Source organism: Janthinobacterium agaricidamnosum NBRC 102515 = DSM 9628 (genome assembly GCF_000723165.1).
Lineage (GTDB): Bacteria > Pseudomonadota > Gammaproteobacteria > Burkholderiales > Burkholderiaceae_D > Janthinobacterium > Janthinobacterium agaricidamnosum.
Map to the genome: position 1 here is coordinate 33,665 of NZ_HG322949.1, position 115,343 is coordinate 149,007.

The following is a 115,343-nucleotide window of genomic DNA, read 5'->3' on the forward strand; positions in this document are numbered from 1 at the left end:
AGTATGCCAGCGAGCTTTACCAGGACCTGCTGGCCCGCCACGGTTTCGTCTGCAGCATGAGCCGCAAAGGCAACTGCTGGGACAATGCGGTCGCTGAACGCTTCTTCCTGAACCTCAAGATGGAGCGCGTCTGGCAGCGTCAATACGCCAACCACGCTGAGGCAAAAGCCGACATCACCGACTACATCGTCGGCTTCTATAACTGCAAGCGGATCAATTCAGTATTGGGCAATCTGCCGCCCTCTGTCTACGAACAGAAAATGGCAGAACGTGAACCTATCGTTGTGTCCGAAATTACTTGACCACAGCAACCGCAGCTACCTTAAATTTTTCCGTGTAACGCTTACCACTGATGATCTCTCCTTTGCCTAAATTATGGCTTAGGAGTGTCTACAATAGTCGTGGCGATTCAGGCACGAGTGAGCAGGAGAGCAAAATGAGGTTGCAGATTATACTCCGCCTATGTCAACCTGGACATGTCACCAAGCTTTCATACCCATAGTGTCAGTTTGGCCCTGTATTGGCGCTGAACTTTTGATGATTGCTTTTGCAAAATAGCCATGACAATATTAGATGTCGCTGTGGAACAAGAATTCGGCCTGGGCATCGACGCCGGCGGCAGCCGGACACGCTGGGCATTGTCCGCGCCGGATGGGCAAATCGTCGCCGAAGGCCAGGTTGACGGCTTGTCCGCCTTGCAGATGGCTACGGCTGATGGGCGGCTGTCGGTGCAGGCGACTTTTGCCAGCTTGTGCCAGGCTGTGCTGCACGCTGGCCGGCCGGTCCGGGTGCGCGCAGGATTGACCGGTTTTGGCGGCGACGGCGTTTTATTGGGACAGTGGCTTGCACAATTGTTGTCACTCGATCCGTTGGCGGTGACCTTGTGCAACGATATTGAGATCGCTTACCTCGACAGTTTTGCGCCGGGCCAGGGTTACCTGGTGTACGCCGGCACCGGCTCGATCGCCGCCTGGATCGATACCGATGGCGCCTTTCACCGGGCCGGCGGACGCGGCGTGATGCTCGACGATGGCGGCGGCGGATTCTGGATCGCCCGCCAAGCGCTGCGCCAGATCTGGCGCCGTGAAGATGAGCAGCCCGGCAGCTGGCCTGCATCGCCGCTGGCGCGGGCGGTGTTTGAACAGATTGGCGGCAGCGACTGGGATCGGTCGCGCCAGTTCATGTATGGTCAAGAGCGCGGCGCGGTCGGCCAGCTGGCGCTGGCGGTCGCGGCCAGCGCCGATAGCGATAAGGAAGCGCTGCTGATCTTGCAGCGCGCCGGACAAGAGCTGGCGCGGCTGGCGCTGGCGCTGACGCGCCGTTATGGCCAGCGGCCGGTGGTGTTGTCCGGCCGCGCGTCGGTGCTGCATCCGGCAATCGCCGTGGCGATGCGCGCAGCCTTGCCGGCCGAATGGAGCTTGCAACAAAAAGTGGCGCAGCCGCATTGCGCCGCGGCCCGCATCGCTGCGCGCAGTGTTGCCGAGTATTGAGTAGTGGATGACCGATTTGTTTTAACCTGGAGACACGCCCATGAAGACCATTTTCCTTGCCTTGATCGTTGCCTTCCTGACTGGCTGCGCCAGCACGACGCCGCCGACGCTGGATCATACCTACACGTCGCGCAGCCAGAGCGACCGGGTCAAGTTTGTCGTGATCCATTACACCGTCAGTAATTTGCCCAGCTCGATCAAGATTTTGACGGAGCAAGCGGTCAGCGCTCACTATCTGTTGACCGATACCGAGCAGCCGAAGTTTTATACCTTGGTCGATGAGTCGCGCCAGGCCAATCACGCCGGCATCAGCAACTGGAAGAACTATACCCAGTTGAATGTCAGCTCGATCGGCATCGAAATCGTCAACCCGGGTTTCCGGGATACGCCGGAAGGCCGGGTCTGGTATCCATTCCCGCAAGCGCAGCTGGACCAGTTGATTCCGCTGCTCAAGCAAATCGTTGCGCGCCACAATATCGCGCCGGAAAACATCCTGGGCCACAATGAAGTCGCGCCGCAGCGCAAGCAAGATCCGGGGCCGCTGTTCCCATGGCGCCAATTGGCCGACGCCGGCTTGATCAATTGGCCGGATGCGGCGCGCGTGGCGGGCCAGCGCGTGGTCTACGAGCAACTTTTGCCGGACGCGGTATGGTTCCAGCAACGGCTGGCGCTGCATGGCTATCCGATCGAGCAAACCGGCGTGTTCGATGAGCAAACCCGGAATGTGCTGATCGCCTTCCAGATGAAATTCCGCAACACCCGCTTCGACGGCACGCCGGATGGCGAAACCGCCGCCATTCTCGACGTGCTGACCACCCCGGCGCCAGTGATCCCGCCGGTCCCGGCGGTCGCGGCGCAGTAAGGTTGCAACTGTTCAACGACGTGATCAATCGATAAGGAATGCGGCAACCGATGACTTTTTCTTATATGCTGGCGGCTTTCGGGCAGCACATATAAGGATCAGTCATGCGGTTGCGGCACATCGAAGTTTTTCACGCGATCATGCAGGTCGGCACCATCAGCGGTGCGGCCCAGGTGTTGCACATCTCGCAGCCGGCCGTGACCAAGGTCTTGCAGCATTGCGAATTGCAACTGGGCATGCCGCTGTTCGAGCGCGTGCGCGGCAAGCTGTACCCAAAACCGGAAGCGCACCGCCTGTTCGTCGAAACCGAAAAACTGCACCGCGACTTGCAGGGCATACGGCGCCTGGCCGCCGGCTTGAAAGGTCAGGCGGTGGAAACCGTCCGGCTGGTCTCGACACCGACCATCGCGATCAGCGTCTTGCCGAAAGCCATGACCGACTGGCGCCGCGATTTCCCGCTGATGCGCTGCCAGCTGGCGACCCATCACACCAGCGAAATCGTCAATACGCTGCGCCTGGGCGAAGCCGACCTCGCATTATCTCTGCAAGACCCGCGCCATCCCGGCATCGTCGCCGAAGCGATCGCACAAGGCGTGATGACCGCGATCGCGCCGGCTGGCACCTGGCGCGCGGCCGATTGCGGCACGCCGCTGTTTGCCCAAGGTTTAAACGGGGAATTGATCGGTCACGCCGACCACGATCCGCTGGGCGAACTGGTGATTGCCGCGTGCGAGGCGCAAGATATCCAGCCGGTATTCAATACCGTGGTGCAAACCTACCAGATCGCCCGCTCGCTGGTCGAGGCCGGCGCCGGCATGGCAGTGGTCGATCCGTTCACGGCGGCGTCGGGATCGTCGGAGCGCTTGCAGCGGCGGCCGTGGGCGCCGGCGATACCGGTGCAATTATTCTTGCTGACGGCCAGCCATGCGCCGCTGTCGCATGGCGCGCGGCAATTGGCCAACAGCATCGGCATGGCCGCCAGGGCTTGCCTGGAACGAGGCAAGCCATGAGTGGTGCAACCCTGAGCAGCGCCGCGGTGGCCGGCAGCGGACAATTCCGCCACTTGAGCGGCATCGCCGGCATCCGCATCGATTTGCGTTATGCGAGCGCCGACAACTTCGTCGGCCGCGACCTGTATTCGCCGCTCGACTGCGCCTGGCTGCACCGCGACGCCGCCGCCGCGCTGGAGCGGGCGGTGGCCTGGCTGGCCGCCCGCAAGCCGTATCACCAATTGCTGGTGCTGGACGCGTTGCGACCGCAAAGCGTGCAGCAGCAATTATGGGATGCCTTGCAAGGCACCGGGTTGCTGGGCTATATCGCCGAACCGGGGCGCGGCTCGATCCATTCCTTCGGCATGGCGCTCGACGTCACCATCGTCGGGCCGGATGGCCAGGAGCTCGACATGGGCACCGGCTTCGACGATTTAAGCGAGCGCTCACATCCGGTGCTGGAGCCGGCATTGCTGGCACGGGGAGAAATTACCCAGCAGCATATCGACAACCGCCGCCTGCTGCGCGACGCCATGTTCCAGGCAGGCTGGCTCGGCATCAACAGCGAATGGTGGCATTTCGATTGCGGCGACCGGGCGCTGGTCCGGCAGACTTATCCGCGGGTGCTTTGACCCGCGCCTGACAGCGCCTGACTTTTATTGCTGTGCTACACCCGACGCCGCCACCCACTCGATCAAGGCGTCCAGCACGGCGCGGCCATTGCCGTTACCGACCAGGTCGTGGTTGATGATCGCCACCACCACGCATTGCTGGTTGTTGGCGTCCGGCACGTAGCCGGCGATGGCGCTGACGTTTTTCAGCGTGCCGGTCTTGATGCGCGCGCGCGCGGCGGCTGGCGTGCCGATCAGGCGGCGGCGCATGGTGCCGTCCAGCGCGACGATAGGCAAGCTGGACAGGAACTCGGGCGCCCATGGGCCGATACTGGCGGCCTGCATCAGCGCCGCCATCTGGCCGGCGCTGATGCGCTCGGTGCGCGACAAGCCGGAACCGTTTTCGATGATCAAGCCCTGGTCGTCGATATGGTGGCGCTGGAACCAGTCATGCACCACCTGGCGCGCACGGCTGACGGTGTCTTCCGGCGCGGCCAGCGCCACCGGGCGGCTGCCCAGCCAGCCATCGCTTTCCAGGCTGCCGAGGCTCAGGAACAGCGTGCGCGCCAGCGTGTTGTCGGAATTCTTGTTGATATCACGCAGCACTTCCGGCAAGGCGCGCGCCACATGGTCGGCCAGCAAGCGGCTGCCGACCGGCGTCGCCACCGGCGGCTGTCCGGTAGGCGGCGCTTCGCGCACGATGCCGCTGAAGCTGCCGCCCAGGCGTTTCCAGTTGCTGCGGAACAGGCGGTCGGCGTAATCCTGGCGGTCGAGCGCATTGATGCTGGTCGAGCGGATGCAATTGCGCGGGAAGGTGCCGTGCAGTATCACTTGCAACTTGCCGTTGGCGCCGCGCACGGTTTCCGGCGTGCGCCAGCCGTCTTCCCATGTTGCGCAACTGGCATTGATCAGTTTCATGTCGGACGTCACGCTGACATTGTCCAGTTCCGGCATCATCGCCAGCGTCAGTTTCCCATCGGTCGAGTTCAGATCGATGGTCAACATATTGGTGTTGAGCAGCAAGGCGTCGGGGATCACGTTGTAGCGCCATTCCGGCGTTTCATCGAACGGCGGCACTCCCAGGTCCGGCCGGGCCGGCTGGAACAATTGGCGGTCGAGGACCAGGTCGCCCTGGATCTTGCGGATGCCCTGCTTGCGCAGGTTTTGCAGCATGTGGTTCAGCGCATCGTCGTTGAAATCGGCATCGGCGCCGCCGTGCAGGATCAGGTCGCCTTTCAGCACGCCGTCGATGACATCGGCGCTGGTGCGAAATTCGGTGCGGCCGCGAAAGATCGGTCCCAGTTGTTCGAGGCCGACCGCGGTGGTCACCATTTTCATCGTCGAGGCCGGCTGCATGCTTTGCTGCGCGCCATGCGACAGCAGCGTGGTATCGCCGCGCAACACGACCACACTGATGGCCTGTTCCGGAATAGCGGCGGCGCGCAGCAAGCGGCTGACCGGTTCCGGTAATTGGGCGTGAACGCTGGAAACAACACCGAGCAAGGCGGCGAACAGGACGGGACGAAACATGAATATCCTCAGTGCGAGCTTAGTGAAAACTTAGTGAAAAAACACATAGGCGACAAAGATCGCCGCGATGACGCCGGCCAGGTCGGCGATCAGGCCGGCCGTGATCGCATAGCGGGTCTTGCGGATGCCGACCGAACCGAAATACAGCGCCACGATATAAAAAGTGGTGTCGGCCGACCCTTGGAACACGCAGGCCAGGCGACCGACGAAGGAATCGACGCCGTAGGTATTCATGGCGTCGATCATCATTGCCTTGGAGCCGGAACCGCTCAGCGGCTTCATCATGGCGGTCGGCAAGGCCGGCACAAAGTCGGTATTCATGCCAATCGAGCTGAACACCCAATTCAAGCCTTGCATGACAAAGCCGAACACGCCGGCGTTGCGGATCACGCTGATCGCCACCAGCATGCCGACCAGGTAGGGAATCACGGTGATCGAGGTCTGGATGCCGCCTTTGGCGCCTTCGATGAAGGCGTCGTAGACGTTGACCCGCTTGCGCAGCGCGCCGGTGATGAAGATGACGATTACACTGAGCAACACCAGGTTGCTGACCACCTTCGACACCAGCTCGATTTCCTGCTTGCTCAGGTATTGGGTGAAGTACCAGATCAGCGCGACGATGGCGCTGGTCATGCCGCCCAGCCAGCCCAGCACGACCCGGTTGATCAGGTTGATGCGCTGCTTGATCGCCACGGTGATGATGCCGACCACGGTCGCGACATAGGTGGCGATCATGCACGGGATAAAGATGTCGGAGGGATCGGCCGCGCCGAGGATGGAGCGCTGCGCCATGATGGCCAGCGGAATCAGTGTCAAGCCCGAGGTGTGCAGCACCAGGAACATGATTTGCGCATTGGTCGCTTCGTCCTTGTTCGGATTGAGCGTTTGCAAGCTTTCCATCGCCTTCAAGCCGAAGGGGGTGGCGGCATTGTCCAGGCCCAGCAAGTTGGCCGAGAAATTCATCACCATGTGGCCGGTGGCCGGATGGTCCTTGGGAATTTCCGGAAAAATACGCGAAAAGAAGGGTGCGATCACTTTCGCCAGCCAGCCGACGATGCCGGCCTTTTCGCCGATGTTCATGATGCCCAGCCACAAGGTCATCACGCCGGCCAGCGGCAGCGCGATATCCATCACGCCCATGCGCGCCGTTTCGAAAGTGCCGTCGATGATGCGTTTGAAGATATCGGTATCGCCGAGTAAGAGCCATTGCAATAGCGCCGCCAGGAAGCCGACCAGGAAAAAGCCGGACCAGATGTAATTAAGTGCCATATCGCTGAGTTCTTTGCGCTGAGTGCTTGGTGACTGGTGAGTGATTTGTCCGCAGGCAAAGTATAGAGGCAGGCCGGGACGAGTTGATGAAAGAATGCAGCGGGATCATGCCCAAAAGTTATAAGCTGCCGGGCGGTTTTCATTTGCACATGCTGTGATAGCGGGTTAGCCTGCTTATATTCCGTTTTATTTTCAGAGTTTTAACATGGATACACGATGATGCGTTTTTGTAAAACCGCCTGTAGCGCCGCTTTGTTCGCTATTGTAGTGGCGTGCCCGGTCCCCGGCATCGCGGCGCCCAATCATCCGCCCAAGGTCTTGCACATGTTGTTGACCACTAGCGAAACCGGGCTGGATCCGGCTGTTGCGTCCGACCTGGCCAGCTTGAACTTGCTGGAAAACGTGTTCGATCCGCTGCTGCGCTACGATTACCTGGCGCGGCCGGTCAAGTTGCAGGAAAACACGGTGCGGACCATGCCGCGCATCGAAGACCATGGCAAGACCTATATTTTTCAGTTGAAGCCCGGTACTTTTTTTACGCCAGACCCCGCCTTCAAGGGCGTCAAGCGCGAAGTCACCGCACAGGATTATGTGTACAGCCTGAAACGCCTGTACGATCCCAGCCTGAAATCGCCCTGGTTATTCCTGTTTGAAGACAAGATCGTCGGCGATGCCGCCTTGAAAAACACGTTTAGCTACGACACGCCGATCGACGGCTTGCAAGCGCTCGACAAATATACCTTGCGGATACGGCTGAATGCGCCCGATCCGAATTTCCTGTTTTACCTGGCGATGCCGGCCACCGGCGTGGTGGCGCGCGAAGTGGCGCAGGCGTACGCTAAGCAGATCGGCAATCATCCGGTCGGCAGCGGCCCGTTTTTGGTCGGTGAATGGAAACGCAGCGACAAGATCGTGTTGCTGGCTAATCCCGATTTCAGGGAAACCATTTTTCATGCCGGGCCGGATGTCGCGCCGCAAGACCGGGCCCTGGCGGCCAGCCTGGAAGGTAAGAAGCTGCCGCTGGTGGACCGGGTCGAGGTGCGCATCGTCGAAGAGTACCAGTCGCGCATGCTGGGCTTCTTGAAGGGCGAATTCGATTATGTCGAGCAAGTGCCGGAATCGATGACAGAGATGGTGCTGGCCGGCGGCCAGTTGAAGCCGGAACTGGCGCACAAGGGTATCGTGCTGTCGCGTTTCCCGGTGCTGCAAACCTATTATATGTGGATGAATATGGACGACCCGGTGATTGGCGGGTATGCCAGACCGAGGCTGGCGTTGCGGCGCGCCATCGCGCTGAGCTACAACAGCGCGGAAGACGTGGCGCTGCTGAAAAAGGGACTGGCCTTGCCGGCCCAGTCGCCGCTGCCGCCGAATGTGCTGGGCTACGATCCCGCTTACCGCAGTCCGGTGAGCTATGATCCGCAACTGGCGCGCGCCTTGCTCGACCGTTTTGGCTATCGCCTGCAACAAGACGGTTTCCGCAGCCAGCCGGACGGCCAGCCGCTGACGCTGGTGATGCATACCGAAGCGAGCACCGTGGGCCGCTTGCGCGATGAATTGTGGCGCAAGAACCTGAATGCCATTGGCCTGCGTGTCACCTTTAAAAGCGACAAGAAAACCGAGATCATCAAGGCATCGCGGCTGGGCAAGGTGCAAATGTTTGAAACCAACTGGATCGCCGACTTCCCGGATGGCGATAATTTCTTGCAATTGTTGTATGGCCCCAACAGCGGGCGCGCCAATTATGCCCGATTTAATTTACCAGATTACAATACTCTGTATGAAGAGGCGCGCTTGCTGTCCGATTCGCCGCGCCGCCGCAGCCTGTATCACGATATGTCGCAGTTGATCCATGCCTACACGCCATGGGTGCTGCTGACCCATCCGATTTCAGCCGACCTGCATCAGCCGTGGTTAAAGAACTACAAGCGGCATCCGGTGGAATTCACTTCCTGGCGTTATCTGGACATCGATACATCGTCAGTCAAGTAATCCTTGGACCCCATCCCTGGACGACACGGTCATTGATTCCAAAAAGTTATGGCTAGGAAAGCATTATTCATTGGATGGCCGTTGATGCATCGCGCTACTCTGAACGTGAAAACCAATAAAGTAATGCAAACAATACTCGCCTGACTGTCATCTCGGGGCTGGCGAGGACGCCGAGCATTATGAAAAAAAATGTAGTGCCGGGACATTACACCCAGCCTGACTTGAGAACGCAAGTCTCGATTGCCCAAAAGGAGAGAGTCGTGAAAGTAAACAAGCTTGCGCAATGGATTGCGCTGATTGGTGTTGCCGGTCCGGCGCTGGCGCAGGACGCTGCGCCGCAAGCGATGCAGAAAGTTGAAATCACGGGAAGCAGCATCAAGCGCGTCGCCAAGGAAGGTGCGCTGCCGGTACAAGTCATCACCTTCGATACGATAGAGAAATCCGGCATTACCAGCGCCGAACAATTGATGCGCACCATTTCCTCGAATGGCACCGGGGCCGATAATATGACTTCGGGCAATAACGTGTTTGGTGCCGACGCCGACCGGGTCAGCGGCGGCGCGTCGTTCGCTTCCTTGCGCGGCCTGGGACCGGGCAGCACGCTGGTGCTGCTGAACGGCCGCCGCATCGCCACCCACGGCGCCAGCGGCAAGGCGGTCGATTTGAATGCGATACCATTGGGTGCGATTTCGCGCGTGGAAATCCTGAAAGACGGCGCGTCGGCAATCTATGGCACCGACGCGGTCGGCGGCGTCATCAACTTCATCTTGAAAACCAATTACAGCGGCGTCGAAGCGTCGGTCTCGACCAATGACACGCAAGAGGGCGGCGGGGCGACCCGCCGCGCTTCGATCCTGGCCGGCACCGGTGCGCTGGACAACGACGGCTACAATGTGATGACCAGCTTGACGGTCGACCAGGCGCAACAGTTGAATGGTAACCAGCGCAGCTTCGTCAATGGCTTCCAGCCGGGCCGCGGCTTGTCGCCGGACACCACCGGCACGCTGTTCGCCAATCAGTTGAGCGGCGCCGGCACGGCGCTGGGCAGCGGCTTCAAGATGCCAGGCGATAACAACACCTATCTGCAAGCCAACCCGCTGAGCTTCCAGGGCAAGTGCGACACGATACACGGCATGTCGCAATACCAGACCGACTTGTGGAAAGACGTCACCTCGCCGCTGCGCAGCAAATATTCCTGCGCCTACGATTACGGCTCGGACTATGTGATCCAGTTCCCGGTCGAGCGGGCCAACCTGCTGTCGCGCGGCACCCTCAAGCTGGGACCGGACCACAAGATGTTTGTCGAAGTGCTGGCGTCGCGCACCAAGGCGACCGCGATCCTGACGCCGATGCAGGTGCAAGCGACGGTTGCCAACAAGAATTTGTATCCGGTCGGCGGCGCGTATTACCAGGATTTGTCGGCCTACATCCCGAGCTTCGACAATACCAAGCCGATTGCCTATAAATGGCGCGCCAACGATGTCGGCAACCGCACCCAGGAAAATATCACCGACAATGCCCGTATCCTGGTCGGCTTTGAAGGCACGTTCGGCCGCTGGGATTACAAGGCGGGCATTTCGCGCGCCGAAAGTCGCACCAATACCGCGCTGACCGACGGTTATTCCTATACCGATAAACTGTACTCAGCCTTGGCCAGCGGCATCATCAACCCGTGGCTGGCGCCGGGCCAACGCCAGACCGATGCGGCCAGGGCCTTGATCGAATCGACCAAGTTCCGTGGCGATTTCCAGCACGGCAAAACCACCATGACCCAGGTCGACGGTGCGATTTCCGGCGAACTGTTGCAGTTGCCGGCGGGTGCATTGGCGATGGCGGCCGGTTTCGATTTGCGCCGCGAAGGCTACAACTTTGCCCAGGATGTCGATGCGACCACCATCTTGCTGGCGCCGGGCAACGCCGCGCTGAGCGACGCCAGCCGCGACGTCAAGGCGGTGTATGCCGAGTTGCTGGTGCCGATCATGAAAGACCTGGAAATGCAGCTGGCGCTGCGGCGCGACGATTACAGCCTGGTCGGTTCGACCACCAATCCGAAAATCGCCTTGCGCTACCAGCCTTTCGACACGCTGCTGTTGCGTGGTTCGGCCAGCAAGGGTTTCCTGGCGCCCAGTTTCCAGCAACTGTATTCCGGCTCGCTGGATCAGGAATTGCCGAATGGCATAGTCGATCCTGTCGGTTGCCCGAAGAATCCCGGCAATCCGGCCTATTGCGCGATCGACCGGCTGGCCTACAAAAGCGGCGGCAACAAGAATTTGCGCCCGGAAACCTCGAAACAGGGCAGTGTCGGTTTTGTGTTTGAACCGGTGCGCGGTTATTCGGCGTCGGTCGATTTCTGGGCCATCAATTCCAGGGACCGCATCCTGAACCGCACGCCGCAAATCGTGCTGGCCAATGCCGATGCGCTGGCCGCCAACATTGTGCGCAATCCGGACGGCACCATCGATTACGTGCAAGCCGGCTGGATCAATGCGGCCGGCAGCAAGACCCGCGGCGCCGATATCGGCTTGCGCGCCGAAGGCTTGCAGTCGGGCTTCAAATGGGCCGCGGCGCTCGACGGCACCTACCTGGACAGCTTCAAGTTCGCCGAATACCAGGGCCAGCAATACCAGGAACTGGTCGGCAAGTTCTATACCCGCGACCTGTATTTGCGCTGGAAACACAATGCGACCTTGAACCTGTCGCGCGGCGACTGGAGCGCCTTGCTGACGCAAAACTATGCGTCGGGTTACAAGGATCAGTTGCCGAATGCCGGCAAGGGAACGCCGCCGCCGGGCTTCAATCCGGACGTCGCCAGCTATGCCATCTACAGCCTGTCGGCCACGTATACCGGTTTCAAGAACACCACGGTCACGGTCGGCATCCAGAACTTGCTGAATACCGATCCGCCATTTACCGCGCATAATGTGGATGAAGTCGTAGGCGCCGGCTGGGACCCGCGGGTCGCCGATCCGCGCGGCCGCTCGCTGTCGCTGCAACTGAAATACAAGTTTATGTAACCGCGTCATGTCACGGCGGCGGCAAGCCGGCATGCGCAAGGAGTCTTACCATGATCAGCCGGCGCCGCTTCGGCGGCTTGCTGCTCGCCGCCGGCGCCACGTTGGCCAGTACGGCATATGGCGCGGCGCCGCTCCAGGGAAACCAGTCCATGCATATTCCATTGCCCCGCCCGGTCAAGCCGGCGCGGCTGCGCCAGGGCGATCTGGTCGCCATCATCGCGCCCAGCGGCCGTACCGACGACGAGGCGATCGCCAAGGCGGTGCGCAATCTCGAATCGCTGGGCTTGCGGGTCAGGCTGGGCCGGCATTTGCGCGCCGTGCACGGCAACTATGCCGGCTCGGTGCAGCAGCGGCTGGACGACTTGCACGCCATGTTTGCCGACCCGCAAGTCAAGGCGATCTGGGCGATTCGCGGCGGCTCGGGCGCGATTGCGCTGCTGTCGAGGATAGACTACCGGCTGATTGCGCGTAATCCGAAGATCTTCATCGGTTATTCCGATATTACCGCGCTGCACCTGGCGTTCCAGCGGCATACCGGCCTGGTCACCTTCCACGGCCCGGTGGCGTCGTCGACGCTTTCCGATTATTCGTTGACCCATTTGCTCGGCGTGCTGATGGCGCCGCAGGATCACTACACGATCCCGATGGCGCTGGAAAACCAGCGCAAGGCTGAAGCGGAGCCGCATTACCTGGTGCGCACCGTGCAGGGCGGCATGGCGACCGGACGCTTGACCGGCGGCAATCTGAGCATGGTCAGCGCGCTGGCCGGCACGCCGTATGCGGCCGATTTCCGCGACAGCATCCTGTTTCTGGAAGATGTCAACGAAGCGCCGTACCGGATCGACCGCATGATGGCCCAGCTCGACCTGAGCCAGGGTTTCCGCCACGCGGCGGCGTTGATGCTGGGTATCTTCGAACATTGCGAAGCGGCCGATGGCGACGTTTCGCTGACCCTGAACGACACCGTCGACCAGCATTTGCAGCCGCTGGCCGTGCCGGCCGTGGCCGGTTATTCCTTCGGCCATATCCGCGATCAGTTCACTTTGCCGATGGGGATCATGGCGCGCCTTGATGCAGCAAGCCAGACGCTGACCTTGCTGGAGCCGGCCGTGGTGTGAGGTTTCCAGCATGGGCTGGCGCACGCGTATCAACGCATGTTAAAAGCATGACAGGTAGAATAGGCCAGGCAGCGGAGTTACCGCATCCCCGACCCTGGACGACCACCATGTTAATGATTAATCGCCGGGCAAGCGCCTATATCGTCAGCCATCCGCTGGCATTCACCTTGCAAACGTTGAAAGGCTTCCGCGCCAACCAGGGCCTGCTGCTGGCCGGCGCCGTCGCTTATTATTCCTTGCTGTCGATCGTGCCCTTGCTGATGCTGGTGGTGGTGGCCTTGTCGCATGTCATCGATGAACAGGAATTGCTGGCTACCATAGGGCATTACCTGGAATGGCTGGTGCCGGGGCAATCGACAGCCATCGTCAACGAAGTCGGACAATTCCTGACGCACCGCGACGTGATCGGCTGGGTCTTGCTGGTGACCATGCTGTTTTTCAGTTCGCTGGCCTTCACCGTGCTGGAAAACGCCATGAGCGTGATCTTTGTGCACCGGGTGGCGATACGGCGCCGCCGTTTCCTGGTGTCGGCGGTGTTGCCCTACTGCTATATCCTGTCGCTCGGCGTCGGCGTGTTGCTGGTCACGCTGGTGGCGGGAACGCTGCAAGTGATGGGCCAGGAAAGTGTCTTCTTGCTCGGCCGTGTATGGTCGCTGGGCGGCGTGTCCGGTCTGTTGCTGTACTTGCTGGGACTGCTAGGCGAAATCCTCGTGCTCAGTTCGATTTATCTGGTGATGCCGGTGGGCCGGCTATCGGTTGCGCACGCCTTGATCGGCGGCGTGACGGCAGCCCTGCTGTGGGAAATCGCGCGCCATGTGCTGGTCTGGTATTTCTCGACCTTGTCGCAAGTCAATGTCGTGTATGGTTCGATGACGACCGCGATCGTGGTGATGTTCAGCCTGGAAATCGGCGCCACCTTGTTATTGCTGGGTGCGCAAGTGATTGCCGAGTATGAAAGAGTCGGGCGCGACCAGCAAGAGTTAGCCGCGCCCAAGCTCGATACCAGTACTGTATATTGATACAGATAATTTGTTGCGCCGCACAAAAAGCTGTGCTATACTCGCTTCAGTGATTGAGATTTGCTTGCAAATAGTCTCACCATCCGGGGCATGCGCCGCGCTACCATCTGTGTAATGTCGGTAACGCGTATGGCGGCAAACCTGGATGTTGTAATTCCGGATACGTTGGTCGAATTTACACGTTGGAGGCACCATGCAGATAGCATGGGCGTCCAAGAATCAGGATGCACTTTGCAGATAGCACTGGCGTCCATGACACGATTAAAGCATTGGTACTACATTGGAACGAAGCCCGCCACCGCGGGCTTTTTTTTCGCCTGAGGATCTCACGGCCCGGTTGACAAGGCGCGGGCGATCAGGATTTTCTGAATGTCGCTGGTGCCTTCGTAGATCTGGCAGACGCGCACGTCGCGGTAGATGCGTTCGACCGGAAAGTCGGATACATAACCGTAGCCGCCATGCACCTGGATCGCGTCGGAACACACCCGCTCCGCCATTTCCGAGGCGAACAGCTTGGCCATCGCCGCTTCTTTGAGGCATGGCAAGCCGGCGTCTTTCATCGATGCCGCGTGCTGTATCAATTGCCGCGCCGCTTCGATCTGGGTCGCCATGTCGGCCAAGCGGAATTGCACCGCCTGGTGTTCGAAGATAGGCTTGCCGAAACTTTCCCGTTCGCGCGCATACAGCAGCGCCGCTTCGTATGCGGCGCGCGCCATGCCGACCGCCTGCGAGGCGATGCCGATGCGTCCGCCTTCCAGGCCGGACAGGGCGATCTTGTAGCCTTGTCCCTCTGCGCCGATCAGGTTGGCTGCCGGAATGCGGCAATTTTCCAGCAGGATTTGCGCCGTGTCCGACGAATGCTGGCCCATTTTCTGTTCCAGCCCGGCCACGATGTAACCCGGCGTCGCGGTCGGCACCCAGAACGCGCTGATGCCTTTCTTGCCGGCTGCCTTGTCGGTCACGGCCAGCACGATGGCGACGTCGGCGTGTTTGCCGCTGGTGATGAATTGCTTGACGCCATTGATCACATAACTGTCGCCATCGCGCACGGCGCTGGTGCGCAGCGCCGACGCGTCGCTGCCGGTGTGCGGCTCGGTCAGGCAAAACGCGCCCAGCATGTCGCCCTGGGCCAGCGGCCGCAGCCATTGCTGTTTTTGGGCATCATTGGCGTACATCATCGCGATACTGCATACCGGGCAATTATTGACGGAAATGATGGTCGAAATGCCGCCATCGCCGGCGGCGATTTCTTCCAGCACCAGCGCCAGCGCCACGTAATCGAGGCCGGCGCCGCCCAGTTCTTCGGGGACCGCCACGCCAAATGCGCCCAGCGCCGCCAACTCCTTCAATTCTTGCTGCGGGAAATGATGTTCCTGGTCCCAGCGCGCCGCGTTCGGGGCCAGGCGCTCGCGCGAAAAAGTGCGCAGGGCGTCGCGTATCATTGTGTGTTCATTGCTCAGTATCATGATGCTCCATCAACGGCTACCAGCCGATAGGCTTGCCGTCGTAGTTGAGGTAGGCCGGCTGCGCCGATGGCGCAAGATTGGCCAGCGTGGAACGGATGCCGATCGCGCTTTGCTCCAGCGACAGGTCGGCGCCGTCGCCGCCCATCTCGGTGCGCACCCAGCCAGGATGCAGCGCCACGCAAGTGGCGCCTTTCGGGCCGAAGTTGAGCGCGGTATCGACCAGCACCGAATTCAAGGCGGCCTTGCTGGCGCGGTATAGCGTGCCGCGCGGATTGCTGCGCTCGCTGAGCGAACCCATATGCGACGATATCACCGCCAGTTTGCCGTGCGCGGCGCACACCAGCGGCGCGATCAGCGGCAGCAGGCGCAATGCGGACAGCACATTGGTATGCATCACCAGGTCGAAATCTTGCTGCGATGGAAAACCGTCGTGGCGCGGGCCGTACACGCCAGCGTTCAGGATGGCCACGTCGAGTTGCTCGCCATCCAGTTTCCAGCCCATGCCGGCCACCGATTCCAGCTTGTTTACGTCCAGCAAATGAACTTCGGCGCCCAGTTCGTGCAGCGCCGCGCCATCTTCTTCCTTGCGCGCGGTGGCGATCACGCGCCAGCCGCCGTGCAGGTATTGACGCGCCAGTTGATTGCCGATGCCGCGCGATGCGCCGATGATGAGTGCCGTAGGCATGTGTGTCCTTTCAATGGTTGAGCCGCTAAGCGTAGCGCGTAACGCTACGCTTGCCTATCATGCCACGGTCAGGCCAGTTCGAGCGCCATCGCGGTCGCTTCGCCGCCGCCGATGCACAGCGCCGCGACGCCGCGCTTGCCGCCGGTTTTTTTCAGCGCGCCCAGCAGCGTCACGATGATGCGCGCGCCGGAGGCGCCGATCGGATGGCCCAGCGCGCACGCGCCGCCGTGAATATTGATTTTGCTGTGGGGAATATCGAGGTCGTGCATCGCCGCCATCGGCACGGCGGCGAACGCTTCATTGATTTCAAACAAGTCGACATTGGCGCTGTTCCAGCCAGTATTGGCGTACAATTTTTGAATCGCGCCGACCGGGGCGGTGGTGAACAGGTTCGGCGCCTGGGCGTGGGTCGCATGGCCGTGGATTGTCGCGATCACCTTGCAGCCCAGTTTTTTTGCGGTCGAGGCGCGCATCAGCACCAGCGCGGCGGCGCCGTCGTTGATCGACGACGACGAGGCGGCGGTGATGGTGCCGTCCTTCTTGAAGGCCGGCTTGAGCGCGGGAATTTTTTCGAGGCGGGCTTTCAGCGGACCTTCGTCTTGCGTGACGATGGTGTCGCCGCCGCGGCCGGACACGGTCACCGGTGCGATTTCCCATTCGAAACTGCCATCCTTGGTCGCCGCCTGGGCGCGTTGCACCGACGCGATCGCGAACGCATCCTGCGCTTCGCGGCTGAAGCGGTACTGTGTCGCGCATTCTTCGGCGAAGGTTCCCATCGAGCGGCCATTGCCCTTGTCATCTTTCGAATACGCGTCTTCGAGGCCGTCGAGCATCATGTGGTCGTAGATCATGCCGTGGCCGATGCGGTAGCCGCCGCGCGCCTTCGGGATGATGTACGGCGCATTGGTCATCGATTCCATGCCGCCGGCGACGATCACCTCGGCGCTGCCAGCCAGCAAGGTGTCATGCGCAAAGATGGTGGTTTGCATCGCCGAGCCGCACATCTTCGACAGCGTGACCGCGCCGGTCGAGGTCGGCAAGCCGGCCTTGATCGACGCCTGGCGCGCTGGCGCCTGGCCTTGGCCAGCCATCAGGCAATTGCCGAAATACACGTGTTCGACGCTGTCTGGCGTGATGCCGGCGCGCTCCACCGCGGCCTGGATGGCGACCGCGCCCAGGTCGCTGGCAGTCACATTGGCAAAATCGCCCTGGAAGGCGCCCATGGGAGTGCGCGCGGCACCGACGATAACGATAGGATCATTCATGGCAGTTCTCCGAAAGAAGCGGCGCCGACGACGCCGGAATGGTATGGGTACGTGTCAAACTTAACTGGCGAAACCGTATCTGCTTTTGACACGGAAAGACATCAATTTTGACCAGCAAGGCGGCCAACTGTTTCAGTTTCGCCAGCCATACTGGCGTCATCTTCAGCTTATTTGGTTTCCGCAAACAACTCGCGGCCGATCAGCATGCGGCGGATTTCGCTGGTGCCGGCGCCGATTTCATACAATTTGGCGTCGCGCCACAGGCGGCCGGCCGGATAGTCATTGATGTAACCGTTGCCGCCCAGCGCCTGGATCGCTTCACCGGCCATCCAGGTTGCCTTCTCGGCGCTGTACAGAATCGCGCCGGCGGCATCCTTGCGCAATTGCCGCACGGCTTCCGGCGTCGCGGCGCGGTCGCAAGCCTGGCCTACCGCATACACATAGGCCTTGCACGCCATCATGGTCGAATACATATCGGCCAGCTTGCCTTGCATTAACTGAAACTCGCCGATAGGCTGGCCGAATTGCTTGCGGTCATGCACATACGGCACCACCAGGTCCATGCAGGCCTGCATGATGCCCAGCGGACCGCCGGACAACACCGTGCGTTCGAAGTCCAGGCCCGACATCAGCACATTGACGCCCTTGCCCAGGCCGCCCAGCACGTTTTCGGCCGGCACTTCGCAATCCTGGAACACCAGTTCGCCGGTATGCGAACCGCGCATGCCCAGCTTGTCGAGTTTTTGCGCGATCGAGAAACCCTTGAAACCTTTTTCAATCAAGAAAGTCGTCATGCCGCGCGGACCGGCTTCCAGATCATTCTTGGCGTACACCACCAGCACATCCGCATCGGGGCCGTTGGTGATCCACATCTTGCTACCGTTCAAGACCCAGCGGTCGCCCTTCCAGTCGGCGCGCAATTTCATGCTGACGACATCCGAACCGGCGTTTGGTTCCGACATTGCCAACGCGCCGATGTATTCGCCGGAGACCAGCTTCGGCAGGTATCTGGCTTTTTGCTCCTCGGTACCGTTGCGCTTGATCTGGTTGACGCACAGATTCGAGTGGGCGCCATAGGACAGGCCGACCGAGGCCGAGGCGCGCGAAATTTCTTCCATCGCCACGATATGCGCCAGGTAACCCATGCCGCTACCGCCGTATTCTTCGCCGACGGTGATGCCGAGCACGCCGAGTTCGCCCATCTTGCGCCACAGATCCATCGGGAATTGGTCGCTGCGGTCGATGTCGGCCGCGCGCGGCGCGATTTCGGCGGCGGCGAATTCTTGTACCGCGGCACGCAGGGCGGCGATGTCTTCGCCGTGGTCGAAAGTTAAGCCTGGGAGATGCAGCATGTCGTCCTCGTGTTTTGTAATGTGATGACCGTGAAAATCCAATAATACGCCGATGTGACGTTTACGTAAACGTAATGTGGCACACGTAAAACCGGCTGCGCCGCCAAGGTGCGGCGTGCTGTTACGCGCTGGCGACTGGGTCGGCGGCGCCGGTCCTGATCTCGGCCAGCATGCGCTGGCACGCCTCTTCGTGGGCGGTGATTTCCGCCAGCGCCATTTCGATATCTTCACGTTGCTGTTCCAGCGTGCCGCGATGCTGCGCCAGCACGTCGAGGAAGCGGTGCATCTGGGCGCTGGTGTCTTTGGGCGACTCATACATATCGACCAAACTTTTGATTTCGGACAAAGCCAAACCCAGGCGCTTGCCGCGCAATGTCAGTTTCAAGCGGGTACGGTCGCGCGGTGTGTAGACCCGGCTGCGTCCGCCTGCGCCTTCGCGCGATGGGCTCAGCAAACCCTGGTCTTCGTAAAAGCGGATCGCGCGGGCGGTAATGTCGAATTCGCGCGCCAGTTCGGTAATGGTGTAGGTCGGCATCTTGTGTGCTTGCGGTTAAGTGTGTGCTGGCTATCTATGCTGATATCAATATCTGCTATCGATAGCATTATTGTATTGCTTAAATATTAATGCGGCGGTACGATCTTCCGTTTACGTCAACGTCATTGCATTGTAGCGCGCCTGCCTGAAATATGACCTTGAAAGATCGCTGCAATTTCTGCCGATTTATGGCAGAAAAGCGGTGTTTCACGGGTAGTATGCAAATCAGGACATTGTTGGGCTTGCCGTAGTCCAGGCAGCTTGGCTGGCGATAGGGGCTAAAAGCCCAGTGATGCCGGCGTCATGGCGCACTGACAGGTTTTTTAGCGTGTGTTTATCGATCAAGGAGAAGGTAAATTGTTAATTAGTTTCTCTTCATATGTAACAAATTGTATGGTCATTCAAGAAACTGACTTTCATGTTGCAACATGAAATAGTGCAACTATGAATTCTTCCAATGAACGCGAAAGCTTTAGCCAGCGACTTCAGCAGGCTCTTAAAAACGCCCACTACTCTCCTGACAGCCCGACCAGACTGGCGCGGGAATTCAATATCCGCTTTGATGGGCGTCCGATAACAGTGCATGCCGCGCGGAAATGGTTGGTCGGCGAGGCTATTCCTACCCAAGAAAAATTGCGCATGATTGCGCAATGGTTGGGCGTGCCTGCCGAGTGGCTGCGTTTTGGTGGTCCGGAAAGTGCGGCGCCCAATGGCGAGTCGGGCAATTCCTTGTCGCGGTTTGAATCTGCCGATGTCAAATTAATTGCTGATTTACAAAGACTTGATGAACATCATCGTCAAATTGCGCGTGAATTTATTCGCATGCTGGTCAGGGTTAACTACCAAAAGTAACAAAAATCACTGTTTTTTGTTGTAAAAAATGGAAGTTGTTCTGTAGTTAACGAATTCGGCGGCAAGACGGGATATCCTTGTGTTTTGTCATGGCGCCGACATGATTTTGCGGGACAATGAATCGCTACACCGTGTCGTATGGGGTTTTCGACAATAATTACGAGATGAGCGGCACAAACCTCAATAGTGGATCATAATCATTGGGTTTTCAGCCTGTCATCTACTACGGAGCCGAGCATTTGAGCCGTCTTATGAAAAGTAATTACAGCAATACCGCCCAGCTTAAAGATTTGATGACCGTGCCGCCGATGACCGCCGCCCAGCATGCCGAAGTGATGCGCAAGCGCATCGCGCACCGCAGGATGGTGGAAGAGGCCCGGGATTTGAAACACGCCAGCGGCGCCCAGTTCGACAAACGCTGAACGGCATAGCTGCCAGACTGCCACGCCGGCCGGAGTTGCCGGCCGGTATAGTTGCGCCGCTCAATGTGCCAATGTACCGTTGCGTCTATGGGCAGTTGGGCTTGTTATGGCGTGTCCGCCGCTTTCAAGCCGTTCCAGCGCGGCGCCAGGCCATGTTCGATGCCGAACAGGTCGATCACCCTCGCCACCGTATGGTCGACCATGTCGGCGATGGTCTTCGGCAACTGGTAAAAACTTGGCAATGGCGGGAAGATGATGCCGCCCATTTCGGTGACGGCCGTCATATTGCGCAGGTGCGCCAGGTTGAATGGCGTTTCGCGCACCATCAATACCAGGCGCCGGCGTTCCTTCAGCACCACGTCGGCCGCCCGCGTAATCAGATTATCCGACAAGCCATGCGCCACCGCCGCCAGCGTGCGCATCGAGCAGGGCGCGATCACCATGCCGTCCGACTGGAAAGAACCGCTGGCGATGCTGGCGCCGATATCGCGCAATTTATGCACCACATGCGCCAGCGCCTCGACTTGCTTGCGCTGCAGGCCGGTTTCCTGGTGCAGCGTCAGCACGGCCGCATCGGACAGTATCAAATGGGTTTCGACCCCGGCGATGCTGCGTAATTGTTGCAACAGGCGCACGCCATACACGGCGCCGGTGGCGCCGGTGATGGCAATAATCAACCTGATTGGCCGATCAGGCATCCAGCAAGGACTTCAATTCGCCGGATTCAAACATTTCATTCATGATGTCCGAACCGCCGATGAACTCGCCTTTGACATAGAGTTGCGGAATGGTTGGCCAGTTCGAGTATTCCTTGATGCCTTGGCGAACTTCCGGGTCATCCAGCACGTTGACGGTGGCAATGTTGCTGACGCCGCAAGCTTTCAAGATCTGGATGGCGCGGCCGGAAAAACCGCATTGCGGAAATTGTGTGGTGCCTTTCATGAACAGCACGACAGGCGCGTTGGTCACGGTTTCTTTGATCCAGGTTTGTACGTCGCTCATAGCTGCCTCTGATGGGGAAATAAATAAGATGGCGTCATTTTATAAGAAAACGACGCCGGGGGTATCGGCCAAGGCAGATTGTTGGCCGAGTGTCGCTTAAGCGCGCAGTTTGGCGAACGCCGCCGCCATGCTGCCGGCAGGTTCCGGCGCCTTGCGCGCTTGCGACTGGTGCTGGGCCATGCTGCGGCGGTCGTTGCGGTCAGCGCGCTGTTCCGGCCTGGAGCCGGCTTGCGGCGCGCTGTCGGTCAGGCGCATCGTCAGCGCGATGCGCTTGCGCTTTTCATCGACTTCCATCACTTTGACGCGTACCACCTGGCCAGCCTTGACCACCGTGTGCGGATCCTTGACGAAATGATTCGATAGCGCGGAGATATGCACCAAACCGTCTTGATGCACGCCGATGTCGACAAATGCGCCAAACGCGGCGACGTTGGTGACCACGCCTTCAAGGATCATGTCGGGCTGCAAGTCGCTGATTTCCTCGACGCCTTCCTTGAAGGTGGCGGTGGTAAATTCCGGACGCGGGTCGCGGCCCGGCTTTTCCAGCTCTTTCAAGATGTCGGAAATGGTCGGTACGCCGAATTTCTCGTCGGCATACTTGGCCGGGCTCAAGGTTTTCAGCAAGGCCGTCTCGCCGATCACGGCCTTGATGCCCTTGTTGATATCGGCCAGGATTTTTTCAACCAGCGGATACGATTCCGGGTGCACCGCCGACGCGTCCAGCGGATTGTCGCCGCCCATCACGCGCAAGAAACCGGCTGCCTGTTCAAAGGTCTTGTCGCCCAGGCGCGGCACGGCCTTCAGGGCTGCGCGCGAAGTGAACGCTCCCTTCAGGTCGCGGTAGGACACGATGCTTTGCGCCACGCTGGCCGACAGGCCGGACACGCGCGCCAGCAGCGGCGCCGACGCGGTATTGACGTCGACGCCGACCGCGTTCACGCAATCCTCGACCACCGCGTCGAGCGAGCGGGCCAGCTGGGTTTGGCCGACGTCATGCTGGTACTGGCCGACGCCGATCGATTTCGGGTCGATCTTGACCAGTTCGGCCAGCGGATCTTGCAGGCGGCGTGCGATCGATACGGCGCCGCGCAGCGACACATCCATGTCCGGCAATTCCTTGGAGGCGTATTCGGACGCCGAATACACCGACGCGCCCGCTTCGGACACGACGATCTTGGTCAGTTTCTGGTCCGGGTGCTGCTTGATCAAATCCTGGGCCAGCTTGTCGGTTTCGCGCGAGGCGGTGCCGTTGCCGATCGAAATCAGCGACACATTGTGTTTCGCGGCCAGCCGGCTCAGTGTATGCAAGGAGCCGTCCCAGTCGTTTTTCGGCTGATGCGGGTAGATCACGGCGGTATCGACGACTTTGCCGGTAGTATCGACCACCGCCACCTTGACGCCGGTGCGCAGGCCGGGATCCAGGCCCATCGTCGCGCGCGGGCCGGCCGGCGCCGCCAGCAGCAGCGCTTTCAGGTTGGTCGCGAAGACATTGATCGCATCGAGTTCCGACCGTTCGCGCAGCGCGCCCATCAATTCGGTTTCCAGATGCATGAAGCTTTTCACGCGCCAGGTCCAGCGCGCCGTGTCGGCCAGCCATTTGTCGGCCGGACGGCCCAGGTTCTTGATGCCGAAACGGGCGGCGATGCGGCCTTCGCACGGATTGTGCGGCGCATCCCACTTCGGTTTTTCCGCTTCGGTATCGAGCCGCAGGATGACGTCGAGAATGCCTTCGCGGCGGCCGCGCAGCAGCGCCAGCGCGCGGTGCGACGGCACGGTGGTTATGGTTTCGAAATAATCGAAATAATCGGCGAATTTTTCGCCTTCTTCTTCCTTGCCGGCGACGACTTTCGATTCGACCACGCCGTGTTCCTTGACGTACTCACGCAGCGATTGCAGCAAGGTGGCGTCTTCGGCGAAACGTTCCATCAGGATCTGGCGCGCGCCGTCGAGCGCCGCCTTGGTGTCCGGCACGCCCGGATTATTACCTTCGGCGGTAGTAAACGCATCGCGCAGGAACTTGCCGGCTTCGGTTTCCGGCGTCAATTCCGGGTTGTCGAGCAAGCCGTCGGCCAGCGGCGACAAGCCCGCTTCGATGGCGATCTGGGCCTTGGTACGGCGTTTTTGTTTGTAGGGCAGATACAAATCTTCCAGGCGGGTCTTGTCTTCTGCGTGCATGACGGCATCTAACAGCGCCGGCGTCATCTTGTTTTGTTCGGTGATCGAGGCCACGATGGCGCTGCGCCGGTCTTCCAGTTCGCGCAGGTAGCGCAAACGCTCTTCCAGCAGGCGCAACTGGATATCGTCGAGGCCGCCGGTGGCTTCTTTCCGGTAGCGGGCGATGAAGGGCACGGTGGCGCCTTCGTCCAGCAAGGCGATGGCGGCGGCGACTTGTACCGGTTTGGCGGCAAGTTCAAGGGCAAGACGTTGTTCGATAGAGGGCAGCATGGGTTATTTCCAAAGCGGTCAAGCCTGGAATGATACGCAATCGGTGCGATTGCGCCAGTCTTGACAGGGCAAATGGACTGTGCGAGAAGCGCAGTGGCATGCCGCTACAGGATTTTGGAGCGTTATCCGGTGTATTTAGGTGCGATATTGCACCACACTAATGATATTGAATAAACCATAAGCCTCTGGATGGCGGATAATATTGCCTGTTGCCGATTTTGATACATCTTATTAGACAATAATACGCACCATGGATTTTACCCGCGACGAGATCAGTGAAACCCCAGCAAGTCCGGCCAGCGCGCCGGGCGCTCCTTTGCCGTATGCAGTCGCCACGTGGCTGCAACGGGTCGATGCGGCTGCGCATCCGAAAGCCACTCTGGCGCCGGCCGAGACCGATCCCAAACTGAACCAGCACCGCCTGATCTACGTGCTGGCGCCGACCAGCGGCGGACGCCATGTCGCGCTGTGCCTGTACAAGGCGCGGCTGCGGCCGAATGGCGACGTGGCCGCGGCCAGTCCGGTCAGCGAAGTGTTTTCCTTGTTGTCGGCGCCGCCCAGCTTCTTGCAGCCCGGCGACGAAGACCTGGTGCGCTTTTTTGTCGCCATGCGCAGCGGCCAGAATTCGCAGACCGGCAGCGCCACCGAGCCGAAGGGCAAGATCGGCGCGGCCTTGCTGATGATGCTGGCTGAACAGGAAAAATTATTGTGGGCAAATTCCTGGTCCGACGTCGGCAATGGCCTGGTGTATCCGTTGCAAGCCGGTCCGCTGCGCCAGGCGCGCCTGATCTGGCGCGAAGAAGGCAAGCATATGCGGCTGGGCTGGCAGGTCGATCCGCCGGAAGGCGTGAAACACCATGGCGCCGACCAGATCGACTATATGTTGCCGACCGATCCACCGTGGTATATCGACAACCTGTCGTGCGGCGTGCTGGCGCTGAACCAGGGCGGTTCCGAAATCAGCCTGTCGGAATTGCAGGCGCTGGTGGCGCAGGCGCCATTGCTGAATGCCAATGACAAGGTGCGGGTGTCGCAACTGTTGCTGGCGCAAGGCTTGCAGCAATTGATGCCGCTGCCGCAACCGTTGCCGCAGCGCTTGCGCAAAGATGTCGCGCCGCAGCCGGTATTGCTGCTCGACAGCGCCTTGCTGGCCGATGGCAGCTTGCAGCGCTGGAACGATTTTGCCGTGCTGTCCTACGATTACGACGGCGAGCGGGTCGCGTTCGATCCATCGCAGCGGGTGGTGCGCCAGATTGGCAATGTGACGGAAATCATCCAGCGCGATAGCGACGCCGAAGCCGCCGCGCAAGCGGCGCTGGCGGCGCTGCTGTTCAAGAAGCCGGGTACGCTGCCTTTGAGCGGTATCAAGGGCGCCTTCCTGCTGCCCGGTCAGGCCGAATGGCTGCGCTTTGCCGACAGCGGCATCGATGCGCTGGAACAGCAGGGCTGGATCGTCGAGAAGTCCGCCAAGTACCGCTATGACGTGGAGCAAGTCGACGACTGGTATGCCGACATCCATGAACAGGCGCCCGACAGCGGCAATGCCTGGTTCGAGCTGGAACTGGGCATCGTGGTCAACCAGGAGCGGGTGCCGCTGTTGCCGGTGCTGGTGCAATTGATACGCGGCGCACCCAACGATTTCAATCCGAAAACCATCGCCGCGCACGCCGATATCGACCAGATGCTGGCCACGCTGGCGGACGGCACGCGGGTGGCGCTGCCGTGGGGCCGGGTCAAGCCGATCCTGAATACGCTGGGTGAGTTGTATTTCAGCGACAAGATCAAGACCTCGTTGCGCATGTCGACGCTGGATGCGGCGCGCCTCGAAGAATTGGCGCGCGGCCTGGACATGCGCTGGAGCGGCGGCGAGCAATTGCGTGAAATGGGCCGCAAGCTGAGCCAGTTCGGCGCGGTGCAAAAAGTGCCGGCGCCGGCTGGCTTGCAGGCGACCTTGCGCGATTACCAGGCCGACGGCCTGGCGTGGATGCAATTCCTGCGGCATTACGACCTGGGCGGCATCCTGGCCGATGACATGGGTCTCGGCAAGACGGTGCAAACCCTGGCGCATATATTAGTGGAGAAGGAAGCGGGCCGGCTGACCAATCCGGCGCTGGTGATCGCGCCGACCAGCCTGATGGGCAACTGGCAGGACGAGGCGGCCAAGTTCGCGCCCGGCTTGCGCGTGCTTTTGCTGCAAGGCAAGGACCGAGCCCAGCAATTCGACCAGATCGGCCAGTGCGACCTGGTGCTGACCACCTATGCCTTGCTGCCGCGCGACGAAGAGAAGCTGCGCGAGCACGATTTCCATCTGGTGATCCTCGACGAATCGCATTACATCAAGAATACCCGCTCGAAGGCGGCGCAAAGCGCGGGCTTGCTGCGCGCGCGGCACCGTTTGTGCCTGTCCGGCACGCCGCTGGAAAATCACCTCGGCGAACTGTGGTCGCAATTCCATTTCTTGTTGCCGGGCTTGCTGGGCGATGAAAAAACCTTTAACAACCAGTTCCGCCATCCGATCGAGCGGCAGGACGATCCGCTGCGGCGCATGTTGCTGAACCGCCGCATCAAGCCGTTCCTGTTGCGCCGTACCAAGGATAATGTCGCCAAGGAATTGCCATCGAAGACGGAAATGGTGCGCAAGGTCGAATTGACCGGGCCGCAGCGCGACCTGTATGAAACCGTGCGCCTGGCGATGGACCAGAAAGTGCGCGAGGAAATCGATAAAAAAGGCGTGGCGCGCAGCCAGATTGTGATTCTGGAAGCGTTGCTGAAGATGCGGCAAGTGTGTTGCGATCCGCGCCTGGTGAAATCCCTGCCGGCCAAGAAACAGAGCGCCGGTTCGGCCAAATTGACCGACTTGATGCAAATGGTCGAGGATTTGCTCGACGAAGGCCGCAAGATCCTGGTGTTCTCGCAATTTACCAGCATGCTGGAATTGATCGAGGAAGAGCTGGAAGCGCGCGATATCCCGTACGCCTTGCTGACCGGCGACACCAAGGATAGGCAAGCGCAAGTGGCGGCGTTCCAGCAGGGCGCGGTGCCGATTTTCCTGATCAGCCTGAAAGCTGGCGGAGTCGGCCTGAACCTGACGGCGGCCGACACCGTGATCCATTACGATCCGTGGTGGAACCCGGCGGCGGAAAACCAGGCCACCGACCGCGCCTGGCGCATCGGCCAGGACAAGCCGGTATTCGTCTACAAATTGATCGCCAAGGGCACGCTGGAAGAAAAGATCCAGATCCTGCAGCAAAAGAAAGCGGAATTGGCGCAATCGATCCTGGCCGAAGGCGAATCGCAAAAGATGGCGCTGACGCAGGAAGACTTGCAGCAAATTTTTGCGCCGCTGAGCGACTAAAGTAAGCGCGAAATAACTATACTTGGCATGTTGTAACCATTTCTGGATCCCGCATGCCCTCTTTCGCTTATTTCGTTTTGCTGGCCGCGGCGGCGCTGTTGATGGGGCTGCGCTTCATCCAGCTGCGCGGCGCCTTGTTGCGCGCCCGCGCCGGCGAGCAGCGTTTCCGGCTGCTGGCCGAGCATGCCGTCGACGCCGGCTTCCTGGTCGATTGCGCCAGCCTGAAGCTGCTGTATGTCAGTCCGGTGGCCAGCCGCCTGTCCGGTTACGATCAGGCTGAACTGGAAGCGATGGCGGCCGAACTGCTGGCCGACTTGCCGGCCCGGCTGCAGCGTTTGCGCGGCGGCGATGCGAGCCGCCTGCACCTGGTGCGTCAGTTTGAACGCCAGCACCAGGATGGCCGCGTCTTGCCGCTCGAAATCGTCTCGACGCTGGTGTGCGATGCCGCCGGCCATCCCGTATCACTGGTCGGCGTGCTGCGCGACATCACGGCGCGGCGCGACCAGGAAGCGGCGCAAAAGCGTTTCGCATCGATGCTGTCGCATGAATTCCGCAGTCCGCTGGCCACCATCGATGGCGCGATCCAGAACCTGGAAATCCATGCCGGTTCGGCCGATGAAGCCACCCGCAAGCGCTATCACAAGATCCAGACCGCGGTCGACCGCCTGCTGGCGCTGATCGATGAATACCTGACGCCGCAGCGCATGGCCAGCATCGGCCGCGAACGCCAGCCGAATGGCATCGCGCCGAAAGCGCTGCTGGATGCGGCGGCGGCCCAGGGCGGCACGCCCGACCATCCGGTCAGCGTCAGCATCGAAGGCTTGCCGGGCCACCTGCGCTGCGACCCGGACGGCATGCGCATGTGCCTGCAAGTGCTGCTCGATAACGCGCGCCATTATGCGCCGGCCGGCACGACTATCGAATTGAATGGTCGCCCGGCGCCACAAGGCGGTATAGAATTGACTGTCGCCGACCATGGGCCGGGCGTGCATGAAGATGACATGCCGCGGCTGTTCGACAAATTTTTCCGTGGCCGCAACGCCGGCGCGTCGGCTGGATCGGGCTTGGGCCTGTACATGGCGCGCGCGGTGGTGGAAGTCCACGGCGGGACGTTAAGCGTCTCGAACCGGCCGGAAGGCGGGGCGATTTTCCGGATTTGGCTGCCCTTCCAGGCCGAGACCGGGAAAAGCCTTGCATAGCCCGTTTGCAACCGTGATAATTCCCCTATGTAATATTTATCCCGCATCCACCATGGTAGAGTCGAAGGGGTTTGCTCACTAACCGTAGAATGGCGCAGCATGACGAAAATATTGATCGTCGAAGACAATCTGGACTACGCCGAAGACATGGCGGAGTTCTTGACAGGGCTCGAACACGAAGTACACATCACCAGTTCTGCTGGCGATATGTGGGCGGCGCTGAGCCAGGGCAATGTTGGCGTGGTTGTCCTGGACCTGGGTTTGCCCGATGAGGACGGCTTCAACGTCATCCCGCGCATGCGTCAGCTGTATCCGCAGATCGGGGTACTGGTCTTGACTGGACGGGTGGCGTTCGACAGCCGCATCATGGGCTTGCGCCTGGGCGCCGACCATTACCTGACCAAGCCGATCAAGTTCCCGGAACTGGCCGCGCATATCGAGGCGCTGGACCGCAGGGTCGGGCCGCAAGATCCGCTGCCGCTGCCGGGCAAATGGACCTTGCGCGTCAGCGCCCGCCAGCTGGAGCTGATGGGCCAGGTGATCGCGCTGACCGAAAAAGAATTCAACTTCCTGCATTTGCTGACCATCAATACCCGGCCGGTACCGCGCGACGTGCTGGTGGCCGGCATGGGCGGCGACGATCCGGATGCCGGACGGCGCGTCGACATGCTGGTCTACCGCTTGCGCAAGAAGGCGCGCAGCGGCCTGGGCCAGGACTTGCCGCTACGCAGCGCGTATGGCGAAGGGTATAGTTTGTCGACCAGCTTCAATTTGTCCTGAGCGGCGGCGATAAGGTCTGAACGGGGCTGGCCGCGCAAGCAGGCTGGCCAGCGCGGCGGTTCCCGTGCGCGTAAAAGGGGACAGAGTCACAGTATTTGCCAAGCGCGGAAAATAAAGTGGGGACAGAGTCGCTTGTACTCGCTACAATCAGTCCATTTCCCGCTTTCCGAGTCCGGCCATGGCCCGTTTGCCCCGTTTGATCTTGCCTGCCCAACCCCATTACGTGATACAGCGCGGTCATAGCCGTCAGCCGGTGTTCCAGGACGCCGCCGATTACACGACATTCCTGGCCTGGCTGCGCACTGGCGCCAAAACCTTCAAGGTTGCGGTGCATGCCTACGTCTTGATGCCGTATCAATTGCATGTATTGGCGTCGCCGGCCGATGAAAACGGACTGGGCCAGCTGATGCAGTGGTTGGGGCGCTATTACGTGCCGTATTACAACCAAAAATACCAGCGCTCCGGTCCCTTGTGGCAGGGACGCTACAAAACTTCGGTCATCGATCCGGACAATTTCTTTCTGATGTGCACCCGCTACATCGAATTCGCCCCGCTGGCGGCCGGCCTGGCATCGGCCGCGGCCGACTATCCATGGTCCAGCTATGGCCATCACGCCGGCATCCGGCCCGACCCGGTGATCACCGACCATGCGTTGTACTGGGCGCTGGGCAATACGCCGTTCGACCGCGAAGCCGCGTACCTGCGGCTGACCGAACAGGCGCTGTCGCTGGACCAGGTCAAGACGCTGGAACGGGCCGTGCTGAAGGGCTGGCCGCTGGGGTCCGAGCCGTTCAAGCTGGCGCTGGAGCACAAATTGAAGCGCCAAGTGATGCCGGCCAAACGCGGTCGTCCCTTTAAAATTGTTGCCGCAGATTAAACAAAATCCATTTCAAGCTACATCAAAAAGCAAATAGTGGACTGAATTACTCGGGTTTTTAGTGATTTCCTTTACTCTGTCCCTATTTAAAATTTTAAGCGACGGAATAAAATTTAATTCGACTCCGACCCTAATTGTTCTAGTTGAGTTTTCTGCTGCATTGCACTACTCTAGTTTTTCGATATCCATCAGCAGCGGAGAACCCCATGAAAGCCCAAGGCCTGTACGATCCAGCAAATGAACACGACGCATGCGGCGTCGGTTTTGTCGCCCACATCAAGGGCAACAAGACCCACTCCATCGTCGAACAGGGCTTGCTGATCTTGAAAAACCTGGATCACCGGGGTGCGGTCGGCGCCGATGCGCTGATGGGCGATGGCGCCGGCATCCTGATACAGATCCCGGACCAGTACTACCGCGAAGAAATGGCCAAGCAGGGCGTGACGTTGCCGCCGCCGGGCGAATATGGCGTCGGCATGGTGTTCTTGCCGAAGGAAAACGCTTCGCGCATCGCCTGCGAACAGGAAATCGAGCGCGCCGTGCGCATCGAAGGCCAGGTGATCCTGGGCTGGCGCAATGTGCCGATCGATACCGACATGCCGATGTCGCCGACGGTGCGCGCCAAGGAGCCGGTGATCCGCCAGATTTTCATCGGCCGCGGCCCGGACATCATGGTCACCGACGCGCTGGAGCGCAAACTGTATGTGATCCGCAAATCGTCGGGCCACGCGATCCAGGCCTTGAAGCTGCTGCATGGCAAGGAATTCTTTGTGCCGTCGATGTCGGCGCGCACCATCGTGTACAAAGGTTTGTTGCTGGCCGACCAGGTCGGCGTGTATTACAAGGATTTGCAGGATGCGCGCTGCATTTCGGCGCTGGCGCTGGTGCACCAGCGTTTCTCGACCAATACCTTCCCGGAGTGGCCGCTGGCCCACCCGTACCGCCTGATCGCGCACAACGGCGAAATCAATACCGTCAAAGGCAATTTCAACTGGATGCGCGCGCGCGAAGGCGTGATGAAATCGGCCGTGCTGGGCGAAGACTTGCAAAAGCTGTTTCCGCTGATCTATGAAGGCCAGTCCGACACGGCGTGCTTCGACAATGCGCTGGAATTATTGCTGATGGCAGGTTATCCGATCGCCCAGGCGATGATGATGATGATCCCGGAAGCGTGGGAAAACCACACCACCATGGACGACAACCGCCGCGCCTTCTATGAGTACCATGCGGCGATGATGGAGCCGTGGGATGGCCCGGCCGCGATGGCGTTCACCGACGGCCGCCACATCGGCGGCACGCTGGATCGCAACGGCTTGCGTCCGGCGCGCTACATCGTCACCGACGACGACCTGGTCGTGATGGCGTCGGAATCGGGCGTGCTGCCGATCCCGGAATCGAAAATCATCCAGAAATGGCGCTTGCAACCAGGCAAGATGTTCTTGATCGACCTGGAAGCGGGCCGCATCATCGACGACCAGGAATTGAAAAACACCTACGCCAACGCCAAGCCGTACAAGGCGTGGATCAATTCGGTGCGCATCAAGCTCGATGAAATCAAGCTGGCCGACGGCATCGTCGCCTTGCCGGTGGCCGGCGCCGCCAGCGGCGAAAAAGCGCAACCGTCGGTGCTGGACCGCCAGCAGGCGTTCGGTTACACCCAGGAAGACTTGAAATTCCTGATGGCGCCGATGGCCGTGTCCGGCGAGGAAGCGACCGGTTCGATGGGTAACGATTCGCCGCTGGCGGTGATGTCGAACAAGCTCAAGCCGCTCTACAATTACTTCAAGCAATTGTTCGCGCAAGTGACCAATCCGCCGATCGACCCGATCCGCGAAGCGATGGTGATGTCGCTGGTGTCGTTTATCGGTCCGAAGCCGAACTTGCTCGATACCAACAACGTCAATCCGCCGATGCGCCTCGAAGTGTCGCAGCCGGTGCTGGGTTTCGACGATATGGCGCGCCTGCGCAATATCGCGCTGCACACCGGCGGCAAGTTCAAGTCGTATGAACTGGATATCTGCTACCCGCTGTCGTGGGGCAAGGAAGGCGTCGAAGCGTGCCTGGCGTCGCTGTGCGCCGAAGCGGTCGATGCGGTCAAATCCGGCCACAATATCCTGATCGTGTCGGACCGCGCCATCAGCGCCGACCAGGTCGCGATTCCCGCGCTGCTGGCTACCTCGACCGTGCATCAGCACCTGGTCAGCAAGGGCTTGCGCGCGTCCACCGGCCTGGTGGTCGAAACCGGCTCGGCCCGCGAAACCCATCACTTCGCGCTGCTGGCGGGGTATGGCGCGGAAGCGGTCCATCCCTACCTGGCGATGGAAACGCTGGTCGAACTGGCGCACGGCATGCCGGGCGAATTGTCGGCTGAAAAAGCGATCTACAACTACACCAAGGCAGTCGGCAAGGGCTTGATGAAAGTCATGTCCAAAATGGGTATCTCGACCTATATGTCGTATTGCGGCGCGCAAATCTTTGAAGCGATCGGCTTGAACAAGTCGCTGGTCGACAAGTATTTCAAGGGCACGGCGTCGAATGTCGAAGGCATCGGCGTATTCGAAGTGGCGGAAGAGGCGCTGCGCCTGCACGCGCTGGCGTTCGGCGACGATCCGCTGCTGGCCAACAACCTGGACGCCGGCGGCGAATACGCGTTCCGCGTGCGCGGCGAAGAACATATGTGGACCCCGGATGCGATTGCCAAGCTGCAGCATTCGACCCGCAGCAACAACTTCTCCAGCTACAAGGAATACGCGCAAATCATCAACGACCAAAGCCGTCGCCACCTGACCTTGCGCGGCTTGTTCGAATTCAAGATCGATCCGTCGAAAGCGATACCGCTCGACGAAGTCGAACCGGCCAAGGAAATCGTCAAGCGCTTCGCGACCGGCGCCATGTCGCTCGGCTCGATCAGTACCGAAGCGCACGCCACGCTGGCGGTGGCGATGAACCGCATCGGCGGCAAGTCGAACACCGGCGAAGGCGGCGAAGATCCGCAGCGCTACACCCAGGAATTGAAGGGCATTCCGATCCGCCAGGGCGCGACGATGGCGTCGGTGGTGGGCGCCGAACAGATCGTCGTCGATATTCCGCTGCAAGAAGGCGACTCGATGCGTTCGCGCATCAAGCAAGTGGCGTCCGGCCGTTTCGGCGTCACCGCGGCGTACCTGAATTCGGCCGACCAGATCCAGATCAAGATGGCGCAGGGCGCCAAGCCGGGCGAGGGCGGCCAGTTGCCGGGCCATAAAGTGTCGGAATACATCGCCAGCCTGCGCTTTTCGGTGCCGGGCGTCGGCTTGATTTCGCCGCCGCCGCACCATGACATTTATTCGATCGAAGACTTGGCGCAATTGATCCATGACTTGAAAAACGCCAATCCGCGTGCGTCGATTTCGGTCAAGCTGGTGTCGGAAGTCGGTATCGGCACCGTCGCCGCCGGCGTCACCAAGGCCAAGGCCGATCACGTGGTGGTGGCCGGCCATGACGGCGGCACCGGCGCGTCGCCGCTGTCGTCGGTGAAACACGCCGGCACGCCCTGGGAGCTGGGCCTGGCGGAAACCCAGCAGACCCTGGTGTTGAACGGCTTGCGCAGCCGCATCCGGGTGCAGGCGGATGGTCAGATGAAAACCGGCCGCGACGTGGTCATCGCCGCGCTGCTGGGCGCCGATGAAATCGGTTTTGCGACCGCGCCGCTGGTGGTCGAAGGTTGCATCATGATGCGCAAATGCCATTTGAATACTTGCCCGGTCGGTGTCGCCACGCAAGATCCTGTGCTGCGCGCCAAGTTCTCCGGCAAGCCTGAATATGTGGTCAATTATTTCTTCTTCGTCGCCGAAGAAGCCCGCCAATTGATGGCGCAACTGGGTATTCGCACCTACGACGAATTGATCGGCCGGGTCGACCTGCTTGACAAGTCGAAGGCGATTGCGCACTGGAAAGCGCGCGGCCTGGATTTCTCGGCCATCTTCCACAAGCCGGAAGTGTCTGGCGAGCAAGCCTGTCGCCACGTGGAGAACCAGGACCATGCGCTGGAAAAAGCGCTGGACCACAAGCTGATCGCGCAAGCCCGCGCGGCGCTGGAAAAAGGCGAGCGGGTGTCGTTCATCTCGCCGGTGCGCAACGTCAACCGCACGGTCGGCACCATGCTGTCCGGCGAAGTGGCGAAGAAATACGGTCATGCCGGCTTGCCGGACGACACCATCCACATCCAGCTGCAAGGCACGGCAGGCCAGTCGGCGTGCGCCTTCCTGGCGCACGGCATCACCATCGACCTGGTGGGCGAGGGCAACGATTACGTCGGCAAGGGTTTGTCGGGCGGACGCATCATCGTGCGGCCGAATACCGAATTCCGCGGCTGGGCGGTGGATAACATCATTATCGGCAATACCGTGCTGTACGGTGCGATCGCCGGCGAGGCATTCTTCAACGGCGTGGCCGGCGAACGTTTTGCGGTGCGTAACTCGGGCGCCACCACGGTGGTCGAAGGCCTGGGCGACCATGGCTGCGAATACATGACTGGCGGCACGGTGGTGGTCTTGGGCGCCACCGGACGCAACTTTGCGGCCGGCATGTCGGGCGGTATTGCCTACGTCTACGATCCGCTGGGCGACTTTGCCAGCAAATGCAATACCGCGATGGTGACGCTGGATAAAGTGCTCAGCACGTCGGAGCAGCAAGCCGAGCGCGCCGCCTGGCACACCCAGCAGCGCGACGGTTTGGCGGAATCCGACGAAGTGATCTTGAAGCGTCTGATCGAACGCCACTTCAAGCATACCGGCAGCACCCGCGCCCGCAGCTTGCTGGATGACTGGGCCAGCGCACGTGGCAAGTTCGTCAAGGTCTTCCCGAGCGAATACAAACGCGCGCTGATTGAAATGGCCGAGAACGCCGCGCTGGAAGCGCAGCCCGTCGCCGCTTAATGGATATCGAAGGCGGGCGCCGCGCAGGTCGCGCGCCCCGGCCAGCTAACAATAAAAGGATTTATCGTGGGTAAAATCACCGGTTTTATGGAATTCAAGCGTCAAGACGAGGCCTACCTGGAGCCTGCCGCGCGCCTGAAAAATTACAAGGAATTCGTGTTGCACCTGTCCAACGAGCAAGCGACGGTGCAAGGCGCGCGCTGCATGGATTGCGGCATTCCATTCTGTACCACCGGCTGTCCGGTCAATAACATCATTCCTGACTGGAATGACCTGGTGTATCGCGGTAATTACCGCGAAGCGCTGGATGTTTTACACTCGACCAATAACTTCCCGGAATTCACCGGCCGGGTTTGCCCTGCGCCATGCGAATCGGCGTGCACGCTGGGCATCCATGAAGATCCGGTCGGCATCAAGTCGATTGAACATAAAATCATCGACATGGGCTGGGAACATGGCTGGGTGGCGCCGCAACCGGCGTCGTTCAGCACCGGCAAGAAAGTGGCGGTGGTCGGTTCCGGTCCGGCCGGCCTGGCGGCGGCCCAGCAACTGGCGCGCGCCGGCCATGCCGTGACGGTGTTTGAAAAGAGCGACCGGGTCGGCGGCTTGCTGCGCTACGGCATCCCCGATTTCAAGATGGAAAAATCGCACATCGATTTGCGGGTCAAGCAAATGGAAGCGGAAGGCGTCACATTCCGCACCAGCGTACTGGTCGGCAAGGATTTCCCGGCGAATGTAAACAACTGGGCCAAGGAAACGATTTTCCCTGAAGACCTGGAAAAAGATTTCGATGCCGTCATCATCGCCGGCGGCGCCGAGCAGCCGCGCGACTTGCCGGTGCCGGGCCGCGACTTGAAGGGCGTGCATTTCGCGATGGACTTCTTGCCATTGCAAAACAAGGTCAACGCCGGCGACAAGCTGAAAGACCAGATCAAGGCCAGCGGCAAGCACGTGGTCGTGATCGGCGGCGGCGATACCGGTTCCGACTGCGTCGGCACCTCGAACCGCCATGGCGCGGCTTCGGTGGCGCAATTCGAATTGATGCCGCAACCGCCTGAAAAGGAAAACAAGCCGCTGGTCTGGCCGTACTGGCCGACCAAGCTGCGCACCTCGTCGTCGCATGAAGAAGGCTGCGAGCGCGACTGGGCGGTGGCGACCAAGCGTTTTGAAGGCAAGAACGGTAAAGTGGAAAAGCTGATCGCCTGCCGCGTCGAGTGGAAAGACGGCAAGATGAGCGAAGTGCCTGATTCGGAATTTGAAATGAAGGCCGACCTGGTGTTGCTGGCGATGGGTTTTGTGTCGCCGGTACAACAGGTGCTGGACGCCTTCGGCATCGAAAAAGATGCGCGCGGCAACGCCAAGGCGAGCACCGATGGCGACGGCTGCTATCACACCTCGGTGCCCAAGGTATTTGCCGCCGGCGATATGCGCCGTGGCCAGTCGCTGGTGGTGTGGGCGATCCGCGAAGGACGCCAGTGCGCCCGTGCGGTCGATGAATTCCTGATGGGAGCGTCGGTCTTGCCGCGTTAATTATTGTGCGTTGTAAGATTTGCGGGGCCACGGCGACCAACACGCCGTGGCCCTTGTTTTTTATGGGCGTCGTCGCCATCTGGCAAATGATTGCCCTGCGGCAATCTCATTATTATTTATTATTAATTTCGCACGCGCATGATAGCCGTTCGTGCAAGGGATTATTTTTTACCCTAGAATATCTGACTCTTGATTCATTAGTGTTGTATTCTGCTCATCAAAACTCGCTAGCCAGAGGGGCCGTCAGCAGAGATTAGCGTTTCTGCACTACAATACGCCATTAAAGAAAATGAGCTTCGTCGTGCCAAATCTTGTTGAAATACGCGATTTACATTTTGCCTATGGGAAACGTTCGATCTTGTCGGGCCTCCAGATGGACTTCCCACGCGGTAAGGTCGTGGCGGTCATGGGCGGTTCCGGCAGCGGCAAAACCACGGTCTTGCGCCTGATCGGCGGCCAGTTGCGTCCCAGTTCCGGTTCGGTCAACGTGAACGGGCAAATTGTCCACACGCTCGATACCGATGCCTTGTACCAGATGCGCCGCAAGATGGGCATGCTGTTCCAGCATGGCGCCTTGTTTACCGATTTGACCGCGTTTGAAAACGTCGCTTTTCCGTTGCGTGAACACACCGATTTGCCGGAAGAACTGATACGCACGCTGGTCTTGATGAAGTTGCACGCGGTCGGCTTGCGCAATGCCGCGCAATTGAAACCGGGCGAAATTTCCGGCGGCATGGGCCGCCGCGTCGCGCTGGCGCGCGCGATTGCGCTCGATCCTGAATTAATCATGTACGATGAGCCGTTTGCCGGACTGGATCCGATTTCGATGGGCGTGACCGCCAATCTGATCCGTAATTTGAACGATGCGCTCGGCTCCACGTCGATCCTGGTGTCGCACGATGTGAAGGAGTGTTTCGCGATCGCTGATTATGTGTACTTTTTGTCATCCGGAAAAATCGTGGCGCATGGCACGCCTGCCGAGATGGCGGTATCGACCCACCCGTATGTGAAGCAATTCGTGAATGCCGAAGCGGATGGGCCGGTGCCCTTCCACTACCCGGGCAAGTCGCTGGCCGACGACCTGGGGCTGGGCCATCCGGCGGGAGCGCGTCGATGATCGGCCGCTTGCTGGAGGCGAGCGGCGCCTGGGTCCGTACGTCGGTCGAAAACCTCGGTTTTGCGATCAGCGCTTTTTTCACCGTGCTGGCGGCGTCGGGCAGCTTGCTGCGCCGTCCGCGCCTGGTGGTCGAGCAACTGTTTTTTATCGGTAACCGTTCGCTGGTGATCATCGCCGTGTCCGGCCTGTTTGTCGGCATGGTGCTGGGTCTGCAAGGGTATTACACGCTGACCACCTATGGCTCGTCGCAGGCGCTGGGCTTGCTGGTGGCGCTGTCGCTGACGCGCGAACTCGGTCCGGTGGTGACGGCGCTGCTGTTCGCCGGTCGCGCCGGTACCTCGCTGACGGCGGAAATCGGCTTGATGAAAGCCGGCGAGCAATTGTCGGCCATGGAAATGATGGCGGTGAACCCGATCCAGCGTGTGCTGGCGCCGCGTTTCTGGGCTGGCGTCATCGCCATGCCGGTGTTGGGGTCGATCTTTACCGCGGTCGGCATCCTGGGCAGCTACCTGGTCGGCGTGGTGCTGATCGGCGTCGATGAAGGGTCGTTCTGGTCGCAAATGCAAAGCGGCGTCGATGTCTGGAAAGATATCGCCAACGGCACCATCAAGAGCCTGGTGTTCGGGATTGCGGTGACCTTTATTGCGCTGTTCCAGGGTTACCAGGCGCAGCCGACACCGGAAGATGTCTCTGGAGCAACAACACGGACCGTTGTGATTTCTTCGCTGATGGTGTGGTGGTTGGACTTCATGATGACCGCCTTGATGTTCAGCAAGTAATCAACCGTAAAAACCGTAAAAAACAGTAAATTGCAGCGTAAAACATGCTGCGCTGGGTAAAAATTAATTAGGATTGCTTATGCAACGTAAATCATTGGATGTGTGGGTAGGATTGTTTGTATTGCTGGGTGTTGCCGCCCTGATGTTCCTGGCCTTGAAAGCAGGCAATATGAGTTCTTTGTCTTTTACCAAGACCTACACGATCAGCGCCAAATTCGACAATATTGGCGGCTTGAAACCGCAAGCGCCAGTCAAGGGCGCGGGTGTGGTGGTGGGCCGCGTATCGAGCATCACCTTCGACGACAAGACTTACCAGGCGCTGGTAACCTTGAATATCGAAGAAGATTTTCAATTTCCGAAAGACAGTTCGGCCAAGATTTTGACCGCGGGCTTGTTGGGTGAGCAATATATCGGCATCGAAGCCGGTGGCGACACCAACAATCTGGCCAGCGGCGACAAAATTGCCCGGACCCAATCGGCCACAGTGCTGGAAGACCTGATCAATCAGTTCATCTATAGCAAGGCAGCGGAAGGAAAGGATAGCAAATGAGCACATCCCGTATGAAAACAGCGAGCGGCCTGTCGTTGCCACGCATGGCGCTGGTGCTGGCCATGACGGCCGGCATCGGCGGTTGCGCCACCACCGCCAGCAACCCGGCCGATCCGTTCGAGGGTTTTAACCGCGCCATGTTCAAGTTTAACGACACCGCCGACAAGGTCGTGTTGAAGCCGGCCGCCACCGCGTACAAAACCGTGTTGCCATCGTTTGTGCAAACCGGTATCGGCAACTTTTTCGGCAACCTGGCCGATTTGTGGAGCGGCGCCAATAATTTCTTTCAAGGCAAGGGCGAAGCCGGCCTGCAAGACATCACCCGTGTCGGCCTGAACTCGACCTTCGGCCTGTTCGGCTTGCTGGACTTCGCGACGCCGGCCGGTTTGCCGAAGCATAATGAAGACTTTGGCCAAACCCTGGGCTGGTATGGCGTCGGTTCCGGTCCTTACCTGATGTTGCCGCTGCTGGGTCCATCGACCTTGCGCGACACGGCTGCCTTGCCGCTCGATATCGTCGGCGATCCATGGCGCTATAAAGAGCCTGTGTACCTGCGCAATATCGGCACCGCCACGCGCATCGTCGACAAGCGCGCCTACATCCTCGATGCGTCGAATTTGCTGGAAGAAGCGGCGCTGGATCGCTATGAATTCATCCGCGACGGTTTCCTGCAGCAGCGCCAGAACAAGATTTTCGACGGCGAATCGAGCCGTCCGGGCAAACCCGTGAAGAACGACAATAGCCAGCTGGACCAGCCGCAAGACTTGAAACAGCCGCCGGCGCCCGCAGATATGGCGCTGACCAGCGCTGTCGCCGCGGAAAGCGATGTGTCATCCGCCAAGGCGCCTGAAGAGTTAACCAAGGGCACGGAAGCTGAAGCCAACGCCAGCCTGTGATACGCCCGACCACCATATAAGGTAAAACCATCATGAAACTGTTCAAACAACTGATCGTACTGGCCAGCGCGACCATCGCCTTTGGCGCCCATGCCGCCGCTCCAGCCACGGAAGCACCGGACGCGCTGGTCAAGCGCATCAGCCAGGATGTGATCGACACCGCCAAGGCCGACAAGGGCATCCAGGCCGGCGACCAGCAACGCGTGATCGACCTGGTCGAAACCAAGATCTTGCCGTACGTCGATTTCCAGCGCATGACCTCGCTGGCCGCCGGCCGCTACTGGCGCGACGCCACGCCTGACCAGCAAAAGCAATTGTCGAGTGAATTCCGCACCTTGCTGATCTTCACGTATTCGGGCGCGCTGTCGCAAATCAAGAACGAAACCGTGGAATTCAAGCCCTTGCGCGCCGACCCGAGCGACACCGAAGTGGAAGTGCGTTCGCAAGTGAACATGGCGCGCGGCGAACCGGTGCCATTGAACTACCGCGTCGCCAAGTCGCCTACCGGCTGGAAAATCTACGATATCAACGTGCTCGGCGCGTGGCTGGTGGAAACCTATAAAGGCAGCTTTGCCAGCGAAATCAGCAAGAACGGTATCGATGGCCTGATCAAGACACTGGCCGCGAAAAACAAGGCCCTGGCCAGCAAGCCAGCCAAAGCCCCAGCCAAATAATCCGGTAGACGACCATGCCAGACTCTCTCGACAGCTTGCAATCCCTGACGTCGCTGACCGTGACCAACGCCAAGGCGGCGTTGGAACAGGGTCTGGACGCGATCAAGGCGGGTCAAACCGTGTTTGACTTGCGCAATGTGCAGGCGGTCGATTCGGCCGCCGTGTCGGTGATGCTGACATGGCAACGTGCCGCGCAAGAAGCCGGCGTGGTGCTGGATGTCAAGAACTTGCCGACCAATCTGCAAAACCTGACCAAGCTGTATGGCGTCTGTTCGCTGGTGGCGGGCTCGCCCGCCGCCGATGTGTGCGCCAATGCCAGCGCCAAGACCGACCCGCATCACCATTGATCCTATCCCACTCCGCGTTGTAACCGCGACAGCTGGCCAGCCTTCAGGCCGCCCGTCGCCGGTCGAAGTTCCAATATTCCAATATAATTGACTGTTGCGCACCAGCCGCTTTTTGCGGCCGCGCCTTGCACGCCGGGCGTTTTGCCCTCACACACAGATAAGCAAGCATGAATGCAATCCAAATAACGAATGTCGAAAAGAGCTATAAATCGCTCAAGGCGCTGGGCGGCGTGTCGTTGTCCATCGAAGAGGGCGAGTTTTTCGGCTTGCTCGGCCCCAACGGCGCGGGCAAAACCACCTTGATTTCCATCATCGCCGGCTTGATCCGGCCCGATTCGGGCACGGTGCGCATCCACGGCCACGATGTGGTCAAGGATTTCCGCAATGCCCGCCGCAGCGTTGGCGTGGTGCCGCAGGAACTGGTGTTCGACCCGTTCTTCACGGTGCGCGAAACGCTGCGCCTGCAATCCGGTTATTTCGGCCTGCCGAATAACGACAAGTGGATCGACGAGGTCATGGAAAACCTCGACCTGACCAACAAGGCCGACACCAATATGCGCGCTTTGTCGGGCGGCATGAAGCGCCGCGTGCTGGTGGCGCAGGCGCTGGTGCACAAGCCGCCGGTGATCGTGCTGGATGAACCGACCGCCGGCGTTGACGTTGAGCTGCGTCAAACCTTGTGGAAATTCATTTCGCGCCTGAACCGCGAAGGCGGCCATACCGTCGTGCTGACCACCCATTACCTGGAAGAGGCGCAAGCGATGTGCCAGCGCGTCGCGATGCTGAAAACCGGCAAGGTGGTGGCGCTCGATACGATGTCGGCGCTGATCCGCCGCATCTCGGGTTCGCAACTGGTGGTGCATATCAAGAACGGCCGCTTGCCGGACGATTTGCGGCACCTGGTGACGCATGCCGACGAGTCGCAGCCGCTGCACAAGTTCAGCCTGCGCGTCAACGAATACAGCGAAGTCGAAAAAATCCTGGCGCGCCTGCGCGAAGCGGGCGCCGTGATCGACGAAATGCAATTGCAACAAGCCGATCTGGAAGATATCTTCTTGCAGATCATGGATAAGGGCACCTTATGATTTCCTCCGGATTCCGCACACTGGTCTATAAAGAAACCCTGCGTTTCTGGAAAGTGGCGACCCAGACCGTCGCCGCGCCGGTCCTGACCTCGATGCTGTACCTGCTGGTGTTCGGCCATGTGCTGGACGGCCGGGTCGAAGTGCATCCCGGCGTCAGCTATACCGCCTTCCTGATTCCCGGCCTGGTGATGATGAGCGTGCTGCAAAACGCCTTCGCCAACTCGTCGTCGTCGCTGATTCAATCGAAGATCACCGGCAACCTGGTGTTCGTGCTGCTGACGCCGTTGTCGCACTGGGAAATTTTCTCGGCCTACGTGCTGGCGTCGGTGGTGCGCGGCTTGGCGGTCGGCTTCGGCGTCTTCATCTTCACCGTCTGGTTCGTCAAGCTGTCGTTCGTCGCGCCGTTGTGGATCATCGTGTTCGCGCTGCTGGGCGCGGCGATGCTGGGCACCATGGGCTTGATCGCCGGCATCTGGGCGGAGAAATTCGACCAGCTGGCGGCGTTCCAGAACTTCCTGATCATGCCGGCGACCTTTTTGTCGGGCGTGTTTTATTCGATCCACTCGCTGCCGGACTTCTGGCAATCGGTGTCGCACCTGAACCCGTTCTTTTATATGATCGACGGCTTCCGCTACGGCTTTTTCGGCAAGTCCGACGTCGATCCGCTGCTCAGCCTGTGCATCGTGGCCGGCTTCCTGGTGGTGCTGTCGCTGCTGGCGATCCGCCTGCTGAAGAGCGGTTACAGATTGCGCCACTAAGACGCCAGCGATACCACACATTCAGCTCATTTACCCATACACTTACGTACCAAGGAAAAATCGTGGCTACCACACCAGAATTGATACACGGCTACCTGTCCGCCGGCCTGACATGCACCCACTTGCAGGTGCAAGGCGACGGCCAGCATTTCGAAGCCCTGATCGTTTCGCCTGAATTCGTCGGCAAACGCCTGATCCAGCGCCACCAGATCGTCTACGCGGCGCTGGGCGACCGCATGCGCGAAGAAATCCACGCGCTGTCGATGAAAACCCTGACCCCTGAAGAATTCGAAGGATAAGACGGCATGGATAAGCTCCTCATTCAAGGCGGCAACCGCCTGTCCGGCGACATCGCCATCTCGGGCGCCAAGAACGCCGCCCTGCCGATCCTGTGTGCCGGCCTGCTGACCTCGGGCGACCTGCACCTGTCGAACGTGCCGCATTTGCACGACGTCGCGACCATGCTCAAGCTGCTGGGCCAGACCGGCCTGAAAGTCAGCCAGGACGGCGACCGCGTGGTGTTGAACGGTGCCGCCATCGACAAGCTGGAAGCGCCGTATGAACTGGTGAAAACCATGCGCGCCTCGATCCTGGTGCTCGGTCCGATGCTGGCGCGCTTCGGCGAAGCGAAGGTATCGCTGCCGGGCGGCTGCGCGATCGGTTCGCGTCCGGTCGACCAGCACATCAAGGGCCTGACCGCGCTGGGCGCGGAAATCCGCATCGAAGCCGGCTACATCTACGCCAAGTGCGCTAAGCTGAAGGGCGCGCGCATCGTCACCGACATGATCACCGTCACCGGTACCGAAAACCTGCTGATGGCGGCGACGCTGGCCGAAGGCGAAACCATTCTCGAAAACGCCGCCTGCGAACCGGAAGTGACCGACCTGGCCAACCTGCTGGTGGCGATGGGCGCGAAAATCGAAGGCATCGGCACCGGCCGCCTGGTGATCCAGGGCGTGCCCGAGCTGCATGGCGCGTCGCACGCGGTGATCGCCGACCGCATTGAAACCGGCACCTTCCTGTGCGCCGTGGCGGCCACCGGCGGCGACATCACGCTGAAGAACACCCGTATCGACATCCTCGACGCGGCGCTCGACAAATTGCGCGCGATGGGCTTGACGATGACCTTCGGCGCCGACTGGATCCGCGCCGAAATGTCGGCCCGTCCCAACCCGGTCAGCTTCCGCACCACCGAATATCCGGGCTTCCCGACCGACATGCAGGCGCAATTCATGGCCGTCAACACGATCGCCAACGGCGCCAGCCGGGTCACGGAAACCATCTTCGAGAACCGTTTCATGCACGTGCAAGAGATGAACCGCCTCGGCGCGGACATCAGCATCGACGGCAATACCGCCAGCATCGCCGGCGTCAAGCAATTGCGCGGCGCGCCCGTGATGGCGACCGACTTGCGCGCCTCGGCGTCGCTGGTGATCGCGGCGCTGGCGGCCGACGGCGAAACCCTGATCGACCGCATCTATCACCTCGACCGCGGTTACGACCGGATGGAAGTGAAGCTGTCGGCGGTGGGCGCCAATATCGTGCGCGTCAAGTAAGGAAAGCCGACCATGAGCAATTTTACAGCCGTGTCCGATAATAGCCAGCTGATACTGGCGCTGTCCAAGGGCCGCATTTTCGACGATACGCTGCCGCTGCTGGAAGCGGCCGGCATCACCGTCACCGAAAACCCGGAAACCTCGCGCAAGCTGATCCTGGCGACCAACGACCCGAACGTGCGCGTCATCATCGTGCGCGCCACCGACGTGCCGACCTATGTGCAGCATGGCGCGGCCGATTTCGGCGTGGCCGGCAAGGATGTCTTGCTGGAGCATGGCGGCGAAGGCTTGTACCAGCCGATCGACCTGAACATCGCGGCGTGCCGCATGTCGGTCGCGGTGCAAGCCGGTTTCGACTATGAAACGGCGGTGCGCCAAGGCGCGCGCCTGCGCGTGGCGACCAAGTTCGTGCAAACCGCGCGCGAGCATTTCGCCGCCAAGGGCGTGCACGTCGACCTGATCAAGCTGTACGGCTCGATGGAACTGGCGCCGCTGGTCGGCCTGTCGGACGCCATCGTCGACCTGGTCAGCACCGGCAGCACGTTGCGCGCCAACAACCTGGTCGAAGTCGAACACATCATGGATATTTCATCGCGCCTGGTGGTCAACCAGGCTGCGCTGAAACTCAAGCGTGAACGGCTGCAACCGATCATCGAAGCGTTCGAACGCGCCTCCAAAAAATAACACCCGAATGGTTACCATGCCGCTACCGATACGCAAACTCGATTCCACCCACGCCGACTTTCAACCATCGCTGACGGCGCTGCTGGCGTTCGACGCCGGCACCGACGACGCGATCGAAAAGTCGGTGGCCGCGATCCTGGCCGACGTCAAGGCGCGCGGCGACAGCGCCGTGCTGGAATACACCAACCGCTTCGACCGCATCCCGAACGGCGGCGCCAGCGGCATGGCCGACTTCGACATTTCACAAGCCGAGCTGCAAGCCGCGCTTGACAGCCTGCCGGCCGCCCAGCGCGAGGCGCTGCAAACCGCCGCGCAGCGTATCCGCGTGTTCCACGAGCGCCAGAAGCAGGAACTGGGCGGTTTTACTTACACCGAGCCGGACGGCACGGTGCTGGGCCAGAAGATCACCCCGCTGGACCGGGTCGGCATCTACGTCCCGGGCGGCAAGGCGGCGTATCCATCGTCGGTGCTGATGAACGCGATCCCGGCCAAGGTGGCCGGGGTGGCGGAAATCATCATGGTGGTGCCGACCCCGGACGGGATTAAAAACCAGATGGTGCTGGCGGCGGCGGCGATCGCCGGCGTCACCCGCGTGATCACCATCGGCGGCGCGCAGGCGGTCGGCGCGCTGGCGCACGGCACGGCCACCATCGCGCCGGTCGACAAGATCGTCGGCCCCGGCAACGCCTATGTGGCGGCGGCCAAGCGGCGCGTATTCGGCATCGTCGGCATCGACATGATCGCCGGCCCGTCCGAAATCCTGATCATTTGCGACGGCAGCACCGACCCGGACTGGGTCGCGATGGACTTGTTTTCGCAAGCCGAGCACGACGAACTGGCGCAGGCGATCCTGCTGTGCCCGGACGCCGCTTACATCGCCAGGGTCGAGGCCAGCATTGAAAAGCTGCTGCCGGCGATGCCACGCCAGGACACCATCCGCACCTCGCTGAGCGAGCGCGGCGCGCTGGTCAAGGTGCGCGACATGGAAGAGGCGTGCCGGATCGCCAACGACATCGCGGCGGAGCACCTGGAAATCTCGGCTGAGCAGCCGCAGCAGTGGGCCGACCGCATCCGCCATGCCGGTGCCATGTTCCTGGGGCGTTTTTCGTCCGAGTCGCTGGGCGATTACTGCTGCGGCCCGAACCACGTATTGCCGACTTCGCGCACCGCGCGTTTTTCGTCGCCGCTGGGCGTGTACGACTTCCAGAAACGCTCGTCGATCATCCACGTCAGCGAAGCGGGCGCGCAAACGCTGGGCCGGGTCGCGGCCACGCTGGCCTACGGCGAAGGCTTGCAGGCGCATGCGCGCAGCGCCGAGCTGCGTTTGAAGCCGCAGTCATGACAGAGTGGGTCAACCAGGTCTTTTGCGAAGATGCGCTGGCCGGCCTGGCACGCATCCCGGATGCATCCATCGACCTGATCTTGACCGACCCGCCATACAACCTGGGCAAGGATTACGGCAACGCCTCGGACCAGCAAACGGTCGACGAATACCTGCGCTGGACCGAACAGTGGATCGACGCGGCTCTGCCGAAGCTGAAGCCGAACGGCAGCCTGTATATTTTCCTGACCTGGCGCTTTTCGCCGGAAATTTTCGTCATGCTGAAACGGCGCATGACGATGATGAATGAAATCATCTGGGACCGCCGGGTGCCGTCGATGGGCGGCAGCGTGCGCAGCTTTTCATCGGTGCACGATACGATCGGTTTTTTCGTGCGCCGCAAGGATTATTATTTCGACCTCGACGCGGTGCGCATCGCCTACGACGCGGCCACCAAGAAGGCCCGTTCGCGCTCGATTTTTATCGGCGCCAAATGGCTGGAAGTCGGCTACAACCCGAAGGATTTGTGGAGCGTGTCGCGCCTGCACAAGGAGCATCCGGAACGGGCCGACCATCCGACCCAGAAGCCGCTGGAAATCATCGAACGCATGCTGAAGGCGTCGTGCCCGCCGGGCGGCGTGGTGCTCGACCTGTTCATGGGCAGCGGCACCACCGCGATCGCCGCCAAGCGCTGCGGCCGGCAATTCGTCGGCTTTGAATTGAATCCCGATTATTGCGCGATCATCCAGCAGCGGCTGGCCGGGGTGGAACTGGCCGAGGCGGTCCAGCCGGACGTAGCGGAAGCGGTGGCCGAGGCGACACCGCCGCGCAAGCGGGCGCCGGCCAAACGCGGCGGCACGGCCAAGGCTGCGGCTAAAGTCACAACCACAGCCACGAAAACCAGCGCCAGGAAAACCGGCAAAAAAACCAAACCGGCGGCAGTCCCACTTTAGGAGCGTTCACCAGCATGTCTTGCATCGATCATCTCATCAGCCATACCGTACGGGCCGACGTGCGCGCCATCGGCGTGTATCACGTGGCGGACGCCAGCGGTTACATCAAGCTCGATTCGATGGAAAACCCGTATCCGCTGCCGCCGCATTTGCGCGAAGAACTGGGCCGGCAGCTGGCCGAGGCGGTGCTGAACCGTTATCCGGTGGCGTCCTACGCGACCTTGAAAGCGAAGATTTGCGCCACGCTGGGCGTGCCGGCCGGTTACGACGTGATACTGGGCAATGGTTCGGATGAATTGATTTCGATCCTGGCGATGGCCTGCGCGCACCAGGACCGCCGCGCGGTGGTGCTGGCGCCGGTGCCGGCCTTCGTCATGTATCCCCGTTCGGCGCAATTGGCCGGCATGGACTTCGTCGGCGTGCCGCTGCAGGATGACTTCACGCTGGACATGGACGCCATGCTGGCGGCCATCGAGCAGCATAAACCGGCGCTGGTATTCCTGGCTTATCCGAATAATCCGACCGGCAACCTGTACGCGGCCGAGGATATCGAACGCATCATTCGCGCGCTGGGCGATACCGGCCTGGCCGTGGTCGATGAAGCGTATGAACCGTTCGCGCAGCAAAGTTTCATGTCGCGCCTGCCGGAATTCGACAACCTGATCGTCATGCGCACGGTGTCGAAGCTGGGCCTGGCCGGCATCCGCCTCGGTTACATGTCGGCCGCACCGGCCTTGCTGGAACAGTTCGACAAGGTGCGGCCGCCGTACAATGTCAATGTGCTGACCCAGGTCGCTGCCGAGTTCGCTTTGGCGCATGTCGACGTGCTGAATGCGCAGGCGGATGCGATCAACCAGGCCCGTGGCGAACTGGCGGAGCGGCTGGCCAGCTTGCCGGACGTGCAAGTGTTTCCATCGGCAGCGAATTTTCTCTTGATCCGTGTGCCAAATTCCGACGATGTATATGGAAAACTAGTGGCCAGCAAGGTTTTAATCAAAAATATGAGTAAAATGCATACCGTGCTGACCAACTGTCTGCGCATCACCGTCAGTACCCCGGAAGAAAATTCCGTATTTTTCGATGCCTTGAAGGCATCGCTCGACTAGTCCATCAGCCTACCGCCAGAGCCTCTCCATGAACCGCACCGCAGAAATCACGCGCAATACCAACGAGACCCACGTTCGCGTCTCGATCAACCTCGACGGCACCGGCTTGCAAAAGCTGAACACCGGCGTGCCTTTCCTCGACCACATGCTGGACCAGATCGCCCGCCACGGCTTGATCGATCTCGACATCGAAGCGACCGGCGACGTGCATATCGATAACCACCATACGGTGGAAGATGTCGGCATCACCTTGGGCATGGCGGTGGCCAAGGCCATCGGCGACAAGAAGGGCATCCGCCGCTACGGCCACGCCTACGTGCCGCTGGACGAGGCGCTGTCGCGCGTGGTGCTGGATTTTTCGGGCCGGCCAGGCATCGAATACCATATTCCGTTCACCCGTGCGATGATCGCCGGCTTCGACGTCGACCTGACGCTGGAATTCTTCCGCGGTTTCGTCAACCATGCGCTGGTGACGCTGCATATCGACAATTTGCGTGGCACCAATGCCCACCATCAATGCGAAACCGTGTTCAAGGCCTTTGGCCGCGCGCTGCGCATGGCCGCCGAACTCGACGAGCGCGCCGCCGGCACGATTCCATCGACCAAGGGCACGCTGTAAGCTCCCCGCATAGACTGAGAAGAGAAACACACTAGCGATGAATAAAATTGTTGTGGTTGACTATGGCATGGGCAATTTGCGCTCGGTCGCGCAAGCGTTGCGCGCGGTGGCGCCGGAAGCCAATGTCTTGATTTCGGGCACTGTCGAAGATATCGCCAGCGCCGACCGCATCGTCTTGCCGGGCCAGGGCGCGATGCCGGACTGCATGGCCAGCCTGCGCGACTCCGGCGTGCTCGATGCGCTGCTGCACGCCGCCGCCAGCAAGCCGATGCTGGGCGTGTGCATCGGCGAACAGATGCTGTTCGATGGCAGCGAAGAGGGCAATGCGGCCGGCTTGGGCTTGCTTCCAGGCAAAGTCGTGCGTTTCCAGCTCGACGGCCAGTTGCAAGACGACGGTTCGCGTTTCAAGGTGCCGCAAATGGGCTGGAACCAAGTGAAACAAACGGCGTCACATGCATTGTGGGATGGCATCGCCGACGACGCTTATTTTTACTTTGTGCACAGTTATTTTGCCCAGCCGGAGATTGCCGCCCACACGGTCGGACAAACCGTGTACGGCGCGCCGTTCAGTTGCGCGGTGGCGCGCGACAATATTTTCGCGACCCAGTTCCACCCGGAAAAAAGTGCCGCCGCCGGTTTGCAGTTGTACAAGAATTTCGTCCACTGGCAACCTTGAGTTTGCCAAAACACACCATCCGCTTTTCACCTACTTTGATTAAAACCTGACCATGCTGCTTATTCCTGCCATCGACCTGAAAGACGGTCACTGCGTACGCCTGAAACAAGGCGATATGGAACTCGCCACCGTATTTTCCGAAGACCCTGCCGACATGGCGCGCCATTGGCTGATGCAAGGCGCGCGGCGTTTGCACCTGGTCGATTTGAACGGCGCGTTCGCCGGCAAGCCGAAAAATGAAGGCGCCGTCAAATCGATCTTGAAAGCGGTGCAGGATTTTGCGCTGGAAAACGATATCGATGAAATCCCGGTGCAACTGGGCGGCGGCATCCGCGACCTCGACACCATCGAGCGCTACCTGGACGACGGCATCAGCTACATCATCATCGGCACCGCGGCCGTCAAAAGCCCGGGTTTCCTGCACGACGCCTGCGGCGCCTTCCCCGGCCACATCATCGTCGGCCTGGACGCCAAGGATGGCAAGGTCGCCACTGATGGCTGGAGCAAGATGTCGGGCCATGAAGTGATCGACCTGGCCAAGAAATTCGAAGCTTACGGCGTGGAATCGATTGTCTACACCGACATCGGCCGCGACGGCATGATGGGCGGCATCAATATCGACGCCACCGTCAAGCTGGCGCAAGCGGTGCGCATACCGATCATCGCGTCCGGCGGCCTGCATAACCTGGGCGACGTGGAAGCGTTGTGCGCGGTGCAAGCCGAAGGCATCGAAGGCGTCATCTGCGGCCGTTCGATCTACGAAGGCACGATCGACCTGGGCGCGGCGCAACTGCGCGCCGATGAATTGACCGACGCCGCCGAATAACAGCCGCCCGGCATGGTTTTCCGGGGCGCCGGCACAGCCGCGTCCCGGCTCTATATTGGTAATCACATGCTTGCTAAACGAATTATTCCCTGCCTCGACGTGACCAATGGCCGCGTCGTCAAAGGCGTCAATTTCACCGAGTTGCGCGACGCCGGCGATCCGGTCGAGATCGCCCGCCGCTATGACGAGCAAGGCGCCGACGAGCTGACCTTCCTCGACATCACCGCATCGAGCGACAACCGCGGCCTGATCTTCGACATCATCGAAGCGGTCGCCTCGCAAGTATTCATCCCGCTGACGGTCGGCGGCGGCGTGCGGGTGGTCGAAGACGTGCGCCGTTTATTGAATGCCGGCGCCGACAAGGTCAGCATCAACACCTCGGCGGTGACCAATCCGCAACTGGTGTACGAAGCGTCGCAAAAGCACGGTTCGCAATGCATCGTCGTCGCGATCGACGCCAAGCAAGTCTCGCCCGGCAAATGGGAAGTGTTCACCCACGGCGGCCGCAACGCCACCGGGCTGGACGCGTTTGAATGGGCGAAAAAGATGGAAACGCTGGGCGCCGGCGAGATCTTGCTGACCAGCATGGACCGCGACGGCACCAAGTCCGGCTTCGACCTGGGCTTGACGCGCGGCGTGTCCGACGCGGTCGGCATCCCGGTGATCGCCTCGGGCGGGGTCGGCGGCTTGCAAGACTTGGCCGATGGGATCAAGATAGGCAAGGCGGACGCGGTGTTGGCCGCCAGTATCTTCCACTATGGCCAGCATACGGTGCAGGAAGCCAAGCGTTTCATGGCGCAACAGGGCATCCCGATGCGCCTGGTGTAAGTTTGATCAGTACAGGAATAGAAATGCAAATGTCGAATGGAACTGTAGTGGCCAGTAATGCAAAATGGCTCAAGAAGGTCAAATGGGATGAACACGGCCTGGTGCCGGTGATCGCCCAGGAAGCAGGCAGCAACGATGTGCTGATGTTCGCGTGGATGAACCGCGACGCGCTGGCGCGCACGGTCGAGCTGGGCGAAGCGGTGTATTGGAGCCGTTCGCGCAAGAAACTGTGGCACAAGGGCGAGGAATCCGGCCATATCCAGAAAGTGCTGGAAATCCGCCTCGATTGCGACGAAGACGTGGTGCTGCTGAAAATCGAGCAAACCGGCGGCATCGCCTGCCATACCGGCCGCCACTCATGCTTTTTCCAGAAGTTCGAAGGCGACGAAAAACACGGCGAATGGCAAGTCGCCGAACCGGTGCTGCGCGACCCGGCCGCCATTTACCCTGACGCGGACCAGCCGAAATGAGCGAAACCCTGAAACGCCTGGCCGCGGTGATCGAATCGCGCAAGCCGGCCAATGGCGGCGACCCGGCCACCTCGTATGTGGCGCGGCTGTTCGCCAAGGGCGACGATGCGATCTTGAAGAAGATCGGCGAAGAAGCCACCGAGACCGTGATGGCGGCCAAGGATGCGCGGCGCGACCACGATAGTTCCAAGGTCTTGTACGAATGTGCCGACCTGTGGTTCCATAGCATGGTGATGCTGGCCCAGTTCGATTTGACGCCGCAGCAAGTGCTGGACGAACTGGCGCGCCGCGAAGGCATCTCCGGTATCGAAGAAAAAGCGTCGCGCAAAGATGATCTTGCCGGCGCCTGATAAAACGTCCATGGCGGTGCTGCATTGCCTGAACGTTTTTCAGGTGCCCTTACAATGAAGGAAGTGTGCGTGGAAAACTGTATTTTTTGCAAAATTGCGGCAAAACAAATTCCCTCCAGCATAGTCTATGAAGATGAAGACTTGTTGGCGTTCAAGGATATCAATCCGGCGGCGCCGGTCCATGTGCTGATCATTCCGAAAAACCATGTGGCGACCTTGTCCGATTGCGACGACAGCCACGTGCTGGTGCTGGGCAAGATGCTGCGCCTGGCGGCCAGGCTGGCGGTCGAATTCGGTTGCGCCGTCAGCCATGATGCCGATGGCGTGGCGAGCGGCGGTTACAAGACGCTGATCAATAGTGGACCGGATGGCGGACAAGAGGTGTACCATCTGCACTTGCACCTGATTGGTGGTCCAAAGCCGTGGTCTGGTCAGCGTTAAAGCAGGCTTAAGCAACGATCTCGGCATGACGGTCGTGCATCGCGTATACTGTTGACATTGGTTTTAAGCAATTGTGGGCAAATTCGCCCGACAAGGAGAACATCATGGGTTCATTGAGTATTTGGCACTGGCTGATCGTGCTGGTAATTGTGATGCTGGTATTCGGCACCAAGAAGCTGGGCAATATGGGCAGCGACATCGGCAAGGCCGTCAAGGGCTTCAAGGATGGCGTCAAGGGCGAGGAAGACAAGCCGGCCCAGAACGTGCCGCCGTCGCAAGTGGCCGACAAGAGCACTATCGATATTGAAGCGAAAGAGAAAAGCAAGTTCTGATGCCGTGGCCGGGGCCATGCCCCAGCCGCTCATCCGTCTTTGAGACTTTATGATCGATCTCGGTCTTTCCAAAATCGCCATCATCGGCGTGGTTGCGTTGATAGTCATCGGCCCTGAAAAGTTGCCGAAAGTGGCACGCATGGCCGGGTCGCTGTATGGCCGCGCGCAGCGCTACCTGAATGAAGTCAAATCCGAGGTCAGTCGCGAAATCGAACTCGAAGAGTTGAAGAACCTGCAAAAAGAAGTGCAGGACGCGGCCCATTCGATCCAGAGCGGGGTCGAGAACTCGATCGCCGACAACCTCGCGCAAGTTGAAAACGCGTGGCGCGGCGATGAAACCATCATGGCGCCGATCGCGACCCAGGAAGACCAGAGCCGCAAGGTGCGCGAATTCCGCCGCAAGAAATTGGGGCGCACGTCCGCCATTCCGGCCTGGTATAAACAGCGTAACAACGGCAAGATGCACGTCATTTCGGGTGCGGCGCGGGTTGCCAAGTTCCGTCCCACCCGTCAATCCAAGGTTTCTTTTTACTAATGACAAGTAAATCCCCGGTTGAAGAGACCTTTATTTCGCACCTGGTCGAATTGCGTGACCGCCTGGTCAAGGCATCGATCGGTATCCTGGTGGTCGGCGCCTGCCTGTTTTACTGGCCGGGCCCGGCGCAGATCTACGACTTCATTGCCGAACCGATGCTCGCTTCCTTGCCGGCCGGTTCCAAAATGATCGCCACCGGCGTCATTTCGCCGTTCCTGGTGCCGATGAAAGTGACGCTGGTGCTGGCCTTCATCCTGTCGCTGCCGTGGGTGCTGTACCAGCTGTGGGCGTTTATCGCGCCCGGCCTGTACACCCATGAAAAACGGCTGATCGCACCGCTGGTGATTTCGTCGTCGCTGCTGTTCATCGCCGGCGTGGCCTTCTGTTATTTCTTTGTGTTTGGGCGGGTGTTCCATTTCATCACCAATTTTTCGCCCAGTTCGATCGCGGTCACGCCCGATATTGAAAACTACCTCGATTTTGTGATGTCGATGTGCCTGGCCTTCGGCGCCACCTTCGAGGTGCCGGTGGTGGTGGTGATCCTGGTACGCATGGGCCTGGTCACCATCGCCAAGCTGAAGGAGCTGCGCCCGTACGTGGTAGTCGGCGCCTTCGTCATCGCCGCCATCGTCACGCCTCCGGATGTGGTCAGCCAATTCTCGCTGGCGATCCCGATGTGGATACTGTTCGAGCTGGGCTTGCTGGTGGCGCCGATGTTTGTGCGCGCCACCCAGGCGCCGGAAGAGCCTTCCTGACCGGCCGGCAAGCCTTCAGACAAAGAACCGCCCCTCCATCGTGGAGCCGGCGGTTTTTTCATGGCGCATCGCATGTGTCACGATAGGAGACGTTAAATATTAAGTTCCTTGCAACTTGGGGTAAGATGGCGCTATCCAACTCCCCGAGGCTGCTCATCATGGCTGGTGAAATCATTCGTATCGGCGACCCCACTTCGCATGGCGGCAAGGTGCTGGAAGGCTCGGCCACCGACATTTGCCACGGCAAGGCGATCGCCTATGTCGGCCACATGACTTTTTGCCCCAAGTGCAAGGGCAACTTTCCCATCGTCGAAGGCGTCGCCACCACCACCCTGTACGGCAAGGGCGTGGCGGTGGCCGGCATGAAGACCGCCTGCGGCGCGACGCTGACGGCGACCCAGTTCACCGATACGGCCGGCGGATAAGCTGGCGCTGATGGTTTGCCGCTTAGCGGTCCTGCATCAACTCCTTGATCACCTTGACCGGGGCTTTGCCGTAGCTGAGGAATTGTTCGTGGAAGTCCTTCAGCACGAACTTGCTGCCCAGCGCCTGCTTGCGCTGTTCGCGCAATTCCATGATGTCGCTGTAGCCGCTGAAGTAGCTGGTCAGTTGCACCGAGCTCAATTGCACGCGGCGCCATTTTTCGGCCGCTTCGCGCTGGGTCTGGAAGGCTTGCTTGGTCAGCAAGTCCATGGCCTGCTCCTGCGTCATGCCGAGCACGTGCACGCTGTAGTCGAGAATGGTATTGGTGACGCTGCGTAAGTTCCACTTGGAATACATCAGCCACATTTCCGGCGCATTGTCGCCATAGCCCGATTCCAGCATCATCCGTTCGCCATACACGGCCCAGCCTTCGATCATGGCGCCATTGCCAAAGATGGATTTGACGATCGATGGCGATTTGTTGGCGTAGATCAATTGCGTGTAATGGCCGGGGATCGCTTCGTGGATATTCAGGATTTGCAAGATCCAGTGGTTGTATTCGCGCAAGCTGCTTTCGGCCTGTTCCGGCGTTTCGCCATCGAGCGGGGTGACGTTGTAATAGGTGCGGTCTTGCGGACGGTACGGGCCTGGCGCCTCGATGCTGGCGCCGGCCACGCCGCGCTGGTAGGCCGGGGTTTCACGCACCACCAGCGGTTTTTTCGGGTCCATGCTGATCAGGTTATGGCTGGTGACCCATTCCTGCAATTGCGGAATCTGGCGCCGGATTTCCGACACGAAATCGGCCGGCGCCACATGGTTGTTCGACAGCTTGTCGATCACCATGCCGATCCTGGTGTTGCGGTCGGCCGGCTTGGCCACGTCGCCCATGGTCCTGGCCCACAGTTCGTCGGACAGGCTGTCCATATGGGCCAGCAATGCCTCGCGCGCGACCAGCGCTTTCTGGTACATCTGCTCGGCGCTGACGCTGGCCTGGATATCGTAGGCAAATTTCTGCTCATACAATTCCTTGCCGATACGGAAAGAGCGCGCATTGCCATTTTGCGCCAGGCTCTTGTCGAGGTCGCCCAGCCAGGCGGCATAACCCTGCACTGCGTCGCGCGCGGCGGCGATGCGCAGCGAGTACAAACTCTTTTCGCTCGGGCTGAGGATGGATGCCTGCGCCGTCTTGTCGAGGTCGGCCAGCACGGTCAGCACGCCGCTGCTCTGGGCAATTGCCAACTGGGTATGTTCGCGGGTCGGGTTGACGATGTTGGCGCGTGCCGCCGCGTAATATTCCGGCACCTTGGCGATACGCTTGAGCAAGGTGCGCAAGCGTTGCGGCTGGGCCGCGTATTCGGTGTTCAAGATGTAATCGATGGCGCTGGCGATATTGTAGCTGGCCGGATTCCATTCGAATTGGCGGAAGGTGGTCAGGTACCAGCGGTCCGCATTCAATTTATTGAGCAGCACGGCCAGGTCGGTGCGTTGTTTGTCCGACAGTTGGCGGGCATCGATCTTGCCGAATTTAGCTTGCCATTCATCGAGGAAGGCCAGTTGCTGCTGGCGGTAAGCCTGGTCGGGAATGGTCAGGTTGGCGGCGCCGTCGTATTTACCGGCAGGAATGGCGCGTTCCGGATCGAGACGCCACAGCGCGGTCAGGAACTGGCCGCTCAGGGCATCCATCGCCTTATCCTTGCTGCGCTCGGCCGGCGCGGCTGCCGCGGCAGGGGCGGCTTTCTTTTTGGCGCTATTTTTGGCACTGCTGCTGGAGGAGGCTTTGGCGGGTTGGTGATGCTTCCTGGCGGCGCTGGCTGGCGCCATCGTGAAGGCCAGCAAGCATGCGGCGAGCGCAATTTTGGTTTTCATCATCTGGGACTATCTCTTGGAAATGGTGCAAAAACCGCATCGAGGCGGACGTGTGTCTTATCGTTTTTGGGGATGACTCCGCTTTATGGGGACACAGATTAGCATTAATCGGCCCCGAATTGAACGCGGCGGCCTGAGCGCAGGGAGCCTCGCGCTTTAGTTGACCCGGTGATCGCGTATCATTTCTTGCAGATGGGCATTCAATGTCGCGACCGCTGCCTTGCCGTTGGCCATGCCGGTCAGCGTGATTTCGCTGGTCTTGGTATAGCGGTGGCCGATCCGTATCGTGTAGGAACGCGACAGCCAGCTCCAGAACGACGGCTGGTACGTCGCCTCATCCATGTCGCGCCATTTGACGCCGCTGATGCCTTTGCTCCACGGTAGGAAACCGGACGCCAGCCAGACCCCGACTTCGTCGTAATACAACTGGTAGCTGCGCGCGCTCAGGATGCGGTAGCCGATGATCAGCGCCGCGACGATCAATGAAACGGCGGCAACTTTTTCACCCCAGCGGAACGATAGGCGCACCATGAACAGGAAGATCAGCGCCATGCAAAAGGTGCCGACGTAGGCGGTCCACGATTTGCCGCACAGGACGGTGGCATGCAGTTTGATGCTGACGGCGTTTTCTTCACTCATGATGCGCGATCCGGAAATCAAAAAAACGCATGATTACATGGATGCGGCGAAATTGGCAGCCGTGTCCCCTCATTTTTTCAATCCTTCTTGTAACATGCCCAACATGTCGCCAGCCGACATGCGCGCCGCCGCGTCGCTGCCTTCCAGCAAGCTGTCGGCCAGGTCGCGTTTATGCTGGTGCAAGTCGACGATGCTTTCCTCGATGGTGTGTTTCGCCACCAGCCGGTAAATCGTCACCGGCCGCAATTGCCCCATGCGGTGGGCGCGGTCCGAGGCCTGGTCTTCGACGGCCGGGTTCCACCACGGGTCCATGTGGATCACGTAATCGGCGGCGGTCAAATTGATGCCCATGCCGCCCGCTTTCAGGCTGATCAGGAATACATCGCCGTGGCCGGCCTGGAAGGCGTCGACCCGTACCTTGCGTTCATGCATCGGCGTCGCGCCATCCAGGTATTGATAGGCGATGCCGTGCTGGTCCAGGTGTTGCCGGATCAGCGTCAAATGATCGACGAACTGGCTGAATACCAGCACCTTGTGGCGGTTTTCCAGCAAGCCCGACAACAGCTCGGCAAACGCCGTGAGCTTGCTGCTGGCCAAGCCCAGTTCCGGTGCCACCAATTGCGGATTGCAACAGGCACGGCGCAGCTTCATGATTTCCGCCAGGATCTGGATGGCTTTTTTCGACGCCGGGCCTTCCACCATCGCCAGTTTTTCCAGCGCTTCGCGGCGCAGCGATTCGTACAGCGCCGTTTCTTGCGGCGACAAATCGACTTCCAGCACGATTTCAGTACGTGGCGGCAATTCGGACAGCACTTGCGTCTTGGTCCTGCGCAAGATGAACGGCTGTATCAAACGTTTCAGCCGCAGCCGCGCGCCCGCTTCGGCGCGTTTATCCTGGGCCCGCTCGATCGGGCCGGCAAAGCGCAGGTTGAATTGGTCCATGCTGCCGAGCAAACCGGGATTGATGAAGCGGAACAAATTCCACAATTCGCCGAGGTGATTTTCCAGCGGCGTGCCGCTGGCCACCATGCGGAAATCGCCTTGCAGCGCCATCACCGCTTGCGAGCGCTTGGTGGCCGCATTCTTGATCGCCTGGGCTTCATCGAGCACGATGGTGTGCCATTTTACGTCGGCAAATAATTTCGCTTCCTGTTGCAGCAAGCCGTAGCTGGCCACCACCAGGTCGAACGGCTGCACCTTGGCCAGCGTATCGCCGCGGTCGCCGGCGCCGAACAGTGTGACGTTCAAGGTCGGCGCAAAACGCGCCGCTTCGCTGATCCAGTTCATGCAGACCGAAGTCGGCGCGATTACCAGCGTCGGGCCGTCTGGCGCGCGCGACAATATCAGCGCCAGCGCCTGCAAGGTCTTGCCCAGGCCCATGTCGTCGGCCAGGCAGGCGCCGACGCCCCAGTGCGCCAGCCGGGCCAGCCATGCGAAGCCGGCCAGTTGATAATCGCGCAACTCGGCTTGCAAGGTGCTGGGCAATTGCGGCACGAAATTTTCCAGTTCCTGCAGCCGCGCCAGATGCGATTTCCACAGTTTGTCGGCCTTGATACCACCGGCGTCGTTGGCCAGTTCTTCCAGTGCGAACGCGGCCAGCGGATGGACCCGCACGCCGTCGCCGGTCGACTCGCCGAAGGCCGCCAATGCCGACAGGCGGCGGTGCAATTCATCGCTGAGCGCGAGGAACTGGTTATCGCCCAGCGCGACAAACCGGCTTTTGTTGTTTTGCATCAAGTCGAGCAAGGCGCGCAAGTCGAGCACCTTGTTTTCATCGACTTGCAATTCGCCGCTGGCGGCAAACCAATCCTTGCCGCTCTTGATCGACATGCTCAACTGTTGCGAGTCGATGCGCTTGCTGACGCGGAAGGATTCGCCCTCCGGCCATGCGATGACGATGCTTTCCGGATCGAGTTCTTGTAGTTCGACCAGCAATTGCAGCGACGTCGACGGCTGGCCCAGCAGCCATTCGCCATGCTCTTCCTCGGCTTCTTCCAATACCCGGCAACTGCCTGTCATCTGGCGCTGTGCTGCGCGTTCCGCATTCAAGTCGCGGCGCGCCTGCACCGGCCGGCCGTCGAGATCGGCAAACACGCTTTCGGCGCCGCTGCCCGGCGCGTAATAGGCACCGCCGCCGGGCAGCGGACGCACCAGGATTTGCATCTTCAAGCCTTGCTGGTAAGGCAGCAAGTGAATATGCAGCCGCGCATCGGCGGCGATCTGTTCCGCATTGTCGGGACCGCCGCCGATATCCGATTGCACCGTCACCAGCGAGGAAATCGCGCGGATCGCTTGCAGCACTTGTTTTTCCGCATGCACCGGCACGGCCAGGCTGGCGCCGACGATGGCGGCGATGCGCCGGTGTTCGTCGAGGATGTGCACGACACGCAAGCGGGTCGGCGTTTCTTTCGTGACGACCACGCTGCAATCATGCTCGGGGATCGCCGGTTGCAGGCTGAGCCATAATTGGCCGCCATGCTTTTTGATCAGCAATTCCGGTTCGGCCGGCAGCAAATCGACCCGGTTCTCCGGCGCATCCATCCAGAACACCAGCGGATGGCCGATCAGCGCGACGATGGCCTTGTCCGGTTCGATTTCATAGCGCACGGCCGAGGAATAATATTGCATCCGAGGCGCAATCGCGCCGGCCGCGCGCACGTCTTGCGGCGACAGGAAATCGATTTCCGGCGCATCGTCATGCAAGCGCTTCAAACCCATCGCGCGGCCCTTGCTCCACACGCCGCGCGCATCGCGTTTTTGTTCGCGCGGCTCGATTTCGGTGATGCCGTGACGCGGGTCGAAGGCAATCATCCACACCAGCCGCGCACTGTTGCCGGCCGCTTCGGCGGGGGCTTGCTGTTGCAGGTTGATCAGCGCACTGAGCTGGCGCTGCCACGCTTCCTGGCGCTCGAACCACGGCGCCATGTCGACAAAGCCGTAGCGTGCCATGTGCGTGGCGGCATAACTTTGCTGTTCCAGGTCGCCCAGCTGGCCCAGCAAGTTGGCCGCTTGCGCCGCGATCAGATAAAAACCGGCGGCATCGGCTTGCCGCACCATGTCGCGCAATGCGACCTGGTGGTCGGCCAGTTGCGGCAATGCCAGCCAGTAATACAGCAAGGCCTGGAACATTTGCGGCTGCATCCGGGTTTCCCAGTTGCGAGTCGGAATGATGTTGGCCTGCATGGTGCCGGCACGTACCTGGCGCAGCATGCTCAATTGCTGGTAGACCACGCTGTCGTGGTTCTGCTGGGCGCGCAAGGCCAGTTCCAGGTAAGACTCGGCCTGTTTCAGCAGCTTGGCGTCTGTGCTGCGCAGCAAGGCCAGCACATATAAATGGCCGCCGATGCCGGCGAAACATAATTTGCGCTTGCCGGACTCGCGCCGCAGCAGTTTCAGCGCAGCTTCAAAACCGGCCAGCGCCGCCATCTGTTCGCCGCGCAGCAGTTGGATGACGCTGGCAAACATGTGCGCCAGCCCACCATCCTCGCCTTGCAGCAAGCCGCTGGCATCGTCCAGCCGGCCGCACAGGATCGCATCCTCGGCCAGCGTCAGCCGCAAGCTGGACACCACGGTATCGCCGCTGGCCACGCGCCGCTGCAGATGTTGCTGGCAAAATTCACGTAGTTGCGGCGCGCTGGGCGGTTCGTACTGGCTATTGCCCAGCAAGATGGCCAGGATTTCATCTTGCAGCAGCGGATGCACGCGGGCGATCATGTCCGGCTCGAATGGCCGGCCAAAGATGTCGATCAGCGGATGCAATTGCGCCGCTTCGTAGCAGGCCATGCAGGCCGTCAGCAGCGGCACCACTTGTTGTGGCGCATCGCCGCGCAGCAAGGCGATACGCAGGCGCGCCACACCCTGGCGGTAGCTGCGCAGCTCGACATAACCATCCCAGTTGCGGCGCACCGGGTTGATGCTTTCGACCGCCTCGCCCAGGTCGCGGAACACATGGCTGTCGAGCGCGGCGCGCATCGCCGGCCAGCGCAGCCGCGAGCCGCAACTGAAACCGCGCCCGGTGACTTCGCTGATCAATTCCAGCCGGGCCAGCCGTTGCAATACTTCCAGCACCACCGGCAGCTTGAAATACCTGCCGTCCGGCTGATTGATATTGGCCCGCTGCAAATGCTCGAAGACCGCATGTTTTCCGACCGGTTCGCCGACGATGGCCAGCAGCGCCAGGATCATTTTTTCATGCTGTTCCAGTGCATCGAATTCTTCAAGCAATTGCGGGGGGTTCATGTCGTATCAAGCCAGGTTATCGATATGCACGGGGGCGGCTTGCCCGGCGCGATGCAGGCCGAAGACCCGCAGGTAAAAATACAGCTCGGCTTCCAGCGTGCGGACGATGTTTTCCCCCTTGCGGAAACCATGGCCTTCGCCTTCCAGCGCAATATAGGCGACCGGCACGCCGCGCGCTTTTAATGCGTCGACCATGGTTTCCGATTGCTGCGGCAGCACCACTTTATCGTCCAGGCCCTGGAAGAAAATCATCGGCCGTTTCAGGCGCCCGGTATGGTGGATCGGCGAACGGGCCTGGTACAGCGCTTCGGCTTGCGGCTGTGGCGCGATCAGGTAGGCAGTGTATTGCGATTCGAATTTATGCGTATCCTGGTCCAGTGCTTTCAAGTCGGATACGCCGTAATAACTGGCGCCGGCCTTGAACACGTCATGGAAGGTCAGCGCGCACAAGGTGGTCATGCCGCCGGCGCTGCCGCCGCGGATGATCAGGCGTTCCTTGTCGGCCAGGCCCCGTTCGGCCAGGTACGCGGCGCCGGCGATGCAATCCTCGACATCGACAATGCCCCACTGGCCTTGCAGCGCATCGCGGTATGCGCGTCCGAAACCGCTGCTGCCGCCATAGTTGACGTCCAGTACGCCAAAGCCGCGGCTGGTCCAGAACTGGATCGCCAATTTCAGGGTATTGCTGGCCATGTTGGTCGGGCCGCCATGGCCGATGACGATGACCGGCGGCTGGTCGCCGGCCGGTGCGTGATGGTCGGCATTGTGCGGCGCATAAAAAAAGGCGTGCGACGTGCGGCCATTGCTGCTTGGATAGCTGATGCTTTCCGGTACAGACAGATAAGCCACTTCGGGCAACTGGCTGATCGACTGGCTCAGCACTTCCAGTTCGCCATTGGCAAAATCGATGCGCGCCAATTCCGGCGCAATCGTCGGGCTGCCGCCCAGCAAGGCGACAAAACCGGGGCCGACCCGCAATTCGCGGATTTCCTGGTACGGATTGGCGATGCTTTCCAGCCGCGCCGCGCCGGGCGACAAGCGGCCCAGGTGACTGACGCCGTTTTGCAGATAGGTACAGATGATGTCGCCTTCCGGCAAGAAACCATACATCGAACCGCCAAACGTCCAGTGCGGCGTGGCGAATTCGGCCGCCACCGGACACAGCGCTTCGATAGTGGCGCCATGCAAGCGGTACAGATTCCACCAGCCGCTGCTGTCCGACACAAAATGCAGCAAGCCTTGCGGCGACCATTCCGGCTGACAAATCGATTCGCGGAGGCCGCCGGCAATCAGGCGCGGCGTGCTCAGCGTGCCGTCGTCATGCACCTCGGCCAGCCACAGTTCGGTGCCTTGCCACGGCATGCGCGGATGGTCCCAGCTGAGCCAGGCCAGCGAACGGCCATCCGGCGACAGGCGCGGCGCCGCGTAAAAATCGTGGCCCTGGGCCAGCACGGTTTCGCTGCCGTCGAAATTGACCGCGCACAGGCTGTTGTCGGGCAAGGCGTGGCCTTCCGCTGGATGCAACTCGCGCACGCCGATCAGGCGCTGGCGCTGCTGGTCGACGATAAAATCGGCATGGCGTTGTGTGCCCGGGCGGCTCAGCGGCCGCGCTTCGGCGTCGCCGGCCTTCACGTAAATCAGGTTATCGGCAAAATGCGAAAAATAGACGGTGTCGCCATCGACCACATACGCGCCGCCGCCGTATTCATGCACGCGGGTGCGCACATTCAGCGGCGCCGGCGTCAATTCAGCGACCTGGGCGTCGCGCCGGCGCAGCAGGGTATGGCGGCCGCCTTCGCTGGCGCGGCCGGCCAGCCAGAAAATATCGCTCCCATCCGGACCGCCCAGCGCCACTTGCGTCAGCGGCGAAGAACCGGCCGCGACCACGGCGGCGCTGATCGGCGACGGCCAGACGCCATAAGGGGCGGTTGTGCGGGATGAGGCTGATGTCATGCTGGCTCCGTAAAGGGGAAAGTGTCGGACAAGAGCCGTTCATCATAAAGGAAGGGACGGCATAGTGAAAGTGTTTAACTTGCTTAAATGGCAAACTTTCTTTGCTGTCGGTGTTGCTCAGTGGCATCAAACAATGGAAAAGATGGCATTGAATGCGATAATAGAGGTTTCCCAAGCTACTGATTGCCTGCCATGCCACAATTTGCTCCGCTTCAGAATGACACTTTCTTGCGCGCGCTGCTGCGCCAGCCGACCGACCACACCCCTGTGTGGCTGATGCGGCAAGCCGGACGTTACCTGCCGGAATACCGCGCCACGCGCGAAAAGGCAGGCTCTTTCCTGGGCTTGGCGAAAAATCCCGATTACGCCACCGAAGTGACGTTGCAACCGCTGGACCGCTTTCCGCTGGATGCGGCGATCCTGTTTTCCGACATCCTGACGGTACCCGACGCGATGGGCCTGGGCCTGTATTTTGCCGATGGCGAAGGTCCGAAATTCGAGCGCCCGCTGCGCACCGAGCAAGAAGTGCTGGCGTTGCGCGCGCCGGACCTGGACTCGCTGGACTATGTGTTCAACGCCGTCACGCAAATCCGCACGGCATTGAATGGCCGCGTGCCGCTGATCGGTTTTTCGGGCAGCCCATGGACGCTGGCGTGCTACATGGTGGAGGGCCAGGGCTCGAAAGAGTTCCACATCATTAAAAAGATGCTGTACAACCGTCCGGACTTGATGCACCACATCCTGGCGACCAATGCCAAGGCGGTGGCGCAGTACTTGAATGCGCAAATCGACGCCGGCGCGCAAGCCGTGATGATTTTCGATTCCTGGGGCGGCGCGTTGGCCGATGGCGCTTATCAAGAGTTTTCGCTGAACTATATGCAGCAAGTGGTGGCCCAATTGAAGCGCGACAAGGATGGCGTCAAGATTCCCGCCATCGTGTTCACCAAGGGCGGCGGCCAGTGGATCGAGCAAATCGCCGACATCGGCGCCGATGCGGTCGGCCTCGACTGGACCGTCAACCTGGCCCGCGCCCGCGAGCTGGTCGGCCACAAGGTCGGCTTGCAAGGCAACCTGGACCCGGCGATCCTGTTTGCCAGCCCGGAACAAATCCGCGCCGAAGTCGCCAAGGTATTAAATACGTTCGGCAGACCGGCGGCCGGCAACGGCCATGTATTCAACCTGGGCCATGGTATTTCCCAGTTCACCCCGCCGGAATCGGTGGCGGCGATGGTGGAAGCGGTGCATAGCCTGAGCCGGGCAATGCGCGCGGTCTGAGCGGTATCCTGGCCGGCAAGGCCGAAAAGGGCATGTTTCCCAGTGAAACCTGCCCTTTTTTCATTTTGCACGCATCGGGGAAAACCGACTTATGCACAATTTTTTTTGCTGCGGAAATAAGAGGCAGTGAAATTTCCTGGCCTGGGAGTAAGTTGCAAGCTATTGATTTTGAAGGAATTAATTGCCATTGATTTTCTCAATGATTCTGTAATAAGCAATGTTATTCCTTGTGCCGGCGAGCTTATAAGTTCATTGTCCACAAAGTTATCAACAGATTCTGTGGATAAAAAAGAAAAGTACTTTGTTAACCGGCACTTAGCTTTGCTGTTAAGGTAATGCACGAGGTTTATGTTGCAATGCATGATTTTTAGATAATCTCATGGCGCTGCCGTGATGTTTGCATTGCAACAAAATCATCCCGGCCGGGGGCGTACAGCAGGCGGCCAGGGTTTTCTTCATCGAAAGAGCCGGGCAGCTTGAAAAGGCGCCGCTTTTCTTGCAGAATCTGCCGCAAAATACTTCAGTTATGCACAGAACGCGGGGAAAACCGGTGTGGTGTTCTTCCCTAGGGAGGGTTTTTCAAGTAGTTGATTTTAAAGGTGTTTATTTTCGCAATTTCGAGCACTTTGTGCTTATCACAAGTTTCCGTAGTGCGCGATTTGTTCATTCAATTCGCTTTGTCCACAAAGTTATCCACAGTCTCTGTGGATAGTTCAACAGCCCGTAGCGCGAGCGGTTTTTCCGCGTATTTTTTGCAGATTGGTAGTTCAGATGGCGCAGTGCATCCTGAAAATCGCGCTCGATACCCCGTTAAACGCCTGGTTCGATTACCGCTGGATGGGCGAAGCATCCGAGCGGCCGCGGATCGGCCAATTGGCGCTGGTGCCGTTCGGGCGGCGCGAAGTGATGGGTTTGATCGTCGGCGTGTCCGACAGTAGCGACGTGCCTGTGGATAAGCTCAAGGATGTGCTGGCGGTGCGCAGCCAATTGGCGCCGCTGTCGGCCGAATGGCTGGCGCTGGCCGGTTTCGCCGCGGATTATTACCAGCGGCCGCTGGGCGAAGTGGCCTTGCCCGGCTTGCCGAAGAATGTACGCGTGCTGACCACGGTCGCGCTCGACCGCGCCATCAAGAAACTGGACCAGCACCAGGCCGGGCACGACGCCACGCCGTTCGACATGCCGCGCCTCAACGACGCCCAGCAAGCGGCGGCCGACGCCATCGGCGGCGCGTCAGGCTTCAAGCCGACCTTGCTGTACGGCGTCACCGGCAGCGGCAAGACCGAAGTGTATCTGCAATCCTGCGCCCAGGTGCTGGCGCGGAACGAGGGCGCGCAAATCCTGATCCTGGTGCCGGAAATCAATTTGACGCCCCAGCTGGAAGGCAATATCCGGCGCCGCTTCCCCGGCGTCATGCTGGCCACGCTGCACAGCAGCCTGTCCGAAGGCGAGCGCATGCTGCACTGGCTGGCCGCGCACCAGGGCAAGGCCCGCATCATCCTCGGCACCCGGCTGGCGATCCTCGCTTCGCTGCCGCAGTTGAAACTGATCATCATCGATGAAGAACACGATCCTTCCTACAAGCAACAGGAAGGCTTGCGCTATTCGGCGCGCGACCTGGCCGTGTGGCGCGCCTGGCAACTGGGCATTCCGATCGTGCTCGGCTCGGCCACGCCGTCGCTGGAAAGCTGGCACCACGCGCAATCGGGACGCTACCGCAAGCTGGAATTGCGCGAGCGCGCCGTCAAGAACGCGGTCTTGCCGCGCGTAAAATTGCTCGACATGGAGCGCGACAAGCCGAAGGACGGCTTGACGTCGCACCTGGTGGCGGCCTTGAAATTGCGCATGGAGCGCGGCGAACAGTCGCTGCTGTTCTTGAACCGGCGCGGTTACGCGCCGGTGATTTGCTGCGAATCGTGCGGCTGGATCAGCAATTGCACGCGCTGCACCTCGTTCATGGTGTTGCACAAGCCGGAACACCGCTTGCGCTGCCATCATTGCAGCCTGGAATTGCGGATTCCGCGCCATTGCCCGACCTGCGGCAACGTCGATTTGCAACCGCTGGGACGCGGCACGCAGCGCGTCGAAGAAGGCTTGCAGCAATTATTTCCCGAGGCGCGCATCTTGCGCATCGACGCCGACTCGACCCGCAAGAAGGGCAGCGCGCAAGAAGCGTTCGACAGCGTGCACCGCGGCGAAGTCGATATCTTGATCGGCACGCAAATGGTGGCCAAGGGTCATGATTTTAAAAAACTGACGCTGGTCGGCATCCTGAATCCGGATACGGCCTTGTTTTCCCAGGATTACCGCGCCAGTGAGCGCTTATTCGCACAATTGATGCAGGTGGCGGGCCGGGCCGGCCGCGCCGCGCAAACCGAGGGCGGCAGCGTCAGCGAAGTACTGATCCAGACCCGTTATGCGCGCCATCCGCTGTACGACGCGGTCGTCAATCATGACTATGATCACTTCGCCAGCGCCTTGCTGGAAGAACGGGCCCAGGCCGCGTTGCCGCCGTATCTGTTTCAGGCCCTGCTGCGCGCCGAGGCGCCGGAATTGGCGACCGCGATCGAGTTCTTGCAGGCGGCCAAGGACTGCATGGCGCATCCGATGATCACCATCAACGATCCTATTCCGATGAGCATGACGCGGGTGTACAACGTCGACCGCGCCCAATTGCTGATCGAATCGGCTTCGCGGCCGGCCTTGCAAGCCTTCTTGAAAGCATGGCTGCTGATGCTGCGCAGCATGAAAACCCGCGTCAAATGGTCGCTGGAAGTCGATCCGCTGGATATTTGACGGGTCTTACGGTTGCAGCAAATAACGCCGGGCCGCGTTGACCAACTGTTCCGACAACAATTTGGTGAACGGCGTATCGAGCGCCCACGCATGCCAGCTGAGCGGCACGTCCAGCGTACGGCCCGGCGCCAGGTCGATCAATTGGTCGTTCAACAGCGCGCTGGCCACCTGCTTGCGCGGCATCAAACCATAGGCCAGATTGCCGAAGATGGCTTCCCGTAGCGCGGCCGAGACCGGGATGGTGTGATGCGGAAATGGCTGGCGCATCCCCAATGTTTCATCGAGGAAGCGCGCCAGCAAGGCGTGCTGGCTGACCACGGCCGGCGCCAGCGCCACCGCCTCGGCTGAAAAACCGTCGCCGAACCAGTGGCCGGCAAACAGCGGCGTCGCCACGCAGCTATATTGCAGCAGACCCAGCGGCGTCACCGAGGTGGCCGCCGCCGCATCGTGCGCGCTTGCCGCCTGCGCCGCGATGCAGCCGAACACGCTGCCGTCGCGCACCAGTTTTAAGGCCGCGTCGCTGTCGGCCAGGCGCACGTCGAGCTGGCAGCGCGGCGGCGCCAGCAACGGCGGCAAGCTGTGCGGAAACCACGTCGCCAGGCTGTCGGCGTCGATCGCAATCGCGATTTCCGGCATGCTGACGCTGTTGCCGAGGTCGATGTCGAGCGCCGCTTCCATCAATTTGACGTTGCGATGATGCACGATCAAGCGCTGGCCCAGCCCGGTCGGCACGGCTGGCTGGCCGCGCACGATCAATAAGCGGCCGCTGCTGTCTTCGAGCGCCTTGATGCGCTGCGATACCGCCGATTGGGTGATGCCCAGCGCCAATGCCGCTTTTTCAAAACTGCCATGGCTGGCCACCGCATCCAGCACGGCCAGCGCGCGATAATCAAGTTGACCCATTAGCTGTACTTATAATTTTTAAGAACGATTAGTCATACTAATGCATTATTTGCCAACAGGTAAAACCTTATTTGCGTCAAAAGAGTAGTATTGAGTGAAATTCGGCAGCCCGCGTATCTTTCTGCCGCACAACTCACCCTGGAAAACAGCATGAAAACACTGAAAGTCGATGTAGCCGTGATCGGCGGCGGCACCGCCGGCATGACGGCATACCGGGCGGCGCGGATGCACAAGCAGCGCACCGTGATGATCGAAGGCGGCCCGTACGGCACCACGTGCGCGCGGGTCGGCTGCATGCCCAGCAAATTGCTGATTTCCGCCGCCGAAGCGGCCCATGCGCTGGCCGCGGCGCCGGCTTTCGGCGTGCATGCCGGCCAGGTCCGCATCGATGGCCGCGCCGTGATGGCGCGCGTGCGCAGCGAGCGCGACCGTTTTGTCGGTTTCGTGCTGGAAGGCGTCGACAACATTCCCGACGAAGACAAGATCCGCGGCTACGCCCGCTTCACCGGACCGGGCCGGCTGCAAGTCGGCCAGCATACGGTGATCGAGGCGGAGCGCATCGTGATTGCGACCGGATCGACGGCAATCGTGCCGGAAGAGTGGAAAACCGGCGGCGATCGGGTGATTAGCAGCGACGATGTCTTCGACTGGACCGATTTGCCGGCCTCGGTGGCGGTGGTCGGCAGCGGCGTCATCGGCCTGGAACTCGGGCAGGCGCTGCACCGGCTGGGTGTGCGCGTGGCGATCTTTGCGCGTGGTTCCAGCGTCGCGCAACTGAGCGATCCGCTGGTGTTGCAGGATGCCGCCAAGGTATTGGGCGCGCAAGTCGATCTCCGCTTCCAGACCCAGGTCGCGGCCATCGCCAGGGAGGGCGACGGTGTCAGGCTGACCAGCCGCGACGCCGCCGGCGTCGAGCGCAGCGAGCATTTCGAGTATGTGCTGTCGGCCATCGGCCGCAGCCCGAACGTGCGCCAGCTGGGCCTGGAACTGGCGCAGATCGAACTGGACCGGCATGGGATTCCGCTGTACGACCAGCGCACCATGCAGTGCGGCAAGAGTGCGATTTTCATCGCCGGCGACGCCGACAATGAACGCCCGGTCTTGCCGGAGGCGGCCGACCAGGGCCGCATCGCCGGCGACAACGCGGCCCGTTATCCGGACGTGCAGCCGGGCTTGCGCCGCACGCCGTTGGCGATTGCCTTCAGCGAGCCGCAAATCGCCACGCTGGGCGCCAGCTACAAGGCATTGTGCATCAGCCACGCGGGCCGTTTTGCGATCGGCGCGGTGTCGTTTGAAAACCAGGGCCGCAGCCGGGTGATGCTGCAAAACCATGGCATGCTGCGGGTGTATGGCGAGTTCGGCACCGGCCGCTTCCTCGGCGCCGAAATGATCGGCCCGCGCGCCGAACACCTGGGGCATTTGCTATCGTGGGCCTGTCAGGCTAAATTGACGGTGGCGGCGATGCTGGACATGCCGTTTTACCATCCGGTCATCGAGGAAGGCGTGCGCACCGCGCTGCGCGACCTGGCCGCCACATTGGCGAAAGACCCGGCCGACGTGGCCTGCGCCGATTGCACGCCGGGGCCTTGACTGTTGGCGACAAGACAAGAGCAGTGCAGAAATTCTAATTTGGCAACAATCAGTCATGGACAGCGACTGCGGTTTGGTGGATCATCTCCGTCTGCAAAATTGATCATTAGCAACAAATATTGACGCCTGACTCACAAACCGCCCTGTCACTGGGGGAGTGCCGGGCTTGCACACGGAGATACCTTGAAGATTCGACGCATATACGCGGACGAACTCCAGGTCGGCCAGGCGCTGGCCTGGGACGTCCACGGGGAAAATGGCGCCCTGCTGGTGCGGCAGGGGCACGTGGTTGCCAATCAAAACCAGATTGAACTGCTGCTGGAACGGGGCTTTATCGCCGACGTCAGCGATGATGTCGCCGCCACCATTTACCAGCAGGCGCCGTCGGCGCTGCGCTTGCTGAACCTGGCCCATGGCATCTTGTCGGCCGCGCTGCCGGCGCTGCAGGAGGGACAGCCGGATGCGCTGCAACAACTGGAGCAGGCGGCGACACTGGTGCAGGACGCCGTCAAGCTCGATAGCGACGTGGCGCTGGCGTGCATCTTGCACAACCAGGCTGCCGCGCCTTATCCGGTGCGCCATGGCGTCGATACGGCGGTGGTGGCGATCGTCGTGGCGCGCGCGCTGAAACACAGCGAGACTGAAATCAACAGCATGGTACTGGCCGCGCTGACGATGAATATCGGCATGCTGGAGCAGCATGAGCGGCTGGAACAGGAAAAAGAAACGTTGCCGGACGCCGACTGGGCCTACCTCCGCGCCCATCCGCAAGCGGGCGCCGACTTGCTGCGCCGGGCCGGCGTGCACGATGCAGCATGGCTGTCGGCCGTGCTGCAACACCATGAAAATGAGGATGGCAGCGGTTATCCGCTGGGCCTGCGTTCGCTGGAAATCAGCACCGCCGCCAAGATCATCATGCTGGCCGACCGTTATTGCGCACGCGTATCGTCACGCGATTACCGCCAGCAGCTGTTGCCGAACGCGGCGTTGCGCGACATCTTGCTGGAAGCAAATTCAACGCTGAATGCGCAACTGGCGTCGGTGCTGATACGCGAGCTGGGCATCTATCCGATCGGTACTTTCGTCAAGCTGGTCAATGGCGAAATCGGCGTGGTCACGCGCAAGGGGCTCAATTCGACGACGCCGCATGTGCAATCGCTGGTCGGCCCGCGCGGCGCGCGGCTGGACGTGCCGCTGCGGCGCGACACGCGCAACGATTTGCACGGCATCCGCGAAGTGCTGAGCGCCGAACAGGCGGCGCTGGTGTTCCGGCCGGATCACCTGTGGGGCAGCAGCGCCCGAATTTAATTGAGCAAGCCGCCATCGAGCCGGCCTTGCTCGGCCAGGTCGCGCAACACGCGTATCGTGTCGATATCCGATTCCTGGTAAGCCGAACGGCGGAATTCGTCATACATGGCGTTGGCCGCATCGGTCGCCGCGTCGTGGCTGTCGTTGTACTGGAAGCGCACCCACAGGCTACCCGGCGTCGGCGTTTCGATGGTCATCACCAGGCTGGACGCGCTGATATCCTGCTGCGCCGCCACTTCGTAACGCACCTGGATTTGCGGCACCAGCAGCACCGTGTCGGTAATCACCAGTTCGCCATAGCGCAGGCTGCGCTGGAAGCCGCTGTCGTCGCGCGCCAGGATCTGGCATGCGTCCAGGTGCGGCACGAACAGTTTCGGCGATTCGGCGCGCAGCACCAGGCCGCGCCACAATTGTTCGTGGCTCAGGGGATCGATCAGCGGGTTCAGCGGATCGTTGATTTCGATTAAGTGTTCAAATTTCATAATGCTGCCGTCAAGATAAGTGGGGGCGGGTCAGGCCGTACAGCACGGATGGTAACCCAGCATAGCCATTGTCACTATGTTTAGCCAACTGCGATTTTATCAATGGCCGCCATGGTGGAGCTTGATCCAGCGCGACACTGCTACAATGCTGTGCCGTATTCTCTCCTTCTGGAAACCAACTCCCCGATGTCCAACGCGCCCCAATTCGGTCTGAATGTCCCGCAAAGCGAAGCTGTCACTTACCTGGACGGTCCTTGCCTGGTGCTGGCTGGCGCCGGTTCGGGCAAGACCCGCGTGATCACGCAAAAGATCGCCCATCTGATCGAAGACCGCGGCTACGATCCGCGCACCATCGCCGCGCTGACGTTTACCAATAAAGCCGCGCTGGAAATGCAGGAGCGTATCGCCAAGCTGCTCAAGCAGCCGCGTCAGGCGAAACAATTGACGGTCTCGACCTTCCATTCGCTGGGCGTCAAGATTTTGCGCCAGGAAGCCAATGGGGTCGGCTTGAAAGACCGGTTTTCGATCATGGATAGCGACGATTGTTTTTCGCTGGTGCAGGATTTGGCGATCACGACCGACAAGCAATTGATACGTCAGATACAAACCGCGATGTCGCTGTGGAAAAACGGCTTGATCGACCCGGATACGGCGCTGGCGCAAGCCAAGGATGAGGATGAGGCCAACGCGGCGCGCATCTACCGCAGTTATGTGGCGACCTTGTCGGCTTACCAGGCGGTCGATTTCGACGACTTGATACGCTTGCCGGTGGAATTATTCCGCAATAATGAAGCGGTGCGCGACAAGTGGCAGCGCCGCTTGCGCTATTTGCTGGTCGACGAATACCAGGATACCAATACCTGCCAGTACGAACTGGTCAAGTTGATGGTCACCGGCATCAATAAAAAGCCGATGTTCACCGCCGTCGGCGACGACGACCAGGCGATCTACGCGTGGCGCGGCGCCACCGTCGAAAACCTGAAAACGCTGGAAACCGATTTCCCCGACTTGCGCGTGATCAAGCTGGAACAGAACTACCGTTCCACGATGCGCATCTTGAACGCGGCCAATGCGGTGATCGGCAACAACCCGAAACTGTTCGAGAAATCGCTGTGGTCGGAACACGGCCTGGGCGAGCCGATCAAGGTGCTCGGCATGCAAACCGACGAGCAGGAAGCGGAGCAAGTCGCGATCATGATTTCGGCCGACCATTTCGAGCGCAAGAACAAGTTTTCCGATTACGCAATCTTGTATCGTGGCAATCACCAAGCCCGCATCATCGAGCAATGCCTGCGCAAGGAGCGCATTCCGTACACCATTTCAGGCGGCCAGAGTTTTTTCGACAAGGCGGAAATCAAGGACATCATCAGTTATTTGCGCCTGCTGGCCAATGAAGACGACGATCCGGCCTTCATCCGCGCGGTGACCACGCCACGGCGCGGGGTCGGGCAATCGACGCTGGAAGTGCTGGGCGCGTTTTCCGGCCAGTGGCAATGCTCGCTGTTCCAGGCGGTGTTCAAGGGCGGCATCGAAGCCAAGCTGACCGACCGGCAACTGGCGCCGCTGCGCGATTTCTGCAACTTCATCAACGACCTGGAATCGCGCGCCAGCCGTCCCGGAGCGGCCGGCAGCGGCGACGCGGCGGCCGAAGTACTGGACGACATGATGAAGGAAATCCACTACGAATCCTATCTGTACGACGCCTTCGAAGAGCGCCAGGCGCAAAGCAAATGGCAAAACGTGCTGGAATTCGTCAACTGGCTGAAGGAGCGGGGACGCGGCGGCAAGGAGCGCGACGGCGAAGAAAAGAACGTGCTGGAATTGACGCAGATGGTCGCCCTGATGAGCATGCTCGAAGGCAAGGATGAAGAGCAGGACGCGGTGCGCATGTCGACCTTGCACGCGTCGAAAGGGCTGGAATTTCCGCACGTATTCCTGGTCGGCGTCGAAGAGGGCATCTTGCCGCACAAGGGCGACGCCGATGCGCCGGCCGAAACGCTGGGCGCGCGCATCCAGGAAGAGCGCCGCCTGATGTATGTCGGCATCACGCGGGCCCAGCGCACGCTGCACATCACCTGGTGCAAGAAGCGCAAGCGGGCCGGCGAGCAAGTGCATTGCGACGTGTCGCGCTTCATCAAGGAAATGGAACTCGATGTCGGCGACGCCGTGCCGGCCGAGTCGGAAATCCTGTCGCCAAAAGAACGGCTGGCGCGCATGAAGGCGCTGCTGGCCGCACCGAAAATCTAAACCGCATCGTTCGATGCCTGGAGTAGTGCGTGAGTAATGTTATCAATAATGTAGTAAATAAGGTGGTCAATCACGAAGACCGTTTTGTCGACATCGAAATCAAGCTGGCGCAGCAGGAAGACCTGGTCGAGTCGCTGAACCAGATGGTGTACCAGCAAGGCCGCCGCATCGACCAGCTCGAAGCGATGCTGCACAAGCTGGGCGAGCATGTGCGCGATGGCGCGCAGCAGGCTGGCGGCGGTCCGGCCAACGACAAGCCGCCGCATTATTGAGCGTGTGATTGAGCGGATTATCAAGTATGTGGAATATTTTGAAATAATGTTTAAATGACTTTATTGTTTCTTTTTGGTATTATTTGGGGCTGGCCCGCGACACAATTGCGGCTCTTCCTGCGTACCTAGAAAGAAGTCATGACACGTCCACCCATGCTCGTCATCGCCGCCAGCCTGTTGTTGGCGCCCATCGCGTACGCCGTGGCAGCGGCCTCGAATGCGCCAGCCGCCGCCGCTGCGGCGGCCGCGCTGCCTGTCTCGAATCCGTTCGCCAAGCCAAGCAGCCTTCCATTCCACTACCCTGCCTTCGATCAAATCCGCGATGCGGATTATGCCCCGGCGTTTGCCGCCGGCATGGCCGCCCACCTGGCGGAAATCGAGACCATCGCCAACAATCCGGCAGCCGCGACCTTCGACAATACCGTGGTCGCCATGGAACGCTCCGGCCAGTTGCTGGGCCGCGTCGGCACGGTGTTTTCGGTGATGGCCGGTTCCAGCACGAATGAAACGATCCAGGGGCTGGAACGCGAACTGGCGCCAAAACTGGCGGCCCACAGCGATGCGATCACGTTGAATGCGAAGTTGTACCAGCGCATCAAGTCCTTGTACGACCAGCGCGCCAAGCTGGGCCTGGATACCGAATCGGCACGCTTGCTGGAACGCTACCACACCGATTTCGTCCGCGCCGGCGCCCATCTGTCGGCCGCCGACAAGGCTCAACTGAAAGCCTTCAACGGCGAACTGGCCGCGCTGGCGACCAAGTTCAGCCAGAACGTGCTGAAGGACATGAACGCATCGGCCGTGGTGGTCGATACGCGCGCAGAACTGGATGGCTTGACGCCGGCCGCGATCGACGCGGCCGCCGCCGAAGCGAAAAAACGCGGCCTGGACGGCAAGTATGTGATCGCGCTGGTCAACACCACCGGCCAGGCGCCGTTGTCGTCGCTGACCAACCGCGCGCTGCGTTTGCGCATCATGGCCGCGTCGCAAGCGCGCGGCAGCCATGGCGGCGAGTTCGACAATACCCAGGTGGTGCTGGCGCTGGCCAGATTGCGCGCTGAACGCGCCGCGCTGCTCGGTTATCCGAACTATGCGGCCTATGCGCTGGAAGACCAGACCGCCAGGACGACCAGCGCCGTGAACGCCTTGCTGGGCGAGCTGGCGAAACCGGCGCTGGCCAATGCGCGCCGCGAAGCGGACGATATCCAGAAAATCATCGACGCTGAAAAAGGCGGTTTCAACGTGGCGGCCGCCGATTGGGCGTTCTACACCGACAAGGTGCGGGCCGAGCGTTACAGCTTCGACGCATCGCAATTGAAACCGTATTTCGAAATGCACAGCGTGCTGACCAAGGGCGTGTTCTTTGCCGCCGGCAAACTGTACGGCCTGACGTTCAAGCAGCGCACCGACTTGCCGGTGTATAACGCCGACATGCTGGTGTACGACGTGTTCGACGCCAACGGCAAGCAATTGGCGATCTTCACGCTCGACCCTTACGCGCGCGGCAACAAGCGCGGCGGCGCGTGGATGAATGCCTATGTCGGCCAGTCGTCCTTGCTGGGCAACAAGCCGGTGATCGCCAACAACCTGAACATTCCCAAGCCGGAAGCCGGCCAGCCCACCTTGCTGACGTTTGAAGAAGTCACCACCATGTTCCACGAGTTCGGCCATGCGCTGCACGGCATGTTTTCGAACGTGAAATATCCGCGCTTCTCGGGTACCAGGGTGCCGCGCGATTTCGTCGAATATCCATCGCAAGTCAATGAAATGTGGTCCTTGTGGCCGGAAGTGCTGGAAAACTATGCGCGCCACTACCAGAGCGGCGCGGCCATGCCGAAGGACTTGCTGGAAAAGCTGACCGCGTCGGACAAGTTCAACCAGGGCTTCAAGACCACCGAATACCTGGCCGCGGCACTGATCGACCAGCGCTGGCACCAGCTGGCCCCGGCGCACATGCCGAGCGACGTGGCGGGCTTTGAAGCGGCCGCGCTGAAGGATGCCGGCATCGATTTCGAGCCGGCGCCGCCGCGCTACCGCAGCAGCTACTTCTCGCATGCGTTCGCGGGCGGTTATGCGGCCGCTTATTACGGTTACCTGTGGTCGGAAAAACTGGATGCGGACACCGTTGTATGGTTCAAGGAAAACGGCGGCCTGAACCGCAAGAACGGCGGCTGGTTCCGTGCCAAGCTGCTGTCGCGCGGCGGCAGCGCCGATGCGCTGCACATCTACCGCGAATTCCGCGGCCGCGACGCGAAGATCGAACCCTTGCTGGAACGGCGTGGCCTGGATATCAAGTAAGTTGCATTAATAGCTCTCCCCGGCCGGTTCGCCGGGATCACTAAAAACGGCCACCATCGTCTGGCGGCCGTTTTTATTTGGTAAATCGTTTGTAAAGCCGTCGAAAAGCATGCAGCCAGACCGGCGTGCCGGCTGTACCGTGACTCAGTCGTTTGGTGCTGCTATGATCCGACGCCTGGCCCTCGACACAGATCGAGGTTCTTCCCGGCATTCTTTGAAAGATGTTATGAACCGTCCTGAACTGTTAGTTATCGCCGCCAGCATCATGCTGGCCCATGTTGCCCAAACCGCCTGTGCGGCCGCTCCTGTCCGCTCTTCCGCTAGCGCGCCGGCAACTGCCGCGATCGCCGCATCGAACCCGTTCTTCAAGCCCAGCCCGCTGCCATTCCAGATGCCGCAATTCGGCCTGATCAAGAATGAGCATTATGTGCCGGCGTTTGTCGAAGGCATGAAACAGCAAACGGCGGAAGTGAACCGGATCGCCAACAACAGCCAGCCTGCCACGTTCGACAATACCATCGTGGCGCTGGAGCGCAGCGGCCAGTTGCTGCGTCGCGTCACTGGCATCTTCAGCAATATGGTGAGCGCGAATACCAATGACGAGATCGACAAGATCAATAGCGAGATGGCGCCAAAACGGGCGGCCCATACCGACAGCATCCACTTGAATGAGAAATTGTTCAAGCGTATAGAGTCGCTGTACGGCCAGCGCGCCAAGCTGGGGCTGGACGCCGAGTCGCAGCGCTTGCTGGAACGCTACCATAGCGACTTTGTCCGTGCCGGCGCCAAGTTGTCGCATGCGGACCAGGAAAAACTGAAAGCCTATAACGGCGAACTGGCGACACTACAAACCACATTCTTGCAAAATGTCTTGAAAGAAGCCAACGCCAACGGCCTGGTGGTCGATACGCGCGCCGAACTCGACGGCATGACGGCCAGCGACATCGACAGCGCCGCGGCGGAAGCCGGCAAGCGCGGCCTGGACGGCAAATTTGTCATTGCGCTGAGCAATACCACCGGCCAGGCGCCGCTGGCAGTGTTGACCAATCGCAATACCCGCACCCGCTTGATGCAAGCGTCGCTGAACCGTGGCATTCATGGCGGCAAGTTCGACAACCGCGCGGTGGTGTTGAAGCTGGCCAGGCTGCGCGCCGACCGGGCCGCCTTGCTGGGTTACCCGAACTATGCGGCGTACTCGCTGGAAGATGAAACCATCAAGAACACGCAAACCGTCAATACCTTGCTGTCCGAACTGGCCAGGCCGGCCGTCGCCAATGCGCGCCACGAAGCGGCTGATTTACAAAAACTGGTCGATGCCGGCAAGGGCGGCTTCCAGGTCGAGGCGCAAGATTGGGATCTGTACACCGACAAGCTGCGCGCCCAGCGGTTCAATTTCGATGAAAATCAATTGAAGCCGTATCTGGAATTGAACAATGTGCTGAACAACGGCGTGTTCTACGCCGCCAACAAGCTCTACGGCATCACCTTCAAGGAGCGCAAGGATTTGCCGGTCTACCATCCGGACGTGCGCGTGTATGACGTATTCGACGCCGACGGCAAGCCGCTGGCGATCTTCATGGAAGACTTCTATGCGCGCGGCAACAAGCAGGGCGGCGCGTGGATGAATGAATATGTGCAGCAATCGCACTTGCTGAGCAGCCACCCGGTGATCGGCAACCATTTGAATATTCCGAAACCGCCGGCCGGCCAGCCGACCTTGCTGACGTTCGATGAAGTCACCACCCTGTTCCATGAATTCGGCCATGCGCTGCACGGCATATTTTCGAACGTAAAATATCCGTATTTCGCGGGTACCAATGTGCCGCGCGACTTCGTGGAATATCCATCGCAATTCAATGAAACGTGGGCAGTGTGGCCGGAAGTACTGCAAAATTACGCCAGGCATTACCAGACCGGCGCGCCGATGCCGCAGGAATTGCTCGACAAGGTCAAGGCGGCCAAGAAATTCAACCAGGGCTTCATGACCACCGAGTACATCGCCGCAGCGTTGCTGGACCAGCGCTGGCATCAGCTGAGCCCGTCGCAAATCCCGAGCGACGTGGTGACTTTTGAAACCTCCGCGCTGAAAGACGCCGGCGTCGATTTTGCGCCGGTGCCGCCGCGCTACCGCAGCACCTATTTCTCGCACAGCTTCAATGGCGAGTATTCGGCCGCGTATTACGCTTATCTGTGGTCGGAAAAACTCGATGCCGACACCGCCGAATGGTTCAAGGAAAACGGCGGCCTGACGCGCAAGAACGGCGACTGGTTCCGCAGCAAGCTGCTGTCGCGCGGCGGCAGCGAAGATGCGCTGCGGTTATACCGCAACTTCCGCGGCCGCGACGCCACAATCGAACCATTGCTGGAAAGCCGTGGTTTGAACACCAGGTAATCCGGCCTGCCCTGCAATGGCTGACGTAAACGGTCAAGCCGCCTGCGGGCGGCTTTCTGCAAACGGAGCTCATGCAGTACGTGCTTTATCAATAAAATTAGGTAAGATGGAACTATGAGTCAGCAAGATTTGAACGGGGGCACCCTGGAAACGATCGTCACGCGGCTGCAAGCCCACTATGGCTGGGCCGAACTGGGTAAGCGCATCGACATCAATTGTTTCATCAGCGATCCGAGCATCAAGTCGAGCCTGAAATTTTTGCGCAAGACTCCATGGGCCAGGAGCAAGGTCGAACAACTGTACCTGGAGACGCGATTTACCAATTGACGGGGACAAGCATGGATACCAATCTGAAATCATCGCTGCAGGATGTGCGCGCCAAACTGGCCAGCAGCGGTCCGGTCGATGAAGAGCTGGAAGATTTGCTGCTGGAACTCGATGGCGATATCCGCCAATTGCTGGAGCGGCGCGCGGCCAGCGAAGAAACCACCACCACCTATGGCCTGGCCGAACGGACCCAGGAAATCTCGGCCAAGTTTGCCGTGCGCCACCCGCAACTGGAACCGGCGCTGCGCGAATTGGGCCGGATTTTGGGCGATATGGGCATTTGAGCTTGCGACCGTTCCGAAGCGGTCTGCGCGCGCTGCCGTAGCGCCTTTGCTGCCGATGGCGCGCGCCGGCAAATGCCAGCCCGCGCCGGACAACAGCAGTATCGCTTGCTGGCGTTGCCTGGCGGCGACACTTTTTCACGCCTGATCCTTTCGTGCCAGCCCCATTTCCGGCTGTGGCGTGTATATTTGCATTGCTGCCAATAATGCAAGTTACTATCAAGTTGGTAGCCAATGACTGCAAGATGGCGCGAATAGCGCGCAGTATCCATCGTGTTGACTCGACCATGCAAGGAATTGGACCGCCATGACCCAAATACTGCCTCGTTTTTCCTTCCGGATTTTGTTGCCTTTATTTATATTGCTGAGTGCTTGCGGCGGTGGCGGGAAGGGCGATGACAGTACCCCGGCCACGCCCGGCGCGCCGACGCTGGTGGCGATGGTGGTGACGCCGGCGGCATCGACGATGGCGGTCGGCACCAGCAAGCAATTCATTGCGACCGGCACTTATTCCGATGGCAAGAGCGCGGCCGTGACGACGGGCCTGACCTGGTCGACCGGCGCGCTGGCGAGCGTGACCAGCGGCGGCCTGGTGACGGCCAAGGCGATCGGCACCGAAAAAGTGACGGCCACGGCGGGCTCGGTCAGCGCCAGTACCAGCCTGATCGTGCGCGGGCGCTGGCAGACCGCGGCGGCCGGCGGCGCCCATTCGCTGGCCCGCAAGGCCGACGGTACCTTGTATTCCTGGGGCTGGAACCGTTCCGGCCAACTGGGCGACGGCACCACGGTCGATAAATCCACGCCGATATCAGTCGATACGCAAACCAGCTGGACCCAGATCGCCAGCGGCGAATTCCATAACGTCGCGTTGCGCACCGACGGTTCGCTGTGGGCCTGGGGCTTCAACCAGAATGGCCAATTGGGCGACGGCACGATTATCGACCGTTCGGTGCCGGTCAGGATCGGCACCCAGAACAACTGGAAATTCGTGGCGGCCGGCAAGTCGCATACGCTGGCGATCCGCAGCGACGGCAGCCTGTGGGCCTGGGGCCGCAACTTCGACGGAGAATTGGGCGACGGCACCGTGATCGACCGGCTGGTGCCGACCCGCATCGGCAGCGCGCTGAACTGGCTGACGGTGGCCGGCGGCGACACGCACAGCCTGGCGCGGCGCACCGATGGCTCCTTGTGGGCGTGGGGCGGCAACGGCAACGGCCAGGTCGGCAATGGCACGACCATCAGCGCCTTGCTGCCGGTACAACTGGGCACGTCGACCTGGGCCGCGGTGGCGGCCGGCGCCAGCCACAGCCTGGCGATCCGGGCCGACGGCGCGCTGTTCAGCTGGGGCGGCAACGGCAGCGGCCAACTGGGCAGCGGCAACCAGTTCGATTTGCTGGCGCCGACCCAGGTCGGCAGCGCCGCCAACTGGGCCATCATCGCCGGGGGCAGCGCGCATACGCTGGCGCTGAAGGCCGACAATACCTTGTGGGCATGGGGCGCCAACGGTTTGGGCCAGCTCGGCGACGGCACCTTCTTCGCGACCGCGACGCCGAAGCAGATCGGCAGCATCGCCAACTGGGTCGCCATCGCGGCCGGCCAGAACCACGCGGTGGCGGTACAGGGTGACGGCACACTGTGGACCTGGGGCCGCAACCTGGAAGGGCAGTTGGGCAATGGCAATTTCATGAGTCTGAACGTGCCGACCAATTTGCCGTAACCGGTCGCCATCCCGGACAATCTTGTCACCTTGCTGGCGTGGCATGCGCTGGACGATGATGCCGTCACCGATATGACAATCTGATCAATTGCTGAACCTCCGCTATTCTCGATCCGATTTTGCTGCGGTGCACATATTGTTTTGCTTGCACAGATCAACTTCCTTGATGCACTATTCGTTACGCGCAAACGTTTGCGAGGTGTGTTACCTGGCTCTTGGCGCGATGATAACCCTGCATAGCAATGGCAAGAAATTGCCTTAAAACTAATATCTGGAGACTGTAATGACTACTCGTATGCGTTTGAAAATGATCGCCGCCGCCACCCTGGTCTGCGCTTTGCCCGCCTTGCCTGCGATGGCGCAGACGGCGGCCAAGCCGAAAGTCGCGCTGGTGATGAAGTCGCTGGCCAATGAATTCTTCCTGACCATGGAAAACGGCGCCAAGGAGCATCAAAAAGCCCACGCCGCGCAATACGACCTGATTTCGAACGGCATCAAGGATGAAACCGACACCTCCAGCCAGATCAAGCTGGTCGAGCAAATGATCGTGTCGCGCGTCAATGCGCTGGTGATCGCGCCGGCCGATTCGAAGGCGCTGGTGCCGGTGCTGAAACGCGCCGTCGACGCCGGCATCCTGGTGGTCAATATCGATAACCAGCTGGACGCCGCCGCGCTGAAGGAAAAAGGCATCAGCGTGCCGTTCGTCGGCCCCGATAACCGCAAGGGTGCCAAGGCCGTCGGCGACTACGCCGCCAGCAAGGGTTTGAAGAAAGGCGACCAGGTCGCGATCATCGAAGGCGTGTCGACCACCTATAACGCGCAGCAGCGCACGCTGGGCTTCCAGGATGCGATGGCCGCCGCCGGTATCAAGGTAGTCAGCGTGCAGTCCGGCCAGTGGGAAATTGCTCCGGGCAATACCGTCGCCGCGGCAATCTTGAACGCCAATCCGAACGTCAAGGCTTTGCTGGCCGGTAACGACAACATGGCCATCGGCGCCGTCTCCGCGGTCAAGGCCGCCGGCAAGACCGGCAAGGTGATCGTGGTCGGCTACGACAATATCAATGCGATCAAGCCGATGCTGGCCGATGGCCGCGTGCTGGCTACCGCCGACCAGTTCGGTTCGCAGCAAGCCGTGTTCGGCATCGAAGCCGTGCTGAAGGCGCTGGCCGAGAAAAAGACCCAGGCCAAGCTGGGCGGCATGATCGAAACCAAGGTCGAGCTGGTCAAAGGCAAGTGATGTAGCGCGGGGGCGGGCCGCCGTTTGATGCCGGCTGATGCTGGCGGCCGGCCCGCACCGCAATCCTTCACGCGGAGAAAATATGAGTATCGATACCCCCTCGGCCTTGGCCCCGGCCAGGCCCCTGCTGACCCTGGAAAACATCGGCAAGTCGTATGTCGGCCCGGTGCTGGCCGGCGTGGCGCTGCAATTCGTGCCGGGTCAGGTGCTGGCGCTGACCGGCGAAAACGGCGCCGGCAAGAGTACCTTGTCGAAAATCGTGTGCGGCCTGGAAAATCCGAGCACCGGCAGCATGCAGCTGGACGGCAAGCCTTATTTGCCCGGTTCGCGCGGCGCCGCCGAGGCGCTCGGCATCCGCATGGTGATGCAGGAATTGAATTTGATTCCGACGCTGTCGATCGCTGAAAACCTGTACCTGAAAAACCTGCCCCGGCGTTTCGGCTGGATCGACCGCGGCCGCCTGGAGCGCGATGCGCGCGAACAGATGGACAAGGTCGGCCTGACCGGTCTCGATCCGTGGACGCTGGTCGGCGAACTGGGTATCGGCCACCAGCAAATGATCGAGATCGCCCGCAACCTGATCGGCGCATGCCGCTTGCTGGTGCTGGACGAACCGACCGCCATGCTGACCCACCGCGAAGTCGAATTGCTGTTCCTGCAAATCGAACGCCTGAAGGCCGAGGGCGTGGCCATCATTTACATTTCGCACCGCCTCGAAGAGCTCAAGCGCGTGGCCGACCGCATCGCCGTGCTGCGCGACGGCCAGTTGGTGTGCGACGACAATATCGCGACCTACAGCAGCGCCGACCTGGTGCGGCTGATGGTGGGCCGTTCGGCCGACGATGCGGTCGACCTGAGCGGGCGCACCATCGGCGCGCCGTTGCTGCGCGTGCGCGGCCTGGGACGCGGCAAGGTGGTGCAGCCGGCCACCTTCGACTTGCGCTCCGGCGAAATCCTCGGCATCGCCGGCTTGATCGGTTCCGGCCGCACCGAGTTGCTGCGTCTGATCTTTGGCGCCGACCGTGCCGACCAGGGCTCGGTATTGCTCGGCGATAGCGACATCCCGGCCGTGCCCGACTCGCCGAAAGCCGCCGTCAAGGCCGGCATCGCGATGATCACCGAAGACCGCAAGGGGCAGGGCTTGCTGCTGCGCCAGTCGATCGCGATGAATACCACGCTGGCGTCGCTCGATAGCGTCAACCGCGCCGGCTGGCTCGACCATGACGCCGAAAACGCGGTGGCCGACGATTACATCCAACAACTGGGCGTACGTTCGCGCAATAGCCAGCAAGCGGTTGCGGAATTGTCAGGCGGTAACCAGCAAAAAGTGGTGATCGCGCGCTGGCTGTACCGCGATTGTCCGGTGATGCTGTTCGACGAGCCGACCCGCGGCATCGACATCGGCGCCAAGTTCGACATTTACCAGGTGCTGGCCGAACAGGCGCGCCAAGGCAAGGGACTGGTCATCGTGTCCAGCGACTTGCGCGAGCTGATGCTCATTTGCGACCGTATCGCCGTGATGAGCGCCGGCCGCATCGTCGACACCTTCGAGCGTGGCGCCTGGAGCCAGGACGCCTTGCTGTCTGCCGCCTTCAGCGGCTATCTTTCTTCCACCCCAGCCGTAGCGGCCTGATGCCGCCGGAAAGATTCCCATGTCTGCTAATACATCCCCTGCCGCTGCATCCCGCAGCACGTCTCTGCAACGCAGCCTGAGCGGCTTGAAAAGCTACGCCGGCCTGGTCGGCGCGCTGGTCGCCATGTGCGTGTTATTTTCCTTTGCCAGCGAAAATTTCTTCACGCTGGCAACGCTGAGCACCTTGTCCAACGATATTCCGACGCTGGTGGTGATGGCGGTCGGCATGACCTTTGTGCTGATCATCGGCGGCATCGACCTGTCGGTCGGCTCGGTGCTGGCGCTGGCCGCGTCGGTCTTGTCGCTGGCCACCGTGCACTGGGGCTGGCCGGTGTGGAGCGCCGCGCTGCTCGGCATGCTGGTCGCCAGCGTGTGCGGCATGGTCACCGGCATGATCTCGGTCGGCTGGAAAATTCCATCGTTCATCGTGTCGCTGGGCGTGCTGGAAATGGCGCGCGGCCTTGCTTACCAGGTCACCAATTCGCGCACCGAATACATCGGCAGCGCGGTTGACTCGATCAGCTCGCCGATCCTGTTCGGCCTGTCGCCGGCGTTCATCGCGTCGATCGCGATCGTCGTCATCGGCCACCTGGTGCTGACGCGCACCGTGCTGGGCCGTCACTGGATCGGCATCGGCACCAATGAAGAAGCGGTGCGCCTGTCCGGCATCAATCCGAAACCGTCGAAGGTGCTGGTCTTCGCACTGATGGGCTTGTTGTCCGGCATCGGCGCGCTGTTCCAGGTGTCGCGCCTGGAAGCGGCCGACCCGAACGGCGGCGTGGGGCTGGAATTGCAAGTCATCGCCGCCGTGGTGATCGGCGGCACCAGCCTGATGGGCGGACGCGGTTCGGTCATCAGCACCTTTATCGGCGTATTGATCATTTCGGTGCTGGAAGCGGGCCTGGCGCAAGTCGGCGTCAGCGAACCGGTGAAACGCATCGTCACCGGCCTGGTGATCGTCGCCGCCGTGGTGCTCGACACCTATCGTCGCCGTGGCGAGCGGGCCTGATGCCGAGTGATGGCAACGACTGATAACGATTAATTATGGCAACGATCAAGCAAGTCGCGGCGGTGGCCGGGGTGTCCTTTACCACCGTATCGCATGTGCTCAACAATACGCGTCCGGTCAGCGACGATGCGCGCGCGCGCGTGCTGGCCGCCGCCGAGCAATTGCATTATGTGCCGAGCGCGCTGGCGCGCTCCTTGCGCAGCAGCAGCACCGGCACCATCGGCTTGATTATTCCCAACAATACCAACCCGTATTTTTCGGAAGTGGCGCGCGGCATCGAGGACAGTTGTTATGCGGCCGGCTACAGCGTGATCCTGTGCAATTCCGACGATGATCCGGCCAAGCAGCGCGATTACCTGAACGTCTTGCTGACCAAGCGCTGCGACGGCTTGATCGTGGCGGCGCTGGCGGCCGGCGATGGCGAGCTGCTGGGTAAAATGAAAGTGCCGGCGGTGCTGCTCGACCGTAGCGCCGACGATATGACGATGGACGTGGTGCGGGTCGACAACCGCGCCGGCGGCGCTCTCGCGGCGCGCCATTTGCTGGCGCTGGGCAGGCGGCGCCTGGCGTGCATCGGCGGTCCGCAAGACATGGCGATTTCGACCGAGCGCATCGACGGCGCCCGCGAGGAATTGCAACAACATGGCGCGGCGCTGGAGCAGCGCCTGTGCCGCTACGCCGACTTCAGCAGCGCCGGCGGTTATGCCGCCGCGCGCGACTTGCTGGCCTTGCCGGACGGCCTGCGTCCCGACGCGCTGTTTTGCTGCAACGACTTGATGGCGATCGGCGCCTTGCGCGCCGCGGCCGAATACGGCATCGCCGTGCCGCAACAATTGGCGGTGGTCGGTTTCGACGATATCGACCTGGCCCGGTTTGTCCATCCGCCGTTGACCAGCGTGGCGCAAAATACCCGCGAGCTGGGCCGCATCACGGCCCAGTGCTTGCTGGCGCGCATCGCCGAACCGGGTTTGGCGCGCCAGCGGCGCAGCATCGCGCCGGAACTGCATGTGCGCGGTTCCAGTAGCGCAGCAATGGCATCTTTACCTTTATCTCCAACAGAATCGACAGGAATACCGACATGATCGTGGTTATCGGCAGCATCAATATGGACCTGGTCTTGCGCGTGCCGCGCATGCCCCTTCCCGGCGAAACGCTGACCGGCGGCGCATTTCAAACCATTCCCGGCGGCAAGGGCGCGAACCAGGCAGTGGCGTGTGCGCGCCTCGGCGGCCAGGCCGGCCAGCGCGTGGCGATGATAGGCTGCGTCGGCGACGACGCCTTCGGCACGACGCTGCGCGACGCCTTGCGCAGCGACGGCATCGATGACAGCCACATCAGCACCTTGCCGGGCGTGGCGTCCGGCATCGCCTCGATCCTGGTCGACGCCAATGGCCAGAACAGCATCGTCATCGCCGGCGGCGCCAACGATTTATTGAGCCCGGCCCACATCGACGCCGCGCGCGGCCTGATCGAACAAGCGGCGATCGTCGTGCTGCAACTGGAAACCCCGATGGCGACCGTGGAACACGCGGTCAGGCTGGCGCGCTCGCTGGGCAAGACCGTGGTGTTGAATCCGGCGCCGGCGGCAAGCTTGCCGGACGGCTTGCTGGCGCTGGTCGATTACCTGATCCCGAATGAAATCGAAGCGGCCATGCTGGCCGGCATCGACAGCAGCGAAGCGGGCGTGCTGGCCAACGCCTTGCAGGCGCAGGGCAGCGACAATGTCATCATCACGCTGGGCGCCAAGGGCGTGCACGCGGCCTTGTTCGGCGGCAGCCAGGATTTCCCGGCAGAAGCGGTCAAGGCGGTTGACACCACCGCCGCCGGCGACACCTTCATCGGCGGTTTTGTCGCCGCGCTGGCGGCCGGCCAGGATGAAGCCGAAGCGATCGCGCTGGGCCAGCGCGCGGCCGCCTGGAGCGTTACCAAGCCCGGTGCGCAAACCTCGATTCCGCACCTGAACCAGCTCTATTAAGCCGCCATGAAAAAGACTCCTTTGCTCAATATCGCCCTGTCGCAACTGATGGCCTCGCTGGGCCATGGCGACATGGTGGTGATCGGCGACGCCGGCTTGCCGTCGCAGCCTGGCGTGCCGCTGATCGACCTGGCCTTGACGCGCGGCATTCCGGCGTTTGCCGACACGCTGCACGCCATCCTCAGCGAAATGCAGGTGGAATACCATGTGCTGGCCAAGGAACTGCCGGCGCACAATCCGGCGGCAGAGGCGGCCATCGCCGGTTTTGGTTTGCCGGAGCGGCGCAATGTGACGCACGAGGAATTCAAGCAATTGAGCAAGCGCGCCCGCGCCATCGTGCGCACCGGCGAATGCACGCCCTATGCAAACATCATCCTGGTCGCCGGGGTGGTGTTTTAAATCAAAGCGCCGGATGATACATCCGGCGGCCTTATCCGGACGGCTTCTTAGCCCAGCAATCCCATCGAGCCATCCCACAGCAGTTTCAGCGCGGTGACCACCAGCAAGCCGTAGCACAGCCGATAGAGCTGCTCCTGGTTCAAGCGTCCGTGCAATTTCCATCCAGCCCAGACGCCCAGCAGCGCGGCGGGCAGGCAAATCGCCATCAGTATCCAGAAACTGTGTGAAAAGTCTGCGATCGCAAGCCAGGGACCAGCTTTCAGCAGGTTGCCGAACGTAAAAAACAGGCTGGTGGTTCCCGCATAAACTTCCTTCGATAAGCCGAGAGGCAGCAGATACATCGCCAGCGGCGGCCCGCCGGAGTGCGCCACCATGGTGGTGACGCCGGATGCCGTGCCGGCGAGAATCGCCTTGCCGGTGGAGCGCGGACGGATCACGACGGCGCCTTTGCCGCGCCACCACAAGAAGGCGAACAGCAGCGTGGTCACCGCCATCAGGATTTCGATCAGATGGCGATCGACGTATTCCAGCAGGAAGTAACCTGCCCCGACGCCCACGATCAAGCCTGGCAGCAGCAGGGCAAGGTCGGGCTTCGACCAGGTATTCGGTCGCCAGAAGCGCAGCGCATACAAGTCCATCGCAACGAACAGAGGGGCCAGCAGGCTGCCGGCCTTGATCGGATCCATGACCAGCGCCAGCACCGGGATGCCGATAATCGCGAAGCCGCCGCCGAAGGCGCCCTTCATGAAACCGATCGCCATGACGGCCACGACAGAAACAGAAATTAGTTGCAGGCTCAGATGCATGGTGTGTGACGCGCAATGATTGGAGGATTGAAAAAAGGGATAAACCGGCATTGCCGACAACTCGCCGGCGATCGTCAGCGATGTCCTTCGCCGCTCATCTTTTTGGCTCGGAATGTTCTTGAGACATGCACGCGGCCGGCTCACGCAGCGTCGCTTTGTTGACGAAAATAAATATAGCATGTGCCAAAATCCGGCTGATGAAATCCCCTGTTTTTTTGAGGGAATAAAGCGCCGCAGGATTGCCGTGCCATCGAAAATTTTCTCATATAAATCAAATGTTTATCGTGTTCATGGCTATGTGCAAACAGCGCCGGGCGCAGGCTTCAACGGTAGGCGAGCTGGACAAAAAAACGACACTGTATCCCTGCGTAAAACAGGGGTATTGGCAGGCATGCGGCCCGGGGCGTAACCAAGCGTCCGCCCTGGAATGATGAGATCTGCCACAATCGATGGCGGAGGGCTGGCTCGTGTGTCCAGCGATCCGCCCACTACACTTGTCCCCGGTGTTGCTGCGCAGTGCCGGGGGTCTTGATACACTCCCCTTCAGAGGTGCCCCATGAGTATTCTCGGCAATATCTTCAACAAAATATTCCATCGCACTGCAGAGACCGCACCGGCCGCCACGCCAGCGGCAGCACCTGCGCCTGCTGCCGCTGCTACGGCGCCGGCCGCCGCAGCGGTGGCGATCTCGGAAGTCGATGTCGAAGCGGTGTTGAATGGCTTGGCGCAAAAGAATGCGCAAAAACTCAATTGGCGGACATCGATCGTCGATTTGCTGAAATTGCTCGACCTCGACAGCAGCCTTGCCGCGCGCAAGGAACTGGCAGGCGAACTGCATTTCTCCGGCGATAGCAACGATACCGCATCGATGAATATCTGGCTGCACAAGCAAGTCATGAACAAACTGGCAGCGAACGGCGGCAAGGTGCCCGCTGACTTGAAAGACTGATACGCCCCCGCGGCGAACATTCCGTTCGCCGCTGTCCAAATCCCCCGGAACAGCGATAATATCGATCTCCCTATGCTGTTGCGATAGTTAAAACGTATTGAAACTATTGGAACAATCAATTTTGCATATGGCTCAAAAGGGCATACACTTATGTCTTCTGATTTACACCACCACGAGGAAACCACAATGTCTCTGATCAATACCCAAGTTAAACCGTTTAAAGCAACCGCTTACCAAAATGGCAAATTCATCGACTTGACCGAAGAGTCCCTGAAAGGCAAGTGGTCGGTATTCGTGTTCTACCCAGCCGACTTCACCTTCGTTTGCCCAACCGAACTGGAAGACCTGGCTGACAACTACGCCGAATTCCAAAAACTGGGCGTTGAAGTCTACGGTATCTCGACCGACACCCACTTCGCTCACAAAGCATGGCACGACACCTCCGACGCGATCAAGAAAGTGCAATACCCACTGATCGGCGACCCAACCACCGTGTTGTCGCGTAACTTCGAAGTGCTGATCGAAGAAGAAGGCCTGGCGCTGCGCGGCACCTTCGTCATCAATCCGGAAGGCTTCATCAAAGTGCTGGAAGTGCATGACAACGGCATCGGCCGCGACGCTTCCGAACTGCTGCGCAAAGTCAAGGCGGCACAATACGTTGCCGCTCACCCAGGCGAAGTTTGCCCGGCTAAATGGACCGAAGGCGCAGCAACCCTGACCCCATCGCTGGACCTGGTCGGCAAGATCTAAGTCGTCAGTCATCAGTAGTGCATGCCGGACCGGCTGGTCCGTTCCGGCATCAGTTACCCGCAGTAGTGTTACTGCAAAATAATAAGGAAGGAAGTCGATCATGTTAGATGCAACGCTCAAAACCCAGTTGAAAGCCTATTTGGAAAAGGTCGTGCAGCCGATTGAGATCGTCGCGTCTCTCGATGACAGCGCCAAGGCCCGCGAAATGCAGGAACTGCTCCAGGAGATCGTCCTGTTGAGCGACCGCATCACGCTGGTGGAACGCCGCGACGACCAGGAACGCAAACCTTCGTTCAGCATCAACCGCCCAGGCAGCGATATCGGCGTACGTTTCGCCGGCATCCCGATGGGCCACGAATTCACCTCGCTGGTGCTGGCGCTGCTGCAAGTCGGCGGCCACACCATCAAGCTCGACGACGCCGTCGTCGAGCAAATCCGTAACCTCGACGGCGATTACGCCTTCGAGACCTACATCTCGCTGAGCTGCCACAACTGCCCTGAAGTGGTGCAGGCGCTGAATGCGATGTCGGTGATCAACCCACGCATCCGCGCCGTCACCATCGACGGCGGGGTGTTCCCGAAAGAAGTCGAAGAACGCAGCATCATGGCCGTGCCGATGATGTTCCTGAACGGCGAGCCGTTCGGCCAGGGCCGTACCGGCGTCGAAGAAATCCTTGCCAAGCTGGACGTCAATGCCGGCGCACGCCAGGCTGCCGAACTGAGCAAGAAAGACGTGTTCGACGTGCTGATCGTCGGCGGCGGCCCGGCCGGCGCGGCAGCGGCGATCTACGCCGCCCGCAAAGGCATCAAGACCGGTGTGCTGGCCGAGCGTTTCGGCGGCCAGGTGCTGGACACCATGGCCATCGAAAACTTTATTTCGGTCAAGGAAACCGACGGTCCGAAATTTGCCGTGGCATTGGAACAGCACGTCAAGCAATACGAAGTCGATATCATGAATACCCAGCGCGCCGACAAGCTGAGCGCCGCCGGCAAACTGATTGAAATCAAGACCGCCACCGGCGCGGTGCTGAAAAGCAAAACCGTGATCCTGGCGACCGGCGCCCGCTGGCGCGAAATCAATGTGCCGGGCGAGAAGGAATACCGCAACCACGGCGTGGCGTACTGCCCGCATTGCGATGGTCCTTTGTTCAAGGGCAAGCGGGTGGCGGTGATCGGCGGCGGCAACTCCGGCGTCGAGGCGGCGATCGACCTGGCCGGCCTGGTCAAGCATGTGACGCTGATCGAATACGGCGATCAATTGCGTGCCGACGCGGTGCTGCAACGCAAATTGCACAGCTTGCCGAACGTGACCGTGATCATGTCGGCGCAAACCACCGAGATCCATGGCGACGGCAAGATCGTCAATGGCCTGAGCTACAAGGACCGCGTGTCCGGCAGCGATAACAAGGTCGAGCTGGAAGGCGTGTTTGTGCAAATCGGCCTGGTGCCGAACACCGAGTGGCTGAAAGGCACGCTGGCGCTGTCGCGTCACGGCGAAATCGAAATCGATGCGCGTGGCCAGACTTCGATTCCTGGCGTCTTCGCCGCCGGCGACGTGACCACCGTGCCGTACAAGCAGATCATCATCGCCACCGGCGAAGGCGCCAAGGCAGCCTTGTCCGCGTTCGATCACCTGATTCGTTCGGACGATGAAGAAGTGGTGGAAGAGTCGGCGCAGAAAGTCGCAATGACCGCCTGATGAGGGCGCCGCCTGGTGCGGCATGACAAAACCCGGAACCGTCGCGAGGCGGTTCCGGGTTTTTTATTGCAAGGCTGGCTTGCCAGTGCTGAAGCGGCCGTGGCAGGCCGCTGCTTGCCGATCAGCTGCCCGAATACAGTGGATTGTCGGCCACGTAGACTTTGATGCCATCTGCTGGCACATCTTTCGGCGCGATCTCGGACAGGTCGAACACGGTCTTGCTCGGGAAGGTGTTCACATTCCACGCGAAGTTCTTGCCGGCGATCGAAATGTTGACCGTTTCGCCGTTGGTGACGTTCAGGTATTTGGCGCCCGGCTGCACGCTGATGGTACGGCCGGCGGTATTTGGCGCCGCGGCGACGCCGTAATCGTCGGCGCCGCCGGTCGGGGCGGCCGCCTGGGCGCCATGTGCCAGTACGGCGGACAGGATCAGGATTGCTGCGCTGGATAATTTCAACATGATGTTTTCTCTCAAGGTAGTTCGAAGCACTGTTGCATCGATGGAGACTATTAAATCGCGTGGGTGTATCCGGCTTGTGTCAAAAAATGGGTCTTTATGCAAGCGTATGTATCTGCGGGCCGGCCAGATACATAAGGACATACAAGCTGCCTTGGGCGATGCGTCAACAGGCAGATTACAACTGCAGCGTAGCGGCCAGCGGCATCAGCGGATCGAGGTGGCTGGTCAGCAAGATGCATTGCCGCGACAGCCGCGTCGGGTCGGCTAGCTGGGTCCGCAAATAGGCCATCGCTTCGGCATCGAGGCCGTTGAACGGCTCGTCGATCAGCAGCAAACGCACCGGCAAGGCCAGCGCCAGCGCCAGCTGCAATTTCTTGTGCTGGCCCAGCGACAGCGTGGTGATGCCTTGCGACAGCACCGGCATCAACGCAAACGCGCGCAGCTGGGCATTCAGCAAGACTTCGTCGCTGGCCGGATACAGCGTCATATGCAGGTCGAGAAACTCTTGTACGTTGAGCCAGGGCAATTGGGGCGCTTCGCCGCCGCAATAAAAACATTGCAAACGGTAGGCCAGCGGCTGCAAGCGGCAATCGATACCGTCCAGCACGATCGTTCCCGCCAACGGCGCCAGCGCGCCGCCCGCCAGTTTCAGCAAAGTGGTTTTGCCGGCGCCGTTGGCGCCGCGCAGCCAGGTGATGCCATTGTTTAATTGCAGCTTGAATTGGCTGAACAGGCTGCGGGTTTCAAACTGGAAATCGAGCTGGTCGATCAGCAGCGCCGGTTTTAATTCCATAATTCACTTCCTATCGCGGTCAGTATCAGGATCGACAAGGCCAGCAGCGCCACCCGGCCGCGCGGGCTGAGCCGGGGCAATCCGACGATGGCGAGCTGCGCCAGGCCGGCCACGGCGATATAGAGCAAGGCGGCCTTGTGGCTGAAGCCGGCACCGAGCTGGGCCAAGGCCACGCCGAACAGGACCAGCAGCAGCGCCGCCGGCAGCAGCGTCAATGTGCAGGCGGCCAACTCCAGCCGGCGCGTCTTGATCGGCCAGGCCGCCATCAGCGGGCGTAGCCGGCGGATCTGTTCGCGCACCGCCTTGTCGCCACGGTCGGTCAGCACGATCAGCAAGATACTGCTACATAAGCCCAGCAGCGGCGCCGGTACCAAGGCCGGATGCCACAGCCAAGCCAGTACGCTGGCGGCGGCGGCCAGCAGCAGCGCGCTTTGCTGCATACCGGCCGGATGATCGTTGCGCCAGAATGGCAGCCAGAACAGCTGGCGCCACAGCAACAGCGCGCGCGGCGCGGTGCGGCGCGGCCGGTAGCTGCCGGCTGTCGCCGTGCGGCGGCGCATCCTGGCCGGCGCCGCCGGACGGGCGCGCAGCGCCAGGATCAGCGTGGCGCCGGCCCAGGCCAGCAGCAGCGCCGCCACGGTGGCGATCAGGCCGGCATGGAAGACCGGGCGCAGCCATAGCGGCCACTGGTACAGCCACACCGCGACCGATATCGCATAGGCCAGCGCCAGCGGCGCCATCATCATGCCGGCCACGGCGATATGGGCCAGCCAGCGGGTGCCTGGCGGTATCGGCAGTGCAGGCAGCCACAGCAGTACATCGTGCGGCAGCAAGCGCTTGCGCAACAGCCAGACCGGGGCGATCGTCAGCAGTACCTGTGCCAGTATCAAGGCGCCGGCGACTGGCAGCGGCTGGCTGGCGGCGACCATGGCGGGCAGGGCGATCACGGCCAATAAACCCAGCAAGACCGGGCCGGCCAGTGCGACCAGGATTTCGGCGGAACTGGCCAGGCTGGCGGCAAAGTGCAGCAAGGCGTGATGCGCCAGGCGCAGCCGCAGACGGATATAAGGATGGGACATCGAATGGAGCGGCAAGATCATCGGCTATCGGCGTGAGGTGGCGGGCATCGCGATCTTGAAAGTGTGAGGGAGAAACTGTTAAGTGGCGCTGGATATTTTATCAGCGATGAGGCCGAATGCGTTTTCGCCTCCGGAAATGGGAAAAGCCCTCTGATTCGCTGAATCAGAGGGCTTCTCTTTGTTGGCGGAGTGGACGGGACTCGAACCCGCGACCCCCGACGTGACAGGCCGGTATTCTAACCAACTGAACTACCACTCCAAGCTTGCTTGATCTGTGTTGCCGATCCATAAAGCGCTGGATAATTTTCTGAGTTGGTGGGTGCTGAGAGGCTCGAACTCCCGACCTACGCCTTGTAAGGGCGCCGCTCTACCAACTGAGCTAAGCACCCTTTGCTTATCTCAGAAAACTATCCTGACGTTTGTCACCACGTCTGGAAGAGGCGCTATTATAGGATGGCAAAAATGCTTCCGCAAGGGCTTTTTTTGTACTTTTCCGATTTTCTTCCAAGAATTACTCTGTGATGCCCCCCTGCGACAGCATCCACGCCATATTGCATGCGCTCTCGCGCAAGGCGCCGCGCGGCCGCTTGCTTGCCAGCAGGCGCACTTCGCTGGTGTCGGTGCTGCTGATGTCCAGTTCGATGAATTTCTTGTCGCTGCTGGCGGCGACTTCGACGCTGAACTGTTCCACCGGCTCGTGGTAAACCTGTGGCGGCTTGCCGCCCAGCGCCAGGCGGAAGACGCGGCCAGCGGTTTGAGATCGGCCGTCATCGCCTCGGTATAGGCATTCTCGGCGTTCAGGTAGGCGATGACGGCCGCTTGCTCCTTCTTTTGCAGCCAGCGGTAATCGTCGCTGACGACCTCGCCACGCCGCGTGGTGTCAGCGGCCGTTAACCTGGTTTGTAGGCTTCCAGAATCTCCCGCACACCGCTCTTATAAACCCGCTTCATCATCGCAGGATCAAGATAACGTTCATAAATCCTGCTGATGCTGCCATCGGCGATGGTGCTGCGCATGGCCGCCGTATAAGCCTGGTGTACTTCAGCCGAAATATTTTGTTTCGACAAGTACAAACCCACCAGCCGGCGCGGCGATTCCGGTACTTGCAGCGCGCTGATCGCATCGCCCTTGCCTGCCGGCGCGACATACCAGGTGTACAGAATCGGCGGCGCCAGCGTGCCTTCGGCGCGGCCGGCGGCGATTTTCTTGAACACCACGTCGAAATCGTTGACCCATTCCAGGCGGCCGGCCCGTTCCAGCCGGTCCAGTTGCACCTGCACCGCGTTCAGGTGAGAGATGCCGCGTGGAATGTTCAAGCGTGCATGGCTGCGATCGACAAAATCCTTCAGGCTGCGGAATGGCGCAGCGGCATTTTTGGATAACACCAGTTCGAATTGGGCATAGCAATAGGGAATGAAGTTGCCATTCCTGTCGCGTTCGGCGGTTTGCGCCGCGCCCATCACCATGTCGATGTGACCATTGTCGAATTCAGTGAACATGCGTCCGCGCGGAAACCAGCGCAGTTCAAATTTGCAACCGGTGCGCCTGGCCAGTTCATTGACCACGTCGACCGACGCGCCGCGAAAGGAGGCGCCGTCGCGGTAAGACGAGAAGCCCAGATCGCTGATACCGACCCGCGTCACGGCAGGGCAGTTGAACGCTTGCGCCTGGCTGGGCGTGGCAGCCAGCAAAAACAGTATTCCGCTGCAAAACAGAGGCAAGATCATGGGGGCCAGTCAATACCGAATCAATACCGAAAGTGTAGCATGGCCGGGTCTTGAAAAATTGCAAATGGACAATGAAAGTGATATTCCTGTGAAAATTGCAAAAAATTCAAACGTTATTGCACAGGCCGTCACATACTTTTGTCACGTCCTTCCGTCACCCACTTGCGGCAATCTGGATTCCGGGTAATACTGTATATAATTACAGTATATGTATTCACACGCCCTTTGGGCTTGCTTGGGATAGGTCAACCTTGGATAGCCGCTATCGCCTGGAAGTCTGTTGTTTGAACGCCTGCGCGTACCTATTGCCGGGAGGCGCATGAGCGAGCCTGCGCGTTGCATCGCACACCTGGATATGGATGCATTCTTCGCTTCGGTGGAGTTGCTCAAGTACCCGGAATTGCGCGGCCGTGCCGTGGTGGTGGGCGGCGGCAAACTCCAGCAACCGCTGATGTTGCCCGATGGTAATCGGAAATTTTCGCGCATCAGCGAATATGCCGGGCGCGGCGTGGTCACGACCTCGACCTACGAAGCCCGCGCCTTCGGCATATTTTCGGCGATGGGCATCATGAAGGCCGCCAAGCTGGCGCCGGACAGCATTTTGCTGCCGGCGGATTTTGAATCCTATCGTCACTACTCGGCAAAGTTCAAGGAAGCCGTGGCGCGCATCGCCCCGGTGATTGAAAACGTCGGCATCGATGAAATCTATATCGACTTGAGCGGCGCCGCCCGCGACCCAAGATTGCTGGCCAGCGAGATCAAGCAGGCGGTGTTCAGCGCGACCGGCTTGTCCTGTTCGATCGGCCTGGCGCCGAACAAGCTGCTGGCCAAGATTTGTTCCGACCTCGACAAGCCAAACGGCCTGACGATCTTGAGCAAGGACGATATCCAGGCCCGGGTGTGGCCATTGCCGGCCAAGAAAATCAACGGGATCGGTCCCAAGGCCAGCGCCAAATTGAGTGCGCTGGGCATCACCACCATCGGCGAGCTGGCCCATGCCGACGTGGCGCTGCTGCTGACCCAGTTCGGCCAGCTGTACACCAGCTGGCTGCATGCGTCCGCGCTGGGCATCGACGAGCGTCCGCTGCGCACCACGTCCGAAGCGAAATCGATCAGCCGCGAAGTCACCTTCGAGCGCGATTTGCAGGTGGTGCATGACCGCCCGCTGCTGTCGGAAAGAATCACCCACTTGTGCGAGCGGGTCGCCGACGACTTGAAAAAACACGAGCTGGTGGGGCGCACGGTGGGCATCAAATTGCGCTTCGAGGATTTCTCGACGGTGACCCGCGATGTCACGCTGCCGGATACCACGGCCGATCCCGCCATGATCTTGCGCGCCGCGCGCGATTGTTTGCGGCGGGTGCCGTTTGAAAAGAAAATCCGCCTGCTCGGCGTGCGCATCAGTACCTTGTCGGCGCCGTCCATGGAAAAACATGGCGCCAAGGCACAGGCGGAGCTGTTTCCGCAACTGTGACGGCGGCGTTAAAACACTAGCGATGTCCCTTTGAGGTGCGAGGCTGCAAGTATTGCTGATGCTCGAGAGAAGCAATCCCACGGTCCGTTTTATCCGATTGGCATGGGCCTTGCTTAATGATTGCAGGCGCCGAACTTCCGCATCGCCAACCTTGACAACCTTGATTGCTTGGCAAAACATTACACAACTTATATGAATAAATCTTCTACCCCTCAAGTGCCGCCGGCCGCCGCGCCGCGCCGTGCATTCCTGCAAGGCCTGGCCGCGCTTGGCCTGGTCGCCGCCGCTCCGGTCGCCAGCGCCGGCGCCGCCAAACCCAAGGCGGCGCCGGCCGGCAAGCGTCCGCTGATAATCGATGTGCTCGGCAGTATCAGCAATCCGAATCTGCCGGATGCGGAGCAGGAAGACCGCTACACCATGGGCATCGACGCCCGCGCCATGGCCGACGCCAAGGCTTCCGGCTTGAGCGCCTTTAACATGACCATCGGTTATGTATTCGGCAAGGAAGATCCATACGAGCAAACCGTCAAGGAAGTGGCCGAGTGGGATGCCTTCCTGCGCCGCCGGCAAGATTCGCTGATCAAGGTGCTGAGCGCCAGCGACATCCAGCACGCGCATGACAGCGGCCGCATCGGGGTGATCCTGGGTTTCCAGAACGCGGCGATGATGGGCAAGAATGCCGCCCGCGTCGATACCTTCGCCAATCTGGGCGTGCGGGTGATTCAACTGACCTATAACGACCGCAACCAGCTTGGCGATGGCTGCCTGGTGCCTGAAAACCAGGGCTTGACGCCGTTCGGACATGAAGTGGTCGACGCCTTGAATCGCAACCGGGTGATCGTGGACCTGAGTCATAGCGGCGAACAAATCTGCCTCGACGCGGCCAGGGCATCCAAGGCGCCGATCATGATCACGCATACCGGCTGCCGCGCGCTGGTCGACTTGCCGCGTAACAAGACCGACCAGGAATTGCGCCTGGTGGCAGACAAGGGCGGTTTTGTCGGCATCTACATGATGCCGTTCCTGGCGATCGGCCGCCAGCCGACGGCCGCCGACCTGATTGCGCACATCGAACATGCGATCAACGTGTGCGGCGAAGACCATGTCGGCATCGGTACCGATGGCACGCTGAGCAAGATCGACGATATACCCGGCTATTTGGCGGACCTCAAGAAAGAGGTTGCGCGGCGCCGCTCGCTCGGCATCAGCGCTCCGGGTGAGCGTGACGACATCGTGCCCTTTTTGCCTGACCTGGGTGGCCAGGAAAAATTTCTCAAACTGGCAGATTTGCTGGCGCGGCGCGGCCACACCAGCGCCCGCATCGAGAAAATCCTGGGCCGGAATTTCTTGCGCGCGGCAGGGCGCATCTGGGCCTGAGGGGAGCATCGGCCTGGCATCAATCTGTTGCGGCTTTGCCATTGAACAGCATGGCGTCCCCCGGGTGCGCCGCGTTGCCGCGTCGATCCGGAGCAGGCCATGGCGAGCGTGTAAAATGGCGTTCCCCTGGCACTACTGAATTAACGGAAGACAAAACTATGTGGTTCAAAAATCTACAGATTTACCGGCTGCCTGCTCCTTGGGCGTTTACGCCGGAGCAGTTGGAAGCGGCGCTTGCGTCGAACACCTTTACGCCGGCGTCCAGCATGGATTTGCTGCGCCAGGGCTGGGATTCGCCGCGCAACAACGGCTCGCTGGTGCACGTGGTCAACAAACAAATGCTGATCCTGCTCGGCACTGAAAAGAAACTGTTGCCGGCCACCGTCATCAACCAGGTCGCCAAGGCGCGCGCGGCCGAGATGGAAGAAGCCCAGGGCTTTGCTCCAGGCAAGAAAGCGATGAAGGAATTGAAGGAACGCGTGGCCGACGAATTGCTGCCGCGCGCGTTCAGCATCCGCAGCAATGTGTGGACCTGGATCGATCCGGTCAATGGCTGGCTGGTGGTCGACGCGGCCAGCCCGGCCAAGGCCGACGAAGTCATCAAGCTGTTGTTGAAAGCCGTCGATAAATTGCCGCTGGAAAGCTTGCGCGTGCAGCGTTCGCCAGTCGCGGTGATGACCGAATGGCTGCAAGCCGACGATGCCCCGAGCGGTTTCACGGTCGACATGGATACCGAATTGCGCGCCACCGGCGAAAGCAAGGCCACCGTGCGCTACGTGCGCCACACGCTGGAAGCGGACGATGTGCGGCGCCATATCGCCGCCGGCAAGCAATGCACGCGCCTGGCGATGACGTGGAACGACAAGATTTCGTTCGTGCTGACCGAGTCGCTGGCGATCAAGAGCATCAAGCCGCTGGACGTGATCAAGGAAACCGAATCGAGCACCAAGAACGACGACGAGCGTTTCGACGGCGACCTGATGCTGATGACCGGCGAATTGAGCAAGCTGATGGCCGACGTGGTCGAAGCGCTGGGCGGCGAAGCGACCGCCTGACCGGCCTTGCCGCAAGTGCAAAACGGCAGCCGTGCGGCTGCCGTTTTTTTTTGTGCGCAAAGCGCCTTGCAATCGCAAGGCGCTCTTCAGGTTCAGCCTGATTCAGTGCATCGCATCAGAACTTGTAGCTGCCGGTCAGGTAGAACGAACGCATGGTCGGATCTGCGTAACGCGGATCGAAACCGACCTGGTGGCCCGACGACGCGCGCAGCGACAGCGGCGGTTCGACGTTCAGCAGGTTTTTGATACCGCCGCGCACCGAGAATTTCTCGTTGATCACGTAACGGCCTTGCCAGTCGACGGTGGTGTAGGAAGGTACTTCCAGGCGGATGTCTTCAAACTTGTTCGTGCTCAGGTTCAACACCGTTGCCGACGCATCGGTATAACCGTTGCGGTAGCTGATGATGACCGAGTTGGTCAGCTTGCCGCTTTCCAGCGACAGGTTGATCTTGAACAAGTCGCGGAACGTCACTTCATCGGTGATGCCGAAGAAGTTCATATTGTTGGTCCACTGATCCTTGGTGCCCGGCACGGTGTAGTCGGCGCGCAGCATGTGGGTGCCGCTGACGTTGGCCGTGAAGTTGCCGAAGTCGGTTTTTTGACGCACCGTCATGTCCCAGTCGATGCCGCGGTTATGCTTCTGGCCGATGTTCAGCGACAGTTTTTTGAAGGCATAATAAGGCAAGCCGGTGGTCGGCTCGACGTAGGTGCCGAACAGTTCGCTGTACAGGGCCGGGTTGCTGAACGCCTGGGTTTCGCTGACTGCCGATACCGCGTCGGTGATTTTCACGTCCCACAGGTCGGCGCCGAACGAGAATGCCGAGCTTGGTTCTATACGGAAACCGTAGGTGTATTGCTTCGATTTTTCCGGGCGCAGGTTTTCGTTACCGCCAGCCAATTGGTTGTACTGGGTTTGCGACGAACGGCATTTTACATCGCCTGGGAATGGGCAATTCCATGGCTTGGCGGTGAAGCCGTTATTGACCAGCGGCTGGCCGATATCGAGCATGCTCGGCGCCTTGAAGCCGGTGCCGTAGGAACCGCGGAACAACAGGGTCTGTACCGGCTGCCAGCGGGCCGACACCTTGTAGGTGCTGGCGTGCTGGTCCTTGCCCATCTTGGTGTTGGTAATACCGTTGTCGATCGCCGACACGCTGTCGTAACGGCCGCCCAGGGTCACTTCCACGGTCTTGCTCAGCGGCGCCAGCAACTCGGCGAACACGCCGTAGGTTTTGCGGCTCAGGTCGTAGGCTGGCGAGGTGTTGAAGTTGTAGATGGTGTCGCTGTTGGCGGCCGCGTCCGGCGATTGTTCGTACTTGTATTCACGGTAATCGCCGCCGATACCGAGGCTGGCTTTGCCGCCTGGCAGCGCAAAGACTTCACGCGAACCATGGCTGTCGATCGCGCGCATGGTGGTCGATGCGGTACGGATCGAACCGTTGAATTGCGAGCCAGGAATCAGCGCCTGGATTTCCGCGGACTGGCTGCCGGTCGGGGTGAACGGATTAAACAGCGGATTGTTGATAATCGCCCTGAAGTCGTCGTTTTTCGCGTAGCCGCCGATATAACGCTCGTCGATCGCGTTTTGCGACCAGGTCAGGCCGCTTTCAAAGTTCCACTCGCCGATTTCCCCTTCCACGCCCAGCACCAGGTGCTTGGTGTCGGTGATGCTGTTGCTGGCGCGCAGGCCCCAGTCGGTCATGCGGTAATTGGCGCTGACACTTTTCAATTTCGCTTCCTGCTCCGGTGTCAGGTATGGCTTGATGTAGGTGTTGTACAGCGCGCTGCCTTTGGCGATCGGAATCGCTACCGGATTGGCGGCGATGCGCGCGGTCAGGTCGTAACGCGACAGGGCCACTTCGGCGAACGCCGACAGGCTGTCCGAAATTTTGTAGGTGCCGCGGGTGAACAGGCTGTCGCGCTTCGATTCAGGCAACATCTCGACGGTGCCGCCGGTGTCGTAGCCGCAAGCCTTGTTATTGCTCAGCGTGACGAACGCGTTCGGACCGCAATGACCGCTGGCGGCCAGGTAGGGCGTGAAGGCGATCGATGGATCGGCTTTTGCATCCTTGAATGCAACGGTTGCGCCCGCTGGCGACGACGAGGTGCTGGTGCGGTCGTAAATGTAGTTGGTGCCGCGCACGCTGAATGGAATGTACGACGAGCCCGAGAACGAGCGGTCGGTGGCGCGCAGTTTGGCCTGGTCGTCATGGCGGTACGACGCCATGATGTTGAAGCGGTCGGTTTCCAGGTCGCCGAAACCGTAGGTGACGCTGGTGTTCCATGCATTGCCGCCGCCTTCTTGCGGTGCGGAATAGGTGGCGTCCACCGTGCCGCCTTGCAGGTTTTTCTTCAGGATGAAGTTGATCACGCCGGCGATGGCGTCCGAGCCGTACAGCGCCGAAGCGCCGTCGGTCAGGATTTCAACCCGTTCAACCGCGCTCATCGGAATGGCGTTCAGGTTGACGGTGGTGCCCGAGCCTTGTGGCGCGATGCGGCGGCCGTTCAGCAGCACCAGGGTGTAGTCTTCGCCGATGTCATGGATCGACGCGGTAGTGCGGCCGCCCGAGTTCGAACCGGCGGCCACTGCGCCGATGGTGAACCCTTGCATCGCAGGCAGGGCCTGGATCAGTTCTGCAACCGACGTCGCGCCGGTACGGGCAATCGCTTCCTGCGACAGGCGTTGCACAGGCAACGCGCCTTCGACCGCGATACGTTTGATCGACGAGCCGGTGATTTCCACTTTTTGAACTTGCTCGTCGGCCGCCATCGTGTGGCCAGCCATGAATACGGTGCCTGCCAGTACCGTCAACGCCAGGCGTACTGAACGCACGCCAATTTTTTCTTGAAATGCCATCTTTTTTTCTTGCTCCGATAGTAGTTTTAATAACGATGAACAACATGCGAGCAGCAATGAAGACCGCGCGGACAGGCCGGCTGATTGCTGTGCAGTAAGACCCTGTTTGGGGAGGGAATACGCCGCCTGCCGAGCGCCCTGATTTGACGGGTTCTCAGAAAAACGCCAGGTAGGGATAGGAATGGTATTGAGACAATGCTTTTATGGTATTGCAAAATAATTACGGCTCGCTCATCGTGGCAATCATTATGTAACGTGATACAAATTAAATTAATGGTTTTTGTATAATATTTTTGTGTTAATCATAAATTACGAATAATATTTTACAAAATGCCACAATGAAAATTTAAATAACGGTGATTTTTATAAAAATATGAATTTATTTTTGTGCATTTTTGCAACAAGCTGTTAATTCATGCACTAATCAATGTCTGAAAAGATAAGTTGTAATGTGATGCCAATCAATAAAAAGGGTTTTTTGTAAAAAAAACGTTAATTAACAAGGATATTTCTATCATTTTGATAATTTTTTGCAGTATCAAAGGCGAAAAAAAACCCGCCGGGGCGGGTTTTTGACGCTCGTCGCGCAGTGGCCGGCGCGACGTTTCACAAGGGCTGGAAGACGCCGGCGGCGCGGTTCTTTTGTACATTGTCCCACGCGAAAATCTGGCCATTCATGGCCACATACACGCCGGGCGGCAAGACTTGCGCGACGCCGCAGGCAAAGCCGAGGTTGAACAGCGCATCGGAATTATCGATCTCGTAGGGAATCATGGCACCGGTCAGCACCACCGCCGCGGTCAGGCCGGCGCCGCCCAGCACTTGCGCGGTTTCGCGCATGGTGTCGGTGCCGTGGATGATGACGATCGCCTTTTCGCTGGCGGCGCGGCACGATGCCAGCACGCGCTGGCGGTCGGCGTCCTGCATGTCGAGCGAATCGAGCAGCGGCAATTGTTCCAGCGCGACGGGCGCGGTCATGCGTGCGCGCGCGATGGCGGCCGGCAGATGGCTGTCGGAAAAGCCCAGCGTGCCGTTCAATTCATTGTAGTGTTTATCGAAAGTACCGCCAGTGGCGAGGATGCGCAATGTCATGATGAAGTCACAAGGTCAGTGGAGAAGAAAGAACATGATAACGTGAAGCGCCGTGTGCATGCTATCGATCAATGATATGGCAGCTTGTCCGCCACGGTCTGGAAACTTCGGCGAACTGTGGTTACACTAGCTGTCCGACTGTCTGCCTGATCATCGTATGAAAACGCTTGCGCCCGGTACCGTCATTTTCCATCGCCATCGCGGTTACGGCGTGATCACGTCCGTCAACTTGCTGACCGGCTGGATCGCCGCCCGTTTCGGCAGCGAATCGCGCACGCTGGACTTGAACCTGTCGACCGACGACGTGCAATACGCCGACGGCGAAGCGATCCTGTTCCGCCGCGCGCCGCCCGACCGCATGCCGCATGCGCGCCTGATGGCGATGGTGCGCGAATTGCACAGCGCCGGCTATCAGCGCTTGTACCTGTATTCGTGGCCGAAACCGTCCGGCCTGCACTGGCGCTGGCACTTGTTCGCCGGTCCGCGCGACTGGATGCAGCGGCCGTGGCGCGAAGGCTGGTATGGCTCGGGCGCCGACTACAACGTCAATCCGGTGATGGGCTGGGGCGACACCCCGGGCGCGACGAGTGCCGAACTGATCGATGCCTTGGCGCGCTTCGACCCGCAAGGATTGGCGCAGGCGCTGGGCCGCGACGAAGACCACGCTGCCTGGTTCGCCGGCGTGTGCGACGCCTTGTTGCCGAACTATATGTACAGCCTCGACATGCAGCAGCCGCCCGGCGCGCCGCTGCAAGACATGCCGCCGGTGCCGGTGGTCGGCGTGCGCGCCAAGTTGCCGCCATACAATGGCCCGGTGCTGCCGTGGCCGCCTGGCTGGGCCGGCCTGTGGAGCCGGCCGCATAGGATGCCGGCGCCGGCCATCAACCTGACCGGCACGCCCGCCGAATTAAAATAACAGCACCTGACAAAACATCCATGGCAGCGTTGCATGGCCTTGTCGACCATTGGTACTGCCTACGACAATGCACCTTGCCCTGAACGTTTTGCCAGACGCTCTACATCTTTTTAAATAAACCTTTAATTTCTACCGTTTTCCAGCGCTTCCGGATTGAGCAGCTTGCTGCATTTGCCGTGCGCAAAATCGACGATATTCTGGAATGCGATGCGGAAATACAGCTCGTAGCTGTCGCGCTCCACATAACCCAGGTGCGGCGTGGCCAGCACGTTCGGCATGCGCAGCAGCGGCGAGCCGGCCGGCAGCGGTTCGTCGGTGAAGACATCCAGCGCGGCGGCGCCCGGTTTACCGTGCTGCAAGGCCGCCTCCAGCGCGCCATCGGCCACCAGTTCGGCCCGGCTGGTATTGACCAACAAGGCCGACGGTTTCATACGTGCCAGGTCTTGCGCCGTCACCAGCCCGCGGGTCGCATCGACCAGGCGCAGGTGCAAGGTCAGCACATCGGCCTGCTCGAAAAATTCCTCGCGCGAGCTTGCCGCCGTGTCGCCGTTGGCGAGCGCCGCATCCAGGCTGCCCTGGCGTCCCCATACCAGGATCTTCATGCCGAAGGCGCGCCCGTAGCCGGCGATCAACTGGCCGATCTTGCCGTAGCCCCAGATGCCCAGCGTGCGGCCCTTGAGCACGCTGCCCAGCGTATTGAACGGTTGCTCGATCGACACGGTTTGCCACAAACCATCCTTCAAATGATTGGCGTACGGCACGATCTTGCGTTGCGCCGCCATGATCAGTGCCCACGTCAGTTCGGCCGGCGCGGTCGGCGAACCGGCGCCTTCGGCAATCGCGATGCCCAGCTCGGTCGCCGCATCGACATCGATGTGGCCGCTGACCTTGCCGGTTTGCGAAATCAGCTTCAGGTTCGGCAATCGGGACAGCAGCATGCGGTTAAAACTGCTGCGTTCGCGTATCAGCACCAGTGCGTCGAAACCGGCCAGGCGGATCGCCAGCTGGCCGGCGCCGCGGCTGGAATTATTGAACACTTTGACGTCGTGCCCATCCAATAATTTGAAACAATCCAGGTGACGGACTGCATCCTGGTAATCGTCGAGAATGGCAATTTTCATGATGTTTTTGGTGTGGTTGGCCGATTTTAAATGGTTTTTCGTAGGGAAATAACAGGATAAATCAAATACGGAATAGCCTACTACATTACTCAACCAATATTCCTACATTTTTGCTCGTGACGCTGATTGACGGGTGTACAATCGCCGGCAATTTTTAGAATTCGAAGTATGAGTTCACGCAACAGGTTCCACCAGCCCGGCCATATCATCGGGGGGAGCGCCCAGCGCGCAAACGACACGACCGCCGTACCGCCGATACCCCATTCGACCCCGAATGGCGACACGCGCAAGCCACAAGCTGACGACGATCCTGCCCTGCCGGAACCGCAGCAGATTTCTTTTATTGGCATTGGAGGTACTATGAATCAGCCCGTGATGGGTGGCGTCGCCACACTCAACGTCCCAGCATATATTAAACAACAGAAACTGATCAATTGGGTCGCGGAAATCGCGGCCCTGACCAAGCCTGAACGCATTTACTGGTGCGACGGTTCGCAGGAAGAATACGACCGCCTGTGCGCCCAGATGGTTGCCAGCGGCACCATGACAAAGCTGAACCAGGAAAAGCGTCCGAATTCCTACCTGGCCTGCTCCGACCCGACCGACGTGGCGCGCGTCGAAGACCGCACCTTCATCTGCACGAGCAACAAGGAAGACGCCGGCCCGACCAATAACTGGACCGCACCGGCCGACATGCGCAACACCCTGAACGGCCTGTTCGACGGCTGCATGAGCGGCCGCACCATGTACGTCGTGCCATTCTCGATGGGTCCGCTGGGTTCGCCGATCGCCCATATCGGCGTGGAACTGTCCGATTCGCCTTACGTCGCCGTCAACATGAAAATCATGACGCGCATGGGCCGCGCCGTCTACGACGTGCTCGGTAGCGACGGCGATTTCGTGCCGTGCGTGCACACCGTCGGCGCGCCGTTGAGCGCCGGCCAGCCCGACGTCAAATGGCCGTGCAATCCGACCAAATACATCGTCCACTTCCCGGAAACCCGCGAAATCTGGTCCTACGGTTCGGGTTACGGCGGCAACGCCTTGCTGGGCAAGAAATGCTTCGCGCTGCGCATCGCATCGAACATGGGTTACCAGGAAGCGCAAGCGCCGGGCAACAAAGCGGGCTGGCTGGCCGAGCACATGCTGATCCTCGGCGTCGAAGCGCCGAACGGCAAGAAACATTACGTCGCAGCAGCCTTCCCATCGGCTTGCGGCAAGACCAACTTCGCCATGCTGATTCCGCCGGCCAGCTTCAACGGCTGGAAAGTGAGCACCATCGGCGACGACATCGCCTGGATCAAGCCGGGCGCCGATGGCCGCCTGTACGCGATCAATCCGGAAGCCGGTTATTTCGGCGTGGCGCCGGGCACCAATGAAAAAACCAATTTCAACTGCATGGCGTCGATGCGTGACAACACCATCTTCACCAACGTCGCGCTGACCGACGACGGCGACGTGTGGTGGGAAGGCTTGACCAAGGAAGCGCCGAGCCACCTGATCGACTGGCAAGGCAAGGACTGGACCCCGGCCAGCGGCACCAGGGCGGCCCATCCGAATGCGCGCTTCACCGTTGCGGCAACCCAGAATCCCGTCATCGACGCGGCCTGGGACGACCCGGCCGGCGTGCCGATCTCGGCCTTCATCTTTGGCGGCCGCCGCTCGACCACGGTGCCGCTGGTGACCGAAGCGCGCAACTGGGTCGAAGGCGTCTACATGGCCGCCACCATGGGTTCCGAAACCACCGCCGCCGCCGCCGGCCAGATGGGCGTGGTGCGCCGCGACCCGTTCGCCATGCTGCCATTCATCGGCTATAACATGAGCGACTACTTCCAGCACTGGCTGGACATCGGCGAGAAAGTCGCCGCGATCAATCCAGCCACGCTGCCGAAGATTTATTGCGTCAACTGGTTCCGCACCGACGAAGCAGGCAAGTTCGTCTGGCCTGGTTTTGGCGACAATATGCGCGTGCTGAAATGGATGCTGGAACGCATAGAAGGCAGCGGCGGCGGTATCGAAAACCTGTTCGGCACCACGCCGGCCTTCGGCGACTTGAACTGGGACGGCTTGCCATTCACGCAGGAACAATTCGACACCATCACCTCGATCGACAAGGCGGCCTGGCGGGAAGAATTGGCATTGCATACCGAGCTGTTTGAAAAGCTGGCATACCATCTGCCGAAAGCATTGGCGGACAACAAGGCCAAGCTGGAAAAACGCCTGGCCGAGTAAGCTGGAGTGACCTCGGAAAACGGCGCGTCGTGCAATAGCATGACGCGCCGTTTTTTCGTCTGTACCCGGTCCGAAATTGCTTTGATTGATTATTTGATGCGCTTCAAGTCATCCAGCGAAAACCATAATTCCTTGCGCGTCACGGGGGTTTCGACCGGCAGCAATGGATTGACGAGTTCGATGACGTGCCGTTTTTCGAGATTGGCATCCTTGATCAGCTTGCCGTAATGCTCGTAAAACAGTTTGTCGAAAGTACCGTCCTCCATCGCGATTTCCAGGCCGCGCCGTATCGTTTCAGCCAGTTTGGTATTTTTGCGGTTGACGAAAAAATAGTCGGCGCTGCGATAATGCAACACCAGGTAGGGATCGATGTCCAGGCCCCGGTAGTGGTCCAGTTCGGCCCAGATTTCCGGCAAGGAGCGCGGCACGTAATCGAGCCGGTCCAGGTTCAGCATGGTGAACAGGCTGTTGTAATGGGCTACCGTCGAGACCAGCAAGCCATTGTCGCGCAAGATGACGGTATCGGGCCAGTCATGGCCTTGGGCAACCCGGAACGGCAGCAAGTCGTGCAAGGTCCTGACGTCGCGCAGGCGTTCGCGCTGGCCAGCCTTGATCAGCAGCAGGCGCCAGCCGACCAAGCCCTTGGTGATCGGTATCCGGATCGGCAATAACTTCTCTTCGCGTTCCTTGGTGGTGACGCCGGCGATGACGTCGAGCTTGCCGTTACCCATGGCCAGTTCCAACACCGAGCGGTTTTGCAGCATGTTCAGCGGATTTCGTTCCACCGTATCGCGGCTGCCGGCTTTCTTGAGCACCAGCCGCAATAAATTGAGGGAATAATTGCCGCGCTCATCGTCGGCCGTTTCCGGACTGGGGAAATACAGCGTCGCCGCCTGGGCGGCATGCAGCACGCCCAGCAATAAGCAGGCCGCGACGACTCCGTACCAGGTAGTGGAGCGGGACCGGCTTTTTTGAAACATCTTGATTCTCCCGCAAAGGTCGTCAAGCTCGCCGCAACTGAGGAACTGAACTCTAGCTGATGGTAAAGTCAGTTAATACCGGCGTCAATATTTCTTTTTATCTATTAAATCAGGCTACTTTTTGCTATTCCCGCCCCGGGCCAGCTTGCCGTGCCCGGGGCGGGCGGCCATTACGCTTGCTTCAGCAGCGGGCCCAGGTATTTACCCGTCACGCTGGCCGGATTCTTCGCCACATCTTCCGGCGAGCCGCTGGCGATGATTTGCCCGCCGCCGGCGCCGCCTTCCGGACCCAGGTCGACGATCCAGTCGGCGGTCTTGATCACGTCCAGGTTGTGCTCGATGATGACCAGCGTGTTGCCCTGGTCGCGCAAGCGGTGGATCACTTTCAATAGCAAGTCGATATCGTGGAAATGCAGGCCGGTGGTCGGCTCATCGAGGATGTACAAGGTGCGGCCGGTATCGCGCTTCGACAATTCCAGCGACAGCTTGACCCGTTGCGCCTCGCCGCCCGACAGCGTGGTCGCGCTCTGGCCCAGCTTGATATAGCCGAGGCCGACATCGAGCAGGGTTTGCAGCTTGCGCGCGATCAGCGGCACCGGCTTGAAGAATACATGCGCCTCTTCCACCGTCATGCCCAGCACTTCGGTGATGTTCTTGCCCTTGTATTGCACTTCCAGGGTCTCGCGGTTGTAACGCTTGCCATGGCACACATCGCAGGGCACATACACGTCCGGCAAGAAATGCATCTCGACCTTGATCACGCCATCGCCCTGGCACGCTTCGCAGCGGCCGCCCTTGACGTTGAACGAGAAACGCCCGGCGCTGTAGCCGCGTTCCTTGGCGGTCGGCACGGTGGCGAACAAATCGCGGATCGGCGTGAACAGGCCGGTATACGTGGCCGGATTCGAGCGCGGCGTGCGGCCGATCGGCGCCTGGTCGACCGAAATCACCTTGTCGAAATGCTCCAGGCCGCTGATCGAATCGTGCGGCGCCGGTTCGGTTTGCGAACCGTACAAATGGCGCGACAAGGCCGGGTACAGCGTGTCGTTGATCAGCGACGATTTACCGGAACCGGACACGCCGGTCACGCAAGTCATCAAGCCGACCGGCAAGTTCAGCGACACGCTTTTCAGGTTGTTGCCGGTGGCGCCGGTAATCACCAGCTGCTTGTCCGGATTGGCGACATGACGCTTCGGCGGCACGCTGATTTTCAGCTTGCCGTTCAAGTATTGCGCGGTCAGCGACTTCTTGTTTTTCAAGATGTCTTGCAAGGTGCCTTCGGCAATGATTTCGCCGCCATGCACACCCGCGCCGACGCCCATGTCGACGATATAGTCGGCGGTGCGGATCGCGTCTTCGTCATGCTCGACCACCAGCACGCTATTGCCGATATCGCGCAAATGCTTCAGCGTTTCGATCAGGCGGTCGTTGTCGCGCTGATGCAGGCCGATCGACGGTTCATCGAGCACATACATGACGCCGGTCAGTCCGGAACCGATTTGCGACGCCAAGCGGATGCGCTGCGCCTCGCCGCCCGACAGGGTGTCGGCGCTGCGGTCCAGCGACAGATAATCGAGGCCGACATTGTTCAGGAATTTCAGGCGCGAAATAATTTCCTTGACGACGCGGTCGGCGATTTCCTTCTTGGCGCCGGTCAGTTTCAGCTTTTCAAAAAACTCCAGCGTATCGCGCAACGGCTTGGCCGCCACTTCGTAAATCGCGCGCTGCTGCTTGCCGGTGCCGACCTTGACGAAACGCGCTTCGACGCGCAAGCGCGCACCGTGGCACGACGGACATTGTTTTTCATTGATGAACTTGGCCAGCTCTTCCTTGACCGCCATCGAATCCGTTTCGCGGTAACGCCGCGCCAGATTGTTGACCACGCCTTCGAAGGTATGTTCCTTGATCACCGTGCGGCCGCGTTCGTTCACATAGGCGAATGGAATCGATTGCTTGCCGGAACCGTACAACACCACTTGCTGCGCACTGGCCGGCAATTGTTCGAACGGAACGTCGAGGTCGAATTCATAAAACGCGGCCAGGTTCGACAGCATCTGGAAATAGAATTGGTTGCGGCGGTCCCAGCCCTTGACGGCGCCGGACGCCAGCGACAGGTTCGGAAAGGCGACGATGCGTTTCGGATCGAAAAATTCGATGTGGCCCAAGCCGTCGCATTCGGGGCAGGCGCCCATCGGATTGTTGAACGAGAACAAGCGCGGTTCCAGTTCTTGCAGCGAATAACCGCAGACATTGCACGCGAACTTGTTCGAGTACACATGTTCCTTGCCGGTATCCATTTCATAGGCGACCGCGCGGCCATCGGCCAGCCGCAATGCCGTCTCGAAACTTTCCGCCAGGCGCTGCTTGATGTCGCCGTTGACCTTGACCCGGTCGATCACCACATCGATCGTGTGTTTCTCGGTTTTTTTGAGCTTCGGCAAGTCATCGACTTCATAAATTTTCGCGTCATGCGTACCGCTTTGCACCCGGAAGCGCACGAAACCCTGGGCTTGCATCTGCTCGAACAAATCGACGTGCTCGCCCTTGCGGTTGGCCACCACCGGCGCCAGTATCATCAACTTGGTGTCTTCCGGCATGGCCAGCACCGCATCGACCATTTGCGACACCGATTGCGCGGCCAGCGCGTTTTCCGGATGATCCGGGCAATACGGCGTACCGACGCGGGCGTACAGCAGGCGCAGGTAATCGTGGATTTCGGTCACCGTGCCGACCGTCGAACGGGGATTGTGCGAAGTCGCTTTTTGTTCGATGGAAATGGCTGGCGACAAACCTTCGATCAGGTCGACATCCGGTTTTTCCATCAACTGCAAGAATTGGCGGGCATAGGCCGACAGCGATTCCACATACCGGCGCTGGCCTTCCGCATATAAAGTATCGAACGCCAGCGACGACTTGCCGGAGCCGGACAAACCGGTGATCACGATCAGCTTGTTGCGGGGAAGGTCGAGATTGATATTTTTGAGATTATGCGTACGAGCGCCGCGGATGCGGATCTGTTCCATGGGGATGCCTTGCTTTCAGTGAGTGGTGCGGGCCGGCGCGCGCAAAACAAGCGATAACGGGGCCAAAACGGGTCAACTTAAGTAATCCCCGGGAAATTATTGTGAATTTATGACGAACAGAACCGGATGCGCCGCAAGGCGCCTGTTGCGACGCAGTGCTAGCACTGCTAGCAGCAGGCAACACAGCAGCGCGCCGGTTATGGAAGTCAGAAATCACAATAATTTATTGGGGGTTACTTAGTACTATAGTCGTGTTTCCATACTTGCGCGTTACACCGTCGGTTTGCACGATGATTGACGTAGCGCGAAGCTATAGCATTTAATACTGTATATAATACCAGTATTTGGCGCAGGCGTTTCTCGCACGTCATAAAAATGTCTGCAAACATCAGGCTGGCAGCGGTGTTGCAGGCGCACGGGGCGTGGTGCGAGGGCGCTCAATGTGCGCACGGCATGGATTAATAAATGACGTGGGCGAGGGTGGCTTGTCATATAATCTTCGTCTAGTAAAAATCCAACCGCGCGCGCCGCAGTTCAACAGGAGTTATTCATGGCATCAGTCAACAAAGTCATCATCGTCGGCAATTTGGGCCGCGATCCGGAAATCCGCTACATGCCAAGCGGCGATGCAATCGCCAACATTGCTGTTGCGACATCGTACAAATCCAAAGACCGCAACACCGGCGAGCAAAAAGAGTTGACGGAATGGCATCGTATCTCGTTTTTCGGCCGCCTGGCTGAAATCGTCGGCCAATACCTGAAAAAAGGTTCGTCGGTCTACGTCGAAGGCCGCCTGCAAACCCGTAAATACACCGACAAGGACGGCGTCGAGAAATACGCGACCGACATCATCGCCGAACAAATGCAAATGCTGGGCGGCCGCCAGGGCATGGGCGGCGATTCGATGGACGACATGGGCGGCGGCAATTCATATGAAAACAGCGCCCCTAGCCGTCCAGCGCCGGCACCACGGCCACAACCGGCGCCAGCGCCACGTCCGGCACCGAAACCGGCGCCGAATTTTTCGGATATGGATGACGATATTCCGTTCTAGTTCGGATAAAGTAGTATTTTTGTTGATTAAAGCCCGTTCTTCGAGAGAAGAGCGGGCTTTTCCTTTACCCACACATTTTTTTGTGGTTCACTTGCTATACGACTGAACTACTACTCAGAAGAAAATGGTGGGTTGATGTCCAAATACACAGCCAAGCGCATTCGTTTTCGAAACGGCGAACGCCACTCCGTTCTGCACATGTCCAATGGACTCCCGGTCCACGAGGTCACCGTATACCTTGATAAATACCGCAGGAAAGGGCGAGCGGCAAACACGATTCACTTCGTCTGCACTAGCTTGGCACTCCTATATGGGGAGCTTGATAGGGCGAAGGTCAACCTGCTCGACCAGTTGGTAGAAGGCCGATTCCTTACAATGCCAGAGCTAAGCCGATTGGCGTCGGCGGTCCAGTATCGAATCGAGGACCTTGAGGAAGCTGAGGGTGACGCAGAAAAGTCCAACGTCATCCACATCGAGCGCATTAGTCTGCGCAGGAAAACCAACGAAATTTCGCGCCGGCCAGTCGATGTTCACACTCAAGCGTCACGCCTCCGTTACATTGCTGACTACCTTGAATTTATAGCCGGGTATGTCGGCGCAACCCTGTCGGGACCCGCACGGAGAGAACTTGAGGCCGATAGCGGCCGGGCGTTGACGGGATTTCGGGAGCACATTCCCCAAGTATCGAGCCGGGCAAAGCTGGACGCCCGTATAGGCCTCAGCTTGAAGGAGCAGGAACGGCTTCTCAGCGTCGTTCATCCAGATTCACAAGAAAACCCTTGGGAAAGGGGCTTCGTACGCCTCCGCAACTGGCTTATCGTTGTACTCCTGCTGGCCACCGGTATGCGACGCGGCGAACTGCTTGGCTTGCAGATTGGAGACCTGCACTCGAGCCAACCAAAATTACGCGTTATCCGCCGCGCCGACGCTACAGAAGACCCTCGCCTTATCCAGCCGAACACAAAGACTAGCGAACGGGAGATTGAGCTCACACCATCCATTATGAAGGCGTTGTGGAGCTACATCAACAAGGAACGCCGAGGCATCAAGGCAGCACGCGCAGTTCCGCAAATTATCGTATCCGATGAAGGGGCGCCCCTGTCCCAAGCGAGCATCGACAAGCTCTTCGCCCAGCTCCGTGAGGCATGCCCAGGGCTGCCAATATCACTGTCCAGCCATGTTATGCGCCATACATGGAACGAACGCTTTTCAGAGCAGGCCGAAGCGATGGGGCTGTCTGAGAGCGTAGAAGAGAAGGCTCGCAATACCCAACAGGGTTGGAGCGACAACTCCAAGATGGCCACTACTTATACGCGCAGACACACCGCCAAGAAGGGGCGTGAAATTTCATTGAAACTCCAAGAACATCTCGATGACAAGCTCACTCGCAAAGACCAATGACTCGGCGACAGGACTCGTCCTTCGTCTGCCTGAAACTGTTTTCACGAAGAGCGGCATCGCTTTTCGGCCAAATGAAGACATTTGGGACTGGACCGATGGACCCTTCCGCATATATCTGAATTTCCGTAAGATTGACTTGCCCGCGACGGTCCCCTGCGAGTCCCTCAAGCACACCCTGCTCGTCTTTGCAAAACGAAATTCGGCAAGCTATTTGACCAACCTTTTCAGTGCGTTCGTCCACTTCCTTGCGCTCCGGGCCGGCTCTCCGCCGCTGAAGTCCGTGAGTGCTGCTGAAGTCTCGAACTACGCTGCGCGTCTTGAGGACCAACAGAAATGGCGTGTGGGCACCTTGAATGTGCTGCTTCAGAAGTGGGTAGCGCTTGGCCTCACTGGCGTCGAGCCTGATTGCGCCCAGTATCTGCGTGAGCGGCGCAAGCCCGGCAATGATAAGGGCGCTGCGGTGCGAACCCGAGACCCGGTAGAGGGGCCTTTCAGTGAGGCTGAGTACAGCGCACTCTACAAGGCGGTGGATGTAGCGTATGGCATGGGAGAGCTACCGCAATGGGTCGCGGTGCTGACGCGGCTGCTGTTCGCGTGCGGCGGACGTATCTCTCAATATGTGTCCCTCAAGGTGATGGACCTGACCGCTAACAATGGTTCATTTGTGCTCAATCTCCCTCAGGCTAAAACACGCGAGGCGCATTCTCGCGTGTCCTTCAAGAAGTTCGACCTGAGTCCGCAAACTGGACGGCTTGTGGTGGAATACATCGAGCACCTAAGGTGTCAAGGCCATGGCCCTGACGCGGCATTTTTTCCTGAGGCTGTCGTGATGAAGTGGGGACCAAGAAAAGAGCGGCGGTCCGAAGGGGACCTCTTCTTCGGCCATTGTGTCCGCGCAAGTCTCTCGACCGTGTTTAGCAATGCTTTGCGCCCGATTGCACCACCCACCGAGCGGCTGCAATTTGAACCAATCCCTGTCTCGACGCGGAGATTCAGGTACACGTACG

The 115,343-nt window shown here is 60.2% G+C and carries 98 protein-coding genes, 2 tRNA genes and 1 pseudogene (2 of these 101 running past the window's edge); 71 read left to right on the forward strand and 30 right to left on the reverse strand.

Annotation, left to right across the window (positions count from 1 at the left end; all coding sequences use genetic code 11):
- From GJA_RS00165 to GJA_RS00185, 5 genes and pseudogenes are all read left to right on the forward strand, one after another.
- Nucleotides 1–302: pseudogene (locus GJA_RS00165) on the forward strand (IS3 family transposase); it begins 916 nt to the left of the window's first position.
- 258 nt (nt 303–560) lie between these two features.
- Entirely contained in the window at nt 561–1,490 is a 930-nt protein-coding gene (locus GJA_RS00170; protein WP_038487369.1) for an N-acetylglucosamine kinase, read from the forward strand.
- A 40-nt stretch (nt 1,491–1,530) separates the two neighbouring features.
- The gene (locus tag GJA_RS00175; RefSeq protein WP_038487372.1) at nt 1,531–2,352 is read left to right on the forward strand and encodes an N-acetylmuramoyl-L-alanine amidase; all 822 of its coding nucleotides are present in this window, start codon (nt 1,531–1,533) and stop codon (nt 2,350–2,352) included.
- Nucleotides 2,353–2,456: 104 nt separating this feature from the next.
- On the forward strand, nt 2,457–3,362 hold the full coding sequence (locus tag GJA_RS00180; RefSeq protein WP_038487375.1) for a LysR family transcriptional regulator: 906 nt from the start codon (nt 2,457–2,459) through the stop codon (nt 3,360–3,362).
- Nucleotides 3,359–3,973: a M15 family metallopeptidase gene (locus GJA_RS00185; protein ID WP_038487378.1), complete on the forward strand. Its 615-nt coding sequence runs from the start codon at nt 3,359–3,361 to the stop codon at nt 3,971–3,973. Before GJA_RS00180 ends, GJA_RS00185 begins: the two co-directional genes overlap by 4 nt.
- 24 nt (nt 3,974–3,997) lie before the next feature.
- On the opposite strand, the gene dacB is transcribed toward GJA_RS00185, so the two are convergent.
- Nucleotides 3,998–5,482, reverse strand: coding sequence for a D-alanyl-D-alanine carboxypeptidase/D-alanyl-D-alanine endopeptidase (dacB, locus tag GJA_RS00190; RefSeq protein ID WP_038487381.1), 1,485 nt, complete (start codon nt 5,480–5,482; stop codon nt 3,998–4,000).
- A gap of 30 nt (nt 5,483–5,512) precedes the next feature.
- A complete protein-coding gene (locus GJA_RS00195; RefSeq protein WP_038487384.1) occupies nt 5,513–6,751 on the reverse strand; it encodes a nucleoside recognition domain-containing protein in 1,239 nt (412 codons plus the stop codon).
- Between the two features lie 219 nt (nt 6,752–6,970).
- Here GJA_RS00195 and GJA_RS00200 point away from each other — a divergent pair, with 219 nt between their 5' ends.
- The gene (locus GJA_RS00200; RefSeq protein ID WP_038498172.1) at nt 6,971–8,743 is read left to right on the forward strand and encodes an ABC transporter substrate-binding protein; all 1,773 of its coding nucleotides are present in this window, start codon (nt 6,971–6,973) and stop codon (nt 8,741–8,743) included.
- 260 nt (nt 8,744–9,003) lie between these two features.
- The gene (locus GJA_RS00205; RefSeq protein WP_038487386.1) at nt 9,004–11,757 is read left to right on the forward strand and encodes a TonB-dependent receptor; all 2,754 of its coding nucleotides are present in this window, start codon (nt 9,004–9,006) and stop codon (nt 11,755–11,757) included.
- A gap of 10 nt (nt 11,758–11,767) precedes the next feature.
- Here GJA_RS00205 and GJA_RS28085 read toward each other — a convergent pair whose 3' ends face one another.
- Nucleotides 11,768–11,908: a hypothetical protein gene (locus GJA_RS28085; RefSeq protein ID WP_242404405.1), complete on the reverse strand. Its 141-nt coding sequence runs from the start codon at nt 11,906–11,908 to the stop codon at nt 11,768–11,770.
- Between GJA_RS28085 and GJA_RS00210 the strand changes: the two genes are divergently transcribed.
- Complete coding sequence (locus GJA_RS00210) at nt 11,907–12,875, forward strand: S66 peptidase family protein (protein ID WP_242404406.1); 969 nt, start codon at nt 11,907–11,909, stop codon at nt 12,873–12,875. The two genes, GJA_RS28085 and GJA_RS00210, sit on opposite strands and share 2 nt — an antisense overlap.
- Before the next feature lie 107 nt (nt 12,876–12,982).
- Nucleotides 12,983–13,894 carry a YihY/virulence factor BrkB family protein gene (locus GJA_RS00215; protein WP_242404407.1) on the forward strand — a complete coding sequence of 304 codons (912 nt, stop codon included), beginning with the start codon at nt 12,983–12,985 and terminating at the stop codon, nt 13,892–13,894.
- A gap of 326 nt (nt 13,895–14,220) precedes the next feature.
- Here GJA_RS00215 and GJA_RS00220 read toward each other — a convergent pair whose 3' ends face one another.
- From GJA_RS00220 to GJA_RS00240, 5 genes are all read right to left on the reverse strand, one after another.
- A complete protein-coding gene (locus GJA_RS00220; RefSeq protein ID WP_038487395.1) occupies nt 14,221–15,360 on the reverse strand; it encodes an acyl-CoA dehydrogenase family protein in 1,140 nt (379 codons plus the stop codon).
- A 16-nt stretch (nt 15,361–15,376) separates the two neighbouring features.
- A complete protein-coding gene (locus GJA_RS00225) occupies nt 15,377–16,045 on the reverse strand; it encodes an SDR family oxidoreductase (protein WP_038487400.1) in 669 nt (222 codons plus the stop codon).
- Between the two features lie 68 nt (nt 16,046–16,113).
- A complete protein-coding gene (locus GJA_RS00230) occupies nt 16,114–17,310 on the reverse strand; it encodes an acetyl-CoA C-acyltransferase (protein ID WP_038487403.1) in 1,197 nt (398 codons plus the stop codon).
- A 167-nt stretch (nt 17,311–17,477) separates the two neighbouring features.
- A complete protein-coding gene (locus GJA_RS00235; protein ID WP_038487405.1) occupies nt 17,478–18,662 on the reverse strand; it encodes an isovaleryl-CoA dehydrogenase in 1,185 nt (394 codons plus the stop codon).
- Between the two features lie 121 nt (nt 18,663–18,783).
- Entirely contained in the window at nt 18,784–19,197 is a 414-nt protein-coding gene (locus GJA_RS00240; protein WP_038487407.1) for a MerR family transcriptional regulator, read from the reverse strand.
- Between the two features lie 444 nt (nt 19,198–19,641).
- Here GJA_RS00240 and GJA_RS00245 point away from each other — a divergent pair, with 444 nt between their 5' ends.
- Together GJA_RS00245 and GJA_RS27675 are read left to right on the forward strand one after the other, a co-directional pair.
- Complete coding sequence (locus GJA_RS00245; protein WP_038487409.1) at nt 19,642–20,049, forward strand: hypothetical protein; 408 nt, start codon at nt 19,642–19,644, stop codon at nt 20,047–20,049.
- 251 nt (nt 20,050–20,300) lie between these two features.
- The gene (locus tag GJA_RS27675; protein WP_167541076.1) at nt 20,301–20,471 is read left to right on the forward strand and encodes a hypothetical protein; all 171 of its coding nucleotides are present in this window, start codon (nt 20,301–20,303) and stop codon (nt 20,469–20,471) included.
- A gap of 104 nt (nt 20,472–20,575) precedes the next feature.
- Here GJA_RS27675 and GJA_RS00250 read toward each other — a convergent pair whose 3' ends face one another.
- The 3 genes from GJA_RS00250 to GJA_RS00260 all read right to left on the reverse strand — a co-directional run bounded on the left by GJA_RS00250 (nt 20,576) and on the right by GJA_RS00260 (nt 23,918).
- Nucleotides 20,576–21,169, reverse strand: coding sequence for a UbiX family flavin prenyltransferase (locus GJA_RS00250; RefSeq protein ID WP_038487410.1), 594 nt, complete (start codon nt 21,167–21,169; stop codon nt 20,576–20,578).
- Complete coding sequence (gene grxD / locus GJA_RS00255) at nt 21,162–21,473, reverse strand: Grx4 family monothiol glutaredoxin (RefSeq protein WP_038487413.1); 312 nt, start codon at nt 21,471–21,473, stop codon at nt 21,162–21,164. The genes GJA_RS00250 and grxD overlap by 8 nt, the downstream gene beginning before the upstream one ends.
- Nucleotides 21,474–21,569: 96 nt before the next feature.
- Nucleotides 21,570–23,918, reverse strand: a complete 2,349-nt coding sequence (locus GJA_RS00260; RefSeq protein ID WP_038487416.1) for a Tex family protein — start codon at nt 23,916–23,918, stop codon at nt 21,570–21,572.
- Between the two features lie 250 nt (nt 23,919–24,168).
- Here GJA_RS00260 and GJA_RS00265 point away from each other — a divergent pair, with 250 nt between their 5' ends.
- The 31 genes from GJA_RS00265 (at nt 24,169) to GJA_RS00415 (ending at nt 54,658) form a co-directional block, all read left to right on the forward strand.
- Entirely contained in the window at nt 24,169–27,273 is a 3,105-nt protein-coding gene (locus GJA_RS00265) for a DEAD/DEAH box helicase (protein WP_038487418.1), read from the forward strand.
- Nucleotides 27,274–27,326: 53 nt separating this feature from the next.
- A complete protein-coding gene (locus GJA_RS00270) occupies nt 27,327–28,472 on the forward strand; it encodes a PAS domain-containing sensor histidine kinase (RefSeq protein ID WP_081905186.1) in 1,146 nt (381 codons plus the stop codon).
- 99 nt (nt 28,473–28,571) lie between these two features.
- The gene (locus GJA_RS00275) at nt 28,572–29,252 is read left to right on the forward strand and encodes a response regulator transcription factor (RefSeq protein WP_038487421.1); all 681 of its coding nucleotides are present in this window, start codon (nt 28,572–28,574) and stop codon (nt 29,250–29,252) included.
- A gap of 178 nt (nt 29,253–29,430) precedes the next feature.
- The gene (locus GJA_RS00280) at nt 29,431–30,129 is read left to right on the forward strand and encodes a transposase (protein ID WP_038487423.1); all 699 of its coding nucleotides are present in this window, start codon (nt 29,431–29,433) and stop codon (nt 30,127–30,129) included.
- 206 nt (nt 30,130–30,335) lie between these two features.
- Nucleotides 30,336–35,045 carry a glutamate synthase-related protein gene (locus tag GJA_RS00285; RefSeq protein ID WP_038487426.1) on the forward strand — a complete coding sequence of 1,570 codons (4,710 nt, stop codon included), beginning with the start codon at nt 30,336–30,338 and terminating at the stop codon, nt 35,043–35,045.
- Nucleotides 35,046–35,111: 66 nt separating this feature from the next.
- A complete protein-coding gene (locus tag GJA_RS00290) occupies nt 35,112–36,575 on the forward strand; it encodes a glutamate synthase subunit beta (RefSeq protein ID WP_038487428.1) in 1,464 nt (487 codons plus the stop codon).
- Between the two features lie 289 nt (nt 36,576–36,864).
- Entirely contained in the window at nt 36,865–37,692 is an 828-nt protein-coding gene (locus GJA_RS00295; RefSeq protein ID WP_038487431.1) for an ABC transporter ATP-binding protein, read from the forward strand.
- Nucleotides 37,689–38,471 carry a lipid asymmetry maintenance ABC transporter permease subunit MlaE gene (mlaE, locus tag GJA_RS00300; RefSeq protein ID WP_038487433.1) on the forward strand — a complete coding sequence of 261 codons (783 nt, stop codon included), beginning with the start codon at nt 37,689–37,691 and terminating at the stop codon, nt 38,469–38,471. The genes GJA_RS00295 and mlaE overlap by 4 nt, the downstream gene beginning before the upstream one ends.
- 79 nt (nt 38,472–38,550) lie before the next feature.
- Nucleotides 38,551–39,021 (forward strand): outer membrane lipid asymmetry maintenance protein MlaD, encoded by a 471-nt coding sequence (gene mlaD, locus GJA_RS00305; RefSeq protein WP_038487436.1) that lies wholly within the window; start codon nt 38,551–38,553, stop codon nt 39,019–39,021.
- Nucleotides 39,018–39,917, forward strand: coding sequence for an MlaA family lipoprotein (locus tag GJA_RS00310; protein ID WP_144241388.1), 900 nt, complete (start codon nt 39,018–39,020; stop codon nt 39,915–39,917). Before mlaD ends, GJA_RS00310 begins: the two co-directional genes overlap by 4 nt.
- A gap of 32 nt (nt 39,918–39,949) precedes the next feature.
- Entirely contained in the window at nt 39,950–40,591 is a 642-nt protein-coding gene (locus tag GJA_RS00315; protein WP_038487442.1) for an MlaC/ttg2D family ABC transporter substrate-binding protein, read from the forward strand.
- 14 nt (nt 40,592–40,605) lie between these two features.
- Nucleotides 40,606–40,938 carry an STAS domain-containing protein gene (locus GJA_RS00320; RefSeq protein ID WP_038487445.1) on the forward strand — a complete coding sequence of 111 codons (333 nt, stop codon included), beginning with the start codon at nt 40,606–40,608 and terminating at the stop codon, nt 40,936–40,938.
- A 167-nt stretch (nt 40,939–41,105) separates the two neighbouring features.
- On the forward strand, nt 41,106–42,023 hold the full coding sequence (locus GJA_RS00325) for an ABC transporter ATP-binding protein (RefSeq protein ID WP_038487448.1): 918 nt from the start codon (nt 41,106–41,108) through the stop codon (nt 42,021–42,023).
- On the forward strand, nt 42,020–42,781 hold the full coding sequence (locus tag GJA_RS00330) for an ABC transporter permease (protein ID WP_038487451.1): 762 nt from the start codon (nt 42,020–42,022) through the stop codon (nt 42,779–42,781). Before GJA_RS00325 ends, GJA_RS00330 begins: the two co-directional genes overlap by 4 nt.
- A 62-nt stretch (nt 42,782–42,843) precedes the next feature.
- Nucleotides 42,844–43,080 carry a BolA family protein gene (locus tag GJA_RS00335; protein WP_038487454.1) on the forward strand — a complete coding sequence of 79 codons (237 nt, stop codon included), beginning with the start codon at nt 42,844–42,846 and terminating at the stop codon, nt 43,078–43,080.
- A 6-nt stretch (nt 43,081–43,086) separates the two neighbouring features.
- Nucleotides 43,087–44,337 (forward strand): UDP-N-acetylglucosamine 1-carboxyvinyltransferase, encoded by a 1,251-nt coding sequence (gene murA / locus GJA_RS00340; RefSeq protein WP_038487456.1) that lies wholly within the window; start codon nt 43,087–43,089, stop codon nt 44,335–44,337.
- 12 nt (nt 44,338–44,349) lie between these two features.
- The gene (gene hisG / locus GJA_RS00345) at nt 44,350–45,021 is read left to right on the forward strand and encodes an ATP phosphoribosyltransferase (RefSeq protein WP_038487458.1); all 672 of its coding nucleotides are present in this window, start codon (nt 44,350–44,352) and stop codon (nt 45,019–45,021) included.
- Nucleotides 45,022–45,037: 16 nt separating this feature from the next.
- On the forward strand, nt 45,038–46,363 hold the full coding sequence (gene hisD, locus GJA_RS00350; RefSeq protein WP_038487460.1) for a histidinol dehydrogenase: 1,326 nt from the start codon (nt 45,038–45,040) through the stop codon (nt 46,361–46,363).
- On the forward strand, nt 46,360–47,295 hold the full coding sequence (locus GJA_RS00355) for a DNA-methyltransferase (protein WP_038487462.1): 936 nt from the start codon (nt 46,360–46,362) through the stop codon (nt 47,293–47,295). The genes hisD and GJA_RS00355 overlap by 4 nt, the downstream gene beginning before the upstream one ends.
- Nucleotides 47,296–47,309: 14 nt before the next feature.
- Nucleotides 47,310–48,401, forward strand: a complete 1,092-nt coding sequence (hisC, locus tag GJA_RS00360; protein WP_038487466.1) for a histidinol-phosphate transaminase — start codon at nt 47,310–47,312, stop codon at nt 48,399–48,401.
- Nucleotides 48,402–48,429: 28 nt separating this feature from the next.
- The gene (gene hisB, locus GJA_RS00365) at nt 48,430–49,020 is read left to right on the forward strand and encodes an imidazoleglycerol-phosphate dehydratase HisB (RefSeq protein ID WP_038487468.1); all 591 of its coding nucleotides are present in this window, start codon (nt 48,430–48,432) and stop codon (nt 49,018–49,020) included.
- Between the two features lie 37 nt (nt 49,021–49,057).
- The gene (gene hisH / locus GJA_RS00370) at nt 49,058–49,696 is read left to right on the forward strand and encodes an imidazole glycerol phosphate synthase subunit HisH (RefSeq protein ID WP_081905187.1); all 639 of its coding nucleotides are present in this window, start codon (nt 49,058–49,060) and stop codon (nt 49,694–49,696) included.
- 52 nt (nt 49,697–49,748) lie between these two features.
- A complete protein-coding gene (gene hisA / locus GJA_RS00375; protein ID WP_038487471.1) occupies nt 49,749–50,522 on the forward strand; it encodes a 1-(5-phosphoribosyl)-5-[(5-phosphoribosylamino)methylideneamino]imidazole-4-carboxamide isomerase in 774 nt (257 codons plus the stop codon).
- Nucleotides 50,523–50,588: 66 nt separating this feature from the next.
- A complete protein-coding gene (gene hisF, locus GJA_RS00380; RefSeq protein ID WP_038487474.1) occupies nt 50,589–51,350 on the forward strand; it encodes an imidazole glycerol phosphate synthase subunit HisF in 762 nt (253 codons plus the stop codon).
- 47 nt (nt 51,351–51,397) lie between these two features.
- Nucleotides 51,398–51,820 (forward strand): phosphoribosyl-AMP cyclohydrolase, encoded by a 423-nt coding sequence (gene hisI, locus GJA_RS00385; protein WP_038487478.1) that lies wholly within the window; start codon nt 51,398–51,400, stop codon nt 51,818–51,820.
- Nucleotides 51,817–52,170, forward strand: coding sequence for a phosphoribosyl-ATP diphosphatase (locus GJA_RS00390; RefSeq protein WP_038487480.1), 354 nt, complete (start codon nt 51,817–51,819; stop codon nt 52,168–52,170). The genes hisI and GJA_RS00390 overlap by 4 nt, the downstream gene beginning before the upstream one ends.
- A gap of 69 nt (nt 52,171–52,239) precedes the next feature.
- On the forward strand, nt 52,240–52,611 hold the full coding sequence (locus GJA_RS00395) for a histidine triad nucleotide-binding protein (RefSeq protein ID WP_038498181.1): 372 nt from the start codon (nt 52,240–52,242) through the stop codon (nt 52,609–52,611).
- Between the two features lie 104 nt (nt 52,612–52,715).
- The gene (tatA, locus tag GJA_RS00400; protein WP_038487484.1) at nt 52,716–52,943 is read left to right on the forward strand and encodes a Sec-independent protein translocase subunit TatA; all 228 of its coding nucleotides are present in this window, start codon (nt 52,716–52,718) and stop codon (nt 52,941–52,943) included.
- A 49-nt stretch (nt 52,944–52,992) separates the two neighbouring features.
- Nucleotides 52,993–53,478, forward strand: coding sequence for a Sec-independent protein translocase protein TatB (gene tatB / locus GJA_RS00405; RefSeq protein ID WP_038487487.1), 486 nt, complete (start codon nt 52,993–52,995; stop codon nt 53,476–53,478).
- Nucleotides 53,478–54,233, forward strand: coding sequence for a twin-arginine translocase subunit TatC (gene tatC, locus GJA_RS00410; RefSeq protein ID WP_038487491.1), 756 nt, complete (start codon nt 53,478–53,480; stop codon nt 54,231–54,233). The genes tatB and tatC overlap by 1 nt, the downstream gene beginning before the upstream one ends.
- 158 nt (nt 54,234–54,391) lie before the next feature.
- Nucleotides 54,392–54,658 (forward strand): PAAR domain-containing protein, encoded by a 267-nt coding sequence (locus GJA_RS00415; protein ID WP_038487494.1) that lies wholly within the window; start codon nt 54,392–54,394, stop codon nt 54,656–54,658.
- A gap of 22 nt (nt 54,659–54,680) precedes the next feature.
- Here GJA_RS00415 and GJA_RS00420 read toward each other — a convergent pair whose 3' ends face one another.
- The 4 genes from GJA_RS00420 to GJA_RS00435 all read right to left on the reverse strand — a co-directional run bounded on the left by GJA_RS00420 (nt 54,681) and on the right by GJA_RS00435 (nt 63,353).
- Nucleotides 54,681–56,525, reverse strand: a complete 1,845-nt coding sequence (locus tag GJA_RS00420) for a DUF885 domain-containing protein (RefSeq protein WP_038487498.1) — start codon at nt 56,523–56,525, stop codon at nt 54,681–54,683.
- 153 nt (nt 56,526–56,678) lie between these two features.
- The gene (locus tag GJA_RS00425; protein ID WP_038498184.1) at nt 56,679–57,161 is read right to left on the reverse strand and encodes a hypothetical protein; all 483 of its coding nucleotides are present in this window, start codon (nt 57,159–57,161) and stop codon (nt 56,679–56,681) included.
- Between the two features lie 69 nt (nt 57,162–57,230).
- Nucleotides 57,231–61,400 carry a DEAD/DEAH box helicase gene (locus tag GJA_RS00430; protein WP_038487502.1) on the reverse strand — a complete coding sequence of 1,390 codons (4,170 nt, stop codon included), beginning with the start codon at nt 61,398–61,400 and terminating at the stop codon, nt 57,231–57,233.
- Nucleotides 61,401–61,406: 6 nt separating this feature from the next.
- A complete protein-coding gene (locus GJA_RS00435; protein ID WP_038487506.1) occupies nt 61,407–63,353 on the reverse strand; it encodes a dipeptidyl-peptidase 5 in 1,947 nt (648 codons plus the stop codon).
- 192 nt (nt 63,354–63,545) lie between these two features.
- Between GJA_RS00435 and hemE the strand changes: the two genes are divergently transcribed.
- Together hemE and GJA_RS00445 are read left to right on the forward strand one after the other, a co-directional pair.
- Nucleotides 63,546–64,628 carry a uroporphyrinogen decarboxylase gene (gene hemE / locus GJA_RS00440; protein WP_038498187.1) on the forward strand — a complete coding sequence of 361 codons (1,083 nt, stop codon included), beginning with the start codon at nt 63,546–63,548 and terminating at the stop codon, nt 64,626–64,628.
- 771 nt (nt 64,629–65,399) lie between these two features.
- Nucleotides 65,400–67,421, forward strand: a complete 2,022-nt coding sequence (locus GJA_RS00445) for a primosomal protein N' (RefSeq protein ID WP_038487510.1) — start codon at nt 65,400–65,402, stop codon at nt 67,419–67,421.
- Between the two features lie 6 nt (nt 67,422–67,427).
- Here the strand turns inward: GJA_RS00445 and GJA_RS00450 are convergent, their stop codons facing one another.
- The gene (locus tag GJA_RS00450; RefSeq protein WP_038487513.1) at nt 67,428–68,324 is read right to left on the reverse strand and encodes an ArgP/LysG family DNA-binding transcriptional regulator; all 897 of its coding nucleotides are present in this window, start codon (nt 68,322–68,324) and stop codon (nt 67,428–67,430) included.
- Nucleotides 68,325–68,474: 150 nt separating this feature from the next.
- On the opposite strand from GJA_RS00450, the gene GJA_RS00455 reads away from it, so the two are divergent.
- Nucleotides 68,475–69,914 carry a dihydrolipoyl dehydrogenase gene (locus GJA_RS00455; protein ID WP_038487517.1) on the forward strand — a complete coding sequence of 480 codons (1,440 nt, stop codon included), beginning with the start codon at nt 68,475–68,477 and terminating at the stop codon, nt 69,912–69,914.
- Between the two features lie 183 nt (nt 69,915–70,097).
- The gene (locus GJA_RS00460) at nt 70,098–71,222 is read left to right on the forward strand and encodes an HD-GYP domain-containing protein (protein WP_038487519.1); all 1,125 of its coding nucleotides are present in this window, start codon (nt 70,098–70,100) and stop codon (nt 71,220–71,222) included.
- Here GJA_RS00460 and GJA_RS00465 read toward each other — a convergent pair.
- On the reverse strand, nt 71,219–71,704 hold the full coding sequence (locus GJA_RS00465) for an SRPBCC family protein (RefSeq protein WP_038487522.1): 486 nt from the start codon (nt 71,702–71,704) through the stop codon (nt 71,219–71,221). The genes GJA_RS00460 and GJA_RS00465 overlap by 4 nt on opposite strands.
- 186 nt (nt 71,705–71,890) lie before the next feature.
- Here GJA_RS00465 and GJA_RS00470 point away from each other — a divergent pair, with 186 nt between their 5' ends.
- From GJA_RS00470 to rbsD, 13 genes are all read left to right on the forward strand, one after another.
- A complete protein-coding gene (locus tag GJA_RS00470) occupies nt 71,891–73,951 on the forward strand; it encodes a UvrD-helicase domain-containing protein (protein ID WP_051780070.1) in 2,061 nt (686 codons plus the stop codon).
- 29 nt (nt 73,952–73,980) lie between these two features.
- Nucleotides 73,981–74,223 carry a SlyX family protein gene (locus tag GJA_RS00475; RefSeq protein ID WP_242404408.1) on the forward strand — a complete coding sequence of 81 codons (243 nt, stop codon included), beginning with the start codon at nt 73,981–73,983 and terminating at the stop codon, nt 74,221–74,223.
- A gap of 138 nt (nt 74,224–74,361) precedes the next feature.
- Nucleotides 74,362–76,521: a M3 family metallopeptidase gene (locus GJA_RS00480; RefSeq protein WP_242404409.1), complete on the forward strand. Its 2,160-nt coding sequence runs from the start codon at nt 74,362–74,364 to the stop codon at nt 76,519–76,521.
- A gap of 226 nt (nt 76,522–76,747) precedes the next feature.
- Nucleotides 76,748–78,913, forward strand: a complete 2,166-nt coding sequence (locus GJA_RS00485) for a M3 family metallopeptidase (protein WP_038487531.1) — start codon at nt 76,748–76,750, stop codon at nt 78,911–78,913.
- Between the two features lie 114 nt (nt 78,914–79,027).
- Nucleotides 79,028–79,240, forward strand: coding sequence for a VF530 family protein (locus tag GJA_RS00490; RefSeq protein WP_038487534.1), 213 nt, complete (start codon nt 79,028–79,030; stop codon nt 79,238–79,240).
- 11 nt (nt 79,241–79,251) lie between these two features.
- On the forward strand, nt 79,252–79,524 hold the full coding sequence (locus GJA_RS00495) for a DUF4404 family protein (protein ID WP_038487537.1): 273 nt from the start codon (nt 79,252–79,254) through the stop codon (nt 79,522–79,524).
- Between the two features lie 343 nt (nt 79,525–79,867).
- Nucleotides 79,868–81,238, forward strand: coding sequence for an RCC1 domain-containing protein (locus GJA_RS00500; protein WP_242404410.1), 1,371 nt, complete (start codon nt 79,868–79,870; stop codon nt 81,236–81,238).
- A 283-nt stretch (nt 81,239–81,521) separates the two neighbouring features.
- The gene (locus GJA_RS00505; RefSeq protein ID WP_038487539.1) at nt 81,522–82,475 is read left to right on the forward strand and encodes a sugar ABC transporter substrate-binding protein; all 954 of its coding nucleotides are present in this window, start codon (nt 81,522–81,524) and stop codon (nt 82,473–82,475) included.
- A gap of 82 nt (nt 82,476–82,557) precedes the next feature.
- Nucleotides 82,558–84,108: a sugar ABC transporter ATP-binding protein gene (locus GJA_RS00510; protein ID WP_038498196.1), complete on the forward strand. Its 1,551-nt coding sequence runs from the start codon at nt 82,558–82,560 to the stop codon at nt 84,106–84,108.
- 19 nt (nt 84,109–84,127) lie between these two features.
- Nucleotides 84,128–85,117 carry an ABC transporter permease gene (locus tag GJA_RS00515; RefSeq protein ID WP_038487543.1) on the forward strand — a complete coding sequence of 330 codons (990 nt, stop codon included), beginning with the start codon at nt 84,128–84,130 and terminating at the stop codon, nt 85,115–85,117.
- 35 nt (nt 85,118–85,152) lie between these two features.
- Nucleotides 85,153–86,199, forward strand: a complete 1,047-nt coding sequence (locus GJA_RS00520) for a LacI family DNA-binding transcriptional regulator (protein WP_038487546.1) — start codon at nt 85,153–85,155, stop codon at nt 86,197–86,199.
- Nucleotides 86,196–87,092 (forward strand): ribokinase, encoded by an 897-nt coding sequence (gene rbsK / locus GJA_RS00525; RefSeq protein WP_038487549.1) that lies wholly within the window; start codon nt 86,196–86,198, stop codon nt 87,090–87,092. Before GJA_RS00520 ends, rbsK begins: the two co-directional genes overlap by 4 nt.
- Before the next feature lie 6 nt (nt 87,093–87,098).
- A complete protein-coding gene (rbsD, locus tag GJA_RS00530) occupies nt 87,099–87,491 on the forward strand; it encodes a D-ribose pyranase (RefSeq protein ID WP_038487552.1) in 393 nt (130 codons plus the stop codon).
- A gap of 47 nt (nt 87,492–87,538) precedes the next feature.
- Here rbsD and GJA_RS00535 read toward each other — a convergent pair whose 3' ends face one another.
- Complete coding sequence (locus tag GJA_RS00535; protein ID WP_242404411.1) at nt 87,539–88,441, reverse strand: sulfite exporter TauE/SafE family protein; 903 nt, start codon at nt 88,439–88,441, stop codon at nt 87,539–87,541.
- A 412-nt stretch (nt 88,442–88,853) separates the two neighbouring features.
- Here GJA_RS00535 and GJA_RS00540 point away from each other — a divergent pair, with 412 nt between their 5' ends.
- The 3 genes from GJA_RS00540 (at nt 88,854) to ahpF (ending at nt 91,695) form a co-directional block, all read left to right on the forward strand.
- Nucleotides 88,854–89,246 (forward strand): DUF3597 domain-containing protein, encoded by a 393-nt coding sequence (locus tag GJA_RS00540; protein WP_038487558.1) that lies wholly within the window; start codon nt 88,854–88,856, stop codon nt 89,244–89,246.
- 186 nt (nt 89,247–89,432) lie between these two features.
- Complete coding sequence (gene ahpC / locus GJA_RS00545) at nt 89,433–89,996, forward strand: alkyl hydroperoxide reductase subunit C (protein WP_038487561.1); 564 nt, start codon at nt 89,433–89,435, stop codon at nt 89,994–89,996.
- Between the two features lie 100 nt (nt 89,997–90,096).
- On the forward strand, nt 90,097–91,695 hold the full coding sequence (gene ahpF / locus GJA_RS00550; RefSeq protein WP_038487564.1) for an alkyl hydroperoxide reductase subunit F: 1,599 nt from the start codon (nt 90,097–90,099) through the stop codon (nt 91,693–91,695).
- Between the two features lie 121 nt (nt 91,696–91,816).
- Here the strand turns inward: ahpF and GJA_RS00555 are convergent, their stop codons facing one another.
- From GJA_RS00555 to GJA_RS00585, 7 genes are all read right to left on the reverse strand, one after another.
- Entirely contained in the window at nt 91,817–92,155 is a 339-nt protein-coding gene (locus tag GJA_RS00555) for a CzcE family metal-binding protein (protein ID WP_051780077.1), read from the reverse strand.
- 175 nt (nt 92,156–92,330) lie between these two features.
- The gene (locus GJA_RS00560) at nt 92,331–92,948 is read right to left on the reverse strand and encodes an ABC transporter ATP-binding protein (RefSeq protein ID WP_038487567.1); all 618 of its coding nucleotides are present in this window, start codon (nt 92,946–92,948) and stop codon (nt 92,331–92,333) included.
- Complete coding sequence (locus GJA_RS00565) at nt 92,939–94,048, reverse strand: hypothetical protein (protein WP_038487570.1); 1,110 nt, start codon at nt 94,046–94,048, stop codon at nt 92,939–92,941. The genes GJA_RS00560 and GJA_RS00565 overlap by 10 nt, the downstream gene beginning before the upstream one ends.
- Nucleotides 94,049–94,209: 161 nt before the next feature.
- Nucleotides 94,210–94,286, reverse strand: a tRNA-Asp gene (locus GJA_RS00570).
- 54 nt (nt 94,287–94,340) lie between these two features.
- Nucleotides 94,341–94,416 (reverse strand) — tRNA-Val (locus tag GJA_RS00575).
- Between the two features lie 122 nt (nt 94,417–94,538).
- Nucleotides 94,539–94,718, reverse strand: a complete 180-nt coding sequence (locus tag GJA_RS28090) for a hypothetical protein (protein WP_038487573.1) — start codon at nt 94,716–94,718, stop codon at nt 94,539–94,541.
- 199 nt (nt 94,719–94,917) lie between these two features.
- Entirely contained in the window at nt 94,918–95,718 is an 801-nt protein-coding gene (locus GJA_RS00585) for a substrate-binding periplasmic protein (RefSeq protein WP_061301617.1), read from the reverse strand.
- Here GJA_RS00585 and GJA_RS28055 point away from each other — a divergent pair.
- From GJA_RS28055 to GJA_RS00600, 4 genes are all read left to right on the forward strand, one after another.
- A complete protein-coding gene (locus tag GJA_RS28055) occupies nt 95,705–95,941 on the forward strand; it encodes a hypothetical protein (RefSeq protein WP_169803240.1) in 237 nt (78 codons plus the stop codon). The genes GJA_RS00585 and GJA_RS28055 overlap by 14 nt on opposite strands.
- A gap of 132 nt (nt 95,942–96,073) precedes the next feature.
- Nucleotides 96,074–97,228: a DNA polymerase IV gene (gene dinB, locus GJA_RS00590; protein WP_038487579.1), complete on the forward strand. Its 1,155-nt coding sequence runs from the start codon at nt 96,074–96,076 to the stop codon at nt 97,226–97,228.
- Nucleotides 97,229–97,420: 192 nt separating this feature from the next.
- A complete protein-coding gene (locus tag GJA_RS00595; protein WP_051780078.1) occupies nt 97,421–98,605 on the forward strand; it encodes a dipeptidase in 1,185 nt (394 codons plus the stop codon).
- A gap of 158 nt (nt 98,606–98,763) precedes the next feature.
- A complete protein-coding gene (locus GJA_RS00600) occupies nt 98,764–99,660 on the forward strand; it encodes a recombination-associated protein RdgC (RefSeq protein WP_038487585.1) in 897 nt (298 codons plus the stop codon).
- A 115-nt stretch (nt 99,661–99,775) separates the two neighbouring features.
- Here the strand turns inward: GJA_RS00600 and GJA_RS00605 are convergent, their stop codons facing one another.
- Together GJA_RS00605 and GJA_RS00610 are read right to left on the reverse strand one after the other, a co-directional pair.
- The gene (locus tag GJA_RS00605) at nt 99,776–102,517 is read right to left on the reverse strand and encodes a TonB-dependent receptor (RefSeq protein ID WP_038487588.1); all 2,742 of its coding nucleotides are present in this window, start codon (nt 102,515–102,517) and stop codon (nt 99,776–99,778) included.
- Between the two features lie 606 nt (nt 102,518–103,123).
- Nucleotides 103,124–103,609, reverse strand: coding sequence for an asparaginase domain-containing protein (locus GJA_RS00610; protein WP_038487591.1), 486 nt, complete (start codon nt 103,607–103,609; stop codon nt 103,124–103,126).
- Nucleotides 103,610–103,766: 157 nt separating this feature from the next.
- Between GJA_RS00610 and GJA_RS00615 the strand changes: the two genes are divergently transcribed.
- Nucleotides 103,767–104,525, forward strand: coding sequence for a hypothetical protein (locus tag GJA_RS00615; RefSeq protein ID WP_038487594.1), 759 nt, complete (start codon nt 103,767–103,769; stop codon nt 104,523–104,525).
- A gap of 122 nt (nt 104,526–104,647) precedes the next feature.
- Here the strand turns inward: GJA_RS00615 and GJA_RS00620 are convergent, their stop codons facing one another.
- Entirely contained in the window at nt 104,648–105,646 is a 999-nt protein-coding gene (locus GJA_RS00620; RefSeq protein WP_038498201.1) for a D-2-hydroxyacid dehydrogenase family protein, read from the reverse strand.
- A gap of 360 nt (nt 105,647–106,006) precedes the next feature.
- Here GJA_RS00620 and GJA_RS00625 point away from each other — a divergent pair, with 360 nt between their 5' ends.
- Nucleotides 106,007–107,878: a phosphoenolpyruvate carboxykinase (GTP) gene (locus GJA_RS00625; RefSeq protein WP_038487597.1), complete on the forward strand. Its 1,872-nt coding sequence runs from the start codon at nt 106,007–106,009 to the stop codon at nt 107,876–107,878.
- An 89-nt stretch (nt 107,879–107,967) separates the two neighbouring features.
- Here the strand turns inward: GJA_RS00625 and GJA_RS00630 are convergent, their stop codons facing one another.
- Both GJA_RS00630 and uvrA read right to left on the reverse strand, forming a co-directional pair.
- Nucleotides 107,968–108,858 (reverse strand): type 2 periplasmic-binding domain-containing protein, encoded by an 891-nt coding sequence (locus GJA_RS00630; RefSeq protein ID WP_081905189.1) that lies wholly within the window; start codon nt 108,856–108,858, stop codon nt 107,968–107,970.
- Nucleotides 108,859–109,028: 170 nt separating this feature from the next.
- Nucleotides 109,029–111,881, reverse strand: coding sequence for an excinuclease ABC subunit UvrA (gene uvrA / locus GJA_RS00635; protein ID WP_038487600.1), 2,853 nt, complete (start codon nt 111,879–111,881; stop codon nt 109,029–109,031).
- Between the two features lie 550 nt (nt 111,882–112,431).
- On the opposite strand from uvrA, the gene ssb reads away from it, so the two are divergent.
- The 3 genes from ssb to GJA_RS00650 all read left to right on the forward strand — a co-directional run.
- Nucleotides 112,432–112,935 (forward strand): single-stranded DNA-binding protein, encoded by a 504-nt coding sequence (gene ssb, locus GJA_RS00640; RefSeq protein WP_038487603.1) that lies wholly within the window; start codon nt 112,432–112,434, stop codon nt 112,933–112,935.
- Nucleotides 112,936–113,070: 135 nt separating this feature from the next.
- A complete protein-coding gene (locus tag GJA_RS00645; RefSeq protein ID WP_038487606.1) occupies nt 113,071–114,336 on the forward strand; it encodes a tyrosine-type recombinase/integrase in 1,266 nt (421 codons plus the stop codon).
- Nucleotides 114,308–115,343 carry the 5' portion of a site-specific integrase gene (locus GJA_RS00650; protein WP_038487609.1) on the forward strand. The gene runs 509 nt beyond the window's last position, so the window shows 1,036 of its 1,545 coding nt (coding positions 1–1,036); its start codon is at nt 114,308–114,310; its stop codon lies beyond the right edge, outside the window. The genes GJA_RS00645 and GJA_RS00650 overlap by 29 nt, the downstream gene beginning before the upstream one ends.

Coding starts and splice junctions, on each gene's coding strand:
- hisF (WP_038487474.1), top strand. CDS start 50,589: ATGCTTGCTAAACGAATTATTCCCTGCCTCGACGTGACCAATGGCCGC.
- GJA_RS00495 (WP_038487537.1), top strand. CDS start 79,252: ATGGATACCAATCTGAAATCATCGCTGCAGGATGTGCGCGCCAAACTG.
- GJA_RS00200 (WP_038498172.1), top strand. CDS start 6,971: ATGCGTTTTTGTAAAACCGCCTGTAGCGCCGCTTTGTTCGCTATTGTA.
- GJA_RS00230 (WP_038487403.1), bottom strand. CDS start 17,310: ATGAATGATCCTATCGTTATCGTCGGTGCCGCGCGCACTCCCATGGGC.
- mlaE (WP_038487433.1), top strand. CDS start 37,689: ATGATCGGCCGCTTGCTGGAGGCGAGCGGCGCCTGGGTCCGTACGTCG.
- GJA_RS00415 (WP_038487494.1), top strand. CDS start 54,392: ATGGCTGGTGAAATCATTCGTATCGGCGACCCCACTTCGCATGGCGGC.
- GJA_RS00510 (WP_038498196.1), top strand. CDS start 82,558: ATGAGTATCGATACCCCCTCGGCCTTGGCCCCGGCCAGGCCCCTGCTG.
- dinB (WP_038487579.1), top strand. CDS start 96,074: ATGAGCGAGCCTGCGCGTTGCATCGCACACCTGGATATGGATGCATTC.
- hisC (WP_038487466.1), top strand. CDS start 47,310: ATGTCTTGCATCGATCATCTCATCAGCCATACCGTACGGGCCGACGTG.
- GJA_RS00195 (WP_038487384.1), bottom strand. CDS start 6,751: ATGGCACTTAATTACATCTGGTCCGGCTTTTTCCTGGTCGGCTTCCTG.
- GJA_RS00615 (WP_038487594.1), top strand. CDS start 103,767: ATGAAAACGCTTGCGCCCGGTACCGTCATTTTCCATCGCCATCGCGGT.
- rbsK (WP_038487549.1), top strand. CDS start 86,196: ATGATCGTGGTTATCGGCAGCATCAATATGGACCTGGTCTTGCGCGTG.
- GJA_RS00470 (WP_051780070.1), top strand. CDS start 71,891: ATGTCCAACGCGCCCCAATTCGGTCTGAATGTCCCGCAAAGCGAAGCT.
- GJA_RS00555 (WP_051780077.1), bottom strand. CDS start 92,155: ATGTTGAAATTATCCAGCGCAGCAATCCTGATCCTGTCCGCCGTACTG.
- hisH (WP_081905187.1), top strand. CDS start 49,058: ATGAATAAAATTGTTGTGGTTGACTATGGCATGGGCAATTTGCGCTCG.
- GJA_RS00560 (WP_038487567.1), bottom strand. CDS start 92,948: ATGGAATTAAAACCGGCGCTGCTGATCGACCAGCTCGATTTCCAGTTT.
- rbsD (WP_038487552.1), top strand. CDS start 87,099: ATGAAAAAGACTCCTTTGCTCAATATCGCCCTGTCGCAACTGATGGCC.
- ahpC (WP_038487561.1), top strand. CDS start 89,433: ATGTCTCTGATCAATACCCAAGTTAAACCGTTTAAAGCAACCGCTTAC.
- GJA_RS00455 (WP_038487517.1), top strand. CDS start 68,475: ATGAAAACACTGAAAGTCGATGTAGCCGTGATCGGCGGCGGCACCGCC.
- GJA_RS00445 (WP_038487510.1), top strand. CDS start 65,400: ATGGCGCAGTGCATCCTGAAAATCGCGCTCGATACCCCGTTAAACGCC.
- GJA_RS00170 (WP_038487369.1), top strand. CDS start 561: ATGACAATATTAGATGTCGCTGTGGAACAAGAATTCGGCCTGGGCATC.
- GJA_RS00425 (WP_038498184.1), bottom strand. CDS start 57,161: ATGAGTGAAGAAAACGCCGTCAGCATCAAACTGCATGCCACCGTCCTG.
- GJA_RS00225 (WP_038487400.1), bottom strand. CDS start 16,045: ATGCCTACGGCACTCATCATCGGCGCATCGCGCGGCATCGGCAATCAA.
- GJA_RS00450 (WP_038487513.1), bottom strand. CDS start 68,324: ATGGGTCAACTTGATTATCGCGCGCTGGCCGTGCTGGATGCGGTGGCC.
- GJA_RS00505 (WP_038487539.1), top strand. CDS start 81,522: ATGACTACTCGTATGCGTTTGAAAATGATCGCCGCCGCCACCCTGGTC.
- GJA_RS00215 (WP_242404407.1), top strand. CDS start 12,983: ATGTTAATGATTAATCGCCGGGCAAGCGCCTATATCGTCAGCCATCCG.
- GJA_RS00220 (WP_038487395.1), bottom strand. CDS start 15,360: ATGATACTGAGCAATGAACACACAATGATACGCGACGCCCTGCGCACT.
- GJA_RS00420 (WP_038487498.1), bottom strand. CDS start 56,525: ATGATGAAAACCAAAATTGCGCTCGCCGCATGCTTGCTGGCCTTCACG.
- GJA_RS00515 (WP_038487543.1), top strand. CDS start 84,128: ATGTCTGCTAATACATCCCCTGCCGCTGCATCCCGCAGCACGTCTCTG.
- hisG (WP_038487458.1), top strand. CDS start 44,350: ATGAGCAATTTTACAGCCGTGTCCGATAATAGCCAGCTGATACTGGCG.
- GJA_RS27675 (WP_167541076.1), top strand. CDS start 20,301: ATGAAAAGTAATTACAGCAATACCGCCCAGCTTAAAGATTTGATGACC.
- GJA_RS00280 (WP_038487423.1), top strand. CDS start 29,431: ATGGCCCGTTTGCCCCGTTTGATCTTGCCTGCCCAACCCCATTACGTG.
- mlaD (WP_038487436.1), top strand. CDS start 38,551: ATGCAACGTAAATCATTGGATGTGTGGGTAGGATTGTTTGTATTGCTG.
- GJA_RS00185 (WP_038487378.1), top strand. CDS start 3,359: ATGAGTGGTGCAACCCTGAGCAGCGCCGCGGTGGCCGGCAGCGGACAA.
- murA (WP_038487456.1), top strand. CDS start 43,087: ATGGATAAGCTCCTCATTCAAGGCGGCAACCGCCTGTCCGGCGACATC.
- hisA (WP_038487471.1), top strand. CDS start 49,749: ATGCTGCTTATTCCTGCCATCGACCTGAAAGACGGTCACTGCGTACGC.
- hemE (WP_038498187.1), top strand. CDS start 63,546: ATGCCACAATTTGCTCCGCTTCAGAATGACACTTTCTTGCGCGCGCTG.
- dacB (WP_038487381.1), bottom strand. CDS start 5,482: ATGTTTCGTCCCGTCCTGTTCGCCGCCTTGCTCGGTGTTGTTTCCAGC.
- GJA_RS00240 (WP_038487407.1), bottom strand. CDS start 19,197: ATGCCGACCTACACCATTACCGAACTGGCGCGCGAATTCGACATTACC.
- GJA_RS00250 (WP_038487410.1), bottom strand. CDS start 21,169: ATGCCTGATCGGCCAATCAGGTTGATTATTGCCATCACCGGCGCCACC.
- GJA_RS00390 (WP_038487480.1), top strand. CDS start 51,817: ATGAGCGAAACCCTGAAACGCCTGGCCGCGGTGATCGAATCGCGCAAG.
- GJA_RS00465 (WP_038487522.1), bottom strand. CDS start 71,704: ATGAAATTTGAACACTTAATCGAAATCAACGATCCGCTGAACCCGCTG.
- GJA_RS00315 (WP_038487442.1), top strand. CDS start 39,950: ATGAAACTGTTCAAACAACTGATCGTACTGGCCAGCGCGACCATCGCC.
- grxD (WP_038487413.1), bottom strand. CDS start 21,473: ATGAGCGACGTACAAACCTGGATCAAAGAAACCGTGACCAACGCGCCT.
- GJA_RS00310 (WP_144241388.1), top strand. CDS start 39,018: ATGAGCACATCCCGTATGAAAACAGCGAGCGGCCTGTCGTTGCCACGC.
- GJA_RS00275 (WP_038487421.1), top strand. CDS start 28,572: ATGACGAAAATATTGATCGTCGAAGACAATCTGGACTACGCCGAAGAC.
- tatA (WP_038487484.1), top strand. CDS start 52,716: ATGGGTTCATTGAGTATTTGGCACTGGCTGATCGTGCTGGTAATTGTG.
- GJA_RS00430 (WP_038487502.1), bottom strand. CDS start 61,400: ATGAACCCCCCGCAATTGCTTGAAGAATTCGATGCACTGGAACAGCAT.
- GJA_RS00610 (WP_038487591.1), bottom strand. CDS start 103,609: ATGACATTGCGCATCCTCGCCACTGGCGGTACTTTCGATAAACACTAC.
- GJA_RS00175 (WP_038487372.1), top strand. CDS start 1,531: ATGAAGACCATTTTCCTTGCCTTGATCGTTGCCTTCCTGACTGGCTGC.
- GJA_RS00595 (WP_051780078.1), top strand. CDS start 97,421: ATGAATAAATCTTCTACCCCTCAAGTGCCGCCGGCCGCCGCGCCGCGC.
- GJA_RS00260 (WP_038487416.1), bottom strand. CDS start 23,918: ATGCTGCCCTCTATCGAACAACGTCTTGCCCTTGAACTTGCCGCCAAA.
- GJA_RS28085 (WP_242404405.1), bottom strand. CDS start 11,908: ATGGACTGGTTTCCCTGGAGCGGCGCCGCGCCATATGCCGTACTGGCC.
- GJA_RS00330 (WP_038487451.1), top strand. CDS start 42,020: ATGATTTCCTCCGGATTCCGCACACTGGTCTATAAAGAAACCCTGCGT.
- GJA_RS00295 (WP_038487431.1), top strand. CDS start 36,865: ATGAGCTTCGTCGTGCCAAATCTTGTTGAAATACGCGATTTACATTTT.
- hisD (WP_038487460.1), top strand. CDS start 45,038: ATGCCGCTACCGATACGCAAACTCGATTCCACCCACGCCGACTTTCAA.
- GJA_RS00235 (WP_038487405.1), bottom strand. CDS start 18,662: ATGCTGCATCTCCCAGGCTTAACTTTCGACCACGGCGAAGACATCGCC.
- GJA_RS00485 (WP_038487531.1), top strand. CDS start 76,748: ATGAACCGTCCTGAACTGTTAGTTATCGCCGCCAGCATCATGCTGGCC.
- GJA_RS00480 (WP_242404409.1), top strand. CDS start 74,362: ATGACACGTCCACCCATGCTCGTCATCGCCGCCAGCCTGTTGTTGGCG.
- GJA_RS00630 (WP_081905189.1), bottom strand. CDS start 108,858: ATGTTTCAAAAAAGCCGGTCCCGCTCCACTACCTGGTACGGAGTCGTC.
- GJA_RS00625 (WP_038487597.1), top strand. CDS start 106,007: ATGAATCAGCCCGTGATGGGTGGCGTCGCCACACTCAACGTCCCAGCA.
- GJA_RS00605 (WP_038487588.1), bottom strand. CDS start 102,517: ATGGCATTTCAAGAAAAAATTGGCGTGCGTTCAGTACGCCTGGCGTTG.
- GJA_RS00355 (WP_038487462.1), top strand. CDS start 46,360: ATGACAGAGTGGGTCAACCAGGTCTTTTGCGAAGATGCGCTGGCCGGC.
- GJA_RS00540 (WP_038487558.1), top strand. CDS start 88,854: ATGAGTATTCTCGGCAATATCTTCAACAAAATATTCCATCGCACTGCA.
- GJA_RS00245 (WP_038487409.1), top strand. CDS start 19,642: ATGAATTCTTCCAATGAACGCGAAAGCTTTAGCCAGCGACTTCAGCAG.
- hisB (WP_038487468.1), top strand. CDS start 48,430: ATGAACCGCACCGCAGAAATCACGCGCAATACCAACGAGACCCACGTT.
- GJA_RS00435 (WP_038487506.1), bottom strand. CDS start 63,353: ATGACATCAGCCTCATCCCGCACAACCGCCCCTTATGGCGTCTGGCCG.
- GJA_RS00320 (WP_038487445.1), top strand. CDS start 40,606: ATGCCAGACTCTCTCGACAGCTTGCAATCCCTGACGTCGCTGACCGTG.
- GJA_RS00285 (WP_038487426.1), top strand. CDS start 30,336: ATGAAAGCCCAAGGCCTGTACGATCCAGCAAATGAACACGACGCATGC.
- GJA_RS00620 (WP_038498201.1), bottom strand. CDS start 105,646: ATGAAAATTGCCATTCTCGACGATTACCAGGATGCAGTCCGTCACCTG.
- GJA_RS00600 (WP_038487585.1), top strand. CDS start 98,764: ATGTGGTTCAAAAATCTACAGATTTACCGGCTGCCTGCTCCTTGGGCG.
- ahpF (WP_038487564.1), top strand. CDS start 90,097: ATGTTAGATGCAACGCTCAAAACCCAGTTGAAAGCCTATTTGGAAAAG.
- GJA_RS00490 (WP_038487534.1), top strand. CDS start 79,028: ATGAGTCAGCAAGATTTGAACGGGGGCACCCTGGAAACGATCGTCACG.
- tatB (WP_038487487.1), top strand. CDS start 52,993: ATGATCGATCTCGGTCTTTCCAAAATCGCCATCATCGGCGTGGTTGCG.
- GJA_RS00265 (WP_038487418.1), top strand. CDS start 24,169: ATGGATTTTACCCGCGACGAGATCAGTGAAACCCCAGCAAGTCCGGCC.
- uvrA (WP_038487600.1), bottom strand. CDS start 111,881: ATGGAACAGATCCGCATCCGCGGCGCTCGTACGCATAATCTCAAAAAT.
- GJA_RS00645 (WP_038487606.1), top strand. CDS start 113,071: ATGTCCAAATACACAGCCAAGCGCATTCGTTTTCGAAACGGCGAACGC.
- tatC (WP_038487491.1), top strand. CDS start 53,478: ATGACAAGTAAATCCCCGGTTGAAGAGACCTTTATTTCGCACCTGGTC.
- GJA_RS00210 (WP_242404406.1), top strand. CDS start 11,907: ATGCATATTCCATTGCCCCGCCCGGTCAAGCCGGCGCGGCTGCGCCAG.
- GJA_RS00180 (WP_038487375.1), top strand. CDS start 2,457: ATGCGGTTGCGGCACATCGAAGTTTTTCACGCGATCATGCAGGTCGGC.
- GJA_RS00270 (WP_081905186.1), top strand. CDS start 27,327: ATGCCCTCTTTCGCTTATTTCGTTTTGCTGGCCGCGGCGGCGCTGTTG.
- GJA_RS00565 (WP_038487570.1), bottom strand. CDS start 94,048: ATGATCTTGCCGCTCCATTCGATGTCCCATCCTTATATCCGTCTGCGG.
- GJA_RS00520 (WP_038487546.1), top strand. CDS start 85,153: ATGGCAACGATCAAGCAAGTCGCGGCGGTGGCCGGGGTGTCCTTTACC.
- ssb (WP_038487603.1), top strand. CDS start 112,432: ATGGCATCAGTCAACAAAGTCATCATCGTCGGCAATTTGGGCCGCGAT.
- GJA_RS00325 (WP_038487448.1), top strand. CDS start 41,106: ATGAATGCAATCCAAATAACGAATGTCGAAAAGAGCTATAAATCGCTC.